The sequence below is a fragment of the Marinobacterium aestuariivivens genome (genome assembly GCF_042661465.1).
Taxonomy (GTDB): domain Bacteria; phylum Pseudomonadota; class Gammaproteobacteria; order Pseudomonadales; family Balneatricaceae; genus Marinobacterium_A; species Marinobacterium_A aestuariivivens.
The window spans coordinates 1,534,977-1,649,234 of sequence record NZ_JBHSWE010000001.1; the positions used below are offsets into that span (position 1 = coordinate 1,534,977).

Annotated in this window: 102 protein-coding genes and 17 pseudogenes (2 of these 119 running past the window's edge); 36 read left to right on the plus strand and 83 right to left on the minus strand. The window is 63.2% G+C overall.

Going from position 1 to position 114,258, the window contains the following annotated elements:
* From rnhB to rpsB, 16 genes and pseudogenes are all read right to left on the minus strand, one after another.
* Positions 1–77 carry the start of a ribonuclease HII gene (gene rnhB, locus ACFQDL_RS08020; RefSeq protein WP_379908551.1) on the minus strand. It extends 526 nt beyond the left edge of the window, so the window shows 77 of its 603 coding nt (coding positions 1–77); its start codon is at positions 75–77; its stop codon lies beyond the left edge, outside the window.
* A complete protein-coding gene (gene lpxB / locus ACFQDL_RS08025; RefSeq protein ID WP_379908552.1) occupies positions 78–1,226 on the minus strand; it encodes a lipid-A-disaccharide synthase in 1,149 nt (382 codons plus the stop codon).
* 8 nt (positions 1,227–1,234) lie between these two features.
* Positions 1,235–2,005, minus strand: coding sequence for an acyl-ACP--UDP-N-acetylglucosamine O-acyltransferase (gene lpxA / locus ACFQDL_RS08030; RefSeq protein WP_379908553.1), 771 nt, complete (start codon positions 2,003–2,005; stop codon positions 1,235–1,237).
* 3 nt (positions 2,006–2,008) lie between these two features.
* The gene (fabZ, locus tag ACFQDL_RS08035; protein WP_379908554.1) at positions 2,009–2,446 is read right to left on the minus strand and encodes a 3-hydroxyacyl-ACP dehydratase FabZ; all 438 of its coding nucleotides are present in this window, start codon (positions 2,444–2,446) and stop codon (positions 2,009–2,011) included.
* On the minus strand, positions 2,443–2,979 hold the full coding sequence (locus tag ACFQDL_RS08040) for a UDP-3-O-(3-hydroxymyristoyl)glucosamine N-acyltransferase (RefSeq protein WP_379908555.1): 537 nt from the start codon (positions 2,977–2,979) through the stop codon (positions 2,443–2,445). Before ACFQDL_RS08040 ends, fabZ begins: the two co-directional genes overlap by 4 nt.
* 17 nt (positions 2,980–2,996) lie before the next feature.
* Positions 2,997–3,305 (minus strand): annotated as a pseudogene (locus ACFQDL_RS08045) (UDP-3-O-(3-hydroxymyristoyl)glucosamine N-acyltransferase); the annotation flags it as partial.
* Positions 3,306–3,499: 194 nt separating this feature from the next.
* Positions 3,500–3,997: an OmpH/Skp family outer membrane protein gene (locus ACFQDL_RS08050; RefSeq protein ID WP_379908556.1), complete on the minus strand. Its 498-nt coding sequence runs from the start codon at positions 3,995–3,997 to the stop codon at positions 3,500–3,502.
* A 9-nt stretch (positions 3,998–4,006) separates the two neighbouring features.
* On the minus strand, positions 4,007–6,322 hold the full coding sequence (bamA, locus tag ACFQDL_RS08055) for an outer membrane protein assembly factor BamA (protein WP_379908557.1): 2,316 nt from the start codon (positions 6,320–6,322) through the stop codon (positions 4,007–4,009).
* A gap of 46 nt (positions 6,323–6,368) precedes the next feature.
* Positions 6,369–7,721 (minus strand): sigma E protease regulator RseP, encoded by a 1,353-nt coding sequence (gene rseP / locus ACFQDL_RS08060; RefSeq protein ID WP_379908558.1) that lies wholly within the window; start codon positions 7,719–7,721, stop codon positions 6,369–6,371.
* A gap of 78 nt (positions 7,722–7,799) precedes the next feature.
* Positions 7,800–8,368, minus strand: a pseudogene (locus ACFQDL_RS08065) (phosphatidate cytidylyltransferase).
* Entirely contained in the window at positions 8,368–8,610 is a 243-nt protein-coding gene (locus ACFQDL_RS08070) for a phosphatidate cytidylyltransferase (protein ID WP_379908559.1), read from the minus strand. The pseudogene ACFQDL_RS08065 and the gene ACFQDL_RS08070 overlap by 1 nt, the downstream one beginning before the upstream one ends.
* Positions 8,603–9,367 carry a polyprenyl diphosphate synthase gene (gene uppS / locus ACFQDL_RS08075; RefSeq protein ID WP_379908560.1) on the minus strand — a complete coding sequence of 255 codons (765 nt, stop codon included), beginning with the start codon at positions 9,365–9,367 and terminating at the stop codon, positions 8,603–8,605. The genes ACFQDL_RS08070 and uppS overlap by 8 nt, the downstream gene beginning before the upstream one ends.
* A gap of 39 nt (positions 9,368–9,406) precedes the next feature.
* Positions 9,407–9,964: a ribosome recycling factor gene (gene frr / locus ACFQDL_RS08080; RefSeq protein ID WP_379908561.1), complete on the minus strand. Its 558-nt coding sequence runs from the start codon at positions 9,962–9,964 to the stop codon at positions 9,407–9,409.
* The gene (pyrH, locus tag ACFQDL_RS08085; RefSeq protein ID WP_379908562.1) at positions 9,954–10,712 is read right to left on the minus strand and encodes a UMP kinase; all 759 of its coding nucleotides are present in this window, start codon (positions 10,710–10,712) and stop codon (positions 9,954–9,956) included. The genes frr and pyrH overlap by 11 nt, the downstream gene beginning before the upstream one ends.
* A gap of 90 nt (positions 10,713–10,802) precedes the next feature.
* Complete coding sequence (tsf, locus tag ACFQDL_RS08090; RefSeq protein ID WP_379908563.1) at positions 10,803–11,663, minus strand: translation elongation factor Ts; 861 nt, start codon at positions 11,661–11,663, stop codon at positions 10,803–10,805.
* Positions 11,664–11,783: 120 nt separating this feature from the next.
* Positions 11,784–12,518: a 30S ribosomal protein S2 gene (gene rpsB, locus ACFQDL_RS08095; RefSeq protein WP_379908564.1), complete on the minus strand. Its 735-nt coding sequence runs from the start codon at positions 12,516–12,518 to the stop codon at positions 11,784–11,786.
* Between the two features lie 266 nt (positions 12,519–12,784).
* Between rpsB and map the strand changes: the two genes are divergently transcribed.
* The 3 genes and pseudogenes from map to ACFQDL_RS08110 form a co-directional block, all read left to right on the plus strand.
* Positions 12,785–13,555 carry a type I methionyl aminopeptidase gene (map, locus tag ACFQDL_RS08100; RefSeq protein ID WP_379908565.1) on the plus strand — a complete coding sequence of 257 codons (771 nt, stop codon included), beginning with the start codon at positions 12,785–12,787 and terminating at the stop codon, positions 13,553–13,555.
* A 12-nt stretch (positions 13,556–13,567) separates the two neighbouring features.
* Positions 13,568–16,263, plus strand: a pseudogene (locus ACFQDL_RS08105) ([protein-PII] uridylyltransferase).
* A gap of 129 nt (positions 16,264–16,392) precedes the next feature.
* Positions 16,393–16,683, plus strand: a pseudogene (locus ACFQDL_RS08110) (DUF1244 domain-containing protein); the annotation flags it as partial.
* Positions 16,684–16,715: 32 nt separating this feature from the next.
* On the opposite strand, the gene ACFQDL_RS08115 reads toward ACFQDL_RS08110, so the two are convergent.
* Positions 16,716–17,156 (minus strand): LPP20 family lipoprotein, encoded by a 441-nt coding sequence (locus ACFQDL_RS08115; RefSeq protein WP_379908566.1) that lies wholly within the window; start codon positions 17,154–17,156, stop codon positions 16,716–16,718.
* Entirely contained in the window at positions 17,156–17,860 is a 705-nt protein-coding gene (locus ACFQDL_RS08120) for a FlgO family outer membrane protein (RefSeq protein WP_379908567.1), read from the minus strand. Before ACFQDL_RS08120 ends, ACFQDL_RS08115 begins: the two co-directional genes overlap by 1 nt.
* A gap of 183 nt (positions 17,861–18,043) precedes the next feature.
* On the opposite strand from ACFQDL_RS08120, the gene ACFQDL_RS08125 reads away from it, so the two are divergent.
* A complete protein-coding gene (locus ACFQDL_RS08125; protein ID WP_379908568.1) occupies positions 18,044–19,249 on the plus strand; it encodes a flagellar assembly protein T N-terminal domain-containing protein in 1,206 nt (401 codons plus the stop codon).
* 167 nt (positions 19,250–19,416) lie between these two features.
* Positions 19,417–19,617: a hypothetical protein gene (locus ACFQDL_RS08130; RefSeq protein WP_379908569.1), complete on the plus strand. Its 201-nt coding sequence runs from the start codon at positions 19,417–19,419 to the stop codon at positions 19,615–19,617.
* A gap of 75 nt (positions 19,618–19,692) precedes the next feature.
* On the opposite strand, the gene ACFQDL_RS08135 is transcribed toward ACFQDL_RS08130, so the two are convergent.
* Positions 19,693–20,349, minus strand: a complete 657-nt coding sequence (locus tag ACFQDL_RS08135; RefSeq protein WP_379908570.1) for a YiaD family glycine zipper/OmpA-like lipoprotein — start codon at positions 20,347–20,349, stop codon at positions 19,693–19,695.
* A 279-nt stretch (positions 20,350–20,628) separates the two neighbouring features.
* Between ACFQDL_RS08135 and ACFQDL_RS08140 the strand changes: the two genes are divergently transcribed.
* Positions 20,629–22,539, plus strand: coding sequence for a beta-ketoacyl synthase (locus ACFQDL_RS08140; RefSeq protein WP_379908571.1), 1,911 nt, complete (start codon positions 20,629–20,631; stop codon positions 22,537–22,539).
* 22 nt (positions 22,540–22,561) lie between these two features.
* On the plus strand, positions 22,562–22,948 hold the full coding sequence (locus ACFQDL_RS08145) for a hypothetical protein (RefSeq protein WP_379908572.1): 387 nt from the start codon (positions 22,562–22,564) through the stop codon (positions 22,946–22,948).
* 80 nt (positions 22,949–23,028) lie between these two features.
* Here the strand turns inward: ACFQDL_RS08145 and ACFQDL_RS08150 are convergent, their stop codons facing one another.
* The 3 genes and pseudogenes from ACFQDL_RS08150 to ACFQDL_RS08160 all read right to left on the minus strand — a co-directional run bounded on the left by ACFQDL_RS08150 (position 23,029) and on the right by ACFQDL_RS08160 (position 26,381).
* Positions 23,029–23,814 carry a TatD family hydrolase gene (locus ACFQDL_RS08150; protein WP_379908573.1) on the minus strand — a complete coding sequence of 262 codons (786 nt, stop codon included), beginning with the start codon at positions 23,812–23,814 and terminating at the stop codon, positions 23,029–23,031.
* Between the two features lie 148 nt (positions 23,815–23,962).
* Positions 23,963–25,548: pseudogene (locus tag ACFQDL_RS08155) on the minus strand (peptide chain release factor 3).
* 134 nt (positions 25,549–25,682) lie between these two features.
* Positions 25,683–26,381 carry a peptidoglycan-binding protein gene (locus tag ACFQDL_RS08160; RefSeq protein ID WP_379908574.1) on the minus strand — a complete coding sequence of 233 codons (699 nt, stop codon included), beginning with the start codon at positions 26,379–26,381 and terminating at the stop codon, positions 25,683–25,685.
* Between the two features lie 917 nt (positions 26,382–27,298).
* Between ACFQDL_RS08160 and ACFQDL_RS08165 the strand changes: the two genes are divergently transcribed.
* Both ACFQDL_RS08165 and ACFQDL_RS08170 read left to right on the plus strand, forming a co-directional pair.
* Positions 27,299–28,552, plus strand: coding sequence for an ATP-binding protein (locus tag ACFQDL_RS08165; protein ID WP_379908575.1), 1,254 nt, complete (start codon positions 27,299–27,301; stop codon positions 28,550–28,552).
* A complete protein-coding gene (locus tag ACFQDL_RS08170) occupies positions 28,545–29,087 on the plus strand; it encodes a response regulator transcription factor (RefSeq protein ID WP_379908576.1) in 543 nt (180 codons plus the stop codon). The genes ACFQDL_RS08165 and ACFQDL_RS08170 overlap by 8 nt, the downstream gene beginning before the upstream one ends.
* 18 nt (positions 29,088–29,105) lie before the next feature.
* On the opposite strand, the gene ACFQDL_RS08175 is transcribed toward ACFQDL_RS08170, so the two are convergent.
* From ACFQDL_RS08175 to ACFQDL_RS08190, 4 genes and pseudogenes are all read right to left on the minus strand, one after another.
* Positions 29,106–29,774, minus strand: a complete 669-nt coding sequence (locus tag ACFQDL_RS08175; RefSeq protein ID WP_379908577.1) for an energy-coupling factor ABC transporter permease — start codon at positions 29,772–29,774, stop codon at positions 29,106–29,108.
* The gene (gene rimI / locus ACFQDL_RS08180) at positions 29,771–30,241 is read right to left on the minus strand and encodes a ribosomal protein S18-alanine N-acetyltransferase (RefSeq protein WP_379908578.1); all 471 of its coding nucleotides are present in this window, start codon (positions 30,239–30,241) and stop codon (positions 29,771–29,773) included. The genes ACFQDL_RS08175 and rimI overlap by 4 nt, the downstream gene beginning before the upstream one ends.
* Positions 30,234–30,926, minus strand: a complete 693-nt coding sequence (locus ACFQDL_RS08185; protein WP_379908579.1) for a hypothetical protein — start codon at positions 30,924–30,926, stop codon at positions 30,234–30,236. The genes rimI and ACFQDL_RS08185 overlap by 8 nt, the downstream gene beginning before the upstream one ends.
* Positions 30,927–31,125: 199 nt before the next feature.
* A pseudogene (locus tag ACFQDL_RS08190) lies at positions 31,126–32,666 on the minus strand (2-isopropylmalate synthase).
* A 230-nt stretch (positions 32,667–32,896) separates the two neighbouring features.
* Between ACFQDL_RS08190 and ACFQDL_RS08195 the strand changes: the two are divergent.
* On the plus strand, positions 32,897–34,051 hold the full coding sequence (locus tag ACFQDL_RS08195; protein ID WP_379908580.1) for a MalY/PatB family protein: 1,155 nt from the start codon (positions 32,897–32,899) through the stop codon (positions 34,049–34,051).
* Between the two features lie 103 nt (positions 34,052–34,154).
* Here ACFQDL_RS08195 and epmA read toward each other — a convergent pair whose 3' ends face one another.
* Positions 34,155–35,123, minus strand: a complete 969-nt coding sequence (gene epmA / locus ACFQDL_RS08200; protein WP_379908581.1) for an EF-P lysine aminoacylase EpmA — start codon at positions 35,121–35,123, stop codon at positions 34,155–34,157.
* Positions 35,124–35,257: 134 nt separating this feature from the next.
* Positions 35,258–35,821 (minus strand): elongation factor P, encoded by a 564-nt coding sequence (efp, locus tag ACFQDL_RS08205; RefSeq protein ID WP_379908582.1) that lies wholly within the window; start codon positions 35,819–35,821, stop codon positions 35,258–35,260.
* A gap of 112 nt (positions 35,822–35,933) precedes the next feature.
* On the opposite strand from efp, the gene epmB reads away from it, so the two are divergent.
* Both epmB and ACFQDL_RS08215 read left to right on the plus strand, forming a co-directional pair.
* Positions 35,934–36,953 (plus strand): EF-P beta-lysylation protein EpmB, encoded by a 1,020-nt coding sequence (gene epmB / locus ACFQDL_RS08210; RefSeq protein WP_379908583.1) that lies wholly within the window; start codon positions 35,934–35,936, stop codon positions 36,951–36,953.
* A 190-nt stretch (positions 36,954–37,143) separates the two neighbouring features.
* Positions 37,144–37,614 carry a hypothetical protein gene (locus ACFQDL_RS08215; RefSeq protein WP_379908584.1) on the plus strand — a complete coding sequence of 157 codons (471 nt, stop codon included), beginning with the start codon at positions 37,144–37,146 and terminating at the stop codon, positions 37,612–37,614.
* Between the two features lie 39 nt (positions 37,615–37,653).
* On the opposite strand, the gene ACFQDL_RS08220 is transcribed toward ACFQDL_RS08215, so the two are convergent.
* Entirely contained in the window at positions 37,654–37,980 is a 327-nt protein-coding gene (locus ACFQDL_RS08220; RefSeq protein WP_379908585.1) for a DUF1820 family protein, read from the minus strand.
* Positions 37,981–38,208: 228 nt separating this feature from the next.
* Here ACFQDL_RS08220 and miaB point away from each other — a divergent pair, with 228 nt between their 5' ends.
* From miaB to ACFQDL_RS08255, 7 genes and pseudogenes are all read left to right on the plus strand, one after another.
* The gene (gene miaB, locus ACFQDL_RS08225; protein WP_379908586.1) at positions 38,209–39,558 is read left to right on the plus strand and encodes a tRNA (N6-isopentenyl adenosine(37)-C2)-methylthiotransferase MiaB; all 1,350 of its coding nucleotides are present in this window, start codon (positions 38,209–38,211) and stop codon (positions 39,556–39,558) included.
* 51 nt (positions 39,559–39,609) lie between these two features.
* Positions 39,610–40,590 (plus strand): annotated as a pseudogene (locus ACFQDL_RS08230) (PhoH family protein); the annotation flags it as partial.
* Between the two features lie 18 nt (positions 40,591–40,608).
* Entirely contained in the window at positions 40,609–41,064 is a 456-nt protein-coding gene (gene ybeY, locus ACFQDL_RS08235) for an rRNA maturation RNase YbeY (RefSeq protein ID WP_379912958.1), read from the plus strand.
* 13 nt (positions 41,065–41,077) lie between these two features.
* Positions 41,078–41,920, plus strand: a complete 843-nt coding sequence (locus tag ACFQDL_RS08240) for an HlyC/CorC family transporter (protein ID WP_379908587.1) — start codon at positions 41,078–41,080, stop codon at positions 41,918–41,920.
* A 39-nt stretch (positions 41,921–41,959) separates the two neighbouring features.
* Positions 41,960–42,871 carry an apolipoprotein N-acyltransferase gene (lnt, locus tag ACFQDL_RS08245; protein ID WP_379908588.1) on the plus strand — a complete coding sequence of 304 codons (912 nt, stop codon included), beginning with the start codon at positions 41,960–41,962 and terminating at the stop codon, positions 42,869–42,871.
* A complete protein-coding gene (gene lnt / locus ACFQDL_RS08250; RefSeq protein ID WP_379912960.1) occupies positions 42,868–43,527 on the plus strand; it encodes an apolipoprotein N-acyltransferase in 660 nt (219 codons plus the stop codon). The genes lnt (ACFQDL_RS08245) and lnt (ACFQDL_RS08250) overlap by 4 nt, the downstream gene beginning before the upstream one ends.
* A gap of 36 nt (positions 43,528–43,563) precedes the next feature.
* Complete coding sequence (locus tag ACFQDL_RS08255; protein WP_379908589.1) at positions 43,564–43,884, plus strand: carboxymuconolactone decarboxylase family protein; 321 nt, start codon at positions 43,564–43,566, stop codon at positions 43,882–43,884.
* Between the two features lie 8 nt (positions 43,885–43,892).
* On the opposite strand, the gene ACFQDL_RS08260 is transcribed toward ACFQDL_RS08255, so the two are convergent.
* Together ACFQDL_RS08260 and ACFQDL_RS08265 are read right to left on the minus strand one after the other, a co-directional pair.
* A complete protein-coding gene (locus ACFQDL_RS08260) occupies positions 43,893–44,324 on the minus strand; it encodes a YqaA family protein (RefSeq protein ID WP_379908590.1) in 432 nt (143 codons plus the stop codon).
* Between the two features lie 186 nt (positions 44,325–44,510).
* Positions 44,511–45,050, minus strand: coding sequence for a gamma-glutamyl-gamma-aminobutyrate hydrolase family protein (locus tag ACFQDL_RS08265; RefSeq protein ID WP_379912962.1), 540 nt, complete (start codon positions 45,048–45,050; stop codon positions 44,511–44,513).
* On the opposite strand from ACFQDL_RS08265, the gene ACFQDL_RS08270 reads away from it, so the two are divergent.
* Positions 44,940–45,179 (plus strand): hypothetical protein, encoded by a 240-nt coding sequence (locus ACFQDL_RS08270; protein ID WP_379908591.1) that lies wholly within the window; start codon positions 44,940–44,942, stop codon positions 45,177–45,179. The genes ACFQDL_RS08265 and ACFQDL_RS08270 overlap by 111 nt on opposite strands.
* A 3-nt stretch (positions 45,180–45,182) precedes the next feature.
* Here the strand turns inward: ACFQDL_RS08270 and ACFQDL_RS08275 are convergent, their stop codons facing one another.
* Both ACFQDL_RS08275 and ACFQDL_RS08280 read right to left on the minus strand, forming a co-directional pair.
* On the minus strand, positions 45,183–46,187 hold the full coding sequence (locus ACFQDL_RS08275) for an amidoligase family protein (RefSeq protein ID WP_379908592.1): 1,005 nt from the start codon (positions 46,185–46,187) through the stop codon (positions 45,183–45,185).
* A complete protein-coding gene (locus ACFQDL_RS08280; RefSeq protein ID WP_379908593.1) occupies positions 46,187–46,732 on the minus strand; it encodes a zinc ribbon-containing protein in 546 nt (181 codons plus the stop codon). Before ACFQDL_RS08280 ends, ACFQDL_RS08275 begins: the two co-directional genes overlap by 1 nt.
* A 177-nt stretch (positions 46,733–46,909) precedes the next feature.
* Between ACFQDL_RS08280 and leuS the strand changes: the two are divergent.
* The 5 genes and pseudogenes from leuS (at position 46,910) to ACFQDL_RS08305 (ending at position 52,560) form a co-directional block, all read left to right on the plus strand.
* Positions 46,910–49,502 (plus strand): annotated as a pseudogene (gene leuS / locus ACFQDL_RS08285) (leucine--tRNA ligase).
* A gap of 122 nt (positions 49,503–49,624) precedes the next feature.
* Positions 49,625–50,122 (plus strand): LPS-assembly lipoprotein LptE, encoded by a 498-nt coding sequence (locus ACFQDL_RS08290; RefSeq protein ID WP_379908594.1) that lies wholly within the window; start codon positions 49,625–49,627, stop codon positions 50,120–50,122.
* Positions 50,119–51,090 (plus strand): DNA polymerase III subunit delta, encoded by a 972-nt coding sequence (holA, locus tag ACFQDL_RS08295; RefSeq protein WP_379908595.1) that lies wholly within the window; start codon positions 50,119–50,121, stop codon positions 51,088–51,090. The genes ACFQDL_RS08290 and holA overlap by 4 nt, the downstream gene beginning before the upstream one ends.
* A gap of 75 nt (positions 51,091–51,165) precedes the next feature.
* Positions 51,166–51,495 (plus strand): c-type cytochrome, encoded by a 330-nt coding sequence (locus tag ACFQDL_RS08300; protein WP_379912964.1) that lies wholly within the window; start codon positions 51,166–51,168, stop codon positions 51,493–51,495.
* A gap of 627 nt (positions 51,496–52,122) precedes the next feature.
* A complete protein-coding gene (locus tag ACFQDL_RS08305) occupies positions 52,123–52,560 on the plus strand; it encodes a VOC family protein (protein ID WP_379908596.1) in 438 nt (145 codons plus the stop codon).
* 227 nt (positions 52,561–52,787) lie between these two features.
* Here ACFQDL_RS08305 and ACFQDL_RS08310 read toward each other — a convergent pair whose 3' ends face one another.
* On the minus strand, positions 52,788–55,022 hold the full coding sequence (locus ACFQDL_RS08310; protein WP_379908597.1) for an NADP-dependent isocitrate dehydrogenase: 2,235 nt from the start codon (positions 55,020–55,022) through the stop codon (positions 52,788–52,790).
* Positions 55,023–56,053: 1,031 nt separating this feature from the next.
* Here ACFQDL_RS08310 and ACFQDL_RS08315 point away from each other — a divergent pair.
* Entirely contained in the window at positions 56,054–57,262 is a 1,209-nt protein-coding gene (locus ACFQDL_RS08315; protein ID WP_379908598.1) for a transporter, read from the plus strand.
* Between the two features lie 17 nt (positions 57,263–57,279).
* A complete protein-coding gene (locus ACFQDL_RS08320) occupies positions 57,280–57,414 on the plus strand; it encodes a hypothetical protein (protein WP_379908599.1) in 135 nt (44 codons plus the stop codon).
* Positions 57,415–57,689: 275 nt separating this feature from the next.
* On the opposite strand, the gene ACFQDL_RS08325 is transcribed toward ACFQDL_RS08320, so the two are convergent.
* The 3 genes from ACFQDL_RS08325 to ACFQDL_RS08335 are packed head-to-tail and all read right to left on the minus strand — an operon-like array spanning position 57,690 to position 60,891.
* Positions 57,690–59,765 (minus strand): hypothetical protein, encoded by a 2,076-nt coding sequence (locus ACFQDL_RS08325; protein ID WP_379908600.1) that lies wholly within the window; start codon positions 59,763–59,765, stop codon positions 57,690–57,692.
* Complete coding sequence (locus tag ACFQDL_RS08330; protein ID WP_379912966.1) at positions 59,762–60,577, minus strand: ankyrin repeat domain-containing protein; 816 nt, start codon at positions 60,575–60,577, stop codon at positions 59,762–59,764. The genes ACFQDL_RS08325 and ACFQDL_RS08330 overlap by 4 nt, the downstream gene beginning before the upstream one ends.
* Positions 60,541–60,891 carry an ankyrin repeat domain-containing protein gene (locus tag ACFQDL_RS08335; protein WP_379908601.1) on the minus strand — a complete coding sequence of 117 codons (351 nt, stop codon included), beginning with the start codon at positions 60,889–60,891 and terminating at the stop codon, positions 60,541–60,543. Before ACFQDL_RS08335 ends, ACFQDL_RS08330 begins: the two co-directional genes overlap by 37 nt.
* Positions 60,892–61,152: 261 nt before the next feature.
* Between ACFQDL_RS08335 and ACFQDL_RS08340 the strand changes: the two genes are divergently transcribed.
* Positions 61,153–62,391, plus strand: coding sequence for a serine/threonine-protein kinase (locus ACFQDL_RS08340; RefSeq protein WP_379908602.1), 1,239 nt, complete (start codon positions 61,153–61,155; stop codon positions 62,389–62,391).
* Positions 62,339–62,902 (plus strand): hypothetical protein, encoded by a 564-nt coding sequence (locus ACFQDL_RS08345; protein ID WP_379908603.1) that lies wholly within the window; start codon positions 62,339–62,341, stop codon positions 62,900–62,902. Before ACFQDL_RS08340 ends, ACFQDL_RS08345 begins: the two co-directional genes overlap by 53 nt.
* A gap of 134 nt (positions 62,903–63,036) precedes the next feature.
* Here the strand turns inward: ACFQDL_RS08345 and ACFQDL_RS08350 are convergent, their stop codons facing one another.
* The 15 genes and pseudogenes from ACFQDL_RS08350 to ACFQDL_RS08420 all read right to left on the minus strand — a co-directional run bounded on the left by ACFQDL_RS08350 (position 63,037) and on the right by ACFQDL_RS08420 (position 76,353).
* Positions 63,037–64,377, minus strand: a complete 1,341-nt coding sequence (locus tag ACFQDL_RS08350) for an IS4 family transposase (protein ID WP_379908604.1) — start codon at positions 64,375–64,377, stop codon at positions 63,037–63,039.
* Positions 64,378–64,500: 123 nt separating this feature from the next.
* Positions 64,501–65,481, minus strand: a complete 981-nt coding sequence (gene lipA / locus ACFQDL_RS08355; protein ID WP_379908605.1) for a lipoyl synthase — start codon at positions 65,479–65,481, stop codon at positions 64,501–64,503.
* Between the two features lie 7 nt (positions 65,482–65,488).
* On the minus strand, positions 65,489–66,166 hold the full coding sequence (lipB, locus tag ACFQDL_RS08360) for a lipoyl(octanoyl) transferase LipB (protein ID WP_379908606.1): 678 nt from the start codon (positions 66,164–66,166) through the stop codon (positions 65,489–65,491).
* Positions 66,166–66,438 carry a YbeD family protein gene (locus ACFQDL_RS08365; RefSeq protein ID WP_379908607.1) on the minus strand — a complete coding sequence of 91 codons (273 nt, stop codon included), beginning with the start codon at positions 66,436–66,438 and terminating at the stop codon, positions 66,166–66,168. The genes lipB and ACFQDL_RS08365 overlap by 1 nt, the downstream gene beginning before the upstream one ends.
* A complete protein-coding gene (locus ACFQDL_RS08370; RefSeq protein ID WP_379908608.1) occupies positions 66,438–67,295 on the minus strand; it encodes a D-amino acid aminotransferase in 858 nt (285 codons plus the stop codon). The genes ACFQDL_RS08365 and ACFQDL_RS08370 overlap by 1 nt, the downstream gene beginning before the upstream one ends.
* A gap of 80 nt (positions 67,296–67,375) precedes the next feature.
* Positions 67,376–68,527: a D-alanyl-D-alanine carboxypeptidase family protein gene (locus ACFQDL_RS08375; RefSeq protein WP_379908609.1), complete on the minus strand. Its 1,152-nt coding sequence runs from the start codon at positions 68,525–68,527 to the stop codon at positions 67,376–67,378.
* An 83-nt stretch (positions 68,528–68,610) separates the two neighbouring features.
* The gene (locus ACFQDL_RS08380; RefSeq protein ID WP_379908610.1) at positions 68,611–69,486 is read right to left on the minus strand and encodes a septal ring lytic transglycosylase RlpA family protein; all 876 of its coding nucleotides are present in this window, start codon (positions 69,484–69,486) and stop codon (positions 68,611–68,613) included.
* Complete coding sequence (gene mltB / locus ACFQDL_RS08385; protein WP_379908611.1) at positions 69,483–70,352, minus strand: lytic murein transglycosylase B; 870 nt, start codon at positions 70,350–70,352, stop codon at positions 69,483–69,485. The genes ACFQDL_RS08380 and mltB overlap by 4 nt, the downstream gene beginning before the upstream one ends.
* Before the next feature lie 23 nt (positions 70,353–70,375).
* The gene (locus ACFQDL_RS08390; RefSeq protein ID WP_379908612.1) at positions 70,376–70,498 is read right to left on the minus strand and encodes a hypothetical protein; all 123 of its coding nucleotides are present in this window, start codon (positions 70,496–70,498) and stop codon (positions 70,376–70,378) included.
* 10 nt (positions 70,499–70,508) lie between these two features.
* Positions 70,509–71,650, minus strand: a pseudogene (gene rodA / locus ACFQDL_RS08395) (rod shape-determining protein RodA).
* Positions 71,647–73,566 (minus strand): annotated as a pseudogene (gene mrdA / locus ACFQDL_RS08400) (penicillin-binding protein 2). The pseudogenes rodA and mrdA overlap by 4 nt, the downstream one beginning before the upstream one ends.
* Positions 73,567–73,573: 7 nt before the next feature.
* On the minus strand, positions 73,574–74,041 hold the full coding sequence (rlmH, locus tag ACFQDL_RS08405; protein ID WP_379908613.1) for a 23S rRNA (pseudouridine(1915)-N(3))-methyltransferase RlmH: 468 nt from the start codon (positions 74,039–74,041) through the stop codon (positions 73,574–73,576).
* A 2-nt stretch (positions 74,042–74,043) separates the two neighbouring features.
* The gene (gene rsfS / locus ACFQDL_RS08410) at positions 74,044–74,388 is read right to left on the minus strand and encodes a ribosome silencing factor (RefSeq protein WP_379908614.1); all 345 of its coding nucleotides are present in this window, start codon (positions 74,386–74,388) and stop codon (positions 74,044–74,046) included.
* 6 nt (positions 74,389–74,394) lie between these two features.
* Positions 74,395–75,090 carry a nicotinate-nucleotide adenylyltransferase gene (gene nadD / locus ACFQDL_RS08415; RefSeq protein ID WP_379908615.1) on the minus strand — a complete coding sequence of 232 codons (696 nt, stop codon included), beginning with the start codon at positions 75,088–75,090 and terminating at the stop codon, positions 74,395–74,397.
* Between the two features lie 6 nt (positions 75,091–75,096).
* Positions 75,097–76,353 (minus strand): glutamate-5-semialdehyde dehydrogenase, encoded by a 1,257-nt coding sequence (locus ACFQDL_RS08420; protein ID WP_379908616.1) that lies wholly within the window; start codon positions 76,351–76,353, stop codon positions 75,097–75,099.
* 253 nt (positions 76,354–76,606) lie between these two features.
* Here ACFQDL_RS08420 and ACFQDL_RS08425 point away from each other — a divergent pair, with 253 nt between their 5' ends.
* Entirely contained in the window at positions 76,607–78,079 is a 1,473-nt protein-coding gene (locus tag ACFQDL_RS08425) for a hypothetical protein (RefSeq protein WP_379908617.1), read from the plus strand.
* 119 nt (positions 78,080–78,198) lie between these two features.
* Here the strand turns inward: ACFQDL_RS08425 and parC are convergent.
* The 25 genes and pseudogenes from parC to ffh all read right to left on the minus strand — a co-directional run bounded on the left by parC (position 78,199) and on the right by ffh (position 104,095).
* Positions 78,199–80,451 (minus strand): annotated as a pseudogene (gene parC / locus ACFQDL_RS08430) (DNA topoisomerase IV subunit A).
* A 12-nt stretch (positions 80,452–80,463) separates the two neighbouring features.
* Positions 80,464–82,361, minus strand: a pseudogene (gene parE, locus ACFQDL_RS08435) (DNA topoisomerase IV subunit B).
* Between the two features lie 16 nt (positions 82,362–82,377).
* Positions 82,378–83,010, minus strand: coding sequence for a YqiA/YcfP family alpha/beta fold hydrolase (locus tag ACFQDL_RS08440; protein ID WP_379908618.1), 633 nt, complete (start codon positions 83,008–83,010; stop codon positions 82,378–82,380).
* A gap of 52 nt (positions 83,011–83,062) precedes the next feature.
* A complete protein-coding gene (locus ACFQDL_RS08445) occupies positions 83,063–83,836 on the minus strand; it encodes a phosphodiesterase (RefSeq protein WP_379908619.1) in 774 nt (257 codons plus the stop codon).
* A 54-nt stretch (positions 83,837–83,890) separates the two neighbouring features.
* On the minus strand, positions 83,891–84,331 hold the full coding sequence (locus ACFQDL_RS08450) for a DUF1249 domain-containing protein (RefSeq protein ID WP_379908620.1): 441 nt from the start codon (positions 84,329–84,331) through the stop codon (positions 83,891–83,893).
* Complete coding sequence (locus ACFQDL_RS08455) at positions 84,328–84,690, minus strand: NUDIX domain-containing protein (protein WP_379908621.1); 363 nt, start codon at positions 84,688–84,690, stop codon at positions 84,328–84,330. The genes ACFQDL_RS08450 and ACFQDL_RS08455 overlap by 4 nt, the downstream gene beginning before the upstream one ends.
* A complete protein-coding gene (locus ACFQDL_RS08460) occupies positions 84,615–84,962 on the minus strand; it encodes an NUDIX hydrolase (RefSeq protein WP_379908622.1) in 348 nt (115 codons plus the stop codon). The genes ACFQDL_RS08455 and ACFQDL_RS08460 overlap by 76 nt, the downstream gene beginning before the upstream one ends.
* Before the next feature lie 518 nt (positions 84,963–85,480).
* Complete coding sequence (locus tag ACFQDL_RS08465) at positions 85,481–86,014, minus strand: diguanylate cyclase domain-containing protein (protein WP_379912968.1); 534 nt, start codon at positions 86,012–86,014, stop codon at positions 85,481–85,483.
* Positions 85,989–86,948, minus strand: a pseudogene (locus tag ACFQDL_RS08470) (EAL domain-containing protein); the annotation flags it as partial. The pseudogene ACFQDL_RS08470 and the gene ACFQDL_RS08465, both read right to left, overlap by 26 nt.
* A gap of 67 nt (positions 86,949–87,015) precedes the next feature.
* Complete coding sequence (locus ACFQDL_RS08475; RefSeq protein ID WP_379908623.1) at positions 87,016–87,795, minus strand: putative bifunctional diguanylate cyclase/phosphodiesterase; 780 nt, start codon at positions 87,793–87,795, stop codon at positions 87,016–87,018.
* Between the two features lie 11 nt (positions 87,796–87,806).
* On the minus strand, positions 87,807–89,774 hold the full coding sequence (locus tag ACFQDL_RS08480) for a sensor domain-containing protein (protein ID WP_379908624.1): 1,968 nt from the start codon (positions 89,772–89,774) through the stop codon (positions 87,807–87,809).
* Between the two features lie 45 nt (positions 89,775–89,819).
* The gene (gene nfo / locus ACFQDL_RS08485) at positions 89,820–90,704 is read right to left on the minus strand and encodes a deoxyribonuclease IV (RefSeq protein WP_379908625.1); all 885 of its coding nucleotides are present in this window, start codon (positions 90,702–90,704) and stop codon (positions 89,820–89,822) included.
* A gap of 3 nt (positions 90,705–90,707) precedes the next feature.
* Positions 90,708–90,890: a hypothetical protein gene (locus ACFQDL_RS08490; protein ID WP_379908626.1), complete on the minus strand. Its 183-nt coding sequence runs from the start codon at positions 90,888–90,890 to the stop codon at positions 90,708–90,710.
* A 39-nt stretch (positions 90,891–90,929) separates the two neighbouring features.
* Positions 90,930–92,665: pseudogene (recJ, locus tag ACFQDL_RS08495) on the minus strand (single-stranded-DNA-specific exonuclease RecJ).
* 273 nt (positions 92,666–92,938) lie between these two features.
* Entirely contained in the window at positions 92,939–93,730 is a 792-nt protein-coding gene (locus tag ACFQDL_RS08500; protein ID WP_379908627.1) for a YdcF family protein, read from the minus strand.
* Positions 93,731–93,906: 176 nt separating this feature from the next.
* Complete coding sequence (gene thrC, locus ACFQDL_RS08505) at positions 93,907–95,325, minus strand: threonine synthase (RefSeq protein ID WP_379908628.1); 1,419 nt, start codon at positions 95,323–95,325, stop codon at positions 93,907–93,909.
* Between the two features lie 10 nt (positions 95,326–95,335).
* Positions 95,336–96,637: a homoserine dehydrogenase gene (locus ACFQDL_RS08510; RefSeq protein ID WP_379908629.1), complete on the minus strand. Its 1,302-nt coding sequence runs from the start codon at positions 96,635–96,637 to the stop codon at positions 95,336–95,338.
* A 452-nt stretch (positions 96,638–97,089) separates the two neighbouring features.
* Positions 97,090–97,839, minus strand: coding sequence for a DsbC family protein (locus ACFQDL_RS08515; protein ID WP_379908630.1), 750 nt, complete (start codon positions 97,837–97,839; stop codon positions 97,090–97,092).
* A gap of 178 nt (positions 97,840–98,017) precedes the next feature.
* Complete coding sequence (gene xerD, locus ACFQDL_RS08520) at positions 98,018–98,959, minus strand: site-specific tyrosine recombinase XerD (RefSeq protein WP_465263956.1); 942 nt, start codon at positions 98,957–98,959, stop codon at positions 98,018–98,020.
* A gap of 3 nt (positions 98,960–98,962) precedes the next feature.
* On the minus strand, positions 98,963–100,411 hold the full coding sequence (locus ACFQDL_RS08525; RefSeq protein ID WP_379908631.1) for a hypothetical protein: 1,449 nt from the start codon (positions 100,409–100,411) through the stop codon (positions 98,963–98,965).
* Between the two features lie 195 nt (positions 100,412–100,606).
* Entirely contained in the window at positions 100,607–100,963 is a 357-nt protein-coding gene (gene rplS / locus ACFQDL_RS08530) for a 50S ribosomal protein L19 (RefSeq protein ID WP_188859163.1), read from the minus strand.
* Between the two features lie 22 nt (positions 100,964–100,985).
* On the minus strand, positions 100,986–101,735 hold the full coding sequence (gene trmD, locus ACFQDL_RS08535; protein WP_379908632.1) for a tRNA (guanosine(37)-N1)-methyltransferase TrmD: 750 nt from the start codon (positions 101,733–101,735) through the stop codon (positions 100,986–100,988).
* A 3-nt stretch (positions 101,736–101,738) separates the two neighbouring features.
* The gene (rimM, locus tag ACFQDL_RS08540) at positions 101,739–102,263 is read right to left on the minus strand and encodes a ribosome maturation factor RimM (protein WP_379908633.1); all 525 of its coding nucleotides are present in this window, start codon (positions 102,261–102,263) and stop codon (positions 101,739–101,741) included.
* 21 nt (positions 102,264–102,284) lie between these two features.
* Positions 102,285–102,533: a 30S ribosomal protein S16 gene (rpsP, locus tag ACFQDL_RS08545; protein ID WP_379908634.1), complete on the minus strand. Its 249-nt coding sequence runs from the start codon at positions 102,531–102,533 to the stop codon at positions 102,285–102,287.
* A gap of 179 nt (positions 102,534–102,712) precedes the next feature.
* Positions 102,713–104,095, minus strand: a complete 1,383-nt coding sequence (gene ffh, locus ACFQDL_RS08550) for a signal recognition particle protein (protein WP_379908635.1) — start codon at positions 104,093–104,095, stop codon at positions 102,713–102,715.
* Positions 104,096–104,253: 158 nt separating this feature from the next.
* Between ffh and ACFQDL_RS08555 the strand changes: the two genes are divergently transcribed.
* Positions 104,254–105,045: a cytochrome C assembly family protein gene (locus ACFQDL_RS08555; protein ID WP_379908636.1), complete on the plus strand. Its 792-nt coding sequence runs from the start codon at positions 104,254–104,256 to the stop codon at positions 105,043–105,045.
* A 76-nt stretch (positions 105,046–105,121) separates the two neighbouring features.
* Positions 105,122–106,407 (plus strand): annotated as a pseudogene (locus ACFQDL_RS08560) (HlyC/CorC family transporter).
* A gap of 47 nt (positions 106,408–106,454) precedes the next feature.
* Here ACFQDL_RS08560 and ACFQDL_RS08565 read toward each other — a convergent pair.
* From ACFQDL_RS08565 to ACFQDL_RS08580, 4 genes are all read right to left on the minus strand, one after another.
* Positions 106,455–106,763 (minus strand): MTH1187 family thiamine-binding protein, encoded by a 309-nt coding sequence (locus ACFQDL_RS08565; RefSeq protein ID WP_379908637.1) that lies wholly within the window; start codon positions 106,761–106,763, stop codon positions 106,455–106,457.
* The gene (locus tag ACFQDL_RS08570) at positions 106,763–106,954 is read right to left on the minus strand and encodes a DUF1289 domain-containing protein (protein ID WP_379908638.1); all 192 of its coding nucleotides are present in this window, start codon (positions 106,952–106,954) and stop codon (positions 106,763–106,765) included. The genes ACFQDL_RS08565 and ACFQDL_RS08570 overlap by 1 nt, the downstream gene beginning before the upstream one ends.
* Before the next feature lie 128 nt (positions 106,955–107,082).
* Positions 107,083–107,217, minus strand: coding sequence for a hypothetical protein (locus tag ACFQDL_RS08575; protein WP_379908639.1), 135 nt, complete (start codon positions 107,215–107,217; stop codon positions 107,083–107,085).
* An 8-nt stretch (positions 107,218–107,225) separates the two neighbouring features.
* Positions 107,226–107,519: an NUDIX hydrolase gene (locus tag ACFQDL_RS08580; RefSeq protein WP_379908640.1), complete on the minus strand. Its 294-nt coding sequence runs from the start codon at positions 107,517–107,519 to the stop codon at positions 107,226–107,228.
* 287 nt (positions 107,520–107,806) lie between these two features.
* Here ACFQDL_RS08580 and ACFQDL_RS08585 point away from each other — a divergent pair, with 287 nt between their 5' ends.
* Positions 107,807–108,361, plus strand: a complete 555-nt coding sequence (locus ACFQDL_RS08585; RefSeq protein ID WP_379908641.1) for an NUDIX hydrolase — start codon at positions 107,807–107,809, stop codon at positions 108,359–108,361.
* 8 nt (positions 108,362–108,369) lie between these two features.
* Here the strand turns inward: ACFQDL_RS08585 and ACFQDL_RS08590 are convergent.
* Positions 108,370–109,382 (minus strand): annotated as a pseudogene (locus ACFQDL_RS08590) (LysR family transcriptional regulator).
* A gap of 132 nt (positions 109,383–109,514) precedes the next feature.
* Here ACFQDL_RS08590 and ACFQDL_RS08595 point away from each other — a divergent pair.
* Entirely contained in the window at positions 109,515–110,930 is a 1,416-nt protein-coding gene (locus ACFQDL_RS08595) for an acetyl-CoA carboxylase biotin carboxylase subunit (RefSeq protein WP_379908642.1), read from the plus strand.
* Between the two features lie 22 nt (positions 110,931–110,952).
* Positions 110,953–112,746 (plus strand): annotated as a pseudogene (oadA, locus tag ACFQDL_RS08600) (sodium-extruding oxaloacetate decarboxylase subunit alpha).
* A 328-nt stretch (positions 112,747–113,074) separates the two neighbouring features.
* Here oadA and ACFQDL_RS08605 read toward each other — a convergent pair.
* Positions 113,075–113,977: a DMT family transporter gene (locus ACFQDL_RS08605; protein ID WP_379908643.1), complete on the minus strand. Its 903-nt coding sequence runs from the start codon at positions 113,975–113,977 to the stop codon at positions 113,075–113,077.
* Positions 113,978–114,167: 190 nt separating this feature from the next.
* Between ACFQDL_RS08605 and ACFQDL_RS08610 the strand changes: the two genes are divergently transcribed.
* Positions 114,168–114,258 carry the start of a MarC family protein gene (locus ACFQDL_RS08610; protein ID WP_379908644.1) on the plus strand. The gene runs 518 nt beyond the window's last position, so 91 of the gene's 609 nt are visible here — the first part of the coding sequence; its start codon is at positions 114,168–114,170; its stop codon lies beyond the right edge, outside the window.

Here is a 114,258-nt window from a genome sequence, read left to right on the forward strand (position 1 = left end):
ACCAGCGGCCCGCGCCCCACCTCGTCGACGCCGGCCATGCGCTCGCCTGCCGCAAAATCGAATCCCAGGGTCTGCATTCAGGGCGCCCCGGTTTCAAGCAACTGCACGATCGCCTCGGCCGCGCGCTCGTCGGCGTCCAGGTTAAGCTGGCGGTGGATATCGGCGAAGCGTCGCTGCAGACCTTCACCATGGGCCCGGTCATCGAGCTGCCGCAACAGCAAGGGCCCCAGCACCTCGGGACGCACCTCGTCCTGCAGCACTTCGGGTACCAGCGGCGCATCGGCCAGCAGATTCGGCAACGAGATGTAGCGGCTCCTGATCAGTCGGGACAGGATGCGATGGGTCAGCGGCGCCATGCGGTAGGCCACCACCATCGGCCGCTTCAGCAGCATCGCCTCGAGGGTTGCGGTACCCGAGGCGATCAGGATCGCATCGGCCGCCTGCATCGCCTCGCGCGAGTGCTTGAGCATCAGTTCGACGCCGAGATCGGCGAACTCGTCCTGCACCAGCTCGTGCAGCTGGTGCATCCGGGCCTCGTTCGCTGCCGGCAGCACGAAGCGCAGCTCCGGCCGGCGCTGCTTCAGCCAGCGCGCGGTCTCGAGAAAAGGCCGTGCCAGGTACTTGAGCTCACCGCCGCGACTACCCGGCAGCAGCGCCACGACTTCCGCGTCGGGCGGCAGACCGAGACCTTCGCGGGCCCCGTCACGGTCGGGTTCCATCGGTATCCGGGTCGCCAGCGGGTGACCAACGAAAGCGACGCGTTGATCGTTCTCCTCGTAGAACCGTGCCTCGAACGGGAACAGCGTCAGCATCAGGTCGGTGGTGCTTTTGATTTTCAGCACCCGCTTGCGGCGCCAGGCCCAGACCGACGGACTGACATAATGCACGGTGCGGATACCCGCCTCGCGCAACCGGCCCTCGAGACCGAGAGTGAAGTCCGGCGCATCGACGCCGATAAAGAGATGCGGCTTCGTCTCGACGAAATGCCGCGCCAGTTCACGGCGGATACCCAGCAGTTCCGGCAGCCGCCCCAGCACCTCGACCAGCCCCATCACCGACAGCCGCTCCATCGGGTAGAGCGAACGGCAGCCGGCGGCGATCATCAGATCTCCGCCGACGCCTTCGACTTCGAGATCGGGATAGCGGCGGCGCAGCGCCTCGATCAGGCCGGCGCCAAGAATGTCGCCCGAGGCCTCTCCGGCCACGATACCGATACGCAGGGCCATCGGCGGCCTCAGCGGATGATGCCGCGGGTCGATGCCTGCAGCGAATCGATCAGCGGTTGCAGCTCGGCGCAGGAGGCCAGCATCTCATTCAGCTTCTCCAGCGCCTGCTCCAGGGTCAGGCGCTGACGGTAGACCACCTTGTAGGCCTGGCGCAGGGTGCGCAGCGCCTCCGGCGAGAAGCCGCGCCGGCGCAGCCCCTCGACATTGATGCCATGGGGTTTGGCGCTGTTGCCCGTGGCCATGACGTAGGCCGGGATATCCTTCAGCACCACGGTGCCGGCACCGCACATCACATGGGCACCGATATGGCAGAACTGGTGTACCGCGGTGAAACCGCCGAGGATCGCATGGTCGCCGACATGCACATGGCCGGCCAGGGCTACATTGTTGGCGAGTATGATATTGTCACCAACCATGCAGTCATGGGCGACATGGGCGTAGGCCATCAGCAGGTTGTGACTGCCGATCTTCGTCAGCCCCTGGTCCTGCACCGTCCCCCTGTGGATGGTGACCCCTTCGCGGATGACGTTGTGATCGCCGATCTCGAGCCGGGTCGGCTCGCCCCTGTATTTCTTGTCCTGACAGTCCTCTCCCACCGAGGCGAACTGAAAGATGCGGTTGTGGCTGCCGATACGGGTCGGCCCGCGAACCACAACATGGGGGCCGATGACCGTGCCGGCTCCGATTTCGACATCGGGACCTATGATTGTCCAGGGGCCGATCTCGACGTCGGACGCGATCCTGGCGCTGGCATCCAATAGGGCGCGGGAATCGATCAAGGGTTACACCTTTCTATCTGCACAGAGAATGGTGGCTGAGCTGACGACGTCGCCGTCCACGGTGGCCCGGACATCGAACTTCCAGATGCCGCGGCGTTCGGAAATCTTGCGTGCCTCGAGGCGCAGCTGATCGCCCGGCACCACCGGCCGCTTGAAGCGCAGGTCGTCGGCACCGACGAAATAGTAGATCGAGCCGTCCTGCGGTTTCTTGTCCATGGTCTTGAAACCGAGGATGCCGGCCGCCTGGGCCATGGCTTCGACAATCAGCACGCCCGGCATGACCGGATGATCCGGGAAGTGGCCGTTGAAAAAGGGCTCGTTGACGGTCACGTTCTTGATCGCAACGATGGACTCGCCTACCTCCAGTTCCAGTACCCTGTCCACCAGCAGAAAGGGGTAACGGTGGGGCAGGTACTCCCGGATTTCCTTAACATCCATCATTCTTTGTGACCTTCAGTAGAATTAAGCTCGATTGTCTGTTCAAGTTTGGTAACGCGCCGCGCGATGTCGTCCAGTTGCCTGAATCGCACCACGTTGCGCTTCCAGCTCTGGTGAGGCTGCAGCCCCGTGCCCGACGAATAGGCACCGGGCCGGCTGATCGATTTGCTGACCAGCGACATGGCGGTAATATGGGTGTCCGGGGCTATTGTCAGGTGCCCGGTAATGCCTGACAGACCGGCGATGGTGCAACGCTCGCCAATTTTAGTGCTTCCGGCGATGGCGGTACAGCCCGCGATGGCGGTATTGCGGCCGATGCGAACGTTGTGCGCCACCTGTATCTGGTTGTCCAGCTTGACACCGTCATCGATGCGGGTGTCATCCAGGGCGCCGCGATCGACCGTGGTACCGGCACCGATCTCGACGTCGTTGCCGATCGAAACGCCGCCGAGCTGACAGATCTTGAGCCAGCCCTCCCCTCGGGCGCGAAGCCAAAGCCGTCGGCACCCAGTACCGCCCCGGAGTGGACGATGCAACGCTCCCCGATCCGGACATCGTCATAGAGCAGCGCACCGGCCTCGAGGCGGCTATCCCGGCCGACCGAGCAGCGAGCCCCGATCACGACCTGGGCGCCGACACTGACACCGGCCCCGATCCGCGACCCGGACCCGATCACCGCACAGGGCCCGACCTGCGCCTGCGGATCGACGTCGGCATCGGCGGCGACGACAGCGGTGGCATGAATGCCGGGGACTACTGCGGCCCGCCAGTCGAACAGCTGACTGACACGGGCAAAGGCGCGGTAGGGGTCCTCGACCAGCACCGCATGACCGACTACCGCGTCGCGATGCTCGGCACGCACCAGTATGGCGCCGGCGGCACTGTCTTTCAGCTGTGCCAGGTAACGGCCGTTGGCAAAAACGAAAGCTGGCCTTGGCCAGCTGATTGCAGGGTTGCGAGGCCGGCGACCCGGTATTCCGGATCACCGCTCACCCGACCACCGACCAGTTCGGCGATCGCCTCCAGACTGTACTCCCGGACCTGTGTCATACCGGCCTATTTCTTGTTCAGCCCTTTGATCACGAGCGGAGTGATATCGGCGTCCTTTTTGGCATAGACGGTCGCCTGTTTCGCCAGCACCACGTCATAGCCCTCTTTCTCGATCACGTCGCGAATCACTTCGTCGAGCCTCGGACGCATCTCGGACAGGAAGGCGCGCTCGCGCTCGGCACGCTTCTGCTGCAGCTCCTGACCCTGCTTCTGGTACTGGCCAAAGGCTTTCTGGAACTGCAGGCGCAGCTGCTCCGCGTCCTCCTTGGACTGCAACCCCTGGTTCTTGCGCAGCTTTTCCTGCAACGTCTTGGCGTGCTTTTCCAGCTCGACCAGCTGTTTTTCATCGCCGGCGAACTCGCTCTTCAGCTGCTCGCGAAAATCGGCCGCGGCATCGGACTTGAGCACCGCCTCCTCGACACCGAGTACGGCGACCTTGTCGGCCGAGGCCTGAACCGAGAAGAGTACCGCGATACCGAGCAAAAAGGCTTGAAACAGTTTCATCATGACTCCTTAGAAAGACTGGCCGAGGGAAAACTGGAAGACCTCGGTCTCGTCATCCTTCTTGTCGTTGAGCGGCATCGCCAGCGAGATCGACAGCGGACCGACCGGCGTCAGCCAGCTCAGGCCGACGCCGGCCGCGTAGCGGATCTGGTCAAGTTCGACACCTTCGGTACAGTCGCTGGATTCGACCAGACAGTCGGTGGTGAAGACGTTGCCGGCATCGAAGAACGCCAGCGTGCGCCAACTGGTGTTGTCATCGATGAACGGTGTCGGAAAGATCAGCTCGAGAGAGCCGACGGCCAGCATATTGCCGCCGAAGGCATCGTCATTGGAATCCCGCGGACCGAGGGAGTTGTTCTTGAAACCACGCACCGTGCGCAGACCGCCGGCGTAGTAGTTCTTGAAGAACGGATAGTTGTTGTCGCCGAAGCTGTCGCCATAACCGAGCCGGCCACCGGCACTGACCACCCAGGTCTCGGTACCGTTGAGAGGCAGGTAGTATTCGCCGCGGTACAGGGACTTGAAGTAGCCCAGATCGCTGCCCGGCACGGCCGCTTCCAGCGACAGGCTCTGGGAATAGCCGCGGGTCGGGAACAGGCCGCGATTCAGGTGATTGTCACTCCAGCTCGCCTTCATCACCCAGTCGAGATAGGTATCGTCACCCTCTTCGGCAATGAAGTCGGTGACCTCCTGGGCCGTGCTGCCGAAGGTGTTCAGACTGATCGACTCGAATCCAAGACCGAAGCTCAGGCGCTGGTAATCGTTGATCGGATAGCCGAAATTGACGCCGGCACCGTACTCGTCGGTGGTATAGCTACTGACATCGTCCTCGTCGTAGTCGCGCTCTCGATAGAAGACATCGAAGCCACGGCTCACACCGTCAACGGTGTAGAACGGGTCGGTATAGTTGAAGCTGTATTCGGTCAGCGTATCGCTGTTGGAGAAGTTGAAGCCGACCCGCTTGCCGGTACCGAAGAAGTTGTCCTGCTGCACCCCGAGCTGGAAGATGATACCGGCGCTCTGGGAGAAGCCGACCGCGGCGGTGAACTGCCCCGACGGCTGTTCTTCGATCGAATACTCGACGTCGACCTGGTCGCTGGTGCCCGGCACCGGGCGGGTTTCCACATCGACGTTCTTGAAGTAGCCGGTCCGCGACAGACGCTGCTTGGACTGTTCGATCTTCTCGGCCGAGGCAATCGCCGCCTCCATCTGCGTCAGTTGCTGACGCAGCACCTCGTCGGCGGTGGTGGTGTTGCCCTTGATCAGGATCCGGCGCACGTAGGTGCGCTGCCCCGGTTCGACGAAGTAGCGCAGCGAGACGGTATTGTCGTCCTCGTGCACTGTCGGCACCGGGCTGACGTTGGCGAACATGTAACCGCCGTCACCCAGCACCCGCTGCAGACGCTCCTGAGTCTCGGTCATCTCCCGGCGCGAGAATACCGCACCCGGCTCGATCTTCAGCTCGGCCTCGAGCGCGTTCTGCGGCACGGCGAGACTGCCCGCCAGATCGACATCGCGAATGCGGAACTGCTCGCCCTCGGTGATATTGACGGTGATGTAGACGTGCTGGCGATCCGGCGAGATTGACACCTGGGTGGAGTCGATGGCGAAGTTGATATAGCCGCGATCGAGGTACCAGGAACGCAGACGTTCGAGATCTCCGGACAGCTTTTCCCGGGAGTAACGGTCGCTGTCGGTGATGAAGCTCCAGAACCCCGGCAGCTGCAGCTCGAACAGTTGCGTCAGGTCCTCGTCGCCGAAGGCCTCGTTGCCGACAACGTTGATGTGCCGGATCGAGGCCACCTGACCTTCGTTGATATCGATATTGAGGGCCACGCGGTTGCCCGGCAGCTCCTCGACCTCGGTTTCAACGCCGGCACCGTAGCGCCCCTGGGCGACGTAGAGCCGCTGCAGGTCGAGCTGGATACGGTCCAGCGCGGCGCGCTTGAAGACCTCGCCCTCCTGCAGCCCGCTCTGTTTCAGGCCATCGATCAGCGCCTCGTCCTTGATAACCTTGTTGCCATCGAGACGGATCAGGCTCACGGCCGGACGCTCCCGAAGCTTGACCACCAGCACATCGCCGTCACGAAAGAGTTCGATGTCGTCGAAATAGCCGGACCCGAAAAGCTCACGGGTCGCGCGGGTCAGCTCGTACTCGGTAATCAGGTCCCCGGTAGCGATCGGAAAGTTGCGAAACACCGTGCCGGGCTCGACGCGCTGCAGCCCCTCGAGACGGATATCGGAAACGGTAAATGGCGAGATGGCGGCGTGCGCCAGAGTTCCCCAGCAAATAAGGGAGAAAACAAGTCCCAGTCTGAGTTTCATGAACTACGTCTTATTCCATCGAAGAAAACCGGCAACCATGCCATTTCTACAGCCGCATCAGGTCATTAACGATTGCAACTGCCATCAGGGTAAACAGTACGGCCATACCGATGCGGAGCCCGAACATCTGCACCCGCTCACTGACGGGCCGGCCCCGAAGCGCCTCGATGCCGTAGTAGAACAGATGACCACCATCGAGCATCGGAATGGGCAGCAGATTCAGCACGCCCAGACTGATACTCAGGTATGCCAGAAAACTGATAAAGGACTCCAGGCCGGACGCGGCCGAGGCCCCCGCCACTTTAGCAATGGTGATCGGGCCACTCAAGTTTTTTACCGAGATGACCCCTTCGAGCATTTTCCAGATCGATTCGAGGGTCAGCGTGATCATCTGAACCGTCTTGGCGGCGGCCACGCCGACCGCTTCGACAGGCCCGTAGCGCAGGGTTCGCAGCCGCTCCTCGGGCCAGCCGACCGGCTCCACGCCGGCGCCGATATAGCCGATCGTCCCCGCCTCGTCCTCCCGGGCCTCGGGCACGAGGTCGACATCCAGCTGGCGCCCGCCGCGCTCGACCCGCAGTTGCAGCAGCGTCTCCGGTGCCGCGCGCACCGTCTCGACCAGCGCGGGCCAGTCGGCGACCGGTTCGCCATCGATGCTCAATACAAGATCCCCCGGCTCCAGCCCGGCCGCGGCCGCCCGTCCTTCCGGCAGCAACTGACCCAGCACCGCCGGGATCGGAGGCTGCCAGGGCCTCAGCCCCAGCGCCCGCAGCGGACTCTCGCGCTCGATATCGACCTGCCAGCCATCGAGCCGCACCGGATAGGCGACGGGCGACGAAGCATCCGGATACAGCACCCGCAGCGAGAGGGTTCTGCTTTCGCCGATATGGGAAACCAGGCTCAGGTTCAGCTGCTCCCAGGAATGAAGCTCGTCGCCGTCCAGCCCCACCACTTCGCCGCCGGCTTCGACACCGGCATACCAGGCCGGTGTATCCGGCTGCACCGCTCCGATCACAGGCGCCACGGTGCTGACACCGATCACGTACATCAACCAATAGGCCAGCACCGCGAACAGCAGGTTGACCAGCGGGCCGGCGGCCACGATGGCACTGCGGGCCCAGAGCGGCTTGTTGTTGAAGGCCTGAGGGCGCAGCGCTTCGGGCACATCGCCCTCGCGCTCGTCGAGCATGCGCACATAGCCGCCCAGCGGGATCGCCGCCACCACGTATTCGGTGCCCTGGCGATCGCGCCGCGACCAGAGCGGCTTGCCGAAACCGACCGAAAAGCGCAACACTTTGACACCACAGCGGCGCGCCACCCAGAAATGCCCCCATTCATGGATGGTCACCAGCAACCCGAGAGTCACGATCGTCGCCAGCAGCGTATGCAGAATACTCATCAATGCTCCATCATCAGTGGATGGTCACCAGCAACCCGAGAGTCACGATCGTCGCCAGCAGCGTATGCAGAATGCCCATTACAGCTCCGTCATCAGCAGCATGCCGAGCACGAATACCGGAGCGGCCGCCATCAGACTGTCGATACGATCGAGCACGCCCCCGTGTCCCGGCAGTATGCGGCCACTGTCCTTGATCCCCTGGTAACGCTTGAGCATGCTTTCGAATAGATCACCCAGCACCGACGCAAGGCCCGTACAGAATGACAGCACGACGAGATAGACCAGCTGCGACAGCGGGAGTTCAAGCCAGAAACCAAAGCCGGCACCGACCAGCACGCAGCTGAACAGTCCGCCCCAGAGCCCTTCCCGGGTCTTGCCGGGACTGACATCGGGCGCAAGCTTGTGGCGCCCCAGGTCTTGCCGCTGAAATAGGCCCCGACATCGGCACCCCAGACCAGCAGCAACAGCAGCAGAATGCGCTGATTGCCCTGCGCCATCCCCTTGAGCTCGACCAGCGCGAACCAGCAGGCAACCAGCACCAGATAACCAATCAGCAAACGGCTGCCCCGGGCTGTCCAGACACCGCAGACAGGAAAGCGGACCACCCAGTACAGCGCCAGCAGCCAGAACAGTACCGCCACCAGCATCAGCGCCGGCACCGGTACCCAGGGGCGCGTGAAGAAGGCGGCCGCCAGCAGCACGCCGAGCCCGAACCCAAAAGCCCGCGCGCGCCGGTACCGTCAAAGCCCGCCAGACGGCTCCACTCCCAGGCGCCCAGCACCATCGCCACGGCGACGAAAAACTCGAACCAGGGCAACGGCAGCAAAAATACACAGGCCAGCGCCGCGGGCGCCAGCACCAGGGCTGTCAACAATCGCTGTTTAAGCACCTTCACCCGCCTCTATCTGCTCGCTGGTTTTGCCAAAGCGGCGCTGGCGGCCGCAATAGTCTCTGATGGCTTCCGCCAGTTGCTGCTCGCCAAAATCGGGCCAGTAGCAGTCGGCAAAATAGAATTCGGTGTAGGCCATCTGCCAGAGCAGAAAGTTGCTGATGCGATGCTCGCCGGCCGTACGGATGCAGAGATCCGGCGCCGGCTGATCCGCCAGACAGGTATAGCGCCCGAGCATCGTTTCGTCGACCGCATCGGGATCGAGACGCCCCTCGGCACAGTCGCGCGCCAACCGGGCCGCAGCCTGGGCAATATCCCAGCGCCCGCCATAGTTGGCCGCGATATTCAGCTGCAGCCTCTGGCAACCGGCGGTCAGCGCCTCGGCCTCGGCGATCTTGTCCTGCAGCGACGGACTGAAACGACTGCGGTCGCCGATGATGCGCAGCCGGATATCGTTCTTCAGCAGCTTGCGGGACTCGCGTCTGAGCGCCAGCATGAACAGCTCCATCAGCCCCTTGACCTCGAGAGGAGGACGCTGCCAGTTTTCACTGCTGAAGGCGAACAGGGTCAGATGACCGACGCCCTGGGCGATACAGCCCTCGACGAGGCGGCGGACACTTTCGACACCGGCCCTGTGGCCGGCCAGACTGGGGAGACGGCGGGCCTTGGCCCAACGGTTATTGCCATCCATGATGACGGCGATATGGCGCGGCGGCGCCTTGCCCGCAGTGTTATTGGAATCGTTTTTTACCGGCATAAGAAAGGTACAAGGGGCGCCAGGCGCCCCTTGACGTCGTCAGATTTCCATCAGGTCGGCTTCTTTTTGCTCGAGCAGCTTGTCCACTTCTCCGACAAACTTGTCGGTCAGTTTCTGGACCTGATCTTCGGCACGACGACCTTCATCTTCGGTGATTTCCTTTTCCTTCAGCAGATCCTTGATCGTGCCGTTGGCATCGCGACGCACATTGCGGATGGCCACGCGGCCGTTTTCCGCTTCCTGCCGCGCCTGACGGATAAAGCCCTTGCGGGTTTCCTCTGTCAGCGCCGGCATCGGCACGCGAATGGTATCGCCGGAGGTGGACGGATTGAGACCGAGATCGGATTTCATGATCGCTTTCTCGATCACCGGCACCATCTGTTTTTCCCAGGGATTGATCGCCAGGGTGCGGGCATCCTCGACGGTGACGTTGGCCACCTGGCCGACCGGCACGTCGGAACCGTAGTAGCTCACCATCAGGGAATCCAGAATGCTCGGATGAGCGCGCCCGGTGCGGATCTTCTTGAAGTTCTCGACCAGGGACTCAACGCTTTTCTTCATACGCCCTTCGGCGTCCTTCACGATTTCATTCAGCATACTTTTCTCCTACACCCTCACCGCAATCGATCAAGGTACCTTCTTTTCCGCCGACCACCAGATTCACCAGCGCGCCCGGGCGGTTCATGTTGAATACCCGAACCGGCATTTTGTGATCGCGCGTCAGGCAGATCGCCGTCAAGTCCATTACGCCGAGCTGCTTCTCGATCGCCTCGTCGTAACTCAGGTGCAGGTAACGCCGCGCCGTCGGATCCTTCATCGGATCGGCGGTATAGACGCCATCCACCTTGGTGGCCTTGAGCACCACGTCCGCCTCGACCTCGATACCGCGCAGACAGGCAGCGGAGTCGGTGGTAAAGAAGGGGTTGCCGGTACCGGCCGCAAAGATGACCACGTCACCCTGACTCAGATAGCGCATGGCGTTACGGCGGTCGTAATGGTCGACAACGCCACTCATCGGAATGGCCGACATGACGCGGGTATCGATATTACTGCGTTCCAGCGCATCGCGCATCGCCAGCGCGTTCATCACGGTCGCCAGCATTCCCATATGGTCGCCGGTCACCCGGTCCATGCCCGCCGCATTCAGCGCCGCGCCGCGGAACAGATTGCCGCCGCCGATCACCATCCCGACCTGGACACCGATACCGACCAGCTGGCCGATTTCAAGCGCCATGCGGTTGAGCACCTTGGGGTCGATGCCGAAGCTGTCGTCCCCCATCAGGGCTTCGCCGCTCAACTTGAGAAGAATTCGTTTATACCTGGATTGTCTGTCACTGGCAGGCATCTGGAGGTCTCCGCTCAAACGAGGTCAGATCAGTGTAGCAGGAAGGAAGGCCACGCCCGGCACGGGCATGACCTCTGTATCGAAGCGTATTCAGCCTTTCAGCTGAGCCGCAACTTCGGCAGCGAAATCGGTTTTCTCGACTTCGATACCCTCGCCAACTTCGACGCGGACGAAGGACAGGACTTCGCAACCGGCTTCCTTGACCAGCTGACCGACTTTCTGATCCGGGTTCTTGACGAACGGCTGCTCGACCAGGCTGTTTTCGGCCAGGAACTTGTTGATGCGGCCAACGACCATTTTCTCGGCGATTTCCGCCGGCTTGCTGGCCATGTCCGGCTGAGCCAGGATGATTTCCTTCTCCTTGGCAACCACCTCTTCCGGCATGTCGTCCTTGCTGACGACCTGCGGGTTGACGGCGGTAACGTGCATCGCGATATCCTTGGCCAGTTCGGCTTCGCCGCCGCTCAGGGCAACCAGTGCCGCCAGCTTGTTGGTGCTGTGGACGTAGGCACCGACATTCTGGCCTTCGACCAGAATGACGCGACGAACGGAGATGTTCTCGCCGATTTTCTGGACCAGGGCTTCACGGGCCGTCTCCAGCTCGCCGGACATCAGCGCAGCGACATCGGTCTGCTTGCCGGCGAACGCCTTGACCAGAACCTGATCGACGAACGCCAGGAAGCCGGCATCGCGGGCGACGAAGTCGGTTTCAGAGTTGACTTCGATAGCCACGGCGTAGCTGTTGTCGTCGGCAACTTTTACAGCCACGACGCCATCAGCGGCGGTGCGGCTGGCTTTCTTGGCAGCCTTCATACCGGAGGCTTTGCGCAGGTCTTCGATCGCCTGCTCAATGTCACCATTGGCCTCAGCCAGTGCTTTCTTGCACTCCATCATGCCCAGACCGGTACGCTCGCGCAGCTCTTTGACCAGCGCAGCAGAGAAGTTCGCCATGTCGAATTACCCCATTTGTTAACGCATTAATTCAAATTCAAAAAAGGGGGCAGCGCACCCAATGGGCACTTCCCCCTTATACAAGTACGAAGAGACTACCCAGCCTGCTTGACAGGCGGATTACTCGCCGGCCGGCTCTTCCACTTCAACGAATTCGCTCTTGTCGCCACCGGCTGCCTCGACACCCTCAACGCAGGCATCGGCTGCCGCCTTGGCGTAGATCTGAATGGCACGCAGCGCATCGTCGTTACCCGGGATGACAAAGTCGATGCCGTCCGGGTTGCTGTTGGTGTCGACGACGCCGATCACAGGGATACCCAGCTTGTTGGCTTCGTTGACAGCAATGCGCTCGTGATCCACGTCGATCACGAACAGTGCGTCCGGCAGGCCGCCCATGTCCTTGATACCGCCAATGGAACGCTCGAGCTTGTCCATTTCACGCTGACGCATCAGCGCTTCTTTCTTGGTCAGCTTGTCGAAGGTACCGTCCTGAGCCTGGGCTTCCAGGTCGCGCAGACGACGGATGGACTGACGAATGGTCTTGTAGTTGGTCAGCATGCCGCCCAGCCAGCGGTGGTTGACATAGGGCATGCCGGCACGCAGGGCTTCGTCCTGTACGATCTTGCTGGCCGCGCGCTTGGTACCCACGAACAGAATCTTGTTCTTGTTGGATGCCATGCCCTTGACCACGTCCAGCGCGTTGTTCAGCGCCGGCAGAGTGTGCTCGAGGTTGATGATATGAATCTTGTTACGAGCACCGAAGATGTACTTGGACATTTTCGGGTTCCAGTAGCGGGACTGGTGACCGAAGTGAACACCTGCTTTGAGCAGGTCACGCATGGTGACTTTTGCCATTGGTAAAGCTTCCTGATATTAAGTGGGTTAAACCTCCACGTATCCCAGCATCCAACCGCGAGCGGCACCCTGGAGACTGTGTCGATACGTGTGTGTGGTTAGTTGTGCTTAAAAAGCTCCCCTTTTCGGGAGGCGGATTTATACCACAGCACGCCCCCTTTTTGAAGCACCGCCTTCGCTACGCAAGCAACATTCGCTACAATCGCTGTTCATGACCGGCGCCTGGCCGTCGGACACACAGAAATGAAAAGCCACACCGAGACCCCATGACCATAAGCATCAAGACACCGGAAGAGATCGAAAAAATGCGCATCGCCGGCCGCCTGGCGGCCGAGGTGCTGGAGATGATCGAGCCGCATGTACAGGCAGGCGTCACGACCAACGAACTGGACAGGATCTGCCACGACTACATCGTCAACGAGCAGAAGGCGGTTCCGGCGCCGCTGAACTACCACGGTTTTCCGAAGTCCATCTGCACCTCGATCAACCAGGTCGTCTGCCACGGCATTCCGAATGACAAGCCGCTGAAAAACGGCGACATCATCAATATCGACATCACGGTGATCAAGGACGGCTTCCACGGCGACACCAGCAAGATGTTCTTCGTCGGCAAGCCCGCACCCCACGCCCAGCGCCTGGTCGAGATCACCCAGGAGTGCATGTACAAGGGCATCGAGCTGGTACGCCCCGGCGCCCATCTCGGGGATATTGGCCACGTCATTCAGCAGTATGCCGAGTCGAACCACTACTCGGTGGTGCGCGAGTACTGCGGCCACGGCATCGGCCGCGAATTCCACGAAGACCCCCAGGTGCTGCATTACGGCCGCGCCGGCACCGGTGTGGAACTGCGCGAAGGCATGATCTTCACCATCGAACCGATGATCAATGCCGGCAAGCGCCACGTGAAGCTGTCAAAAAAGGACGGCTGGACCGTCGAAACCGTCGACCGACGCCTGTCGGCCCAGTGGGAGCATACGGTGCTGGTCACCGCCGACGGTTACGAAGTCCTGACCCGTCGTTCCGAAGAAACCTTCTGATCGAGGCCCAGCATGACCGCCGCCGTGAAAGCCCAGAGCGATACCGAACTGCTGGATGTGGAAGCGCTCCAGCTTGAGCTGGCCGAGGCCCGCTCGCCGATCCCCGTGTTCAAGAAGACCATCAGGGCGGCCCAGGAGCGCATGCACCAGCGCTTTCGCGACGGCGAGGACATCCGCAAGCTGATCTACGGCCGCGCCTGGATCATCGATCAGATCCTGCGCGCCGCCTGGAAGCTGTTCGACTGGCCCGACGAGCGCCATATCGCGCTGGTCGCTGTCGGCGGCTATGGCCGGGGCGAGCTCCATCCGCACTCCGACATCGACATCCTGATCCTGCTCGACGGCATCGAGGCAGAGACGGCCGGCGACAGCATCAGCGGCTTCCTGACCCTGCTCTGGGACATGACACTCGATATCGGCTCCAGCGTGCGCACCCTGGAAGAGTGCTACCAGGAAGCACGCAAGGACATCACCATCGCCACCAACCTGGTCGAATCCCGCACCCTGATCGGCAATCCCGAGCTGCAGACCGGGGTCTACGAGCGGGTCACCTCCGAAGGCGCCTGGACCGACCGCGACTTCTTCGTCGCCAAGCTCAACGAGCAGCGCGAGCGACACGAACGCACCAACAACACCGAATACAACCTCGAGCCCAACCTCAAGACCTCGCCGGGCGGGCTGCGCGACCTCCAGACCATCGGCTGGGTGGCGAAGCGCCATTTCGGCGCCAGCTATATCCGCGACCTGGTCGACCACGGCTTCCTCACCGAGTCGGAGCTTGACACCCTGAACAAGGGCGAACTCTATCTCTGGACCGTGCGCTATGCCCTGCACATGCACTGCAACCGGCGCGAGGACCGGCTGCTGTTCGACCACCAGCGCACCCTGGCCGAGTTCTTCGGCTACAAGGACCAGCAGGGGCACTCGCCGTCGAGCAGTTCATGAGCAAGTACTACCGGGTCGCCAAAGCGATGTCCGAGTTCAACGACATGCTGCTGCAGTATTTCGACGAAGCGATCCTCAAGGCCGACGACGAGCAGGTGATCAAGCCGCTGAACAAGCGCTTCCGGATGCACAACGACTATATAGAAGCGAAACATCCGCAGATCTTCGAGCACCACCCCTTCGCGCTGATGGAGATCTTCGTGCTGCTGGCCCACAACCAGCAGATCAAGGGCGTGCGCGCCTCGACCATCAAGCTGATCCGCGACCATCGTCACCTGATCGACGACAGTTTCCGCAACGATATCCGCAACACCTCGCTGTTCATGGAACTACTGCGCTCACCCGACGGCGTCTCCACCGAGCTCAAGCGGATGAACCGCTACGGCATTCTCGGCCGCTACCTGCCGGAGTTCGGCGAAATCGTCGGCCAGATGCAGCACGATCTTTTCCATATCTACACGGTGGACGCCCACACCCTGAAAGTGATCCAGAAGATGCGCCAGCTGCGGCACAACGACCACCGCGACCTGTTCCCGATCGCACACCGGATCGTCAACCAGTTGCCGAAGATCGAGCTGCTCTATATCGCCGGTCTCTACCACGATATCGCCAAGGGCCGTGGCGGCGACCACTCGGAGCTCGGCGCCGAGGATGTGCTGGAGTTCTGTCGACGCCACCACCTGGGCAAATGGGACTCCCACCTGGTGGCCTGGCTGGTGCGCAATCACCTGCTGATGTCGATGACGGCACAGCGGCGCGACATCTCGGATCCGGAGGTGATCCATCGCTTTGCCAAACAGTGCGGCGACGGCGTTCATCTCGATTACCTCTACGTTTTGACCGTGGCCGACATCAACGCCACCAACCACACGCTCTGGAACAGCTGGCGCGCCACCCTGCTGCGCCAGCTCTATACCGAGACCCGCCGCGCCCTGCGCCGCGGCCTCGAGAATCCGGTCAACATAGAAGACCGCATCGAACAGCTGCAGAAAGACGCCCTCGCCGTACTGCGCCGTCACGGTATCCGCGAAGCACCGGCACGGGAACTCTGGAGCAACATCGGCAACGACTATTTCCTGCGCGAAGATTCCCAGAACGTGGCCTGGCACACCGAGGCGATTCTCGAACACGGCGAAAACAAGCTGCCGCTGGTACTGGTGCGCAAGACCTCCTACCGCGTCTATGAAGGCGCGACCGAGATCTTCATCTACAGCGAAGACCTGCCAAACCTCTTTCCCGCCACCGTCGCGGCGCTGGATCAGCTTCACCTGAGCATCCAGGACGCGCGCATCATCCTCACCGATGACGGTCGCACCCTCAATACCTACTCGGTCCTGACCGAGGACAATCAGCCGCTATCGGAAAACCCGGACTATCTGGCCAATATCCGCGATACCCTGATCGAGGAACTCGACGACCCGGACGACTTCCCGGATATCATCCAGCGCCGCGTGCCCCGCACACTGAAGCTGTTCGCCGCGCCGACCCGGGTCACCATCAGCAACGACCCGGTGATGCAGCAGACGGTACTCGAGGTCAGCAGCCCGGACCGTCCGGGACTGCTGGCACGCATCGGCCGCATCTTCGTCGAGTTCGGCATTTCGGTACGCAAGGCCAAGATCGCCAGCATCGGCGAACGGGTCGAGGACTACTTCTTCATCACCGATGCCAACGAACAGCCGATCAGCGATCCGGACCTGTGCCACCGGCTGCAGGAAACCATCTGCCGGCAGCTCGACGAGCAGATACAACAGGAATCGTAGGAGCCGCGTACCCAGACTTACGGGCACTTCCCCGCAGCGAACGACCTCGCCGCGAATACCCCTGGTGCCGAACTTGTTCGCACCGGGGCGGCGCTCCTACAATTGCGGTTTCAATTCGAGGAAATAACAATGGACAACGCCACCCGCACCGAAATCGAAGCCGCCGTTTTCCGGCGCCTGCTGGAACACCTGGACAACCGCAAGGACGTGCAGAACATCGACCTGATGAACCTCGCCGGCTTCTGCCGCAACTGCCTGTCGAAATGGTATGTCGCAGCCGCCTCCGAGCGCGGCGAAGAGGTCGACTACGAACAGGCCCGCGAGCGGATCTACGGCGAGCCCTATGCCGAGTGGAAGGAAAAGTACCAGCAGGAAGCGAGCGCCGATCAGTTGGCGCAGTTCGAGAAGGCGAGCAAAAAGGTGACGCGTAACGCGTCACCCGTAACCGGTCGTCATTCCACCCAGGCGCGCTGGACCTGGCTCAGGTCCAGCTCCAGGATCGTGGCGTAGGTGTCGTCCTGCACCGGATAGGTCTTGACCACGCGGGCGCCACGGACGATGCCGGCAACGGCCGCACGGAAGCGGTCGTTCTGCAGCACCAGGTCGCTGACCTGGGTCGTACCATAGATGTACTGGCCATGGACCACGGCGGCGAGTTCCTGGTAGGCGCGCAGCTTGGACGCGCGCATGGCCATCAGCATCCTGTGCTGCTCGCTCTGACCCGGCTGCAGACTGATCGGCGCATAGCCGGTCACGCTGATCAGATTGGCATTCTGGACAGGCGCAGCGACCTGCCCGGACAGCGCCGGTGACGCCGGCTGCAAGGCCTGACAGCCGGCCAGCAGCAACGTCATGGCGCAGAACAGACCTCGACCCGCGTTCCTCGCTTTCATCAGTGCCCCACCGCTCCGTTACGATTTTCGATGATCATGCCCTGACGCTGCGCCTGCAGCTGATCGTAACCGGGCGACGCGCCCTCGAGACGACCGTCCGGTACATGGGTCTGGGCACTGGCCAGCACCTGGCGGGTGGTGGTATCCAGCACCCGGGCATTGAGCACGATCCCCTGCGGATAGCGCGCATAGGTGCCGGTCAGCACGAAATAGATACGATAGCGGCTGTTCAGCAACGACAGCGACTGACGCGACAGTGCAGGCTTTTCAGTCGTATTGAGACTGACGGCCCGGTAGTCGACAAGATTGTAGCGCCCCTGCTGCAGCTGGTAGATGAGGTTTTCAGCAATGCGCTCGCCGACCGGGTTCGACAGCGGCACCTGCGCACGATCGAGGTCGGCAAAGGGCAGCACGGCCATCGGCAGGCGCTTGATGCGATGCTCCGCGAGCCCCGTCGCCAGTTGCTGGGCGAGCTGCGCCACCGCCTCGCTGAGCGGATCGACCGATGCCTCTTCCGCCACCCTGCTCAACGGCGCCGGGGCATTGTCGAGCGGGACGGCCTCGCCATCTGCCGGCACCGCGCCACGCAGCTGCTGCACGGCACCGTCGCCGAGGGACTCCAGCCGCACCGGCACCGGCTGCTGCGACTGCAGACTGCAGCCGGACAGCACCAGCAACAGGGCTCCCGCCAATACTCTCATCATCGCAATCCATCGTTGATTTGGAGCCAATCTACGCCAAGCGCTGCAAGGGTACAAGCCGCCGGACGGCCGCCATTTGCAAGACCCGCGAAAAAAGCTATAAGCTGCAAGCCTCAGGCTGCAAGCGGCAGGCGCCAGTCGTGCAGCTTGCCGCCTGCCCCTATAAATATCGGTCAGGAAGCCCAGATGTTTAGCGCCAAGTTCCGCCAGTTGCTGCACACCCTCGGACTCTGCCTGCTGCTCCTGCCCCCGGCCGCTCAGGCCCAGAGCGTCGTCGCCGAAGGGCGGGGCGCCATCATCGGCAACGACCTCGAATCCGCGCGCCGCGCCGCCATCCGCGACGCCACCGAGCAGGCTTCGCTGCAGGCCGCCGCCTATATCAGCGTCACCCAGCAGGTGACGGACGGCGTACTGGAGATCGACAACCTTCACCTGGGTGCACAGGGCAACGTCGGCAATATCCAGTTGCTGGACGAGAAACGCCAGGGCAACTGGCTGCTGGTGCGCATCCGTGCCGATATCGACACCGAGCCGGGCTGCGAGAAGAGTGCGGGACACGCCTACCGCAATCGCCTGGCGGTCACCAGTTTTCCGCTGCTGCAGCCGCAGCAGGCCAATTTGGGGCAACTCCACGGCATCGACACCCTTCTGCCCTCGCTGATCGCCCGCGAGCTGGCCCTCAACCCCGGCCTCCGGTCGGCGGATGCCAGCCGCACGCGGATCATCCAGGATCCGGCCACCGCACCGACCCGCCGCTTGCCCGACGGAAGCCTTGACGAGCTGGTATCGGTGCAGGGTCAACCAGGCGTGCAGTACCTGGTTTCCGGCGTCATCCGCGACCTGTCCATGCAGCACCCGGAACTGCACGGCGAGCAGAACCTGCTGAAACACTGGTACAACCGTGCCCGGAAACAGGACGAGCGTTACCTGCGCACCCTGGCCCTGGAGCTCTATGTCCACGACGCCCTGACCGGCGCACTGCTGTTCCGTCAGCAGTATCGCACCGAAGGTCTCTGGAGCCTGCCGCCCGAGCAGGCCACCGGCTTTGCCACCGCCGCTTTCTGGCAGCAGGATTTTGGGCTCAAGACCCGAGCCCTGCTCGACAGCATCGGCCTGGAGCTGGGCGAAGAGCTCAGCTGCCTGCCGTTCCGGGCCAGAATCCTGAAGGTCGAGCAGGACCGTGTCTGGTTCAACGCCGGCGAGGATGCCGGCATCGCGCGCGGCGACCGGCTCAGCCTTTACCGCCTCGACAACCGCTTCGGCCCGAGGCTCGACAACAGTCGCACAACGCTGGTCGTCGACGATATTCAGGCCGGCACCGCCAGCGGCACCTTTTCCGGCAGCGCAGAGCAGTTCAATATCCAGGTAGGCGATATCGTGATGGCACAGTAAGCGTTAAGCGTTAAGCATTGGATAGCATCCGCCTCACGCCTCACGCCTCACGCCTCACGCCTCACGATAATATTCTGTCGGTCGCTGATCGCCGACAATAGGAGGCCGGCCGCTTTTTCCCTATACTAGGCGGCTTTAGCCATTACGGATTCAGGGTGTTAGACAAGATGCAACAGAGCGAAATGTTCGCGTTACTGGAACGCAAGATCGAAGAGATGCTGGAAGAGGTCGAACTGCTGCGCATGGAAGTCGCCGAACTGCGCGATGCCAAGGCCGCCCTGGAGTCCGACAAGGAAGAATCCGTACGCCGCCTGCAGTCGCTGCTGGCCCGCTTCGACGAAGCCCGGGATCAGCAGTCGGCGGCCTGATACGCAGGGTGCAATCTGTGATCCAAACGCAAAAGCCCGGCATCTGCCGGGCTTTTGCGTTTACCACTGGCCGAATCAGCCGGCGGTGCCGCGGATATAGACCTCTACGCGGCGGTTCTGCGCACGGCCGGCAGCGGTATTGTTGTCGGCCACCGGATAGCGCGGGCCGTAACCCTGGGTGCTGATGCGCATCTGGGCAATGCCGCGACCAGCGAGATAGCTGGCGACACTGGCGGCGCGCTGCTCCGACAGAGACTGGTTGAATTCGAACGAACCCGTGCTGTCGGTATAGCCGTTCACGCCGATGGCGCTGTCCTTGAATTTCTGCAGCACCAGCGCCACATCGTCCAGCACCGGGTAGAAACCGGGGTCGAGCTGGGCGCTGCCGGTCTGGAAGGTGACATTGCCCGGCATCACCAGCCGGATATCGTCGCCGACACGCTCGACGCCGACACCGGTACCGTCAAGGCGCTGACGCAACTCCATTTCCTGCTTGTCCATATAGGCGCCAATGCCTCCACCGACGGCACCGCCGATCAGGGCGCCGGCCAGAGCGCCCCGGCCACGATCACCGTCGGCGACGGCCGCTCCCAGCAGCGCACCGGTAACGGCACCTATACCCGCGCCCTTGGTCGCCTGCGAAGTCTTCTCTTCACGGGTGTAGGGATCCATGGTGGTGCAGCCGGCCAGTACCGTCATCGCCACCGCAAGGGTAAACGTCTTCTTCATCATTGAATTTTCCACTCCAGCTTCAACACGCCCACAGGGCGAATCAATTTCATTGTATCGCGACAATCTGAACCGGCACTGAAGGCCTCGCCCCGCCCGCTTTCACCACACTTTAGCATAGGCGCTGAGCGCCGGGTGACAACCGCCGGGACGGTAAATAATCCGGAGCAGGCCGGCCGGAGGCATTACCGCTAGTCAGTCCCCCGAACAACCGATAAAATGGGGCGGCTCGAACAAGTCCTCTTTTAAAATCCAGTGTCCGTTCCATCCGAGGAGTCCCCATTGTCTCAGCTGCCTGTCATCGTCGGTTTTGGTGGAATCAATCCGGCCGGTAGAGCCTCATCGCACCACGCCTATCGCCGCCTGATTCTCGACCGGCTCGATGCCGACAGCCGCCGTCAGACACTGCTGAGCCTGGCGACCCTGATGAACCTCGCAAGCTATGACGACGGCAACTACTTCAATGCCGCCGGCGAACAGCTCCCACTGGACGACCTGTTGCTGCAGATTGGCCAGCAGATCTGCGACAACACCCTGATACGCCACATCCACCCCGACTGGTTCGACGTCCGGGCGGTGATGTTCAACCGCCCGGCCGAAGTCGAAGGCGAGGACAACCAGCTGCGTTTCCTGCTGCGCCGACGCCATCTGCCGCGGCAGATTCCGGCCAACTGGAAGGTCCGCGACCTATCCGGCAACCAGGTCGAAGTCACCGTCACCGGCCGTTGCGAGATTATTTTTCCCGACACCAAGATCGCCCAGGTCCAGTCCGCGGGCATGCTGCCGACCGGTTTCGAACCCGGCAAGCTCTACCAGTCGCGCAACCATCCGCGCAATCTGCAGATGACCGTTTATGCCGCATCCGACGCCCTGCATTCCAGCGGTATTCCATTCGAGCGCATTCTGGACCGGGTGCGCCCCGACCAGGTCGGCGTCTATGCCAGCAACTCGATCGGCCAGCTCGACGATTTCGGCTTCGGTGGCCTGACCAAGTTCCCGGCACTGGGCAAGCGCACCACCTCCAAGCAGATGCCGCTGGGCTATGCCCAGATGCCGGCAGACTTCGTCAATGCCTATGTCCTGGGGAATGTCGGCGTCACCGGCGGCGCACTGGGTGCCTGCGCCACCTTCCTGTACAACCTGCGCAATGCGGTCAACGATATCCGCAACGGCGTGCGCAAGGTGGTGCTGGTCGGCGGCAGCGATGCCCCGGTCACACCGGAGATCATCGAGGGTTTCCGCGCCATGGGCGCCCTCGCCGAAGACAAGGACCTGCTGGCGCTGGACGGTCTCACCGAGCTCGGTGACGACGATTATCGCCGCGCCTGCCGGCCGTTCGGCAACAACTGCGGCTTCACCATCGGCGAGTCGAGCCAGTTCGTGCTGCTGATGAGCGACGACCTGGCGCTGGAACTGGGCGCGCAGATCTTCGGCGCCGTACCCGACGTCTTCGTCAATGCCGACGGCCACAAGAAGTCGATCTCGGCGCCGGGCATCGGCAACTACCTCTGCCTCGGCAAGGCCGCCGGCCTGATCCGCTCGATGCTGGGCGACGAGGCGCTGCGCCAGCGCAGCTTTGTCCAGGCCCACGGCACCAGCACGCCGCAGAACCGGGTGACCGAGTCCCACGTCATCAATGAAATCGCCCGGGCCTTCGGCATCCACTCATGGCCGGTGGCGGCGATCAAGTCCTATCTCGGCCACTCCCAGGGCACCGCCGGCGGCGACCAGCTCAGCCTGTCACTCGGCACCTGGCAGTACGGCTACATTCCCGGCATTCTGACGACGCCGGAAATCGCCTCCGATGTCCACGGCAGCAACCTGCTGTTCCCGCTGGATCATCTGGAAGTCGGCGTGGACGGCATCGATGCCGTGCTGCTGAACTCCAAGGGCTTCGGCGGCAACAACGCCAGCGCGCCCCTGCTGTCGCCGCGGGTCACGGAACAGCTGCTGGGCCGCCGTCACGGCATCCGGGCCATGGACACCTGGCGTGAACGCCGCGAAAGCGCCGTCGAGACCGCAGGGGCTTACGACGACGCCTGCAGCAAGGGCCAGACACGCCCGACCTACCTCTACGATCACGCGGTACTGGAGGGAAGCGACCTGCATATCAGCGCCGAAGAGATCCGACTGCCGGGCTACGCAAACCCGGTCAGCCTGGTCGAGGACAACCCTTTCAAGGACATGTGTTGAACCACAGGATTCAGGAAGACCGATGAGAACAGCAGCCCCTATCGCCGCCCTTGTTGCCCTGACGCTCGGCGGCTGCGCGCAGCTCGAGCGCCCGACCGAGGATTACTACACCCTCGACAGCCGCTACCTGCTGATGTGCCGCGGCACCACCAATCACTGTCAGGAGCTGTCGCTGGTCGCATCCGGCATCAACAGGGTCGACCCGATCGAGGACGCCTACGGTCAGCAGGTGCGCGGCCCCAACTATCCCCTGAGCCTGGCACGCATGCTGCTGAAACCGGCGGACGGCAGTTACAGCCCGAAACCGCTGGATGACAGCAACCGCTATTATATCCTGCCGGTCAACAGCAAGACCGATACGGTCTGGGATACCCTGGACGATATCCACAGCTGGATCTATGAAGATTGATTCGTAGGAGCCGCGCCCCCGCGGCGAAAGACGTTTGCACCTGCGGTATTCGCGGCGAGGCGCCGCTCCGACAGGATTCATCAGGCGATATTCAGCGCTAAAACCTCGTGCACATTGGCGGTGGTCTGGCGGGCGATCTGCTCCGGCGCCTCGCTTCGAAGACTGCACAGCACCTCGAAGACATCCCTGATCCGCTGCGGCCGGTTGGGCTCGTCGCGCCAGTCCGACAACGGCATATCCGGGGCGTCGGTCTCGAGCACCAGCGATTCCAGCGGCAGCGAGGCGGCAAGACGACGCAGCTTCGTCGCCCGGTCATAGCTGATGGCGCCGCCGAACCCCAGCCGGAACCCCAGTTCGATATATTGCCGCGCCTGCTGCCCGCTGCCGGAAAAGGCGTGTACGATGCCGGCACGGCCGAGCCGCGCCCGGCGCAGGGTCTTGAGCATCCGGTCGTGGGCCTTGCGCACATGCAGCAGGACCGGCAGATCGAAGCGCGACGCCAGCGCCAGCTGCCCCTCGAGGTAGTACTGCTGAGACTCGGGGTCCGCATCGTCGATAAAGTAGTCCAGCCCGATCTCGCCGATGGCCCGGACCCCGCCGGCCGCCAACCGCGTTTCGAGCAGCTCGAGATGTTCCGGCCTGTGTTCGGAAAGAAAGCAGGGATGCAGCCCCAGAGCGGGATAGAGCGCCGGATCGCCGGCGCAGAACGCCAGCAACCGCGGCCAGTGTTGCGCGGTGACACCCGGCACCAGGATTTCCAGGACACCGACGGCCCGAGCCTCGGCCAGCGCCCGCTCGCGCCAGCCGTCGAAGGCGGGAAAGTCGAGATGGCAGTGGCTGTCGAAAAGATCGCTGGCAGGATCCATGACGCTCTCCGGATAATCGTAGGGTGGAATGAGCTCCGCAGGTGCGAATTCCACCGGTAGTATCAGACTACTGCGCAGTTTCTCACAACAAACCCTGGTCGAGCCTGACACCTGCGGTGGAATTCGCTACGCTCATTCCACCCTAGAGTCAATGCTCGCGCGTTGCACGGAACTGGACGTCCGGCCAGCGCTCTTCGGTCAGGCTCAGGTTGACGCGGGTCGGGGCCAGGTAAGTGAGCAGCCCGCCGCCGTCGATGGCAAGGTTGTCGTACGCCTTGCGCCGGAAGTCCTCGAGCATCTTGTTGTCCCGGCACTCGACCCAGCGTGCGGTCTGAACACTGACCCCCTCGTAGACGCAGTCGACCTTGTATTCGTCCTTGAGGCGATAGACGACGACGTCGAACTGCAGCTGACCGACTGCGCCGAGCACCAGGTCGTTATTCTTCAGCGGCTGGAACAGCTGCACCGCGCCCTCTTCGGACAGCTGCTGCAGCCCCTTTTGCAGCTGTTTCATCTTCAGCGGGTCCTTGGGCCTGACACGGCGGAACATCTCCGGTGCGAAGTGCGGGATGCCGGTGAACTTCATCACCTCGCCGGCGGTGAAGGTATCGCCGATCTGGATGGTGCCGTGGTTGTGCAGGCCGATGATATCGCCGGACCAGGCCTCCTCGACGTTTTCGCGGTCACCGGCGAGGAAGGTCACCGCATCGGCGATCTTCACATCCTTGCCGATGCGGGTATGGCGCATCTTCATGCCGCGCTCGTAGCGACCCGAGCAGATGCGCATGAAAGCGATACGGTCGCGGTGCTTGGGATCCATGTTCGCCTGGATCTTGAACACGAAGCCGCTGAAAGCCTCTTCGTCGGCCGCCACCGGCCGCTGGTCGGTCTGGCGCTCGCCCGGTGCCGGCGCCCACTCGACAAAGTCCTCGAGCATCTCGCGCACGCCGAAATTGCCAAGCGCGGTACCGAAGTAGACCGGCGTCAGCTTGCCGGCCATGAAGGCTTCCTGGTCCCACTGATGGGTCGCGCCACGGACCAGTTCCATCTCCTCGACAAAGTCCCCGTACTCGTCCCCCAGCAGCGCCCGCGCCTCATCGGTGTCGATACCGCGGATACGGATATCCTCGGACAGCACCGCGCCCTTGCCCGGCTGAAACACATGGATCTCGTCGTTATAGAGGTTGTAGACCCCTTGAACTCCTTGCCCATGCCGATCGGCCAGTTGATCGGCGCCGCCTCGATGCTCAGCACCTCTTCGATCTCGTCCAGCAGCTCGATCGGATCGCGGATATCGCGGTCCAGCTTGTTGACGAACGAGAAGATCGGCGTGTCCTGCAGGCGGCAGACCTCCATCAGCTTGATGGTCCGGTCCTCGACACCCTTGGCGCCGTCGACCACCATCAGCGCCGAATCGACCGCGGTCAGGGTGCGATAGGTGTCCTCGGAGAAATCCTCGTGCCCGGGGGTGTCGAGCAGGTTCACGGTGCGGCCGTTGTAGGGAAACTGCATGACCGAGGAGGTGATCGAGATACCGCGCTCCTGCTCCATGCCCATCCAGTCGGAGGTCGCATGGCGGTCGCTTTTCTTGCCCTTGACGGTCCCGGCGGTCTGAATCAGCTGGCCGAGCAGCAGCAGCTTCTCGGTAATGGTGGTCTTACCGGCGTCGGGGTGGGAGATGATCGCGAAGGTCCGTCGTTTCGACACTTCGCGCTGGATCGGGGCGTTAGACATCAATGGAAATCTTCTGTTGGTGCGCAAACCTGTCCGCAGCGCTGCAGGCCCCGCAAAAGGGGCAGCCGGCGGGCCTGTTCAACATGTTGGGCTGAATTGGCGCCTATTTTCCCTGATCCTGAGCTTATAAACAATCAAGGAGCCGGCGATCGATCCACCTCCAGATCAAGCTCGCGCAGGCTTTCGTAGGTCAGTGCACCCACGGCCAGGCCCTCGTCGACCTGGAAAGCGGTCAGCGCTTCAATCGTGCGACTGCCGACCAGGCCATCGATACGCCCCGGATAATAGCCCCTGTCGAACAGACCCCGCTGAACCTGCGTGACGAAGTCCCGAGTCAGGTCGGCATCGCAAACCACCCTGCGGGACACGATCCGCGGCTTCCCCTCGTAGCGTGTCACCCTCATCGCTTCAGTGACGGCCGGGACCTCCTCCAGGCGAAAAGATTCGGCACTGGCAAGGTTCTGGACCTCGACTTCTTCGGTCTCGGGCAGCACCTCGACCCTGACCGCCCGAGCCGGCTCGGCGACAACCCAGCGTTCAATTTTCCGGGTCTGCGCCGGTTCAATCACCACTCTTGTCCTCTCGGGACTGACCAGCGTCTTGCGAGAGACCGTTCTGGTTTTCGCCGGCACCTCGCTGGCGCAAAACGCCATCACGCCGACGCCCCGGGAAAAGCGCGTCCCCGACGTTTCGCAGGGCTCGATGGAGCCGCGCGCCTCTTCGACGACCAGGGTCACCTCTTCTTCCTCGTAGACAGCCGGCTCGATCTCATAGCGAAGCACCTCCGGGCGCACCACGACCTCCTCGACCACGCGCCGGTATCTGGCCGGCACGATGCGATAGGTTTCACCCCCTCCCGGCTCACGATAGTCTTGAGGCCGGCCCGCAGCTCCGCCGGTGACACCCTGACCCGGTGACTGGAATCCCGGATCAGGACATCGATGTTCTCCTGTACGGGTCGCGGCCGGACCGGCGCATAGACCCAGCATTGGCCGGGTTCAACACCGCCGACCGGATCAACGTCCTCCCCGGGACCGGAACTAACGGGCGGCGGCACCTTCGGCCCCTGAGTCGAATCGGGTACTTCCCGCTGCCGGGCGCCTTCACCTGCTTTTAGCTCAGCTCCGTACATCGGGACCGGACCAGCCTCGTCCTGAATGGCGACCCTCAAGGCGCCATTATTCTCCTCGACCGGCAGATATCCGCAACTGGTGGTGGACACCGCCGCCACGACAGCCAAAATCCTTTTCATCATTGCAAATCAGTCCTTGCAGATATAGACAGCCTTTGAACGCGCCCCTGGACGACAACGGCTTTCCAGCCGCTCGCTGACCGATGCAAAACCTCGCTTGACAGCGGACAGACAGATTACTGCAGGCTGGCACAGGCCGCGGAGCAGCCTCACCGAGGTGTCTTCGATAAGTAACAAGCACACAAAACTTTCCGCAAGGATGCATCATTCATCAGCCTCCGTCCAGAGACCGAACAGGGTGAAGCAAAACCGGGCAGCCGCTAAACACGGAGCATGCCCGGCCGCGCATCGACAACCCGCGGCGCCTCGGCCTCGAGATCGACGACGACCGTGCCCTGGCACATAGCCTGAGGATCGCCAATATCAACTCGGCCCTGTCGATCGCCCGGGGAACCGGGCTCCCACAACAGCCTTTGTCGCCTGAGGGAGCCCACTCCGTGGGCGAACTGACGGCTTCGGGATATACTGGGCGCCGTTCGGCACACCCGGGAGATCCGCTTGTACGGCAATCGACAGCAGCTGCTGCAACTGACCTATATCCGCACCTTTGCGCTATTCGGCCTCAGCGGCCTGCTGCTGTTCGCCGTCTACGGCCTGCGGACCGAAGTCGACAGCTGGCTGGCCAGTGCCACGCTGCTGGCGATGGCGCTGATCAACTTCGTCACCTATCGGCGGCTCAGCGCGCGCTGGCCGGTGACGGATCCGGAGCTGTTCATCCAGCTCAGCGCCGACGCGGTCCTCTACGGCGCCCTCTTCTACCAGACCGGCGGCGCCACCAACCCCTTTGTCTTCATGCTGCTGATCCCGCTGATCATCGCGGCAACGACGCTGCCCTGGCGCTACACCTGGCTCACCGCGGCACTGGTCGTCGCGATCTACGGTTCACTGCTGCTGCACCATATCCCGCTCTGGAATCCCCGGGATATCCACCAGCATCAACTGCCGGGGCTGTTCAATCTCCATGTCACCGCCATGTGGCTCAGCTTCCTGCTGACAGTGCTGATGATTGGCTGGTTCGTCGCCCGCATGCACGAGACGCTGCTGGCGCAGCAACGGCGGCTCGAACGCTCGCGACAGAAGCGGATCGAGGACCAGCAGCTGCTGGCGCTGGCCAACAGCGCCGCCGGCACCGCCCACGAACTCGGCACGCCGCTCGGCACCATGCAGGTGCTGCTGCGGGAAATGGAGCTCGAACATGGCGATGACGATCAGTTGCTGGACGATATCCGGCTTTTGCAGCAGCAGGTCGGCGTCTGCTCCCAGCGGCTGCGGGCCCTCGCGCACTCGGTGCGGGACGATCAGCTCCATGCCCGGATACAGCCCGCCGGAGAGCTGCTCGACGAGGTCATCGAACAGTGGCAGCTGATGCGCCCCGAGGTCACCTTCAGCCGCTCCCAGGCGCAAGGTCCCGCGCCCGGACTGCGCAGCCAGACCTCGCTGCGCCAGGCGCTGCTCAATCTGCTCAACAATGCCGCCGACGCCTGCCCGACGGATATCGAGATCAGGCTGGACTGGGACGCCGGCAATTGCTGGCTGCGCATCCGGGACCGGGGACCGGGGTTGCCGCTCGAGCGCAGCGAAGAGCTCGGCAAGCCGTTCGTCACCACCAAGGGACGGGGGCTCGGCATCGGGCTTTTCCTGACCACCAGCACCCTGGCGAGCCTCGATGGCGAGGTAAGACTCTACAACCATCCCGAGGGCGGCACCCTGACCGAAGTGCGCCTGCCGAGGAGCAAGCAATCCGATGACTGATACCGATCAGCCCCGCTTCCTGGTCGTCGACGACGACCCGACCTTTACAAGGGTACTGTCACGCGCCCTGACCAGGCGTGGCTACAGCGTCACCGTGGCCCGCAGCGCAGAGGAAGCCGGACGCCTGCTGGAGCAGTGGGTGCCGGACCTGGTCAGCGTGGATCTGAAGATGGAGGGCGCCTCCGGACTCAGGCTGATCCCGGTCTTGCGCGCAGCCAGCGCCGATATGCGCATCCTGGTGCTGACCGGCTATGCCAGCATCGTCACCGCGGTCGAGGCGATCAAACTCGGCGCCACGAACTATCTGCCCAAGCCGGCCGATGCCGACCAGATACTGGCCGCCCTGGCACAGAACGAGGGCGATGCCGACACCGAGGTCGAAGCCCAGCCGATGTCGGTCGACCGTCTCGAATGGGAGCATATCCAGAAGGTGCTGACCGAGCACGACGGCAATATCTCGGCCACCGCCCGGGCCCTTGGCATGCACCGGCGCACCCTGCAGCGCAAGCTGCTGAAAAGGCCGGTGAAGCGGTGACGCGTAACGCGTAACGGACTATTGTTCATCGATATAGGCGCGGGCATTGAAGGTGCGGATCCAGTCCGGATAGAACACCATCATGCCGGTCATCAGGATGCCGTTGAGCAACCCCTCGGGGAACATGATCAGCGGCAGCAGCATCACGTACTCGCGGTGTATGCGCTCCCAGGGATAGACGCCGTCGGCCCAGAGCAGCAGCCCCATCGACAGCCCCGAGACCGCCGCGGCGAAGCCGGCACCGACGAAGGCGCAGAGAAACAGGTAGACGAAGAAGTTCCGCGGCAGCTTCGCTTCCACCAGCCGCAGGACCAGATAGCTGGTCCAGGCCGGCAGCACGATCGAACAGAGGCCATTGACCGCAAACCCCTCCCAGCTCTCCTGACCGACCAGCGTCATTCCCAGCAACGCCAGCGTCGCCGAGATGACGGCCAGATCCCAGCCGAACATCAGTGTCAGCGTGGTCATGCCGAGAAAATGGATACCCAGGCCCGGTGATATTCCGGCCCTCAGGGTCCAGAGCAGCATCAGCGCCACGGTACTGCCAAACAGCAGGTGCTGCAGCTGTCGGTTGCCGAGCAGCACCTTCCAGGGCAGGCGCCAGAGCGCGAGCAACAGCGGCAGCGCGAAAAGAGGCAGAGCGCTCCAAAGCAGAAGCGGGCTCAGCAGGCCTTGCGAGATACTCATCGGGGACTTCCCGGCACCTGCGGTTGCGGCAACTGACAGCTCATCAGCAAGGCATCTTCGTGACCGCCCGCCAGCGGATAATAATTGGGCCGGCGGCCGTCCTCGCCGAACCCCAGCGTCCGGTACAGGGCGATGGCGGCCGCATTCGAAGCGCGCACTTCCAGCATCAGGCGTGATACGTCCTGCCGGGACAGCTCGATCATCCCCTGCTGCAACAGCTTTCGCGCCAGCCCCTGTCGGCGCCTTGACGGCAAAACCGCGACCTGAAGCAGTTCCGCCTCGTCGAACAGGCAGCTGAACAGCGCAAAACCGATCAGCGCATCCCCCTCGAACAGCCCGAGGCCGAAGCTGCCCGCCCCTTCAATCCGCTGGCGCAGCAGTGACTCGCTCCAGGGCGGTTCGATGCAGACCTGCAGCCGGCAAAGCGCCGCCAGGTCATCCGGCACCAGCCGGCGCCCGTCAGCCATCGGCCAGCTGACGGATCAGCGGCTGCAGATCGCGCCAGACCTCCCGCTTGCAGCCGGGAACCTGGAGCATCTCGCTGAGACTCGCCGTCGCCAGGGCCGGCAGTTGACTGCGCGGCCGGAACAGCACGCCGCGCATCCCCTCGCCGGTCTCGCGCGAACGCAGAACCAGTTGCGCCGCCGCTTCGCCGAGCAGCAGAACGAAACGGGCCGGGGATGGCTCGAGCAGGTGGTCGAGCTTGCGCTGGACCGCGGCTTCCGCCTGCTCACGCCCCTGATCCAGAGAGCGGCTGGTAAAGGCGGGCCAGGGCAGTATCTGGACCCCTGGGGCCTCGTCTGACGCCTGCCCCAGCGCCCGCACCAGGGCCATCGCCAGACGCTGGTGAGCCGCCGTCAGCCCGCCACGGGACTGGGGCGGCAGCGAATCGATCAACAGCGCGTCGCCCAGGCGCAGGAAAGCGAGCTTGAACTCGGGTATCGGCTGCGGTTCGATCGGCGCCAGCGGCACGGCGGGCGAGGCTTCGACAACCGCAACCGCTTCGACAGGCCGGGCCGGGGCCACGGGCCCGGCTTCCGGGGCCGGCGACGCCTGACTGCGGGGCTCGGACTCGGCACCAAGGCTGTCGAGCAACGCGGCACGGCCCGCGCCTGCCGGTTGAGAGGCCTTGCGCGGCGCCGGCGGTACCATGGAGGGGGCCGCTTCACCGGCGTCGGGGGCATCATCGACAAAATCGCCGTCGTCGAACGGGTCCGCCCCTGGCGGAAGCGCCAGACCCAGTCGGGCGACGGCCGGGCACCCGGCAGCGGCGCACGGGGCAGCCAGCTGGGAATGCCCAGGGCTTCGAGATACCGGTGCCGCCGCTGCTCGCTCTGCATCATCTGTCCGTTCAGACCTGCGGGTGCGCTTTCTGGATATTGGCATCCAGCATGTTCAGCGCGTGGACGTAAGCCTTGGCCGAGGCGATGATGATGTCGGTATCGGCGCCGAGGCCGTTGACGATGCGCCCGCCCAGTTCCAGCCGTACCGTGACCTCACCCTGGGAGTCGGTGCCGCTGGTGATGGCGTTGACCGAATAGAGTTCGAGACTGGCGCCGGACTGCACCATCGCCTCGATCGCCTTGAAGGTCGCATCGACCGGGCCGGAGCCTTCGGACACCGCGGTCTTTTCATGGCCGCCGATCATCAGCGTCACCGAGGCTTCGGGCACCTCGCCGGTCTGGGAGGTGACCTTGAGACTGCTGAGCTGATACTTCTCGTTGCCGGCGATGGCCCGGGCGTCGGAGACCAGCGCCATCAGGTCTTCATCGAAGATCTCGTGCTTCTTGTCCGCCAGCTCCTTGAAACGCGCGAAGGCGGTATTCAGCTCGGTATCGGACGCGAAGCTGGTGCCCAGCTCCTCGAGCCGGGTCCGGAACGCATTGCGGCCGGAGTGCTTGCCCAGGACCATGCGGTTGGTGTGCCAGCCGACATCTTCGGCGGTCATGATCTCGTAGGTCTCGCGGTGCTTCAGCACACCGTCCTGGTGGATGCCGGACTCGTGGGCGAAGGCGTTGGCGCCGACGATCGCCTTGTTCGGCTGCACCGGGAAGCCGGTCACGCTGGAGACCAGCTTCGAAGCCGGGACGATCTGGGTGGTATCGATGCCGGTAACAACACCCAGCGTATCGTGGCGGGTGCGGATCGCCATCACGATCTCTTCGAGGGACGCGTTGCCGGCCCGCTCGCCCAGACCGTTGATGGTACATTCGACCTGGCGCGCGCCGGCCGAAACCGCGGCCAGGAGTTGGCCACCGCGAGGCCGAGGTCGTTGTGACAGTGCACCGAGAAGATCGCCTTGTCGGCATTGGGGATGGTTTCACGCAGCCGGCGGATGGTGGCGGCGAACTCTTCCGGTACGGCATAGCCGACCGTATCGGGAATATTGATGGTGCGGGCGCCGGCATCGATCACCTTCTCGATAATGCGGCACATGAAGTCGAACTCGGAGCGGCTGGCGTCCTCGAGCGAGAACTCGACGTCGTCGATCAGGCCGCGGGCACGGGTGACCGCCCGTACCGCCTGCTCGACCACCCGGTCCGGCTCCATCTGCAGCTTGTACTTCATGTGGATCGGCGAGGTGGCGATGAAAGTATGGATGCGGCCGCTGTTGGCATTGCGCAGCGCCTCGCCGGCACGGTCGATATCGGCATCCAGCGCACGGGACAGCGAGCAGACGGTGCTGTCCTGGATGGTGTCGGCGATCGTCTTGACCGCTTCGAAGTCACCGGGGCTGGCGATCGCGAAACCGGCCTCGATGACGTCGACGCGCATCTTCTCCAGCTGTCGGGCGATACGCAGTTTTTCGTCCCGCGTCATCGAGGCGCCGGGGCTCTGTTCGCCGTCGCGCAGGGTGGTATCGAAGATAATGACTCTGTTGTTATCGCTCATCGGAAATGCTCCAAAAAGGTTCGCCCGGCTGCCGCGGCCGCAGGCTCCGGATCGCCTGGATAAAAGAATACAGCCAAACAGGCAGGATGAGGAGAACGTCGGACAGCGCTGCTGGGGCGGCGCTGCGCGCACCCCGGTTCGTGGCCGGTAACTTAAACCCCGTATTGACCATTTGCAACCCGGAACCTTTACAATGCTCAGCTAACAGACGACAGGCATACAGGTGCAGCATGGCTCCAGAGAATTTCGACCGTATTATCGACCGGCGTGATACCGCCAGCGAGAAGTGGGAAAAATACCGGAATACCGAAATCCTGCCGATGTGGGTCGCCGACACCGACTTCATGTCGCCGCCGGCGGTCATCGAGGCGCTGCAGCAGCGCATCACCCATGGTGTGTTCGGTTACACCAACACGCCCGCCGAACTCGTATCGCTGGTAATCGACAGAATGCAGCGCCTGTACAGCTGGCGCATCGAATCCGACTGGCTGGTCTGGCTGCCGGGGCTGGTCTGCGGCCTGAACCTGAGTTGTCGCAGCGTCGGCGCCGACGGCGATACGGTGCTGGTGCCGAAACCGGTCTACCCGCCCTTCATGTCGGCGCCGCGACTCAGTTCGCGCCAGCTGGTCACGATACCGATGCAGCAGCAGGATGGCCGCTGGATCCTGGACTTCGATGCGCTGGAGGCCGCCATCACCGCCGACAGCAAACTGCTGCTGTTCTGCAATCCGCACAATCCCGGCGGCACCTGCTACCGGCGCGAGGAACTCGACCGTCTCGCCGCCATTGCCGAGCGGCACAACCTGGTGGTCTGTTCCGACGAAATCCACTGCGACCTGATTCTGGAGCCGGAGCTCGGACATCTGCCCCTGGCCTCGCTGAATCCGCAGATCGAGGCCCACACCATCACCCTGATGGCGCCGAGCAAAACCTACAACATCGCAGGCCTCGGCTGCTCCTTCGCCATCATTCCCGATCCCGAGTTGCGACGTGCCTTTACCCGGGCCCGCAAGGGCATCGTGCCGGACGTCAACCTGCTGGGCTATACGGCGGCGCTGGCGGCCTACCGCGACGGCGACGACTGGAACCGCCGCCAGATCGACTACCTTCGCGCCAACCGCGATTACCTGGTCAGGGAGCTCAACGGCATACCGGGGCTCTCAATGGAGCCGGTCGAGGCGACCTACCTGGCCTGGATAGACGTATCGGCGGCCAAGCTGGAAAACCCGGCGCATTTCTTCGAACAGGCGGGCGTCGGCCTGTCGCCGGGGCGGGACTTCGGCGACGACCGCTTCATGCGCCTCAATTTCGGCTGTCCCCGCGGCCTGCTCGAGGAAGCGGTGCGGCGCATCCGCAGCGCCATGCTCAACCATCTTCCGGCGTAGGGTGGAATGCGCCTGCGAATTCCACCGGGTGGCGCTCCACCGGCGTATCGGCCAACGAAATGGTGGAATTCGCTTCGCTCATTGCCACCCTACATCTCTCCGCTCACGCGAGATCGAACGGGAAGGCGATCACATCGCGGATCGAGCGCGTACCGAGGGCCAGCATCACCAGCCGGTCGACGCCGAGGGCCACCCCGGCGCAATCCGGCAGCCCCGCTTCCAGCGCGCCGACCAGACGTTTTTCCAGCGGACGCTGCGGCAGACCGAGGCCACCGCGACTGCGCTGATCGGCCTGGAGCCGCCGGGCCTGTTCGCAGGCATCGGTCAGCTCGTGATAACCGTTTGCCACCTCCATGCCGTCGATAAAGAGCTCGAAGCGCGCCGCCACCGGTACGCCCGCGGCATCCTCGCGCACCCGGGCCAGCGCCGACTGGGAGGCGGGAAAGTCATGGACGAAAACACCGCCCTGCAGGCGCGGCTCGACAACATGCGACATCAGCAGGTTGAGCCAGGTATCGCGCGAGTCGTCATCGAAATCGGCATCGACATGTTCGCGACAGAGCCTCTGCAGCTCGCCCAGAGTGGCGTGATGCGGGTCGATACCCAGTTCCCGCTCGAACAGCGCCCGGTAGCTGAGCCGCTGGGGTGCGAAATCCGGCAGCACGGCCGCGACCAGGTCGGCCACCTCGTCCATCAGGTCAGCGTCGTCGAAGCCGGGTCGATACCACTCCAGCATCGAGAATTCCGGGTTGTGACGGCTGCCGACTTCGCCGTTGCGGAATACCTTGCCGAGCTGATAGATGGCGCCGCTACCGGCCGCCAGCAGGCGCTTCATCGCATATTCCGGCGAGGTCTGGAGATACAGACTTTGCGCCGGAGCGTCCGGTACAGGCCGGAACGCCGCCTCGATGCTGTCGATAAAGGGATCGCTGACCGCGCAGTGGGACAGCAGCTGGGTATCGACTTCCATCACCCCGCGCTCGGCGAAGAAGCGCCTGATCGTGCCGAGAATATCAGCGCGTCGGCGCAGGTTTTCGATCGCCGCGCTCGGGCGCCAGTCTTCTGATGTCATTCAGGTTTCCACAGGTTTCTTTGCCGATCGTGAGGAAAACTGCCGTAGCCCGCCTGATACCAACCAAAGACGACAGGATTCCATAAACGGCAACGGCAGCCGAAGCTGCCGTTGCCGGGTCGACCGTGACCGGATCAGGCGCGGCTGACGTATTCGCCGGTACGGGTATCGATGCGCAGCACATCGCCGACTTCGATGAACAGCGGCACGCGGACCATGGCGCCGGTGCTCAGGGTCGCCGGCTTGGAGCCGCCCTGGGCGGTATCGCCCTTGAGACCCGGGTCGGTTTCGGTGACTTCGAGCTCGACGAAGTTCGGCGGCGTCACGGCGATCGGGTTGCCGTTCCAGAGCGTGATCATGCAGCGATCCTGCTCCTTCAGCCACTTGTGGGCATCACCGACGGCATTCTTGTCGGCCGCATACTGTTCGAAGGTCGCCGGCTCCATGAAGTGCCACATCTCGCCGTCGAAATAGAGGTACTCCATATCGCGGTCCATGACATCGGCGCTTTCGGCGGACTCGTTGGACTTGAAGGTTTTTTCCCAGGTACGACCGGTGATCAGGTTGCGCATCTTGACGCGGGTGAACGCCTGGCCCTTGCCGGGCTTGACGAACTCGACGTCCGTCATGGTGCAGGGATCACCGTCCAGCATGATTTTCAGGCCGTTCTTGAACTGGTTCGCGGAATAATTTGCCATATGCAATAAGACTCGGGGGCTTGATGAGCGTTAACGATCCGGGCAGCGCCCGAAAATTGACAGCTATTCTACTTGAAAGCAGAATGCGAGCAAATTCCGGTAGTGCGCCTCCATGAATCTCCCCGTCACCCAGCTAGACGACTGGCAGCAGTTGCTCAGTCATACCCTCGATGATCCGGCCGAACTGCTGCGCCAGCTGGCGCTGCCCGACAGCCTGCTGGCACCGGCCATTGCCGCGGCCGGCGATTTCCCGCTGCGGGTCCCCCTGCCCTACCTCAGGCGCATCCGCAGGGGCGATCCCGATGACCCGCTGCTGCGCCAGATATTGCCACTGGGCGCCGAGCGGGTGGCGGTGCCGGGCTATGTCACCGACCCGCTGGCGGAAGCGGCAGCCAATCATCGCGACGGACTGATCCACAAATACAAAGGCCGGGTGCTGCTGATACTGACCGGTGCCTGCGCGATCAACTGCCGTTACTGCTTCCGCCGTCACTTCCCCTATGATGAAAACCGGCTGGGGCCGGATCAGTGGCGCGAGGTGCTGGACTACCTGCACCGGCACCCCGAGGTCAACGAGGTGATCTTTTCCGGCGGCGATCCACTGGCCACCAGCGATCGTCGGCTGGCGCGGATGATCGGCGACCTGGCGCAGATTCCGCATCTGGCCCGGCTGCGGGTGCACAGCCGACTGCCGGTGGTGATTCCGCAGCGGATCACCGACAGTCTGATCGAGGCTCTGACCGGCAGCCGCCTGCAGAGCGTCATGGTGCTGCACAGCAATCACGGCAACGAAATCGATGCCGAGGTGGCTGGCGCCGTTGCCCGTCTGCGACAGGCCGGCGTCACCCTGCTCAACCAGGCGGTGCTGCTGCGCGGCGTGAACGACAGTGTCGCGGCACAGAAAAATCTCAGCGAACGCCTCTTCAGCGCCGGCATCCTGCCCTATTATCTATTTGTGCTCGATGCGGTCGCCGGCGCCGCTCATTTCGATGTGTCCGACGATGAGGCCCGTGCACTGGTGCTGGAGTTGCAGTCGGAACTGCCCGGTTTCCTGGTTCCGCGGCTCGCCCGCGAGATTCCGGGGCGCCCGTCGAAAACGCTGCTGATACTCTCCGGCGACAGTACAAGCTGAAGCTGCAACGTGCGACAATCCGGAAACTGCTGTAGCGGTGGACAGGAGGCCCCAGGTGCCCGCTGTCTGCCATGAACGACAGCGGCAGGAAGAATAAAGACACGGAATCTAGCAGGAGCCTGTTCAAATGAAAGCCTGGAAAGTGCTGTTACCCGTCGCTTGCGCGATTGCGCTGGCAGGTTGCGACAGTATGTTCAAGAAACCCGAGCCCCCGGCCCCCGAGCCCGAGCCGGTCGTCAAGGTCAAGCCGCTGAAGGAGCCGGTCGTTCAGATCCACGGATTCAAGCCCGGACAACCCGGCAAGGGAGGGCTGACCGACGCCCATATCCGCTTCAGCAACGTTTCGGACCAGACCCTGCAGTTCGTGATGTTCAAGACCACCGCCTACGATGCCGAAGGGCACATCGTCCCGGCCAAGAAGACCAACCGCCCGGATGCCTGGCTGCGGGTCGCGGGCCCCTTCCGCCCGCTCGCACCGCCGGGTGAGCACAAGTGGGACAAGATCTGGCAGCACAAGCAGATCGCCTGCTTCGAGGTCGAAGGGGTGGAAATCATCTACATGGACGGGGCCAACGAGTATTACAACGAGAGCCGTCTGGGCGATATCCTCGACACCGGCCTGAACAACAGCTGCAGAACCAACCTGGTGGTGCAGCAGTAACGCGACGCCCGGCCGACTCCAGGTGGCCGGGCAGACGGCTTATTTGTCCCTGCGCGGGGGTACGGACAGCGGAAAGGCCGTGATGGTGCCCTTCGCCTCGCTGATCTTCGGTACGCCCTCCTGTTTCACCTCGTCAATGCGGATGATCGCCTGCATCGGGATAAAGGAGCGTTTGACGTCGCCGAACTGCTTCTTCAGCTTTTCTTCGCCCGGATCCACCAGCAACTCCGAGCGGGTGCCGAAGACAAACTCCCCGACTTCGATAAAGCCCCACATCTCGCTCTGATAGACATGACGGGCGTAGACTTCGTATACCTGGTCCTGGTTGACGAATTGCACCCGGTACATCCGTTCATCACTGGCCATCGATTCTCTGCTCTCGCTTTTCGACACTGCAACTGATGCTCCCTATATGAGGGCGAATTGCGGCTTTGCAAGGTTGCTCAAATTCTGGTCAGCCCCGGCGCCTTTCAGTATAATGCGCGGTCCTTTCGGGAGCCCCGCCCGTATCCGTGGGCGCTCCCGGGAGTCGCGCCGGGACACTGCGTCCCGGCGCGACTCCCGCTGAAACCGTTCAACCAATACAGGTGAGAGATGGCGAAAAAGCTGTTTATCAAAACCCATGGCTGCCAGATGAACGAGTACGATTCCGCCCGCATGGCCGATCTGCTCGGCGAAAGCCATGAACTGGAGCTGACCGACAATCCCGACGAAGCGGATGTCCTGCTGCTCAACACCTGTTCGATTCGCGAGAAGGCCCAGGAAAAGGTATTCCATCAGCTCGGTCGCTGGCGCAAGCTCAAGGATCGCAAGCCCGATCTGGTGATCGGTGTCGGCGGCTGCGTCGCCAGCCAGGAGGGCGAAGCCATCTACGAACGCGCGCCCTATGTCGACATGATCTTCGGCCCCCAGACGCTGCACCGACTGCCGGAAATGATCGATCTGACCCACCAGGGCCAGAAAGGCGTCGTCGATGTCAGCTTCCCCGAAATCGAGAAGTTCGACCACCTGCCGGCACCGAAGGTCGAAGGCGCCGAAGCCTTCGTTTCGGTGATGGAGGGCTGCAGCAAGTACTGCACCTTCTGTGTCGTGCCCTATACCCGCGGCGAAGAGGTCAGCCGGCCGCTGGACGACGTCCTGGCCGAATGCGTCGAACTGGCCGAACAGGGCGTGCGCGAAGTCAACCTGCTGGGGCAGAACGTCAACGCCTACCGCGGCGCCACCCATGACGGCGACAACGCGGACCTGGCCGAACTGATCCGCCTGATAGCCGGCATCGACGGCATCGACCGCATCCGCTTCACCACCTCTCACCCGGTGGAGTTCAGCGACAGCCTGATCGATGTCTACGCCGAGGTGCCGGAACTGGTCAGCCACCTGCATCTGCCGGTGCAGAGCGGGTCCGATCGCATTCTGATGGCGATGAAACGCGGCCACACGGCGCTGGAGTACAAGTCCAAGCTGCGCCGCATCCGCAAGCTGCGTCCGGAGATCAGTTTCTCGTCCGACTTCATCATCGGATTCCCGGGCGAAAACGATGCCGATTTCGAGGCCACCATGAACCTGATTCAGGAGGTCGGATTCGACCACTCCTTCAGCTTCGTCTACAGCCGCCGCCCCGGCACACCGGCCGCGGACCTGTCCGACACCGTCTCGGAAGAGACCAAGAAACAGCGTCTGAAAATTCTTCAGGACCGTATCACCGCCCAGGCGATGCAGATCAGCCGCCGCATGGTCGGCAGCGTCCAGCGCATCCTGGTCAATGGCTACTCGAAGAAGGACCCGGGCGAACTGTCGGGCCGCACCGAGAACAACCGGGTGGTGAACTTCCGTTGTGCCGACCCGGACCTGATCGGATGCTTCGCCGACGTGCGCATCGTCGAGGCCTACGCCAATTCGCTGCGCGGGGAACTGATCGGTTCCGAGCTGGATCAAACACACTGAATGCCTTTTTCGTAACCGGGCGGCGCCGTCGCCCGGACGACAGGAGCCAAATTGAACACTGCGCAATCGCTAAAACTCACCCTGGAACCCGACAACCCCGAACACCTGGCCAATCTTTGCGGCCAGCTCGATGAACACCTCAAGCTGATCGAACAGCGCCTGCATATCGAAATCCGCAACCGCGGCAATCACTTCCAGCTGATCGGCGATCTCGATATCGTCAAGGTCGTGGGCGAAATTCTCGAGCGCCTCTATGCCGAAGCCAGGAAGGGCGTGCAGTTGACGCCGGAGATGGTCCACCTGCAGTTGCAGCAGTCCGGCGTCGAGCTGCTGCAGAGCAGGCTCGAAAAGACCGATGCCGAGGTGAGCATCCGCACCAAGAAGGTCCATATCCGTCCGCGCGGCGCCAACCAGCAGCAGTATGTCCGAGCCATCCGCGACTTCGACATCAACTTCGGCATCGGGCCTGCCGGTACCGGCAAGACCTACCTGGCCGTGGCCTGCGCGGTGGAGGCGCTGGAGCGCGAAGAGATCAGCCGCATCCTGCTGGTGCGCCCGGCGGTCGAGGCCGGCGAGAAGCTCGGTTTCCTGCCCGGCGACCTGGCACAGAAGGTCGATCCCTATCTGCGCCCGCTCTATGACGCACTCTACGAAATGCTCGGTTTCGAGCGCGTGACCAAGCTGATCGAACGCAACGTCATCGAGGTCGCGCCGCTGGCCTATATGCGCGGCCGCACGCTCAACGGCTCTTTCGTCATCCTCGACGAAAGCCAGAACACGACCCGGGAACAGATGAAGATGTTCCTGACCCGTATCGGCTTCGGCTCCACGGCCGTGATTACCGGCGATATCACCCAGGTCGACCTGCCGCGCAATACCCAGTCGGGGCTGATGCACGCCATGCGGGTGCTGGACGGCGTCAAGGACATCGGGTTCACCCACTTCACGGCCAAGGACGTGGTACGTCATCCGCTGGTGCAGCACATCGTCGAGGCCTATGACCGTTTCGAGAAGGCAACCGCCGACGAGCAGCCCAGGAGCCCGCCAATCGTGACAGCCTGCATCGAACTGCAGATCGGGACCGATGCGACCGGTCTGCCCTCGCAAGCCCAGTTCCAGCAATGGGTCGACGCGGCACTCGGCAGCCGCCACGACGGCGCCGAGCTCTGCATCCGCATCGTCGACGCCGACGAAAGCCAGACGCTGAACCGGCAGTACCGCGGCAAGGACAAGCCCACCAATGTGTTGTCCTTTCCGTTCGAAGTGCCCGAGGGCATTCCCCTGGACCTGCTCGGCGACCTGGTGATCTGTGCCCAAGTCGTCGCCCGCGAGGCGGTCGAGCAGCAGAAACCCGAATTGGACCACTGGGCCCATATGGTCATACACGGGACCTTGCATCTGCTCGGCTACGATCATATAAATGACGAGGACGCCGACGAGATGGAGTCGCTGGAACAGCAGATTCTCGCCGACCTTGCCATTCCTGACCCCTACCAAGCACGCTAACCGAGGACCCCCAATGAGCGTTGACCGATCGGGAGGCCAACCCCGAAGTTGGTTCGGCCGCATTGCCCAGGCACTGACAGACGAACCCCGTTCCCGAGATGATCTGCTGTACCTGCTGCGCGAAGCGGTCGACGACAATATCCTCAGCCAGGAAGCCCTCGGCATCATCGAGGGCGCGATGCAGGTCTCGGACATGCAGGTGCGCGACGTGATGGTCCCCCGCTCGCAGATGGTCGTCGTACAGGTGGAACAGTCACCGCGCGATTTCCTGCCGGTGATCATCTCCAGTGCCCACTCCCGCTTTCCGGTGGTCGGCGAGAACCCCGATGAAATCCTCGGCATCCTGCTCGCCAAGGAGCTGCTGCCGCTGATCCTCGAAGACAACTGCGACAGCTTCGACATCCGCAGCGCGCTGCGCCCGGTCACCGTGATTCCGGAATCCAAGCGCCTCAACACCCTGCTGCAGGAATTTCGCGCCACCCGCAACCATATGGCGGTGGTGGTCGATGAATACGGCGGAGTCGCTGGCCTGATCACCATCGAGGACGTGCTCGAGCAGATCGTCGGCGAGATCGAGGACGAAACCGATATCGACGATGACGACGGCAATATCCGCCCGTTCGACGACAATGGCTATATCGTCAAGGCGCTGACGCCGATCGAGGATTTCAACGAATACTTCGATGTCGGCCTGCCCGACGACGACTTCGATACCATCGGCGGACTGGTGACCCAGCGCTTCGGCCACCTGCCGCGCAAGGACGAAAGCGTCGAACTGGACGAGTTCAGCTTCAAGGTACTGGCCTCCGACAACCGGCGCATCCGTCTGCTGCAGGTCAGCCGCCAGGCACGCTGACGACAGATGAAAACGGATACTTCTGGAAACCGGTACTAGATGAGTGCGACGGATCGCGGTTCCTTTTCCTCCTGGCCTTTCTGGCTTCGGGCACTGGGCGCGCTGCTGGCTGGCGGCCTGACGCCGCTGGCCTTCGCGCCCTTCGACCTCTGGCCGCTGGCGCTGCTGATGCCGGCACTGTTCTGGTTCAGCCTGAAGCGGCAAAGTGCCGCCCGCTGTGGCTGGCTCGGCTGGCTGTTCGGGCTCGGCTTCTACGGTGTCGGCACTTCCTGGGTCTACGTCAGCATCCATACCTACGGCAACGCCTCGACTCTCCTCGCAGGCCTGCTCACGGCGGCCTTCGTGGCCGGCATGGCGCTGTTCAGTGCGGCCCAGGGCTGGATGTTCGGACGCCTGTTCGGGCGCACCGGCGCCCGGCAGTGGCTCGGTTTCGTCGGCCTCTGGGTGATCTGGGAGTGGGTTCGCAGCTGGCTGCTGACCGGTTTTCCCTGGCTCTATCTCGGCTACCCGCTGCTCGATACGCCGCTGGCCGCCTGGGCGCCGCTCGGGGGCGTCTGGCTCGCGAGCCTGGTGGCGCTGCTGCTCGGCGTCGGCAGCGTTCAGCTGCTGCTGACTCCACAGCCACCCTCCCGTAGGAATGAGCGCATTCTGCCCGCCGCCCTGATCAGCCTGGTGCTGCTGGTGCCGCTGCTGTTGCAGGGCGCCTGGACGAAACCGGCCGGCGAGCCGTTGCGGGTCGGCCTGGTGCAAGGTGATATTCCGCAGCAACTGAAATGGCAGCGCGACCTGCTGCCGGACATCCTCAACCGCTACATGGGCCTCAGCATGCGGCTCGGCGACGTCGACCTGCTGATCTGGCCCGAAACCGCCATTCCGGCCCCCTGGGACGCGCCGAACCCCATCTCGCGCCCTTCCTGCAGACGCTGTCCGACAACGGTACCGGCCTTATAGCCGGCCTGCCCTCGGTACTGACCGATGCCGAAGATCCGTCCAGACGCATCTTTCACAACAGTCTGGCGCTGCTGAGCCCCGAGCGGGCGGTCTACCACAAGCAGCGGCTGGTGCCCTTCGGCGAGTACGTGCCGCTGGAAACGTTGCTGCGCGGCCTGATCGATTTCTTCGACCTGCCGATGTCGAGTTTCAGCCTGCCGCAGACGGAACAGCCACCGCTGCCGTTTCGCGATCACCGACTCGCCGCCGCCATCTGCTACGAGATCGCCTACCCCGAACTGGTGCGCCGGGAAAGCCTCGAATCCGACCTGCTGCTGACGGTCTCCAACGATACCTGGTTCGGTCACTCGATTGCGCCGGATCAGCACCTTCAGATCGCGCGGATGCGGGCGCTGGAAACCGGCCGCTGGTTGATCCGTGCCACCAACAACGGCATCAGCGCGCTGATCGACGCCGACGGCCGCATCCGCGCCGAAGCGCCTCGTTACCAGACGGCTCTGCTGGCCGGGGAGGTACAGGGTATGCAAGGACTCACTCCCTTCCAGCGTCTCGGCGCCTGGCCGGCGCTTGTCCTGGCCCTGTTCGGCTGCCTGATCGCCATGCCGCGTCTGCAGCGACAGCGCCTCAGTGCCTCGAGAGCCGGAGATAACTGCTAATCTGCTACTGAAGCCCGGACAGAGGTGAGGTGCAGCATGGCCGACAAACGACTTCCACAGAACTACCTGGATTTTCGCAGCCGGTACAGGAAACTGGCCGGCGCCATCGACGAGCTTGGCAAGGCGGTGCGCGACGAGGGTCCGCTGGACGAAAAAAGCGCCCAGCTGATCCAGCTTGCCGCCGCCGCCAGCACCCGCTCGGAAGGCGCCGTGCACAGCCATGCCCGCCGCGCCGTCGATGCTGGTGCCAGCGCCGACGAGGTACGCCATGCCATCCTGCTGCTGACCAGCACCATCGGCTTCCCTGCGGTAATGGCCGCGTTGAGCTGGGTGGATGATGTCTTGGGTGACGGGTGACGCGTTACCTAAAACAGCAGGATGTCAGCAAACAGGATCACCACCAGATAGCGTACGCCCTTGCCGATGGCGACCAGCGCCACGAAGAGGTCAAGGCGCACCTTCATCAGGCCGCCGATAAAGGTCAGCGCATCGCCGCCGATCGGCAGCCAGGCGAACAGCAGGCTCCAGACGCCGAAGTGCTGGAACCAGCGCTGCGCCCGCTCGAGGTCGGTCTTCTTCGCCGGGAACCAGCGCCGGTCCTGGTAATGCAGAAGATAGCGCCCAAGCCACCAGTTCAGAACCGAACCGCCGGTATTGCCCAGGGTCGCCACCAGCCAGAGCCAGGGCCACTGCTCGGGCTGATCCAGCAGCAGCGCCGCCAGGTATACCTCGGAGTAGAACGGCAGGATGGTGGCTGCGGCGAAGGCGCCGCCGAAGAGCAGCAGGTATTCAAGCATCCGTTAAGCTTCCGTTTCCTGCAGGAAACGGAAGCTTAACGGATGCAGCCAAAAGCTTGAAGCCTTAGCCTGGAATGACACGAAGCGAATTCCGGGTGTCAAACTCAACCCACGATTCCGCAAGATGTAGCATTCCGGCGCGTTGCGCCGGCTGTCGGAATTCGCCCCCTCGGGGCTCATTCCAACCTACTCGTCCAGTGACTCCGGTTTCGACTGTTTCGCGCAGTCGATCAGGTGCCGGAACAGGCGACGCTGGGTCGGCAGATAGGCGAGGTATTCGGGATGCCACTGCACGCCGATGATCTCACGCCCGCGCTCGCACTCGACCGCCTGAACGAAACGATCGAGATCCCGCGCCGCGACGATCAGACCGTCACCGAGGCGGTCGATGGCCTGGTGGTGCAGGCTGTTGATGCGCCAGCGTTCGCTGCCCAGGATCCTGGCCAGGCGCGCGCGCTGGGCCGCCAGCGCGGTCTTGCGCGGCAGCGGCGTGCGAAAATTGGATGTCTGCAGGCGCATGCCGCGGATATCCCCATGCAGCGATCCGCCCAGCACCACGTTGATCAACTGGGCACCGCGGCAGATCCCCAGCATCGGCAACTGGGTCTGGAGCGCATGCTCGATCATCTCGATCTCGAAGCGGTCGCGATCCGGATCGATCGGCGCCTTGCCGTTGTCGTGACCGTAGAGCCCCGGATCGATATCGTCGCCGCCCCCGATGATCAGCCCCTGCAGCTTGTCATGACTGTGCTGCTGGTAAGTCGAAGCGGTCAGTCGCAGCGGCGCCCCCGGCCTGAAAGACCGCCAGCCGCGTCGCCCACCAGGCTGGCGCTATATGACGATCGGGCCCCGTGACCCCTATGACGGGTCGCTTAACCACAGTTCCACCCGTTCGGCCCAGGGCACCAGCAACTGGGGCGCCAGTTTGGAAAAGTGCTGCAGATAGCGCCGGCAGAGTTCATCCAGGCGTTCGGTGTCCCGCACCAGCGCCTCGACCTGCAGCCAGTCCTCCCAGGCATCGAGCAGGCGCCATTGCGGGTTGTCGATATCGGAATTCGGCAACCGGTAATGCAGTGTCGGCCGGGCATTGATTTTCTCTTCCGGCAGCACCGCCCTGACCCGCGCCGGCTCCAGCCAGGCGAACAGCGGCAGCATGTCCAGGGAGCGGTTGCGACTCGGATTCCAGTACAGGTAATCGTCGATAAAGGTCTCCAGGTCCGGCCAGTAGTCGGGGTCGACCACCTTGCGACAGTAGTCCCGGGAGAACGGCTGGATAAAGGTGCTCAGGCGCCGCACAAGATCCGTGCGCTCCCGGGCGCTGAGCCAATCATGGAGACAGAGATAGGCCTTGAAATAGCGCAGCAGCGTATTCACATCCAGCGCCGGCAGTTCGGGATTGAAGTGCACCCCGAAGGCATAGCGTGCGGCACTGCGGGTGCCCAGGGCGCCACCGGCGCGCAGTGCCGCGACCAGCCGCTCGAGTTCGGGCAGACGGGACATCGGCAGTGGCGGGGACACCACTTCGAAAGGCACGATATTGCGGGCCACTGCGGCCATGGCCTCGGTCGCCAGCTGTTCCAGCTCGCTGCTGTGACCGTGGCTCTGTTCGCGCCCGAGCTGTTTCAGATAGCTGAAATCCAGTTCCAGCTTGAACTCGCCGAGCTCGGTCCCGACCAGTCGCTGTTCGCAGGGCGACACCCGCTCGACATGGCCGCCGAAGGTGGCCTGTACGCAACGGGCTATCGCATCCAGATCGATACCGGCGAGCTCGATCTCGACGCCGACACGCCGTTCCCGACCGTCGGCACCGTCAAGAAAGCCGCTACCCGCGGCTTTGGATTCTTTTGGGGTATTCTGGGGCATCAGCTCTCCGGCCAGGGTCTCGAAATCCTGCGGAAGTATCCCTTGCCGCAGGTACTGCAGGGTTCGATGCGCGATGTTTCGGTGAGTTCCTGGGTGGCGCCGCAATTCAGGCACGCCAGGGTGCCGGCAGTGGCGATCTCGCCGGCCAGATAATCGTCTTCGCCGTGGTCGAGACGCTCGCGCAGCGTTTCCTGATCGATCCGGGTCCGGTCGGCAAGGCCCTTGAGCAGGTTGACCAGCCGTGTTTCGAGAATGTTGAGGTCGAAATGCAGCCAGGCGGCAATGCCCTCCCCGGTCTCGTGGGCATAGTAGCCCAGTTTCTTCAGGTCCCGCTTCAGGTAGGCCGTCAGCAGGTCCATCTCGTCGCGGGTCATCTCCTCGGCGGTGAGTTCCAGCCGGGCGGCTTCTTCGATGCGTTCCTGGAGGTAATCCCAGGAACGGATTTCGGCATCCTCGAGATCGTCGAGGAGGCGTTTGAGAATACGGTCATAGGCCGTGGTCGAAGGATCCTGTTCGTTTTCCGGTTTGCGCGGGGCTTCGCTCATAGGGTGCATTCCACTGTTGATGGCATCGCTTCTATTGTATGCTATGCCGCATATTGCGAACTTTCCATTGAACTCAGGAACCTGCGAACAGATCCCGGTTGCAACGGGACTCGGACTTGGTCGGGGGTTCCCCAAGAGCCGGCATTCTCGAATGCCGGTTTTATTGTCAGAGAGCCGATGAACGAACAATACCAGCCCGGGGACATCGAGTCCCAGACCCAGGCCTACTGGGAAGCCAACGACAGCTTCCGTAGCGACGAAGATCCCGCCAAGGAAAAGTTCTACTGCCTGTCCATGTTTCCGTACCCCAGCGGCCGGCTGCACATGGGCCATGTGCGCAACTACACCATCGGTGACGTGATCTCCCGCTATCAGCGCATGCAGGGTAAAAACGTGCTGCAGCCGATGGGCTGGGATGCGTTCGGGCTGCCGGCTGAAAATGCAGCGATCAAGAACAACGTCGCGCCCGCCAAGTGGACCTACGAAAACGTCAGCTACATGCGCAACCAGCTGCAGCAGATGGGCTTTGGCTACGACTGGAACCGCGAAGTCGCGACCTGTCATCCGGAGTACTACCGCTGGGAGCAGTGGTTCTTCACGCGGCTGATGGAAAAGGGCCTGGTCTACAAGAAAGAGGCCGAGGTCAACTGGGATCCGGTCGATCAGACGGTCCTGGCCAACGAGCAGGTCATCGACGGCCGCGGCTGGCGTTCCGGCGCCCTGGTCGAACGCAAGAAGATCCCCCAGTGGTTCCTGAAGATCACCGACTACGCCGACCAGCTGCTCGACGACCTCGACAAGCTGGAGCACTGGCCCGAACAGGTGCGCACCATGCAGCGCAACTGGATCGGACGCTCCGAAGGCGTCGAGCTGAAATTCCACGTCGAGGGTGACGGCGACCTCGAGGTCTTCACCACCCGTCCGGACACCCTGATGGGCGTCACCTATGTCGCCGTCGCGCCGCAGCATCCGCTGGCCCAGCGCGCCGCCGCCGGCAATCCGGAACTGGCCGCCTTCCTCGAGGAGTGCCGCCACACCAAGGTCGCCGAAGCGGACCTGGCGACCATGGAGAAGAAGGGGATGCCACTGGGCTTCCAGGCGGTACATCCTCTGACCGGCGAGAAGGTACCGGTCTGGACCGCCAATTTCGTGCTGATGGAATACGGCTCCGGTGCCGTGATGGCCGTACCGGCCCATGATCAGCGCGACTGGGAGTTCGCCCACAAGTACGGCCTGGCGCTGAAGCAGGTGATCAAGCCACTGGATCCGTCCGTACCGGTCGATCTCGACAGGGAAGCCTTTACCGAGAAGGGCGAACTGGTCAACTCCGGCGACTTCGACGATCTCGAATTCGAGCTGGCCTTCAAGGCCATCGCCAAGGAACTGGAGCGCAAGGGCCGCGGCCGCACCTGCATCCACTACCGCCTGCGCGACTGGGGCGTGTCCCGCCAGCGCTACTGGGGTGCGCCGATTCCGGTGATCAACTGCCCCAGCTGCGGCGCCCTGCCGGTGCCGGAAGACCAGTTGCCGGTGGTGCTGCCGGAAGAGGTCGAATTCGACGGCGTCGGCTCGCCGATCAAGAAGATGGACAGCTTCATCCAGACCCGGTGCCCGAAGTGTGGCGGCGACGCCGAACGGGAAACCGACACCTTCGACACCTTCATGGAATCGAGCTGGTATTACGCCCGCTACGCCTGCGCCCGCAACGGTGAAGGCATGCTGGACCCGCAGCAGGCCAACTACTGGCTGCCGGTCGACCAGTATATCGGTGGCATCGAGCACGCCATCCTGCACCTGCTCTATTCGCGCTTCTTCCACAAGCTGATGCGGGACGAAGGCCTGGTCGATTCCGACGAGCCCTTCACCCGGCTGCTGTGTCAGGGTATGGTGCTGGCCGAAACCTACTACCGTGAAGATGCCAACGGCGGCAAGAACTGGATCTCGCCGGCCGATGTCCTGACCGAGACCGACGACAAGGGCCGCGTCATCAGCGCGCGCCACCGCGAAGACGGCCAGCCGGTCGAGCCGGCCGGCATGTCGAAGATGTCGAAGTCGAAGAACAACGGCATCGACCCGCAGCTGATGATCGACCGCTACGGCGCCGACACCGTGCGTCTGTTCATGATGTTCGCCGCGCCGCCGGAGCAGTCCCGAGTGGTCCGACTCCGGTGTCGAGGGCGCGCACCGCTTCCTCAAGCGCCTGTGGAAACAGGTCCACGACCACCTGCAGCAGGGCATCGAAGTCGCCGAACTGAATGCCGAAGCGCTGAATGACGACCAGCGCGATCTGCGACGCAAGGTGCACGAGACCATCCGCAAGGTCAGCGACGATATCGAGCGCCGCCAGACCTTCAATACCGCCATCGCCGCGGTGATGGAGCTGTCCAACAGCATCGGCCGCTTCGTCGATCACAGCGAGCAGGGCCGTGCGGTCACCCGCGAAGCGCTGCAGGCCGCCATCCAGCTGCTGTCGCCGATCGTACCGCATATCACCCATCACCTCTGGCAGGCACTGGGCAATGCGGGCGACCTGCTCAGCGCGCCCTGGCCCCAGGTCGACGAGGCCGCGCTCACCCGCAGCTCGATCGAGATGGTGGTACAGGTCAACGGCAAGGTCCGCGCCAAGATCAACGTCGCGGCCGATGCCGATCAGGACGTGATCCTGCACACCGCCCTGGCCGACGAGAATGTGCGCAAGCACATGGGCGACAAGCAGCTGCGCAAGAAGATCGTGGTACCGGGCAAGCTGGTCAATATCGTCGTGGGCTGAACCAGCCCCTGAGATATCGCACCGGCCTACGCCCGGTGCGAGCCATTCAACCAATCAGTTGCGCCCTGTTCATCGGGGCGGTCAGGACGACCGCCGGGATGAAAGGGAAAAAGGATGGACCGATGACAGTGAGACTGAGGTACCTGTTGCTGGTACTGGTGGCCCTGCTGGCCGGATGCGGCTTTCAGCTGCGCGGTGCCGCCGGGGTTCCGGAGTCGTTGCGTGAGCTCGAGCTGGTGATGCCGGCAGGACGCAGCGTGCTGCGCACCGAGCTTGGCCGGACACTGCGCTCGAGCGGCATCGAGCTGGTTGACTCGGCTGCGCAACGCCTCGAAATCCTGGAAGAGAAGCAGGGGCGCCGCACGGCCACGCTGACCGGGGACATCAAGGCCGACGAGTACGAGCTGCGCACCGAAGTCCACTTCCAGGTGAGCCGCGGCGACCAGCTGCTGATTCCGCCCAGCGTTGCCCGCACCGAAAGGGTCTACACCCACGATGCCAGCGCCCTGACCGCCAAGAACGAGCAGGAAGCGCTGCTGCGCCGGGAGATGCAACAGGATATCGCGCGCCAGATTCTGCGCCGCTACCTGGCCGCCGGTACCCCGTCCGCCAGCCCATGAAGCTCAAGCCGGAACAGCTGGCCGGCCGCCTCAAGCAGGGCATCGCGCCGGTCTACCTGATTACCGGAGACGAGCCGCTGCTGGCCGAGGAAAGCTGCGACCTGCTGCGCAAGGCCTTTGTGCAGCAGGGCTTCACCGAACGCGAAGTACTGCACGTCGACGGCAGCTTCAAGTGGGAATACCTGCTCGAATGCGCCAGCGCCCTGTCGCTGTTCGCCGAACGCAAGATCATCGAGCTGCGCCTGGGCGGCCAGAAACTGCAACAGAACGCCAGCGAGCTGCTGCAGCAGTACCTCGCCAACCCCGCCCCTGACAACGTTCTGCTGATCATCGCCGACAAGCTCGAGGCCAGGGCCAAGAAGAGCGCCTGGTTCAAGGCGATCGACAAGACCGGTGTCATCGTCGAACTCTGGCCCGTGGAAGCCGCCCAGTTGCCCGAATGGATCCGCCAGCGGGCCGCCAGAATGGGCCTGCGGCTCGATGACAGCGCCGTGGAACTGCTGGCCGAAAGGGTCGAGGGCAACCTGCTGGCGGCACGGCAGGAGATGAGCAAACTGCAGCTGCTCTTCCCCGACCGGACCCTCGGCGCCGATGAAGTCATGGATGCCGTTTCCGACAGCTCCCGTTTCGATATCTTCGGCCTCACCGATGCCGCGCTCGTCGGCCAGCCCCAGCGCTGCACCCGCATCATTCAGGTGCTGCGACAGGAAGGCACCGAGGCGCCCATTCTGCTCTGGGCCCTGGCACGGGAGATCCGCATGCTGCACGCGGTCCAGGCAGGACTCGCCCAGGGCCTGCCCTATGACAACCTGTGCCAGCAGCAGCGCATCTTCGGTAAACGCAAGCAACTGGTGCGCAACAGCGCCCGGCGTCTGACGCCTGCCGATCTCGAGTCCCTGCTGCTGCAATGCGCCGAGGTCGATCACATGGTCAAGGGCATGCGCAGCGGTGACCCCGGGTGCCGCTGACCAGCATTGTGTTGCACCTGTCAGGCCATCCGTTGCCGCTCAGCATCTCTGGCTGAAAGGGAGACCGGCTTGCACATGCAGTTTCCCCCGCCGCCAGCCCCTCTTTTACTGCTCCCCCTCGCGTTGCTGCTAAGCGGTTGTGGCGATCCTTCCGCCGCCGAACTGAAATCCGGCGACAAGCTGTATCAGTACTACTGCCAGGAATGCCATGCGCTGGAAGCCACGCCCGGATCCCTCCTTCCAGACGGCAAGGCTGGCAGTCCGTTACGGCACCACGAGCTGATATTGATGATCAGCTACGGCAACGGCAGGCACCGCCCGGTCTTCCGCCAACTCAGCCCGGAACAGGCCGACGCGCTGGCGACCTACACCCTGCAGCTTATCGCCGATCCTAGGGCGCCATAAGCGCAGTAACCGCCATGGATGGCGGGAAGATCAGTATTGCAGGAGCAAATACTGACGAATCGCGCCTCCCTTGTACCTCGGTGCAGTTCGCTACGCTCGGTTCGGCTAAACAACTGGCTATTTTCCATTCAATTCGTGCCGGCCGCTTCTGCCGCCGCCGGCGGGAGTTACCCCGACGATAACCACAGACTTACTCCGCACAATTGTGGAAAAGTGTTTATTCACAGCCCGAAAAAATCTGCTGAAACGCTTGACATCAGCGCTGCGGCAGCTCTGCGAATGCTCCGGCAGAAAAGACCCAAAGACCTGAAAAATAAAGGATTTTCTCCGATCACTTAGTATCCATGAAGCGCCATGCGGCGGGATAAGCGCCCTGGGGACAAGTACTCATAAGTTATTCAGGTCATTATCCACAGAAAGTGGGGAGAACGTTTCGGGTAATCAGATAACAGTTCGCAGAGACGCGCTCCGAGAGCACGCCGGAGCTCAAACATCCAGCATTCCTCAACCCACGTGATTTCGACACTAAGCCACAGGCTCTACGGACGACTGGAAACTGGAAACTGGAAACTGGAAACTCACCACTCTAGGGTTAAGGCATCAAAGCTCATCAATCGGGAGTTTCCCATGACCGTTACGCCCCGTATCACCCATCTCGCGCTTCACGTCAGCGATATAGATGCCTGCATCGCCTTCTACCGCGACTTCTGCGGCATGGAGGTGATCCACGAGCGCCACAGCGCACACCAGACCATCAGCTGGATGGCCGAGCCCGGACGCGAGACCGACTTTATATTCGTGCTGATGAATGGCGGCCGGGACCTGCAGTTGCCCGACAACGACTACCGCCACTTCGGCTTCGCACTCGAGAGTCGCGAAGCGGTCGACCGCATCGCCGACAGGGCGGCCAAGGCCGGCAGCCTGGTCTGGGCGCCGCGGGACGAACCCTTCCCGGTCGGCTACTACTGCGGCCTGCGCGATCCCAACGGCAACTACGTCGAATTTAGCTACGGCCAGCCGCTGGGCCCGGGCGCCGAGGATTTCGACAAGCTTAAGCGCCGTTGATTTCGATGCCCGCAGGAGGCGCGCCCTCGCGGCGAACAGGGATGGCATCCCGACTTGTTCGCGGCGGGGGCGCCGCTCCCACAATAAAAAACCCGGAGCGGCCAAGCAGCTCCGGGTTTGTTCATGTAATGGCTTTACCGCTAAATGCAATGCTGGGTTACGCGATGCCCTGGCAGCGACAGTCTCCGCTATGCAGGTGCCAATACATCGCTAACCCACCCTAGGGTTTACTGATTGGCAGTTGCCAGCAGGCCATTGAGAGTGGCGCTCGGGCGCATCACCTTCTTCACGTCGGCACGGTCGGCGTGGTAGTAGCCCTTGATCTGCGAAGCGGGCTTGCCCTGGACCGCGGCGAGTTCGGCCAGGATCTGCTGCTCGTTGTCGGCCAGGGCCCTGGCCAGCGGCGCGAACTCGGCAGCGAGGTCGGCATCTTCGGTCTGGGCGGCGACTTCCTGTGCCCAGTACAGGCCCAGGTAGAAGTGGCTGCCGCGGTTGTCCAGCTCGCCGGTCTTGCGGGACGGGGACTTGCCGGTGTCCAGCAGCTTCTCGGTGGCCTTGTCGAGGCACTTGGCCAGGACCTTGGCACGCGGGTTGTCTTCCTTGATACCCAGCTCTTCCAGCGAGACCGCCAGGGCCAGGAATTCACCGAGGGAATCCCAGCGCAGGTGGTTCTCTTCCATCAGCTGCTGCACGTGCTTCGGTGCGGAACCGCCGGCACCGGTCTCGTACATGCCACCGCCGGCCAGCATCGGCACGATGGACAGCATCTTGGCCGAGGTCCCCAGCTCCATGATCGGGAAGAGGTCGGTCAGGTAGTCGCGCAGTACGTTGCCGGTCACCGAGATGGTGTCCTTGCCGCGGATCATGCGCTCCATCGAGAAGCGGATCGCCTCGTTGTAGGACATGACACGGATATCCAGACCGTCGAGGTCGTGCTCCGGCAGGTAGGCTTCGACCTTCTTGCGCAGCTCGTTGTCATGGGCACGCTCCTCGTCCAGCCAGAACACGGCCGGAGTGTCGGAGTTGCGGGCACGGGTAACCGCCAGCTTGACCCAGTCGCGGATGGCCGCGTCCTTGGTCTGGCAGGCACGCCAGATGTCGCCCTTCTCGACTTCGTGCTGCATCAGCACCTTGCCGTCGGCATCGACGACGCGCATGGTGCCGTCTTCGGCCATTTCGAAGGTCTTGTCGTGGGAGCCGTACTCTTCCGCCTTCATTGCCATCAGGCCCACGTTCGGTACCGAACCCATGGTGGTCGGATCGAAGGCGCCGTTGGTTTTGCAGAAGTTGATCATTTCCTGATAGATGCGCGCGTAGGTGCTCTCAGGCATCACCGCCTTGGTGTCCTTCTGCTTGCCGTCGCGACCCCACATCTGGCCGGAGTTGCGGATCATGGCCGGCATGGACGCATCCACGATCACGTCACTGGGGATGTGCAGGTTGGTGATGCCCTTGACGGAATCCACCATCGCCAGCTCCGGACGCTGCTCGTAGCAGGCGTGCAGGTCATGCAGGATCTCTTCCTGCTTGGAGTCCGGCAGGCTCTTGATCTTGTCGAAGACGCTGCTCAGACCGTTGTTCGGGTTGACGCCCAGCTCCTCGAACAGCGCACCGTGCTTGTCGAACAGGTCCTTGTAGAAGACGCTGACCGCGTGACCGAAAACGATCGGGTGGGACACTTTCATCATCGTGGCCTTGACGTGCAGGGACCACATCACGCCGGTGTTCTTGGCGTCTTCGAGGGACTCTTCGAAGAAATTGCGCAGCGCCTTGCTGCTCATGAACATGCTGTCAAGCACTTCGCCTTCTTCGAGACCCAGGGTTTTCTTGACTTCGACCTGGCCGTCCCCGGAGACGAACTCGATGCGCACGTCCTGGGCTTTCAGCATGGTGACCGACTGCTCGCTGGAGAAGAAGTCACCGCCACGCATGTAGTCGGCATGGGTACGCGAGGCCTTGCTCCAGGGCCCCATGGAGTGCGGGTGCTTGCGGGCGAAGGCCTTTACGGCCGCCGGCGCGCGACGGTCGGAGTTGCCCTGGCGCAGAACCGGGTTGACGGCGCTGCCGAGGATCCTGGAGTAACGCTCCTTGATCTCCTTGAGCTCATCGGTCCTGGCGTCTTCCGGGAAATCCGGGATGTCATAGCCCTGGGACTGCAGCTCGGCGATGCAGGCGCGCAGCTGCGGTACGGAGGCGCTGATATTGGGCAGCTTGACGATGTTCGCGTGGGGATCCTGGGTCAGCTCGCCCAGCTCCGCCAGACCGTCGATCACGCGCTGTTCGTCAGTCAGTTTTTCGGGGAATGCCGCCAGGATTCGACCAGCCAGAGAGATATCGCTGATTTTGACGTCGATGCCGGCTGCGCGGGTGAAGGTACGCACGATCGGCAGCAGTGAACAGGTCGCCAGAGAAGGCGCTTCATCGGTCAGTGTATAAACGATGGTAGATTTAGTAGTCGTCATGGTGTCCCCTGATTTTTACGGCTGGCCGCTTGAGCCATCGGCCCAGCAGGCGGCGACTTTTGGTCGCCGCCGGAACGGACTGGGGCCGAAGGATTCGATTTTCCGGCGGCTATTGTATGCCGAACAGGCACCGCGACTTAAGTAGTCGGGACCATATTTGTGTCGGCCTGCGACTAATTGGCTATTTCTACACTCGACTACAAACCTGGGAAAGGCCCGAAAATCCAGTGCTTACGGCGCTTTTCCGCGACCGCCAGACATACCATTGATGGTTGTTATGTTTAACATTCACCTCTTTTATACAGGTCTAAGAAAGCCATATTCCGGCTCATTCCGTTGATTTGGATCAATTGGACCGACTCGGCAACGGCTCACTCTCGATCGCTGGACAGTACCGGCCAGGTGTCCAGCTATCGCCCCTGCTCCCGGCAAGTTGTCATCGGGGTTCGTGATTTTCTGTAGTAACACTACAACTCCAACTGTTACCAATTGTCGACAATGTGGGCACTATTGCGGATCGATCCGTGGCCAGCGGCGGGTAGCGGGTGGTGAGAAAGCAGCCGATGGAAGGAGAAAAGCATTTCGATTACGCAAGAGCGGATCGAGCGGCTTTGGCGCTTAGTGTACCTGTTCGGAACCGGACCCATCGCCTTTCCGAGTGCGGATCAAAAGTCCCGAGGCCAATTGTGGCTGTGCTGACGAATACAGGAGCAGATTCCCTTGCCTATCCGGACCCCAATAAATAAGGGTTCATCGAGCTTTCCGGGAAATGCGGCTTTGATCTTCAGGAAGACATAGTCGCTACTGCGGTACCCATACGCCATCTGCTTGATCACTTTGAAGGGTGTATTCAGACAGTAACGCTGCCTGATCCCGACACACCCGCTCTGACAATAACTCGTTGTCTAATGGTGCCTGACCCCAAAACGGCTGCTAGAGTTATTTTGAACTGTCATGGGGATTTGCCTTCAGCACAAATGACAAAGATCTTCCAAGGGCCTACAAGTTCCGAAAATCAGGGAGTTCCAGCCATGAATAAACCTCGTATCGCCACTTCCCTCGCTCTCGCCTTGACGACACTCCAGGTCCCGCCTCAGGCTTTGGCGAAGGACCTGGTTGATGTGATACCCGGCCTGTACGGTGGAGATGGCATCACGCTCGCTCCACCGGAGGGGCCATTCCCCAGCCACGAAGCACACTTCCTGCTGGCCAGTACCGAATCGGTCTTGGCGCTGAACAAACTGATTGCGGGCGAGATCAGGCCCTTTCCTGTATCGCCATCGGCAGGTGGCGTCACCTATCAGTTCGATCCCGCCCAGGGCACCTATGTCCAGACATCGCAGACCCTGGGACCTCTGGTGTCCGAACGTCCCGAGACCCTCGGCCAGGGCAAGTTCAGCCTGGGCTTTGCCGTCACCTACTTCGAGTACGATGAGTTTGAAGGGCACGATTTAGGCAAGTTACGGGCTACAGCCCTTCATGATTTCGACATCATTGCTCCGCCGGATTCACCTGATAGCTTTGAGAATGACACCCTGGACATCCAGTTCGACATCGATCTTCGCTTTACGGCTCTGGCACTTGCCGGGACCTACGGGGTCACCGATCGGCTGGACGTAAGCCTGATCGTCCCCATCATCAAGGCGAGTATGGATGTCGATGCCGAGGCCATGGTGGAAGTTTCGGAGGAGAACCCCTTTCCAGGCGCTCACACCTTCGAAGGCGGGGATGAGTCACCGTTCGACTCGGACAGCGAGAGTGCGACCGGTATCGGGGACGTGGTGCTAGGCGCCAAGTATTTCCTGCTGGACGAGCAGCGTTACAATGTCGCCGGCGCTGCGCGGGTGAAGTTCGAGACCGGCGACGAGGACAACTTCCTCGGCACGGGCAGCACCAACCTACAGCCGTTTGTCATTGCCTCGGCCAATATTACAGACAAGATCATCGCCAACACCAACCTCGGTTTCGACCTCGACCTGGATGACAGCGACCGTGACGAGTTTCTCTACAAGGTGGGCGTCTACGGAGGCAGCCCACAGCTAACCGGGGCTGTGGATATCGTCGGCCGCCATCGGCTGAACGAAAGCGGAACAGGGGATGACATCGTTGATGCGGCCTTCGGCGTCAAATGGAGCCCCACCAAAAACTTGATCTTCTCGGCGAATGTCCAGGTCCCATTGAACGACGATGGCCTGCGCTCGGACGTCATTAGCACCATCGGCCTCGAATATCGAAACTGATCACTGAGCGGCGCCCTGTGGGCGCCTCCCCATTCCCGCGTCAGCAGCCGTTGTATGGTCAGGCGCATGAGCTGTTCTTCGATATCGAGTTCTTGCTCGACCTGCCGCAGGGCGTCATTCTCTTCCTCTGCCGCCTGCTCGGCCTGTGTTAACAGCTGTTCCAACCCGGCCTTCGCCTGAGCGTTATCAGGATCCAGCACCAGCACCTGACGATAACTGTCAAGGGTATTATCCCCCTCGGGCTCTGTCAGACGGCCTGCAGCAAGCTGACGCTCCGCTGTGGCCAGCAGGGTCCTGATCGCCTCCGCCTTCTTTTCGGCCTCCCGACGCTGGCGTTCGGCCTCGGCCAACGCCACCTGGGCCTTTTCTCGCAGCGCCAACAAGTCCGCATGCCCGGGCAACACGGCAAGCCCCTTCTCGGTCTGCGTCAAGCTTTCCCGCCAGGCGCCGGCCTCGGCTTGCGCCTGCGCCTCGCCGGCAAATATCGTTGCGATTTCCTCGACTCCCCCTCGGCCTCGCGATTGCCCGGATCCAGCTCGAGGACGCGCAGATAGCTGGCGTGGGCGTTTTCATTCACGGGTTCGACCAGGTGACCAAGCGCCAGTTGCTGCCGCGCGCTGGCCAGGAGCTTGGCGACTTCCTGCTGCCGCCGCAGTGATTCTTGGTGCCGGCGCTCGGCCTCGTCCAGCGCGGCCTGAGCCTGCTGCCGTTGCGCCATCAGCTCGCCATTGTCTGGAAACGCCTTCAGGCCCTGCTCGCTGCGGGCAAGGCTCTCCCGCCACTGACCGGCCTCCGCCAGGTCCCGGGCCTGCCCGGCGATCAGCTTGGCAATCTGCACCAGGCCGGCCTGGGCCTCGCGATTGTCCGATTCCAGCGCCAACACCTCTGTGAAGCTGGACAAGGCATTGTCCCCTTCGGGTTCGGTCAATCGGCCTGCCTGCAACTGCTGCTGCGCCACTGCCAGCAGGTCCACCACCCGCCGGTGCCGTCGCTCGGCTTCCTGGCGCTTGCGTTCGGCCTCGGCGAGGGCTGTCTGGGCCCTATCGCGCAGTGCCATCAGCCGTGGGTACCCGGGTGATACCGTCAAGCCCCGCTCGCTATGAGCTAGACTCTTCTCCCAAGCGCCGGCCTCGGCCTGTTCCTGAGCCCAATCGGCGTAGCGCTCGGCGATCTCGATCAGCTCCTGCTTCGCCTCACTGTTCTCCGGCTCCAGCTTCAGCACCTTGCGATACGTTGCATGGGCGTTGTCTCCTTCGGGTTCTGCAAGTTGGCCCGCGCGCAGCTGCCGCCGCGCCTCCGCCAGCAGGGCCGCGACTTCCCGTCGCCGCTTTTCGGCCTCCGCGAGCGCCTTCCGGGCCTGCTCCCGCAGCGCCAGCAGTTCGTCATCATCCGGCGCGACCCTCAATCCGCGATCGCTCAGGTCCAGAGTCTCCTGCCAGGCCCCGGCCTCGCGCTGCTCCTGCGCCCATTGGGTATAACGTTGAACAATCTCCGCCAAGCCCCTCTTCGCCTCAGGGTTATCAGGATTCAGGTTCAGCACCTCCCGGTACGTCTCGTGGGCGTTTGCCTCTGAGGGTTCGGTCAATCGGTTCAAATCCATCTGCTGCGCCGCCAAAGCCAGCAGCTCTGCCACCTGTTGGCGCCGCTTTTCGGCCTCCTGCCGCTCACGCTCAGCTGCCTCCAAAGCCAACCGCGCTTGCTGCTGAAGTGCCAACAAGCCCGCGTGCCCGGGATTTACCTGCAGGCCTCGCTCGATCTGATCCAGGCTCTCCTGCCACTCACCGGCCTCACCACGCTCCCATGCCCACTGAGCATAGCGCTCGGCCATCCATTTCAGACCGGTCTGGGCCTCCTCGTTATCCGGATCCAGTTTCAGCACCTGCAGGTAGGTCGCATGGGCGTTGTCGGTTTCAGGAACGGTCAGCCGCCCGGCCTTGAGCTGTCGCTCGGCCGTCGCCAGCAGATCCAACACCTGTTGTTGCCGCCGCTGGACCTCCTGACGGCGCGCTTCGAGTTCGGTCAAACCCGCCTGCGCCTGTTCGCGCAACGCCAGCAGTTCCGGATGGTCGGGCACAACCTCCAATCCCCGCTCGCTCAGCTCCAGGCTGTTCTGCCAAGCCCCGGCCTCGCCTTGCCGCCGGGCTTCCTGCATATAGTGATCGGCGATTCGGGCCAAGCCGGCCGCCGCCGCTGCGTTTTCCGGCTCCAATGCCAATACCTTCAGCAAGCTGGCGTGCGCATTGTCCCCTTCGGGCTGCATCAATTGCCCTGCCTGCAGTTGCCGCTCGGCCTCGGCCAAGAGATCTGCCACCGCCTGTCGCCTCCGCTCGTGACGTCCCACCTCGGCCAGTGCTGCTTGCGCTCGATCGCGCAGGGCCAACAGGCCGCTGTGCCCGGGCAGTACGCCCAACCCCGTCTCACTCTGGGCCAGGCTGTCTTGCCAGGCGCCGGCCTCGCCCTGCTTTCGGGCCGCCGTCGCATAGTACTCGGCGATTTGCTTCAACCCGGCTTCGGCCTCCCGGTTGCCTGGGTCCAACGCCAGCACCCCCGGTAGCTGGCGTGGGCGTTGTTCCCATCAGGCCCGGTCAATTGCCCGGCTCGCAGCTGCCGCTTCGCGGTCGCCAGCAGGTTCGCCACCTGCTGCCGCTGTGCCTCGGCCTCCTGACGTTCCTGTTTGGCCAGCGCCTGCCGCGCCTGGATATCTTCCTTCAGTGCCAGCAGCTGGGCATGTTTGGGCCGCACTCGCAACCCCCTCTCGATATACTCCAGACTCCTGTTCCAGTCTCCATCACGACCACTGCGTTCCGCCAAACGTACATACTGATCCGCGATCCGCTCCAACCCCGCCTCGGCCTCCTGATTACCCGGGTCGAGGTCCAGAACCTCGGTGTAAGTGGCGTAGGCATTGTCTCCGGCCGGTAACGTCAGGCGATTGGCACCCACTTGCCTTTGCGCCGTCGCCAAGAGCCGCGTCACGTTGCGCTGGCGGTCCTGCTGTTCTCGACGCGCCAACTCGGCTGCCGCCCGTTGGCGGTCCCGCGCCGCCTGCTCCTTATCGATCTCCGCGTCCGGACCGGGCCGCGGCGTGACCTCAACGGTCGCTTCAGGCGTAGGTTCCGACCGGCCCTGGTCGCGCTCCGCCTTGAACAGATCCGCCATGCCGCTACCTTGAGCCATCATCAAGGCGCTCGTGCTATCGCGGTTCTTGATGTTCGGATCGGCGCCTCTCGCCAGCAGCGTTCGCACGATCCCCTGGTGACCCGCCTTGGTAGCCAGCATCAGGGGTGTCCAGCCATATTTGTTGCGGGCATCGATGCGCGCCCCCTGGACAGGAGTTCCCGCACTATGGCGGAGTGACCCCGCGAGGCCGCTACCATTAACGAGGTCGAGCCTTCCCCATCCGTCGCATCTACCTCGGCGCCCCCGTCCAACAGTGTCTCGAGTTGAGCGAGGTCACCGTGGAACGCCGCCTCCAGCAAGGGCGACCAGTCGGAGGCTGCTTTGATAGCTGCCGGCGAAACGACAAGTATGAACAGCGACAACACAACACAGGCGACACGAGACATAGACAAACTATCCGATGATGGGGCCCCGCAAGACTGAATAACTCCGGAACTCCTGGCAGGCATCTAAACCAGTTGTAAGTATAGTGGATGGTGCCACTGCGGCCGTCGCGACCGGGCGCGCGAGGGAACGACCACCTATACTCAGCCAACAAGCCCTTGAAAGCCGGGACGGCTGGTGATCGAGGGCAGACGAGGTGTGTATGCCCAGCGTGTCGCTATGGTGGGCCGCGGGTAGAAACCCTCGGGTCGCTGCACGGCTCCCTGGCCAGTTAAACCTGGACCAGGGCCACAATTCCAAGGCTGACTTGATAGCTTGCTTTGTCGATGAAAATACCCGGCTACCAACTGAAGAATGAGATTGGCAAGGGCGGCATGTCCACGGTCTATCTTGCCGTGCAGGAATCGCTGGACCGCGAGGTGGCTCTCAAGATCATGGCACCGGCCCTGGTGGCCGACGAGGATTTCCGCATTCGCTTTCTCAAGGAGGGAAAAATAGTCGCCAAGTTGATTCATCCCAATATCGTCACGGTGTACGATATCGGCGCCTTTGAATCCTATTACTACATGGCCTTGGAGTATGCCTCCGGGGGCAATCTCAGCCAGTACATTCAGAAAGGCTTACCCAAAGAGCATGCCCTGCTCATCCTCAGACACATCGCCAGCGCCTTGGGCTACGCCCATGCTTTGGGCTTCATCCACCGCGACGTCAAGTCCGCAAACATACTGTTCCGAGCCGACAAGACGCCCGTGTTGTCCGATTTCGGTATCGCCAAGGCCGCGGCCTCCTCCGGGACGCAGCTAACGCAGGCCGGACTGGCAATCGGCACGCCCAAGTACATGAGTCCCGAACAGACAATGGGCAAGACCGTCACCGCCCAATCCGATTTTTACAGCCTCGGGGTCGTATTCCACGAGATGTTGACCCGACGGTGCCCCTTCGAGGGCGAGGATTCGTTCGTGATCGCCTACAAACACATCAACGCCCCCATCCCGGCTCTACCCTCGGATTGTGCCGAATTTCAACCGATCTTAGATCGCCTGCTGGCTAAGTCCCCCGATAATCGCTACTCCAACACCCAAGAGCTGTTCAGCGCAATCGACGAAATCAGATCGGGCGGGGCGTCGCCGCTGCCATCGGCCACGGCTACCCATGTGCGGACATCCGCGGTCAGCGCGGGAGGTGTCGAAGGCTCTGCAGCAATCGGGCTTGCACCTGAAAGCGAGTCAGCCAACGCCCAAAACCTTGAAGCAGAAATACCGCCTCAGGAAAAGCTGATAGCAACCGCCAAGTCTCCCCCCTTCGATGCCGTCCTCAGTTGCTCTGGAATCCATCCTCTCGACGCTGTTCACACCGAGGCGGTTTGGCGTCGGGGTCTTGGCAATGCTGATCGGTGGTGGTATTTACCTGTATACAATCGACGCAGGCGACAGGGTCGAGATCAACGTCCCCATTGCGGTGTCACAAGCCATCAGGAACCCAACCGACTTCGTCAATACCCGCATGGAGCACTTGCAGGACGTCGCCGCGGCGTACCAACGGATATTACAGATCGATTCGGGTAACGCCGGGGCTACTGAGAGCCTTGCCCAGATCGCCGACAGACACGAGGAACTGGCCCGTGAGTATTTGGCGAACCTCGATGCCAAGTTGCTGATGTCGTTGATCGAACAAGGCCTGAAGATCCAGCCGGAGCACCGGGGATTGTTGTCGTTAAAACACGATGTACAGGCCGCAAGTACGGATTCGCCGCCTAGCGCCGCCGACAGGCAGATGATTGATCGTTTGCTGCGGGAGGCCGAGGCACACCTTGACGCCGGTCGATTCATTCTCCCACCTGGCAGGAATGCAGTGGAAAACTACCGGAAGGTGCTCAGCATCAGTCCGGACAACCCGACGGCACTGAGCCGCCTTGGAGAAATGGCGGACTTGTTCGAACGTACGGCCCGAGATGATCTGGAAAACGGTCGCGTGGCCCAGGGCATTTCGAGAATAGAGCAGGGCCTGATGATCGACTCGCGACACGCCGGCCTGCGCAGACTCAAGCAGGCGGTGAAAGATGCCGCCGAGCGTTAAATCCCGAAAACCCACCCGCGCGTACTGCAGGCTTCAGCACTTTCCCTGACGGTGCTCCCATCCACGAATTACACCTTCTTGCCGTAAAGGCACGCTGGAACTAAAAAAGGAGCCGCAGGCTTAATGCCAGTCAGTTAAGCCAACTGACTGGCATTTTTCTTTCTGACGGGGTAGCGGCAGGGGCAGCTCTTCAGTGCCCGTGGATAGAGCCGCTCTCGCCTTATCGGCAATACAAAAGCGGGAGCCATATCGGTCATCGCCTTGATAACAGATGGCACTTTACCCGGTGAGACTGCCGGCAAGATCGTCAGCTCCTTGATGATCATCCCCGCAGCCTGATTGAAGCTAATCTGGCAAGGGTGTATGCCTTTCAGACTGTACGCCATCCGCGCCATTTGGAAGTGCAACAGGTTGTACGCCAGCAGCGTTCCCCACAGTTCCTGGCGGATCATGTCTGGCTTTTTGCTTCTCAGCGTCAGGCGGTTTCCCAGCATGTACTGCTTCATTTCACGGTATCCCAGCTCGATCTCCCAACGGTGTGAATAAAGATCGACGATATCGTCGGACGGGTAGCGCATAGGGTCTATCATCGATGTCAGTACATGACGCAGCTGGCCGTTCACCTCACGACTGACCAACCGTGCGGTCAGGTGTTCAGGCGCATCGGGCCACTGTTTCCGGGCTTGCGGGGATACGGGGAGTGATACCAGGCAGTTACGCTTACTGAAGCGGCGAATGACCTCATAACGGGCCCCTTTGCGCAGCGGAATCAACCAGTGGCGCTCTTCCCCCTGCGACTGCCACGCATGGAGGAAGCCAAGGGCGTAAAAACCGCGATCGAACAGCGTCAACGAGTGGTCCGGCGTCTGCTCGATAAGCTGGGCGGCCAGCTTCAGCTCATTGCGCTCGACACTGTCAAAAGCCGCTGCCGTCAACAGGTGACTGGTCAGTTCCATCTGACAGACCATACGGACCTGGGGGTAATGCGCAGCGCCGTCCTGATTCCGAGTCCGCGCAAATGCCGCTGCGTTCTCTTTCGAGTCAGGCGTTCGCCAGACCACGCCATCGACCCCCAGCAACCGCAGCCCGCACCAATGCGGATGCGGATGCGGATGCGGATGCGGAGTGTGTTGATGCCAGAGGGATTGCGTCTGTTCAAATACTTTCCGCACGGCCTCTTCCCCCAGCCGCTGGCGGGCTTGCACCACGGCGCTAGGAGCGACAAAGGGCCGGTCTCCCGGCAACATGATATCGAGTTGGTTGACGATCTGGCTCATTGGCAGATGCCGGAACAGTGCCATACCGACGATGCTCCAGACCATCATCTCCAGAGGCAGACGACGCTTGCGTAGCGTAACGGTTCCGGATTCATAGAGACACTGTTCAATCAGCTCAGGTGAAAGAACCTCCGAAAGTGCAGCAAGCTGCTCGGGTGTCACATGGGAAATGGCGTCCACTGCCTGACTGAAATGCATAAAAAAATCCGGAACCCTTGAGATGGATTCCGGATTTTCTCTTGTCCGATCAGCAAGTTAAAGAGCTTAATTGATCGGCATTAGCCGCAGGCTCCTTTTTCGTCTCCCGGCTCAGGCGGCGGATCAGCCGACCTTCTCACCCTTGGCCTGCAGATCGGCATGGTACGACGAGCGCACCAGCGGCCCCGAGGCCACGTGGCTGAAGCCAAGCTCCCGGGCGATACAGGCAAATTCGTCGAACTCCGCCGGCGTCACGAAGCGGTCGACCGCCAGATGGCTGCGGCTCGGCTGCAGGTACTGGCCGATGGTGATCATGTCGACATTGTGAGCACGCAGGTCACGCATGACCTCGATGATCTCGTCGTTGGTCTCGCCGACGCCGACCATCAGGCCGGACTTGGTACGGATGTCGGGCTGACGCGCCTTGAAGCCGGCCAGCAGATCAAGCGACCATTCGTAATCGGCACCGGGACGCACCTGCTTGTAAAGCCGCGGCACCGTTTCGAGGTTGTGGTTGAAGACATCCGGCGGCGTCGCGCTGAGGATCTCCAGCGCAATGTCCATGCGACCGCGGAAATCCGGCACCAGGGTTTCGATCTGGATCGACGAACAGCGCTCGCGGGTTTCACGCACACAGTCGGCGATATGCTGGGCGCCGCCGTCGCGCAGGTCGTCGCGGTCGACCGAGGTGATCACCACATAGCGCAGCCCCATGTCGGCAATGGCGGTCGCCAGTTCCCGCGGTTCGTCGGGGTTGAGCGCATTCGGACGGCCATGGGCCACATCGCAGAAGGGGCAGCGGCGGGTGCAGATATCGCCCATGATCATGAAGGTCGCAGTGCCATGGCTGAAGCACTCGCCCAGGTTCGGGCAGCTGGCCTCTTCGCAGACGGAGGCGAGCTTGTGCTTGCGCAGCTTTTCCTTGATGCGCTTGACCTCGGCCGAGGATCCCATGCGCACCCGCAGCCACTCGGGCTTGCGTGGCATGTCCTCTTTTTCCGTCGGGATGACCTTGACCGGAATCCGGGCTACTTTTTCGGCGCCACGCAGTTTCACGCCCTGTTCGATGCGCACCGCGGCGGCTTTGTTGTCAGTTTCTGCCATAGAATCGCTAATCCAGTCTGTTTCTGCGGAGGACGGTAGTATACCCGATTTTGCTGATCAAAATATCGCCTAATCGGCGACTGGCTTCGGCCGGATCGAGTCCGGGCACCAGACTGGCCAGCTGGGTCATCGCCATGCCCGCGTAACCGCAGGGGTTGATGCGCAGGAAAGGCTCCAGGTCCATGTCCAGGTTCAGTGCCAGACCATGGAAGGAACAGCCGCGGCGCACCCGCAGTCCCAACGAGCAGATCTTGGCATCGCCGACATATACGCCGGGCGCATCGGGCTTGGGGTAGGCCTCGACACCGTACCACTGCAGCAGGTCCACCACGCTCTGCTCCATCAGGTCCACCAGGTCACGCACACCGAGCGTCCGGCGCCGCAGATTGATCATCAGATAGACCACCAGCTGTCCGGGGCCGTGATAGGTTACCTGGCCACCGCGGTCGACCTGCACCACCGGAATATCACCGGGGTTGAGCAGATGCTCGGCCTTGCCGGCCTGCCCCTGGGTGAACACCGGGTCGTGTTCCAGCAGCCAGATCTCGTCCGGCGTCGCGGCGTCCCGAGCGTCGGTGAAGGCCTGCATGCGCTGCCAGGTGGAGGCGTATTCGACCTGGCCCAGATCCCGCAGGATCAGGGTATCGGCGACAACGGGATCGACAAGGGCTTCGGGCGCGGCCATCAAATCACCATCTTGACGCGGCCGGATGCCATCAGGTCCTCGTGCAGGCGTTTGAGCTGCTCGGCACTGGTCGCGGTAATGCAAAAGCGCACCGAGAGGAAGTTGCCTTCGCGGCTGCCCTGAATACTGACCTGGTCGATATCGAGGTCGGGCGCATGAAATTGCACCGTTTCGATGACAAAACCGCGGAAATCATCCCGGTTATGGCCAATGACCTTGATCGGATAGTCGGCACAGGGAAATTCGATTTTGGGGGGTTGCTGGTCGCTCATCACTTACTCCCCGTCATCAGCTTGCGCTGGTAACGGGTCAACAGTTCAAACATTCGGGCCCAGAGAGGCCCCTTCTCGCCATTGCCGACCGCCTGTCCGTCGATGGAGGTGACCGGCAGCACGCCACGGGTCGAGCTCGATATCCAGACCTCGTCGCCGGTGGTCAGCGCCTCGTAATCGATATCCGTTTCCTGATACTGGATACCGTTCTCGTCGGCCAGCTCCAGTACCAGCTCACGGGTGATCCCGCCCAGGATCTCCGAGCTGCGCTTGGGGGTGTAGATCACGCCCTGGCGCACCACGAAGATATTGCTCGAGGTCCCTTCGGTGACGACGCCGTCACGCAACAGCAACGCCTCGTCGGCCTGCTGGTCCCGGGCCTGCTGCAGCACCAGGATATTCGGCAGCAGGCAGGTGGACTTGATGTCGCAGCGATGCCAGCGCAGATCCGCCGTCACGATGGCGGCAAGCCCCTTCACCTCTGCCACCGGAAGCGAAGCGAAGTCCCGGACCGGCGTGCAGCAGGCGAAGATGGTGGGCTCCAGCCCCGCATCGTAGGCATGGCTGCGGCTGCCGCTGTCGCCGCGGGTCACCTGCAGATACACCGACAGGTTGCCGCCGCCATTCAGCTCCACCAGCTGGTCGAGAATAGCCACCCAGTCGCGCCCGTTGGGGATGCGCACGGCCCGCAGGCTGTGCTCCAGACGCGCGATATGTTCCTGCAGCCGGAAGCCCCGCCCCTGAAAGTAGGGTATCACCTCGTAGACGCTGTCGCCGAAAAGGAAACCGCGGTCGAACGGTGAGATTCGGGCCTCTTCGGCCGCCATGTAACGACCATTCAGATATACGGTATTCATCGCCTGAAAACACCCGGGCCGCCGGTATCGGGATACCGGCGGCCATTGATGCCTGTTAGATTGCCAGGATAGTAGAAGGTTTAGCCGATCAGGCCGAAGAAGAACAGCAGTATGCTGTGCCAGATGCGCTTCAGCATACCGCCGGCCGGCACCTCTTCCAGTGCAACCAGCGGCACCTCACGTACCGTTTCGCCATTCAGCGTCACCCGTACGCGGCCATATTCCTGCCCCTGGACGACCGGCGCTTCGATCACGCGATCCACGTCAAGCTCCGCTTCGAGTTGCTGGGTCTGACCGCGCGGCACCGTTACCGCCAGTGCTTCGCTAAGACCGAGCCGTACCTCGTCGCGACCACCGCCCCATACCTTGGCGGTATTCAGCGGCGCCCCACCCTCATAGAGTTTGTGGGTACGGTAATAGCGGAAGGCATAGGACAGCAGCTTCTGGGTTTCCTGGGCCCGCGCTTCTTCGCTCTTGGTGCCCAGCACCACCGAGATCAGACGCATGTCGTCACGACTGGCCGAGGCCACCAGGCAGTAACCGGCCTCTTCGGTGTGACCGGTCTTGAGCCCGTCCACCGAATCGTCGCGCCACAACAGGCGGTTGCGGTTGGGCTGACGGATATCGTTGTAGGTGAAATATTTTTCCGCGTAGATCGGATAGGTTTCCGGAAACTCCCGGATGATGGCGCGAGCCAGTCTCGCCAGATCCTGTGCCGTCGAGACATGCCCCTCGGCCGGCAGGCCGGTGGCGTTGTGGAAAGTGGTATTTTCCATTCCCAGGCGGCGCGCATGCTGATTCATCAGATCGGCGAAGGCCGACTCGCTGCCGGCGATATGTTCGGCCACGGCCACCGAGGCGTCATTGCCGGACTGGATGATGATGCCGCGCAGCAGGTCGATCAGCTTGACCTGGGTGCCTTCGCGCACGAACATCCTCGAGCCTTCGGTACGCCAGGCCTTGACGCTGATCTGCACCAGGTCGTCCTTGGCGATATTACCCTTGGCCAGCTCGTACTCGACGATGTAGCTGGTCATCATCTTGGTCAGACTGGCCGGCGCGAACTGCTCGCTCTCGCGGTCGGCGAGCAGCACTTCGCCGGTATCGGCATCCATCACCAGGTAGGAGGTCGCGGCGATCTGCGGCGGTGCCGGGATCAGGGAGGCGGCCTGGAGCTGACCGACCAGCACGAATGCGAACAGGAAGAAACCGAGAAAGCGTTTATAGATCAATGGATAAGCCATGGCGTTTGATTGATGATCGGCAAAAGGAAAAAGGTGCAGGGTAGACGACCCCGAGGGGAAAAAGTTCTACTCTACTCACTGGCCCGGGGCAAGTCCACCGGACGGGCCTTGCTGTAGCCGGCATCGGCGAGCTGTTGCAACAGCCGCTGCTCGGTCTCGCTGTCCTGTACCGGCCCCAGCTGCACCCGGTACAGGGTACGGCCACCATGCTCGACCGGCATGACCCGCAGGCTGAGTCCCGGCGACAACGGGCCCAGTCGCTGTCCGATCCGGTCCGCCGCGGAGGCATCGGCAAAAGCCCCGACCTGCAGATAACGCCCGGATTCGGCCGCGAGCTTTTCGGCGCCGGCCTTGACCAGCTGCGCACTGCTGGTCGCCCTGCGCGGCACGATCGCTTCGAGTTCGACTCGCGCCGTCCCCTTGCCAAGCATCCCGAGACGGTAGGCCGCCGCATAGGACAGGTCGATGACACGGCCCTCGTGAAAGGGCCCGCGATCATTGACGCGTACCACCACCTGACGGCCGTTGTCGAGGTTGGTGACCCGGACGAAGCTCGGCAGGGGCAGCGACTTGTGGGCGGCGGTCATGCTGTACATGTCATAGACCTCACCGTTCGAAGTCTCGTAACCATGGAACTTGCGACCGTACCAGGAGGCGGTGCCCCGCTCGCGGTAACCGAGGGCGCTGTCGAGCACCCGGTAGGTTTTCCCCAGCACCTCATAGGGGCTGCGGTTGCCGCCCAGGCTTTTCGGCTCGAGTCGCGGTACCGCATCGGGCACCTGCGACACATCGACGGGATCCTCCGGCGCCACGTCATGCGTGAGCGCATAACGCCCGGCATTCTCGCCACCGGCCTGTTGCTCCTGCTGCGACACCTTGCCGGCACAGCCGGCCAGCAGTCCCAGCGTCACCAGCGCCACTGCGCTTCTCAGGGCCGGCCGGCTCATCCCCGGCGGCTCCGTTCGTAGGCGTCACGGATATCCCGGCTCAGCTCGTATACCGCCATTGCGTAGAGCCGGCTGTGGTTGTAGCGGGTGATCACGTAGAAGTTGTGCAGTCCGAAGCGGTACTGTTCGCCCTCGGCGGTTTCCAGCTCCATCAGCGTCGCGGGCTGCGCCGGATCCAGATCCTTGCGCGTACTGATGCCCCGTTCGCCCCACTGCGCCAGCGTCACTTCCGGCTTGAGTCCGGCATTGAACCAGGCCGGGTCGGCCGCCCGGTTGATCACCACATTGCTGATCACCGCCTCGCCGCTCTTCCAGCCATGGCGGGCGAAATAGTTGGCCACGCTGCCGATCGCATCGGTCGGGTTGTTCCAGATATCGCGTTTCTGATCACCGTCGAAATCGACCGCATAGGCGCGGTAGCTCGACGGAATGAACTGACCGTAGCCCATGGCGCCGGCATAGGAGCCCTTGAGCGACAGCGGATCCAGCTGTTCCTCCCTCACCAGGTGCACGTACTCCTTCAACTGGCCGCGGAAGAACTCCCCGCGCTTGGGATAGTCGAAGCCGAGCGTGGCCAGCGCATCGAGCACCCGGTAATTGCCGGTTATACGCCCGTAACGGGTCTCGACGCCGATGATGGCGACGATGATCTCGGCCGGCACGCCGTATTCCCGTTCGGCCCGCGCCAGGGTATCGGCATGCTCGCGCCAGAATTCGACGCCCTGGTCGATACGCTTCTGCTCGATGAAGATCTGCCGGTACTCGCCCCAGTTCAGGCGCTTCTCGGCCGGACGGGACATCACCTTGAGGATCGACTCCTGACGTTCGGCCTCGCCCAGCAACTGTTCCAGATAGGCCCTGTCCACGCCCTCGGCCACCAGATCGGTGATCAGCGGCTGCGCATCGGGGTGGTCGGCATACCCCGGGTGCCCTTGCCTGTGGCGGTAGTGGCACAGCCGCTCTGCAATACCAGTGCCATTGAAATCATCGCGGGAACCAAGATTTTTCGCATGTTCAATCCTTTAACGACGCAGCATCTGCCGGTGGGTATGGATCGACATCATTATGCCGAAGCCTGCCATCAGCGTCACAATAGAGGTACCGCCATAACTGATCAAGGGCAGCGGGACGCCCACCACCGGCAACAGTCCGCTGACCATGCCGATGTTCACGAACACATAGACGAAAAACGTCAGGATGATACTGCCGGCCGCCAGGCGGCCGAAGCTGTCCTGGCCGCGGCTGGCGATGATCAGGCCACGGCCGATCACCAGCAAATAGAGGAACAGCAGGACGAGCACCCCGGTCAGCCCGAGCTCCTCGGCGATCACCGCGATGATGAAGTCGGTATGGGACTCCGGCAGGAAGTCGAGCTGCGACTGGGTCCCGTCCATGTAGCCCTTGCCCCAGACGCCCCCGACCCGATCGCGGTCTTCGACTGGATGATGTTCCAGCCACTGCCCAGCGGGTCGCTCTCGGGGTCCAGGAAAGTCAGTACCCGCTGGCGCTGGTAGTCCTTCATGATCATCCAGAGGCCGGGCAGCGCCGCGCCGGCGGCGGCCAGCGCCAGGAATACATAACGCCACAGCACGCCCGACAGAAGCAGCACGAAGACGCCGGACGCGGCGATCAGCAGCGAGGTACCCAGGTCCGGCTGCTTCATGATCATCGCCGTCGGTACGCCGATCAGCACCAGCGACACCAGTATATGCAGCGGCCTGGGCGGCAACGGCCGGCTGGCGAGGTACCAGGCGATCATCAGCGGCAGCACCAGCTTGGTAATCTCGGACGGCTGGAAACGGAAGCCCGGCAGCGCCAGCCAGCGCTGCGCGCCCTTGGCGCCGACACCGACCAGCAGCACCGCCAGCAGCAGCAACACACTGGCGCCGAAGAGCCAGGGCGCCCAGCGCGCCAGAAACCGCGGACTGAGCTGTGCCAGCACGATCATGACGCCGAAGCCGACGCCCATGCGGACCGCCTGACGGCTGACATAGCCGATATCCTGGCCCGAGGCACTGTAGAGCACGAACAGGCCGAAGCTGCACAGCATCAGCAGAAACAGCAGCAGCCAGCCATCGAGATGGGTGTAGGACCACCAGCCCGGACGGCTCGCCAGATGCTGTCCCGATTCGGGCATCGTGCGCTGGAAATCCCGGAGACTCATCGCGACACCTCCTGCTCCTGCACCGCCGCCTCGTCGATCGGCTTTTCCGTCGGGTCTATCCCCAGCAGCCAGGCATCCATCACCTGACGCGCAATCGGCGCCGCGGTACTGGAGCCGCCGCCGCCGTTCTCGACCACCACGGCCACCGCGATCTGCGGATCATCCACCGGCGCAAAGGCGATGAAGAGGGCATGGTCGCGATGGCGTTCGTCGAGTTTTTCGGCATCGTAGCGCTCATCCTGCTTGATTCCGACCACCTGTGCGGTACCGGTCTTGCCGGCGATGATATAGGGGGCCCCGAGACCGACCTTGCGCGCAGTGCCGCGCTCACCGTGCATCACGTCAACCATGCCGCCAATGACCTTTTCCCAATAGTCCGGATTCCTGGTCACCACATCGGATGGCGTCGGACGCGCATCCTCCAGCGGTGGCATTTCTATCGTCTCCTGGCCGCTTTCATCCCGGTGCAGCCCCCAGCAGCAGCCTGGGCTGCACCCACTTGCCGCGATTGGCCAGTACCGAGGCGGCGGTCGCCAGCTGCAGCGGCGTCGACACCAGGAAGCCCTGGCCAATACTGAGGTTGACCGAATCCCCCGGATACCAGGGCCGGTTGCGGGTCGCACGCTTCCACTCCCGCGACGGCAACACCGCCGGGATCGCCTCGGGCAGGTCGAGGCTGGTGACCTGGCCGAAACCGAAGCGCCCGAGATAATCCGACATCTGATCCACGCCCATGCGGTAGCCGACGTCGTAGAACCAGACGTCACAGGACTGGGCCAGCGCGAGATTCATGTCGACCCGACCGTGGCCGCCCCGCTTCCAGTCGCGGTAACGCCGGCCGCCCTTGCTCAGAGTGAAAAAACCCGGATCCCAGACCGTGTAGCCGGGCGTCGCGAAGCCGCCATCGAGGGCCGCCAGCGCAATGATCGGCTTGATGGTCGAGCCCGGCGGATAGCCGCCACGCAGCGCCCGGTTGAACAGCGGCAGATCGGGCGAGTCGCGCAGGGCGCTGTAGTCCTTGCTGGAGATGCCGGTAACGAAGAGATTGGGGTCATAGCCGGGCTCGCTGACCAGCGCCAGGATACCGCCGCTTTTCGGATCGATCGCCACGACCGATGCGCGCCGGCCTTCGATGAGCTGCTCGGTGATCTGCTGCAGACGCAGGTCCAGACTCAGCACCAGGTCTTCGCCGGGCACCGGATCGGTGCGCTCCAGCACCCTCAGCACACGACCGCGGGCGTTGGTCTCGACCTTCTGGAAACCGACCTGGCCGTGCAGTACCGGCTCGTAGAATTTTTCGATACCGAGCTTGCCGATATAGTGGGTGGCAGCGTAGTTGTTGGGGTCCAGGCGCTGCAGCTCGGCCTCGTTGATGCGCCCGACGTAACCGAGCGCATGCACCAGAGACTGGCCATAGGGGTAATAACGGATCAGGTCGGCCTCGACCTGCACGCCGGCAGACGATGGTAATTGACCGCGATGCGGGCAATCTCGTCCTCGGTCAAACGGAATCGCAGCGGCACCGTCTCGAAGGGCCGGCGGCGCTGGCTGTAACGACGGTGAAAGCGTTCCAGTTCGCGCTCGCTGATCGGGATAAGGTCCTGCAGCTCGGCGAGCGTGCCCTCGAGGTCCTTCACCTCCTCCTTCAGCAGCGTCACGCTGTAGCTGGGCCTGTTGTCGGCCAGCAGCGCGCCATTGCGGTCGTAGATCAGGCCGCGGGTCGGTGCCACCGGCTGCAGATGCACCCGGTTCTCCTCCGACATCGCCGCAAAGCGGTCGTACTGCAGCACCTGCAGATAGTAGAGACGCCCGATCAGCAGCCCCATCATCAGCAGCACCAGCAGAAAGGCGAGCGCCGCCCTGATGCGGAAGGTGCGGCTTTCCTGGCTGTAATCCTTGAAGCGTTCGAAGGCCATGAAGTCGCTATTTGTGGTAGGGATGACCCTGCAGGATGGTGCAGGCCCGGTAGAGTTGTTCGGCCAGCAGCACCCGCACCAGCGGATGCGGCAGCGTCAGCGCCGACAGCGACCACTTCAGATCGGCGGCGGCGACGCAGCGCGGGTCCAGGCCGTCCGGACCGCCGACCAGCAGCGACAGGTTACGGCCGTCCATGCGCCAGGCCTCGAGCTGCCCGGCCAGCTGCTCGGTCGACCAGCTTCGCCCACCGACTTCCAGCGCCACCACCCGGTCACCCTTAGGGATGGCCGCCAGCATCTGGTCACCCTCCTGGCGCTTGGCGCGGGCCAGGTCCGCGCCCTTGCCGCGATGTCCGAGCGGCAGCTCGATCAGCTCCAGCGACAGGTCCTGGGGGAGCCGTTTGGCGTACTCGTCGTAGCCTTCGACCACCCAGCCGGGCATCTTTCCGCCGATGGCGATCAGCCTGACCTTCATCGTTACTCGGAAGCCTCGGCCGCAGTGTCGAAGCTCCAGAGGCGCTCGAGATCGTAGAAGCTGCGGGCATCCGGCATCATCACATGCACCACCAGGTCACCGAGATCCACCAGCACCCAGTCGCCGGTTTCCTGACCTTCGGTTCCGAGGGGGCGCAGCCCCGCTTCCTTGACCTTCTCGATCACCTCGTCGGCAATCGAGTTGACGTGCCGACGGGACGTGCCGCTGGCGACCAGCATGAAGTCGGTGACGCTGGACTTTCCCTGTACATCCAGCAATACGACCTCTTTGGCCTTCATGTCTTCCAGCGCCTGCTGCGCCACCTTGATCAGTTGATCGATCTGCATCTTCGGTTAACTACCCTCGTTAAGACCGTAAAGCCTGTGTTGTTGAATATAGTGCCAGACAGGGTCAGGGCACAGATAGCGGGGCGACAGGCCCCTGGCCACCAGCTGGCGGATCTGGGTGGCCGAAATGCTGAGCGGCGTCAGCTCGTGCATCAGCACCCGGCCGCAGGGCATGCCGAGCACGGCCGCCAGCGACGTAGTTTCGTGGGCGCGGGTGAAGCGCCCCATGGTGGCCTGCGGTTCGTAGATATAACCGGGGCGGCGCACCACTATGATATGACAGAGCCCGATCAGTTCCTCCCAGCCATGCCAGCTCGGCAGGCCGAGATAGGCGTCCATGCCGAGCACCATGCACAGCGGCCGTTCCGCTCCCAGCTCCTGGCGCAGCGACCTCAGCGTCAGCAGGCTGTAGGAGGGCCGGTCCGAGCGCACCTCGCGATCGTCGACACCGAGCGCCGGTTCGTCCGCCACCGCCAGCCGCACCATCTCGAGCCGCTGCTCCGATGTCGTGCCGGGGGCATCGCGGTGGGGCGGTGTACGTGAGGGCACCAGCCAGACCTGATCGACTCCCAGCCACTGCTGGAGCTCCAGTGCGGTGCGCAGGTGACCATGATGGATGGGATCGAAGGTACCGCCCATGAAAACATAGGCGTCGCAGGCATCAGCGCCCTCGACGCCACGGGCGTTTCCGGTGTGGCTCATGCCGGCTTACTGGCGGATATGGCCATCGCCCAGCACCACGTACTTCTCCGAGGTCAGACCCTCGAGTCCGACCGGACCGCGGGCGTGAATCTTGTCGGTCGAGATGCCGATCTCGGCGCCGAGGCCATACTCGAAACCGTCCGCGAAACGCGTCGAGGCATTGACCATCACCGAGCTGGAATCCACCTCGCGCAGGAAACGGCGCGACTTGCTGTAGTTTTCGGTCACGATAGCGTCGGTATGGTGGGAACCGTAGCGGTTGATATGCTCGATCGCCTCGTCGAGACCGTCGACGACACGCACCGCCAGGATGGGCGCCAGATATTCGGTCGACCAGTCCTCTTCGCTGGCCGGCAGCGCGTCGGGCAGCAGGGCCCGGGTGCGCTCGCAGCCGCGCAGCTCGACGCCGGCCTGGCGGTAGACGTCGCCCAGCTCCGGCAGCATCTGCGCCGCCACGGCGCCGTCCACCAGCAGGGTTTCCATGGTATTGCAGGTACCGTAGCGGTGCGTCTTGGCGTTAAGGGCGATATTGATCGCCTTGGCGCGCTCCGCGTCGCTGTCGATGTAGACATGGCAGATACCGTCCAGGTGCTTGATCACCGGGACGCGGGCTTCGCGGCTGATACGCTCGATCAGACCCTTGCCGCCGCGCGGCACGATGACATCGACGTACTCGGGCATGGTGATCAGCTGACCGACGGCGGCGCGGTCGGTCGTCTCGACCACCTGCACGGCCGTTTCCGGCAGGCCGGCGCGCTTGAGCCCCTCGGCGATGCAGGCGGCGATGGCCCGGTTCGACTGGATCGCCTCGGAGCCGCCGCGCAGGATGGTGGCATTGCCGGCCTTGAGACAGAGGCTCGCCGCCTCGACGGTGACGTTCGGGCGCGATTCGTAGATGATGCCGATGACACCGAGAGGCACCCGCATCTTGCCGACCTGGATACCGCTGGGACGGTAGTTCATGCCGTTGATGCCACCGATCGGATCGGCCAGGGCGGCCACCTGGCGCAGGCCTTCGACCATGGTGTCGATCCGGGCCGGGGTCAGTTCCAGACGGTCGAGCATGGCCGCATCGAGACCGTTGGTCCGGCCATTGTCGAGGTCCTCGCGATTGGCCTGGGCCAGCCGCGCGCGGCCCGCCTCGATCGCCTCGGCCATGTACTGCAGTGCGGCATTTTTCCTGCCGGTATCGGCACGCGCCATCAGCCTCGATGCTTCCCGTGCGCGCTGCCCCAGTTCGATCATGTATGACTCTACGTTCATGCCCCGCCCTTGGATTCCGGTCTTAAACCTGCGCATTATACCGCTGCGGGCGAGCTGTGGCATGGAGGATTTGGAAATTTACCGGCGCATCGGTCAATCGGGCAGACGCAACGGCGGGATAGCGCCATCGAGGTCGCATTTCGGCCCCCGTGAGGTCGCGTCCGGGGGCAGGGCAAGGCTGTGCCGTCCCTGCCCGAACTGCTATGATCGGCATCTTCCTGAATCAGGGTCATGCGAGATCGGCCATCATCCTATGTCCGCAGTAGAAGTCACCCCCACCCCCGAATTCGGCAGCCGGCGACGTCGCCTGGTCGGCCAGGTCGCGCTGGTACTCGTTTGCGGCCTGCTGCTCAGCCTCGGCTATCTCTTTTACGATGCCAGCCGGGCAGCACGCCAGCAGACCCTCGACGACGGCGGCAACCTGATGCGCCAGAGCGCGGTACTGCTGCAGCCACTGCTGCTGGCGGATGACCGGGTCAGCCTCAACTACCTCGTCAACGAACTGGGGAACCGCCCCGGTGTCCGCGGCATCGCGCTGTACAACCTGTCCGGCGAGCAGGTCGCCCGCAGCGGCGACAGCGAAGGCCCGCTCGAGCGCGAACTTGTGCTCGAGCGCGAAAAGCAGGAGCTGGGCCGGCTGACCTTCTGGCTCGACCCGGCACCGGCGCTGCAGCAACGCCAGGCCCTGCTGTACTCGACCGCCCTGCTCTGGCTCCTGACGGCACTGGTCGCGCTGCTGGTGCTCTGGCTGGGACTGCGGCCACGCCCGGCTGTCACCGCGGCACCGCTAAACAACGCCGAACCGGCTGAAGCCGAGGCTGATACGCCCGAAGAGGCGCCGGCGCCTGCCGAAGAGGAAGAAGCGTTCGAAACGGACGACGAGGATGAGGTCCCGGAGGAAGAGGCCCCTGCCCCGGCTAAGAGCGAGTCCGGCTTCGATGGCCTGCTGGAGCTGCTGCGTCCGGTGAAGGAACGGCTGATGCCCCGCTTCGAGCCGTCGCCGCCCCAGGCGCACGAGGAGCCCCGCTTTATCGACGAGTCGATCGAGATTGGCGACGACGAACCGCCACCACCGAAGTACGGGCCCAAAGCGAACCCGTTGCGGGGCCGCGACGAGGAGCAACTGGGGCTCTACAGCTTCGAGCACGAACTGGAGCTGATCCTGGCGCCCGAGGATGCCGTCTACCTGCTGCTGATCGATGCCGCCAGCGGCCATGCCGAGTATGTTCAGGGCGAGGAACGCGACACCCTGCTGCAGGGCTACCTGCAGCAGGCGCGGCAGATCGCCGCCATCTACAATGGCGACGTCGAAGCCCTGGACAACGGCGACATCCGGATCTGGTTCCGCGAGCCGGCCGACGAGGACCGCCACGGCGCCAATGCGCTCTGCGCCGCCAAGCTGTTCACCCTGCTCTACCGCGCCTTCAACCAATCTCGCATCCGTCAGTTCCAGCCGGTGCTGAGCCTGCATATGGCGCTGGTGCGGGGCAACCGCGACCGCGAGCAGCGGGTGCTGGAGGAGGCGCAGTTCCTGACCCGCACCACCCAGAGCAACGAGCTGATCAGCCACACCGCGCTGACCGAGGCGCCGGAGCTCAAAGCCAACCTGCTGGACGAGGCCGACGTCCGCCGCGAGGACGAGGACAAGGTGCTGATCCTCTCCCTCAGCGACGGCTACGAAGAACTGCTGCAGAAACAGGCCAGCCACCTGCTGAGCAAGTCGTAGAGCGGGACACTGCCGCTTGCCCGAGACGGCGGTGGAATTCGCGGGCTCATTCCACCCTACGTGGTCGAATAGATGAGTAGGGTGGAATGAGTGAAACGAATTCCACCGGTGGTTTCCGGTTACTCCGCCGCGTCTAACACCTCGAGCTTGTCCACACGCTGGTAGCCGCGCGGGAGCTTGTTGCCCCGGCGTCCGCGTTCGGCCCGGTAGTGCTCGAGATCGGCGGGCTTGAGCTTGAGGTGCTGACGCCCTGCGTGAACCTGCAAGGTGGCGTCGGCCGGCAGCGTCGCCAGCGCCACCACCAGCTCCTCCCGAGCCTTGGCGCGGGCGCTGGGGATGTTGATGATCTTGTTGCCCTTGCCGCGAGCCAGCTCCGGCAGGTCCGCAACCGGGAACACCAGCAGGCGCCCCTCGCTGGTCACGGCCGCGAGCCAGGCATTCGCCGGATCGCGGATCAGCAGAGGCGGCAGGGTCTGGCTGTTCTCCGGCAGCGTCAGCGCCGCCTTGCCGTTTTTGGTCTTGCTGGTCAGGTCCGCGACCTTCGCCACGAAACCGTAGCCGGCATCGGAGGCCAGCAGCACCCGATCCTGCTCCTGTCCCGAGATGGCGCCCTCGATCGTGGCCCCCTTGGGCAGCGAGATGCTGCCGGTCACTGGCTCCCCGGCCACGGGCCGACGGCAGCGTGTGGGTATCCAGGGTATAGCTGCGCCCGGTCGAGTCGATCAGCAGCGTGGGCTGGTTCATGCGACCGGGGCAGGCCAGCTTGAAGCCGTCGCCGGACTTGTAGCTCAGCCCCTCGGCATCGATATCGTGCCCCTTGGCAGCACGGATCCAGCCCTGTTTCGAGATCACGACAGTCACCGGGTCGGCACTGAGCAGATCCTTTTCACTGAAGGCCTGGGCCTCGTCACGCTCGACGATCGGCGAGCGGCGCGCATCGCCATAGGTCTCGGCGTCGGCCTCCAGCTCCTCCCGGATCAGCTGCCGCAGCAGGCTGTCGGAGCCCAGCGTCTCCTCGAGCCGCTTGCGCTCGGCCTCGAGTTCCTCCTGCTCGCCACGGATCTTGAACTCCTCGAGCTTGGCCAGGTGACGCAGTTTCAGCTCGAGAATCGCCTCGGCCTGACGCTCGCTGATATTGAAGCGGCGCATCATTTCCTGCTTCGGCTCGTCCTCGTAGCGGATGATCGCGATGACCTCGTCGATATTGAGGTAGGCGATCATCAGGCCTTCGAGGATATGCAGCCGGTCGAGCACCTTGTCGAGCCGGTGCTGCAGCCTTCGGCGCACCACCTACGCCAGACCAGCCACTCGGTGAGAATCTGGCGCAGATCCTTGACCTGCGGGCGTCCATCGATGCCGATCATGTTGAGGTTGACGCGGTAGGTGCGCTCCAGGTCCGTGGAGGCGAACAGGTGCGCCATCAGCTGGTCGATGTCGACGCGGTTGGAGCGCGGCACGATCACCAGGCGGGTCGGATGCTCGTGGTCCGATTCGTCGCGCAGATCCGCCACCATCGGCAGCTTCTTGGCCTGCATCTGGGCCGCGATCTGCTCCAGCACCTTGGCGCCGGAGACTTGGTGCGGCAGCGCCGTGATCACGATTTCGCCCTGCTCGCGCACGTAAAGGGCACGCATCCGCACCGAACCCCGGCCGGTCTCGTAGAGCTTGCGCAGTTCGCGGTGCGGCGAAATGATCTCGGCCTCGGTCGGCATGTCCGGTCCGGGGATGAACTCGCACAGCTCGTCGATGCCGGCGTCCGGGTTCTCGAGCAGGTGCACGCAGGCCGCCGCCACCTCACGCAGGTTGTGGGGCGGTATGTCCGTCGCCATGCCGACGGCGATGCCGGTGGTACCGTTGAGCAGCACGTTGGGCAGCCGCGCCGGCAGCACCGACGGCTCCTTCAGGGTGCCGTCGAAGTTCGGCGTCCACTCCACCGTGCCCTGCCCCAGCTCCCGCAGCAGCACCTCGGCATAGGGGGCCAGGCGCGACTCGGTGTAGCGCATCGCGGCGAAGGACTTGGGGTCGTCGGGCGAGCCCCAGTTGCCCTGGCCGTCGATCAGCGGATAGCGGTAGCTGAACGGCTGCGCCATCAGCACCATCGCCTCATAGCAGGCCGAGTCGCCGTGGGGATGGAATTTACCCAGAACATCGCCGACGGTACGCGCCGATTTCTTGTACTTGGCGGTGGCCTTGAGGCCCAGCTCCGACATCGCATAGACGATGCGCCGCTGTACCGGCTTCATGCCATCACCAATATGGGGCAGGGCCCGGTCGAGGATGACGTACATCGAATAGTCGAGGTATGCCTTCTCGGTAAAGTCCTTCAGCGACAGCCGTTCGACGCCGCCTTCAAAAGTCGTTTCTACGCTCATTCAGTCAATCCTTCAGGGCTCGATATCGGCCAGGTTGCCCTTGTCCTCGAGCCAGCTGCGCCGGTCGGAGGACCTTTTCTTGGCCAGCAGCATGTCCAGTACCTCGAGGGTGCCGTCGTCATCCTCGATGGTCAGCTGCACCAGGCGACGGGTGTCAGGCGCCATGGTGGTCTCGCGCAGCTGCATCGGGTTCATTTCGCCGAGGCCCTTGAAGCGCTGCACGTCGATTTTGGCATTCCTGCGCTCGGCGCGGATGCGCTCGACGATGCCGTTCTTCTCGTCGTCGTCGAGGGCGTAGAACACCTCCTTGGCGACATCGATGCGGTACAGCGGCGGCATCGCCACGTAGACATGCCCGGCCGCCACCAGCGGACGGAAGTGGCGCACGAAGAGCGCGCACAGCAGCGTCGCGATGTGCAGGCCGTCGGAGTCGGCATCGGCGAGGATGCAGACCTTGCCGTAGCGCAGGCCCTCGAGCTTGTCGGAACCCGGTTCGACGCCGACCGCCACCGAGATATCGTGGATCTCCTGGGACCCCAGCACCTCGCCGGACTCCACCTCCCAGCTGTTGAGGATCTTGCCGCGCAGCGGCATGATCGCCTGGAATTCGCGATCGCGGGCCTGCTTCGCCGAGCCGCCGGCCGAGTCACCCTCCACCAGGAACAGCTCGGACTGCATGGTGTCGCCACCGGAGCAGTCCGCCAGTTTTCCCGGCAACGCCGGTCCCTGGGTGACCTTCTTGCGCACCACCTTTTTGTTCGAACGCAGGCGGCGCTGGGCGTTGGCGATCACCAGCTCGGCGAGCTGTTCGCCCTCCTCGACGTGGCGGTTGAGCCAGAGCGAGAAGGCGTCCTTGATGGCGCCGGAGATAAAGGCCGCGATCTGGCGCGAAGACAGCCGCTCCTTGGTCTGGCCGGCGAACTGGGGGTCGCGCATCTTGCCCGAGAGCACGTAGCAGCAGCGTTCCCAGACATCGTCAGGACTCAGTTTGACGCCGCGCGGCAGCAGATTGCGGAACTCGCAGAATTCGCGCATCGCTTCCAGCAGGCCCGTGCGCAGGCCGTTGACGTGCGTGCCGCCCTGGGCGGTCGGTATCAGGTTGACGTAGCTCTCGCAGGTCTGTTCGCCCCCTCCACCAGCCACTGCACCGCCCACTCGACGGCATCCTCGTCGCCCTGCAGGCTACCGCTGAAGGGCTCCGCCGGCAGCGCCTCGTAGACCTGGGTCGCCCCCTTGAGGTAGGCGACCAGGCCATCCTCGTAATACCACTCGTCCTTCTCCGCCCTGGGGTCGCCCTGGTCGATGAAGGTGACGCGCAGCCCCGGGCAGAGCACCGCCTTGGCGCGCAGCACATGCTTGAGCCGCGACACGCTGAATTTCGGACTGTCGAAATATTTCGGGTCCGGCAGGAAGCGCAGACTGGTGCCGGTGTTGCGCTTACCGCAGCTGTCGACGACCTCGAGCTCCGACACCTTGTCGCCGTCCGCGAAGCCGATGCGGTAGACATTACCGTCGCGCTTGACCTGCACCTCGAGCAGTTTCGACAGCGCGTTGACCACCGACACCCCGACGCCGTGCAGACCGCCGGAGTAGTTGTAGTTGTCGTTGTTGAACTTGCCACCGGCGTGGAGCTTGGTCAGGATCAGCTCGACGCCGCTGACGCCTTCCTCCGGATGGATATCCACCGGCATACCGCGACCGTCGTCGCTGACGGTCATCGAGCCGTCCTTGTGCAGAATGATGTCGATCTGTTTGGCATGACCGGCCAGGGCCTCGTCGACGGAGTTGTCGATCACTTCCTGGGCCAGGTGGTTGGGCCGATCGGTTTCGGTATACATGCCCGGCCGGCGCTTGACCGGGTCCAGGCCGCTGAGGACTTCAATCGCCTCGGCTGTGTATTGTGTCGCCATCGTGGGGATGTTCCTGTCAGTGCGATAGCTGGGAAAAGGGCAGCGCTACGGGCTCCGGCAACTCGAGCCGGCCTTCGGCGAAAGCCAGGATCGCCGGCAACAGCGCCTCGAAGCGATCGAAGCCGTGACTGCCGCCCGGCTGCACGAACTGCGGGCAGTCGCGGTAGCGCGACAGGGCCTCGCGGTAGTCGAGGGTTTCGTCGCCGGTCTGCTGCAGCAGCAGATAGCGCCCGGGAGCCCCGAGATCGCCGCAGCGCAACGCGCGCAGCTGCTCGAGGTGTTCCCGCGTCAGCTCGTAATGTTCGTGGGTGTAGAGGTTTTCGTTGTCGCCGAGCCAGTCCTCGAGCAGTTCATCCGGCGCCACCGCCGGATTGACCAGCACGGCACGGCAATTCGCGAAGCGCTCGACCAGGGCCGTGCTGTAGAAGCCGCCGAGGGAGCTGCCGATCAGCAGCACCGGCCGCCGCGGCTCGGCCTCGACCAGCGCCGCGAGTTGCGCCATCGCCTCGGCCGGCCAGTGGCTCAGCGCCGGAACCCGGTACTGGTCGGCCAGCCCCCGCCCGGCGAGCCAGTCACCGAGCAGCCGCGCCTTGACCGACGCCGGCGAGCTGTTGAAGCCGTGAACATAGATGAAAAGTGTCTGCGTCATTCCGTTCCTTGTGAGCATGGCGGCAACATCTTAACCCGAGGGGAGGCCAGGTTCATACCGTGGAGCAGTCGACGCGGACGACGCGGGATTTCAGGCAGCCATCGTCCTGCAGGCGGTAGACCCGATAACCGGGCTGCGCCAGCACCGGGTCCGGCTCGAGCCCGAAATCGTCCCGGCGCGCCTCGAACTGCACCGCGGTGGAGGGTGCGGAAAAGAGCGCAACCGTGCCACGCTGCAGGTCGTGCGTCTGATGCACATGGCCGAAAATCACGCCCCTTACCTGCGGACAGGCATCGACCAGTTGCCAGAAACGTCCGGCATTGCCGAGCATGATCTCGTCCTGCCAGCGACTGTCCACCTTCACCGGATTGTGGTGCAGCGCGATCAGCACGAAGCGCCCGCCGGATGTGGCGAGGGCCGCTTCCAGCCGTTCCAGCTCGTCAGCCGCGAGACTGCCGCCGCCGCGGCCATCCGGCCGCGCCGTGGAGTCGAGCAGCAACAGCCGCCAGTACCGCGTATCGATCAGCTTGTCGGCCAGTCCCGGCTCTCCGAACTGCGCCATCACCGCGGCCACATCGTGGTTGCCCGGCAGCCAGTGGCGCGCCGGGGCCAGGCTCTCGACCGCATCGAGCAGACGTCGATAGCTGTCCGCGCCGCCATGGTGCGTCAGATCGCCGGTCAGCAGCAGACGATCGGCATCCGGAAAACGCATCCGTATATCGGCTGCGACGGCCTGCAGTTGCCGTTCGGGATCGACGCCACGGAAAAGCCCGCCGGCCTCGGCCGGGAGGTGACAGTCGCTGATTTGCAGGAGTAGCCGGTCCATGCTCAGGGCCCGTTTAGGGTCTTTTGCCTGCCTCGACGGATCATAGGCAGGCTCTCAAACGTAGACGGGCTCGTTGTGGTGGCCATGGCTGAGACACTGGTTCAACCACTCGCCCAGGTAATCGTTGAGCTGGGCCTTTTCGTCGGGATGATGCATGTCGCGGTTGGGGTAGCCGTAGACACCGGCCAGCTGACGGCGGCTCTTGAGGCATATCACCTCGGCCATGGCGGCATCGTGATAGAGCCGCACCACCAGGCTCGGCGGCTCCAGCCAGGCCGAAACGCCCTCGTGCTGCTGTTGCACGAGCACGGTGGTGGTGTAGGCGAAACGCTCCTCGACCTGCAGGCGCACGACGACCTGATGCTGCTGCCAGCACACCTGGAATTCACGACTGTCGCGTGTATCCAGATCCGGCAGCAACTTCAGCATGCGCGCGTAGTTGGCCTCGCACTGGGCCATCTGCCGCGTCAGGTCGGGTACGTACTTGCGCTTCATTCGGTCTCCGGTTTCGCCCAGCCCGCCCGCAGGCGGGGGCGGTTCATTTCCAGCCATTGTATCGCAATGATGGCCGGGGCGTTATCTATCCGGCCGCTGCGCACCATGGCAAAGGCGTCGGACGCGGCAATGCGGTGCACCTTGATATCCTCGCCCTCCTCGTCCAGCCCGTGAACGCCGCCGGCACCGCCGGCATCGACCCGGGCACAGAACAGATCGATATACTCGCGCGCCGCACCGGGGCTGGGGGTGAAGCGGCTGATCGGCTCGATCTCGCCCAGGGTCAGATTCGCCTCCTCGACCGCCTCGCGCCGCGCCACATCCTCACCGCTCTCGCCGCTCTCGACCAGCCCGGCCACCAGCTCCAGTTGCCAGGGCTGCGCGGGTGATCCAGGGTTCCGACGCGAAACTGCTCGATCAGCACCAGACAGTCGAGCACCGGGTCGTAGGGCAACACGCAGACGGCATCGCGGCGACGGTAAAGTTCCCGCTCGATGGTGACCTCGCCGCCAAGAAAGCAGCGATGGGTCACCGTCAGGTGGTCGAGGCTGAAAAAGCCACGGAAGAGGGTTTCGTCCTTTTCGACACGAAAGTCGTCATGACCGAATTCGGGTTTCCAGCTGTCGCCCATGCCGCCCACCTTAAGGAAAAACGACACTATAGCAAAGATTGGTGAGGCGTGAGGCGTGAGTAGGGTGCAGGTAAGCGCACCGCCTGTTTCGGTGCACATCGTTTTAATCCACGGGACCCGATGTCGCCGGTGGAATTCGCAGGCTCATTCCACCCTACGCGACAGGTAGTCCTGTAGGGTGGTAATGAGCGAAGCGAATTCCACCGGTGTTTTCACACCTGATCAAAGCGCGCGGCGGGCGGACAGGTACAGCGGTCCCTGGCCGTCGGTCTTGGCCTCTTTCCTGGCCGTGGCCGCCAGTTCCGCCACATCCTGGTAGCCGGAGCAGCGGTAGGGGTCGGGATGCACGACCCCTACCGCCAGCGCCAGCAGGCCGTGGAACCGCCGTTCGCCGCTAAGGTCCAGCGCCCAGATCCCGCCCGCCTTCAGGTGCTGCGGGTTGTAGAACTCGGCGACGGACGGGTCGAAGGCCTCGATGATGCGCTCGCAGACCGGCCGCCAGTGGCCATGACGGAAGATCACCATGAAATCATCGCCGCCAACATGACCCACGAAGGTGTCGGAGCCGCCGGCGTAGCGGACGATGACCTCCCCAGGTGGCGGATCACCCGGTCGCCGCGGGCATAGCCATAACGGTCGTTGTAGGCCTTGAAGTGGTTGAGGTCGAAGCAGGCGACATGGAAATCGCAGGTGCTGTCGAGCAGGCGGTCGAGTTCCTCGTTGATCGGCACATTGCCCGGCAGCAGCGTCAGGGGGTTGGCATAGCGGGCCGTGCGGATTTTCAGCTCGGTGATGCCGCGCAGCAGATCGCGCAGATGTCCCATGCCAAGATAGGTGCCGTCCTGAGTGATGACAAAGTCCTGCTGCAGGTCCTGCTCGCCCTGACCGGTGACCCGGCGTGATACCTCCTCCAGCGACAGGCTCTGATCGACGGCGATGAAGTCGGTACTGAGCAGCCGGGAAACCGGTTTTTTCGTACAGCGCCCGCCCGTAGGGCCCCGAAAACAGCTCCCAGAGGTCGTGCCGGCGTACCACTCCGGCCGGCTGACCATCTTCCAGCACCGGCAGCACCGTCAGCTGCGGATGCTGACGCAGCAGCCGGCATGCCTCACCGATACTGTCGTCGGGGCCTATGGCGGGGGCATCCCGCAGCAGCGCCGAGGCGGTTTGCGCCGATTCCCGCCCGGTCCGCTCGCCCGTCTGCATGGCGATATGGCGACAGGCACCGACACCGACCGGCTGCGCTTCGGGCGTTCCAAGCAGGAACCCCTGGCCGTAACGCACGCCGAGCAGCTGCAGCGTGTGCAGCTCGCCCCGGGTCTCGATGCCTTCGGCGACGATGCGACAGCCGGTGCTGTTGCCGATATTGATGATCGATTTGACGAACTCGCGCTTGACGCTGTCCTGGTCGATACCCTGAACGAAATGCTTGTCGATCTTGACGTAGGCCGGTTCCAGTTCGGACCAGAGCCGCAGCCCGGAATAACCGGAGCCGAGATCGTCGATGGCGATCCAGAACCCCATGTCCTGGTAGTGACGCACCGCCTGCCGGGTCAGACCGCAGTGGTCGAACGGATGCTGCTCCGAAAGCTCGATGACGATGCGCTCCTGGGGGATCTCCAGCTCGTCGAGCCATTCCCGGGTCAACCCCTGGGGATGCCCCGGCAAACCCAGCAGCGACGCATTGATGTTGAGAAACAGCTTCCCGGCCGGGCGCAGCTCGGCGAAGCGCTCCAGCGCCAGGCGGCGGCACAGCAGCTCCAGCTCCGACAGCCGGCCGTCGGCCAGGGCGACCGCGAACAGGGGACCCGGCATGCGCAGTTCACTGCCTTCGGGGCCGCGAATCAGGGCCTCGTGGCCGATCACCTCGCCATTCTGGATATCGACGATGGGCTGGAAAAAGGGGGTCAGGGCTTCGGAGCGAATCACCTCGTCCAGAGCCCTTGAAGAATTGGACGCCTGGGAGGCGCGCAGGCTTGCTTGCATTGTGGGCTGTCACCGGGGGAAATGTTTCACAGCCTAGCGCCCGATAATGACAGCGGCATGACAGCCGTCAGTCGGCCAGTTCGACTTCGAGCAGGCTCATCACCTCGGCCAGCGGCGCCGGGCGCGCCAACAGATACCCCTGTCCCATTTCACAACGGTTGTCGCGCAGAAACGCCAGCTGCTCGTGGGTCTCGATGCCCTCGGCGACCACCTTGAGACCGAGCTTGTGGGCCATGGCGATAACGGCTGCGGCGATTTCCATGTCGTTGCGATCGTGCGGGATATCGCGCACGAAGGAGGCATCGACCTTGAGCTGATCCACCGGCAGCTGCTTGAGATAGCTGAGGGAGGAGTAACCGGTACCGAAGTCGTCGATCGCCAGGGTCACGCCCAGCGCCTTCAGCGACCCCAGAATCTCGAGCACCCGGTCTATATCATCCATGATCATCGATTCGGTGATCTCGAATTCGAGATAACTGGCCGGCAGGCCTGTCTCCTCCAGCGCCTGACGCACGGTATCCAGCAGCATGGGGTCGCGGAACTGGCGCAGCGACAGGTTGACCGCCACCCGCACCTCGTGCCCCTGATCGAGCAGCAGGCGGCCGGCGCGGCAGGACTCACGGATGACCCAGTGCCCCAGCGGCACGATCAGACCGAGTTCCTCGGCCACCGGCACGAACTCGGCCGGCGAGATCCAGCCCCGCTCGGCATGCTGCCAGCGGACCAGCGCCTCGACCGCGACCAGTTGCAGGCCGCCAAGCAGGTTCCACTGCGGCTGAAAATGCAGACTGAACTGCCGCTCCTCCAGCGCCGTGCGCAGCTCACCCTCGAGGCTGGCGCGACGCATCACCTCTTCGTTCATTTCGCGGGTGAAGAACTGATAGGTGTCGCGCCCTGGCGCTTGGCGCGATACATCGCCAGATCCGCGTTCTTCATCAGCACCGACCAGGTGTCGCCGTCACCGGGCGCCAGGGTGATGCCGATACTGAAGGTGATCAGTACTTCGTGAGCCCCCAGCGTCACCGGTGTCAGCAGCGCCTGCAGCAGCTTTTCCGCCACCTGCCGGGCCTGGGCCGGTCCCTGGACCTGGGGCAGCAGAATAATGAACTCGTCACCGCCGAGGCGCGCGATGATGTCGGACTCGCGCAGCGTCTGGCGCAGGCGCCCGGCAATGGCCTGCAGCAAGCGGTCTCCGACATCATGCCCCAGGGTGTCGTTGATCTGCTTGAAGTTGTCCAGATCGAGGTAGAACAGCGCCAGCTGCTGGCCGCTGCGGCGTACCTTGCGCAACTCCTGGTCCAGCTGTTCGCGGAACAGGCGCCGGTTGCCGAGCTGGGTCAGCGGATCATAGAACGCCAGCTGTTCGATCTGGGCCTGGGACTGTTTTTGTGCCGAGATATCCTCGCTGATGCCGACGAAATGGGTGAGACTGCCATCGTCCTCGACGATCGGCGACACCGACAGCGTCGACCAGAACAGCTCGCCGTTCTTGCGCCGGCTGCGGACCTCCCCGTGCCAGTCCTCTCCGGACTGCAGCACCCGCCACATCTCCCGGTACAGCTCGTCATCGGCCTCGTCGGCCTGCAGCAGCGACAGCGGCCGGCCCGGCACTTCTTCCTGGCTGTACCCGGTCAGCTCGCAGAACTCATCATTGACGTACTCGATATTGCCGCCGGCGTCCAGGATGATCACCATGCTGGAGCTTTGCTCCACCGCCCGGGACAGCTTGCGCAGCTGATCCTCCCGGCGGCTGCGCTCCACCGCCAGACAGATCAGCCGCACCGCCTGTTCGATCAGCTTCAACTGGGCCGGCGTCGGCAGGCTTGGCTCCGAACTGTAGATGCAGAAGGTGCCGAGTACCTCGCCCTGACTGCCCAGCACCGGCTCCGACCAGCAGGCGGCCACACCGGCGGAGCGCGCCAGCTCGCTATACGCCTCCCAGTAGGGATGCTGCTGAATATCCTCGATCTGCATCCGCCGCCCCGTCGCCGCCGCGGTGCCGCAGGCGCCGGCACCCTCGACCGCCTTCATGCCGTCCGTGGCCGCGACGAAGTCGGCGTTGAGATTCGGCGCCGCCGCCAGCCGTAGCCGCTGATCCTTGTCCAGCAGCATCACCGAGCAGGCGATTTCGGGATAGGCGCCCTCGACCATCCGCACCAGCCTCTCGAGTACTGTATTGAGCGACTCGCCCCGCATGAGGCAGTCGAGGGTCATGCTCTGCAGGCGGATACCGACCTCTTCGTGCCGGTTCTGGGTGATATCCTGCCCCACCAGCAGCAGGCCGCTGTCGCTGTTGTCGCCACTGCGAAACGGGCGACGCAAGAAGTGGAACAGCCGCGGACGCTGCCCCGGGAACTGAATCCAGTCCTCGACATGCTGCTCTTCGCCGCTGCCCAGCGCCAGCCTGTCCTGGGCCAGGATGCGCAGTGCAACCGGGGCGGGAAAAAGGTCGCTGGCGGTCTGGCCGACGACCGCGTCGCGGGGCACGCCACAGAGCGCGAGAAAGGCTGCGTTGCAGTCGAGGTAGCGGCCATCGTCGGCCTTGATGGTGACGGGATCCGGCAACGCGTCGAAGGCCGATCGCAGTGTGCGGCCGCTATGCTCCAGCGTCTCGATACGCCGCAGCAGCGAGCGTCGGTGCACATACCAGTAGAGCACCGACAGCAGCATGGAAAAGAACATCAGGCCGCCCAGCAGCAGCGGCACATCCGGCTGCCAGAACAGTTCGTCGGCACGGGCGTCGGCGGGCAGTACCGACAGCCAGAGCACACCGGCAAGTCCTCCGCACAGCCGACGACGCCGGTTCTGGCGCGCGACGGCCGGCATTCTGGAGTTCCCTGCTGACATAAACGGCTCCGGCCTGCGTGAAGATTAGTGCCCTGCACCCGGGATCGCGGTCGCCCCGGCAGCGAAGCGCCGCAGCAACTGGATCTCCTCGGCCCAGAGACTGGAATCTATGGTTTCCAGCACCAGCGGTATACCACGAAAACGTCCATCCTGCATGATGTATTCGAAGACGGCCAGCCCGATCTCACCCTGCCCGAGACTCTGGTGGCGGTCCACGCGGCTGCCGAGTCCCGTTTTCGAATCGTTCAGATGCATGCCGCGCAGATGCCCGAAACCGACGATGCGGTCGAACTCGGCGAAGGTCGCCGCGCAGGCCTCCGCGTTTCGGAGATCGTAACCGGCGGCAAAGAGGTGGCAGGTGTCGAGGCAGACCGCGACCCGGGAACGGTCGCGCACCCGTTCGAGAATCGCCGCCAGGTGCTCGAAGCGGTAGCCCAGGTTGGTCCCCTGGCCCGCGGTGCACTCGATCACCGCGATCACCTCCGGCACCGCCTCGTGCGCCAGGTCCAGCGACTCGGCGATGCGCGTCAGGCAGTCGTCGGGATCGATCTGCTTCAGATGACTGCCGGGATGGAAGTTGAGATAGCGCAGGCCCAGTTGATGACAGCGTCGCATCTCCTCGACGAAGGCGCCGCGCGAGCGCGCGAGCGCCTCCGTATCGGGGTGCCCGAGATTGATCAGGTAGCTGTCATGGGGCAGGATCTGCTGCGGACCGAAGCCCAGCCGCTCGCAGTTCTCGCGAAAGGCCGCGATCGTCCGCGCACTCAGCGGCGGCGCTTCCCAGCGCCGCTGATTGCGGGTGAAGAGCGCGAAGGCATTGGCCCCGATGCGCCCGGCATTCAGGGGCGCCTGATCGACGCCGCCGCTGGCGCTGACATGGGCACCGACATAATAGGGACGCAACGTCATCGGTCAGAGCTTGCAGGCGCCGCCGAGGCAGTCGTCGAAATCCATGCTTTCGAGCTCGGCGCGCTCGTCGCGGCTGCGGCGCAGGCGGCTCAGCAGCTCGCCCTCGGCGCCGGCCCCCTCTTCCACGCCCGCGCGCTCGAACACCGCCATCAGGGTATTCAGTTCATCCAGTGTCAGGTCGTTCATGCTTCTATCTCCAGTCGAACATCCGGCCGGGCCGGGGTTTCAGCGAATAATTTCGAGATGTTCCACCATCAGCTGCAGGTTGCGCTGACCGCGGAACTCGTTGACATCGAGCCGGTAGACCACCCGCACCCGCTGCACGGATTCGTCGGGCCAGCAGCCGGTATCGACATTGAACCAGATCGCATCGACCGCCAGACCCGAAGGCGGGTCCATCAGCACCAGCTTGAGATGACGCTGGCCGACGATACGCTGCTGCAGCAGCGCGAAGTCGCCATCGAACAGCGGCTCCGGGAACTGCTGTCCCCAGGGCCCGCCTTCGCGTAGCCGCTCGGCCAGTTCCAGGTTGAGTTCGGCCGCCGCCAGGCTGCCGTCGGTTAGCAGCCGCCGCTGCAGGTCACTCTCGTCGAGCTGACGACGCACTTCGGCATCGAAGGCATCACCGAAGGCCGCCAGGCGGTCTGCATCGAGGGACAGGCCCGCCGCCATCGCATGACCACCGAACTTGTTGAGCAGGCCGGGATTGCGTGCGGCGATGGCATCGAGGCCATCGCGGATATGGAACCCCGGAATCGAGCGGGCCGACCCCTTGAGTTCACCGTTGTCGCCCGGCGCAAAGGCGATCACCGGGCGGTGCACCCGCTCCTTGATGCGCGATGCGAGGATACCGATCACCCCTGGTGCCAGCTCTCGTCATAGAGGCAGAGCCCCAGCGGCAGCGCCTGCTCGTCCAGCGTCAGGCGCTCCAGCGACACCAGCGCCTGCTGCTGCATCTCCTGCTCGATGCCGCGTCTTTCCCGGTTCAGCTCATCGAGGGTGCGGGCCAGCGCCAGCGCCCGGTCGGGATCGTCGCACAGCAGGCACTCGATGCCGATCGACATGTCCTCGAGGCGGCCGGCGGCATTGAGCCGCGGCGCCAGTGCGAAGCCCAGATCGCTGGCCACCAGCCGCTGCTGCTGACGGCCCGACACTTCGATCAGCGCCTTCAGGCCCGGGCGAGTCAGGCCGGCACGGATACGCTGCAGCCCCTGATGCACCAGCACGCGGTTGTTGTGCTCCAGCGCCACCACGTCGGCGACGGTTCCCAGCGCCACCAGATCCAGCAGCACCGCCAGGTTTGGTGCCCGCTCGCCACGACCCTCGAACCAGCCAGCGGTCTGCAGCGAGCGCCGCAGCGCGATCATGACATAAAAGATGACACCGACACCGCAGGTGGACTTGGCGATGAAGTCGCAGCCGGGCTGGTTCGGATTGACGATGGCGCAGGCCGCCGGCAGCTCGCGGCCGGCCAGGTGGTGATCGGTCACCACCACATCGATCCCGAGTTGATTGGCCCGGGCCACGCCCTCGATACTGGAGATGCCGTTGTCGACAGTGACCAGCAGCTGCGGCTTCTGCCGCGCCGCCACCCCGACGATCTCGGGACTCAGTCCATAGCCGTATTCGAAGCGGTTCGGCACCAGGTAGTCGACCGGGGCCGCGCCCATCATCCGCAGCCCCAGCACCGCCACGGCGGTACTGGTCGCGCCGTCGCAGTCGAAATCGCCAACTATCAGGATCGACTCGCCGCCGGTCACCGCCCGCGCCAGCCGCGCCACAGCCGCTTCGAGCCCCTGCATGCCGGCATCGGGCAGCAGTTCGTGCAGGGTCCGCCCGAGCTGGTCGAGGGACTCGATGCCACGCGCGGCATAAATGCGCGCCAGCACCGGATGGGTTTCATCGAAAATCGGCAGCGAGCTGTCGATACCGGCACGGCGTTCGATTATCACGTCGGACATAGTGTCAGAGCCTGTTTACGATCTTTTGCCCAACTGCGTTGCCGCCCCAAAAAGCGCCAGACAAGGCGCAAGCCGCGTGGTTTAGTGGGCCTAAATAAGCGGCGAGCAACGCCGTATGGCGCTTTTCGGGGCGCAACCCGAAGGGACGGGGTCCTTTTCGCGCATTGCGGCGTCTCTCGTCGTTCACGTACATCAAGTACATCACTCTCCTCGTTCCTTGCACTGCGCGAAAAGGGCCTCCGTCGCAGCGGGCAAAAGATCGTAAACAGGCTCTTAGGACTCCGGGCCCGGGAACAGCCGGTCGGTCCGGCCAAGCAAATGATAGATCAGCAGCCCGCTCCACTCTTTCACAGCGGTCACCAGATCACGCAGGTTGCCGGCGAACTGGGGACGGTAGCGCAGGCCGCTGCCGTAGTAGTCGACCGGATAGGGGATGACCTGCCAGCCGAGCTGGCGATAGATCCCCACCGAGCGCGGCATATGGTAGGCCGAGGTCACCAGCAGCCAGGGTTCACTCGGCACGCCGCCGAGCAGACGGGCACTCTGACGAGCGTTTTCCCAGGTATTGCGGGCATCCCGTTCGAACAGGACAGGATTGGCCAGGGGCGGCAGACTCTCGAGCCAGTCCCGGGCGACGTCGGCGCCGCGGTATTGCGGATTCAGCACCGAGGCCGAACCGCCGGTCACCAGAACGGGACTGTCCGGGTAGCGCTGCATCAGCTCTGGCAGCAGCATCAGCCGCTCGGCGGCCATATTGAACTGCGGCTGCTGCCAGCGGTCGCTGAGCTGCGCATCTTCCGCCCCGCCCAGCACCAGGATGCCCGCCACCTGTTTCGGCAGCGCCGGCCGGTCGAAGCGGGTTTCGAGCGGCTGCAGCAGCAGGTCGCCCAGCGGAAACAGCATCAGGGCGCAGGCCGGCACCGCCAGCAGGCTCAGCAGCGTACGGGCGCCGCGACGTCCCAGCCAGAGGCCGACGACACCGGCGAGCAGCAGCAGCACCAGCAGGTTGTCGGGCTGTACCGCCAGCCAGAGGGTCTTGGACAGCAGAAAGAGTGCGTTCTCCATGATAGGAGCCTGTCGGACTTAACACTGGTCTACTGCGGTCGAGCCGAGTTTGGCCAGATTTTCCGATCCTCCTCGTTAAATAGCGGGCTATTCGCCTCGAACGATCGAATAATCTGACTCAAATCGTCTCACCCTCGCTACGACCAGCTAAGCCCGAAAGGCTCCTAGCGCCAGTCTCAGGCCAGTCCGGGTGCGATACAGTCACGCTTTGTGCACGTGGGAAGCCGGTATTGCTGCACCACCGAGAGGTCGTTGGTCAGCACTTCGTAGCGCTCCTCGCGCTCGAACAGGTCGGCCATGTGCTCGGGCAACTGCGGCGACTCCAGCCCGGCCTTGACCACCGGATCCGGGAACTTGACCGGGTGGGCCGTGGCCAGGGTGATCATCGGCACGCTGCGGTCGCGGTTGCACGCGCGCGCCGCCTTGACGCCGATGGCGGTATGCGGATCGAGCAGGTAGCCGGTCTCGTCATGGACCTGACGGATCACCTCGCAGGTGGTGTCGTCGTCCACGGCGTGGCTGTCGAACAGTTCGCGCACCTGGCTCCAGCGCGCCTCGTCGAGCTGCACGGCCTCGTTGCGGAAACGGGCCATCAGCTCGGAGACGGCCTTGCCGTCACGGCCGTAGACATCGAACAGCAGACGCTCGAAGTTCGACGACACCATGATATCCATGGACGGCGACAGCGTGTGCACCAGCTCGCCGCGACTCATGTCGTTGCCGGATATCACCCGGTGCAGGATGTCGTTGCGGTTGGTGGCGACCACCAGTTGCGCCACCGGCAGGCCCATCTTCTTCGCCAGGTAACCGGCGAAGATGTCGCCGAAGTTGCCGGTCGGCACCGAGAAGGCCACCGGCCGGTGCGGGCCGCCGACCGCCAGCGCCGCCGCGAAGTAGTAGACGATCTGGGCCATGATGCGGGCCCAGTTGATGGAGTTGACCGCGCCGAGCTTCAGGCCCTTGAGGAAGGCCTGGTCGGCGAAGCTGTCCTTGACCATCTGCTGGCAGTCGTCGAAGTTGCCTTCCAGCGCGATGTTGAAGACGTTGTCGGCCTGCACCGTGGTCATCTGGCGACGCTGCACTTCCGATACTCGCTGGTTCGGGTGCAGGATGAAAATGTCCAGATGGTCGCTGTGGCGGCAGCCCTCGATCGCGGCCGAGCCGGTGTCGCCGGAGGTGGCGCCCATGATCACCAGGCGCTCCCCGCGCCGGGCCAGGACGTGATCCATCAGCCGGCCCAGCAGCTGCAGCGCGAAATCCTTGAACGCCAGGGTCGGGCCATGGAACAACTCCAGCACCCACTCGTTCGAGTCGAGCTGAACCAGCGGTGCCACGGCCTTGTGCTGGAAGCCGGCATAGGTCTCGTCGACCATGCGCTTGAGGTCGGCGTCGCCGATGCAATCGGACACGAACGGCTGAATCACCTTGAACGCCAGCTCGTGGTACGGCAGCCCGGCCCAGGACGCGATCTCCTCCCGGCTGAAAGTCGGCAGCTGTTCCGGCACGTAGAGGCCGCCGTCGCTGGCCAGGCCCGCCAGCAGCACCTCTTCGAAATTCAGCGCCTGCGCCTGACCTCGGGTCGAAATGTATTTCACGTTACTCTCCTCAGTCCTTCAGCTGCTCGACGCGGATGCGGGTGATCTTGCCGAGGATATCGTCCAGCGCCTCGACCTGGGCGATGGCGTCGTTCATTACGCGCTCTTTCACCCGCTGGGTCAGGATGATCACCGGCACCTGCTCGGCGGTGGTCTCCTTCTGGATGATCGCCTCGATATTGATGCCGCTGTCGCCGAAAATCTTGGTGATATGAGCCAGAACGCCGGGACGCTCGATGGCGTGGATGCGCAGATAGTAGGCCGACTCGATCTCCTCGACCGGCAGCACCGGCAGGTCCGACAGGGCGCCGGGCTGGAACGCCAGGTGCGGTACCCGGTTGCCGTTTTCCAGGGTCAGGGTGCGCACCACGTCGATGACATCGGCAACCACCGCGGACGCCGTCGGTTCGGCACCGGCGCCGGCACCGTAGTACAGTGTCTGGCCGACGGCATCACCCTCGACCATGACGGCATTCATCACGCCCTCGACGTTGGCCAGCAGCAACTCTTTCGGGATCAGGGTCGGATGCACGCGCAGCTCGACGCCGTCCGCAGTGCGGCGGCTGATACCCAGGTGCTTGATGCGGTAGCCCAGCTCCTCGGCAAACTTGACGTCGTCCTGGGTGATCCTGCTGATCCCCTCGGTGTACGCCTTGTCGAATTGCAGCGGAATACCGAAGGCCAGCGACGCCAGAATGGTCAGCTTGTGGGCCGCATCGATGCCTTCGACGTCGAAGGTCGGATCGGCTTCGGCATAGCCCAGCGCCTGGGCTTCGGCCAGCACATCGGCGAAATCGCGCCCTTTCTCGCGCATCTCGCTCATGATGAAGTTGCCGGTGCCGTTGATGATGCCGGCCAGCCACTCGATCTGATTCGCCGCCAGACCCTCGCGGATCGCCTTGATGATCGGAATGCCGCCGGCGACGGACGCCTCGAAGGCCACCATGACATTGTTTTTCTGCGCCGCCTCGAAGATCTCGTTGCCGTGTACCGCGATCAGCGCCTTGTTGGCGGTGACGACGTGCTTGCCGTGTTCGATAGCGGTCAGCACCAGCTTGCGGGCGACGTCATAGCCGCCGATCAGTTCGACGACGATATCGATTTCCGGATTGGTGGCCACCGCGAAAATGTCGGTGGTCATCTCGATGCCGCTGGTATCGCAGTTCGGGTTCTCGCGACGTGCGCCCACCTGGGCGACGATAATTCGCTGGCCGGCGCGACGGCTGATCTCGTCTTCGTTGCGCTTCAGTACGTTGACAGTACCGCTGCCTACGGTACCCAGGCCACAGATACCAACTTTAACCGGTTTCAAATCAATACCTCACTCGTTGCTGAGTTGATCCGGACAGAACGCCGGCGCCGAGGATTCGGCAACAACCATGCAATGCCCGCGGCAAAAATGGGGAGGTATTATAACGGGTGTTGGCCCCGACTTGGATAGCCGGAGGGAATAAAGACCCGGAATGGCTTGAGTGAATCGGAGGGTGGGTGACGCGATGCATTGGCACACGACTGAATGATTACTGCGCATCCCGGGCAACGCATAACCCGCCATATCGATCGTTGTACAGATCGATTGGCCCCGGGGCGGCAGGAATGTTGGGGCGTGGCCTCCGCCCCACCTGCTGTACCGCCGGGAAACCGCGCGCCTAAGGTGCACATGATGGGTTACGCCGCGATACCCGGTGCAATTCGGTGAGATGATCCCATTGCGGCTCCACCCATCCTACCGAATTCCACCCTGCACAGGATTCACCGTCGCGGTTATTCGGAGGCGATGCCGAGCATCTGCGCCAGGCGGCCCGCCGGCACGTAGCCGGGCACCAGGCTGCCATCCGGAAAGACCAGCGCCGGGGTGCCGGTGACGCCGACCTTCTGCCCCAGCTCGAACTGCTCCATCACCGGAGATTCGCAATCCCTGGGCTCGACCGAACCACCGTTCTTGACCGTGCTCATGTCCGCGGCACGCTGACCGGGCTCGGCGCACCAGACCGACTGCATCTTGGCATAGGCACCGGAGCGCTGACCACCGCGCGGGAAGGCCAGGTAGTCGACCTGAATACCCATCTCGTTGAGTGCCGGCACCTCCTGGTGCAGCTTGCGGCAGTAGGGACAGTCGACATCGGTAAAGACCGCGATGGTCGCCTTGACCTCGCCTTCGGGCCTGAAGGAGATACGGTCGGCCGCCGCCACCCCGGCGATCAGGGCCTGGCGTTTGGCCTTGAGCTTCTCTTCGGTCAAATTGACGAAGCCCTCCTTGTCGCCGAGTCGGTAGAGCTGACCGAGCATGAAATACTCGCCCTGTTCGTCGGCATAGAGGACTTCACCGGTACCCAGCACGACCTCGTAGAGCCCGGGCATCTGCGCCTTCACCACCGACTCGACCGGGATGCGGGCATCGACTTTCATCAATTGCCGGGTGATCGTCTCGACGACCTGGGGGTCTGTTTCGGCGGCCTGCAGCACCCCGCTCACACTCAGCGCCAGCAGGGCACTCAGGATGGATTTGCGCATAATGTCCTCGATATCAGATTGGGTTGTCGTTTCTGCTCAGACGGATTCGAATGTCGCAAGTTCCCGGAGTATAGAGGCTGCGCCCATAAAGAAACAGAACCGTAGCAGCCGCGCCTCGCGGCGTACAACGCCGGCACTGTGCCTGCCCATTCGCAGCGGGGCGCCGCTCCTACGAACATCACCCCCTCGGATGGTGCTCGCGGTGCAGCGACTGCAGGCGCTGGCGGGCGACATGGGTGTAGATCTGGGTGGTAGAGAGGTCGCTGTGACCCAGCAGCATCTGCACCACACGCAGGTCGGCACCGTGATTCACCAGGTGGGTCGCAAAGGCATGCCGCAGCACATGGGGCGACAGTGGCTTGTCGATCCCGGCTTCCAGCGCATGACGTTTGATCCGGTGCCAGAACGTCTGCCGCGCCATCTGCTGGCCGAGGCGGCTTGGAAACAGCACTTCCGAACCCGCTTGCGCCAACAGCGGTCGCGCCTGCTGAAGATAGCGCTGCAGCCAGTCCGCAGCCTCTTCACCCAGCGGCACCAGACGCTCCTTGCTTCCCTTGCCGAAAACCCGGATCAGCCCCTGCCGCAGATTCAGCTGCCCCCGGGTCAGCCCCACCAGTTCCGAGACCCGGACGCCGGTGGCGTAGAGCACCTCGAGCATGGCCCTGTCCCGCAACCCCAGCGGTTCGTCCGGCGCCGGCGCCGCCAGCAGCCGCTCGACGTCCTCTTCGGTCAGGGTTTTCGGCAGCGGCCGCCCACGTCGCGGGCTGTCGATCTGCAGCGTCGGATCCTCGCCGATGCGCTCCTCGCGCAGCCAGTAGCGGTAGAAGCCCCGCAGACAGGAAAGCAACCGGGCCGTGGAGCTCGATTTCAACCTCGCCTGCAGGCGCCAGTCGAGGTGGCGCCGCAGCAGGGTCCTGTCTGCCCGCAGCAAACAGCTCCCCTCGTCATTGAGCCAGCAGGCGAACAGCGACAGATCGCGACGATAGGACGCGAGGGTGTTGCGGCTGAGCCCCTTTTCGAGCCAGACCGCATCGAGATACCGGTCGATGTCGCGCTGATCGCCGTCGGCCGGCAGGCGCCGACGGAACCGGAGATCGCCTGTGGCGAGCGTATCGGACACGGATCAGCGATAAATCGACAGCTCGGCGACCTTGTCGGTGGCAATCGGGAAAATCGCGACACCGCGATCCATCCGCTGCTCAACCTCAAGCGTGCCGTTGTGCACCTTCACCAGCGTGCCCTCTATACGACGACCGAAATAGGTGCGCAGTTTGACCGGCTGTCCGGAATAGGCATGCGCCTGAGTCACCGCTGTGGGCTTGTAGGTCTTCTCGGCCTCCCGGGCCTTGACCACGATACCGGGCATGACCTGGACCACATCGGGATCATTGATAACGACTTCCTGCTGCTGCGGCTCCACCGCCTTGGGCGGCTCCAGATCGACGACCAGATCGGGCCCGGGCTCCTGCGAGCCACCCTCTGCGGTTTCGGCCTGAGGTGCGTCACCGTCCTGCGCCTCCTGCGCAGCAACCTGCTCCTCATCCTCGAGCGACCAGCGAATTCCACTCAGATCCTGGCGAACGCCATTGACCGAGACCCTCAGATTGAACAGGTCGAGCAGCTGTTCAGGCGAGGTCAGCGTGTCCAGCGACTGCGCGCCGAAGCCAGGCGGCGGCTCCGCGGTGACCTGGAGAATGGCCTGGGGACGCTGCACATCGGCATAGGCCTTGATAAGCGGATCGGGCACCGACCAGCCGAGACGCTTGAGCTCGGCCTGGACCAGGGCGCCATGGTGCACCGGGAAGTCGTTCGGCGCCATGCCGACCTGCTTGGCGCAGAAGTTGTTGCGACGCGGATTGTAGCCCAGATCGCTGTAATCAAGGGTCACGCGGTCGAGCGTCGGCTGCGCCATCGCCAGGCTGCCTGCGGACAGCTCGCTGGTACCGGTCGAAAGTTCGATCTTGATGCCGGTCTGCGCCATGCCCTCGATGCTCACGTCACTGCTCAGGCGCAGCTTCTGCGGTCGCGGCATAAAGTCCATCGCGACCAGGGCATCCATTTTCAGGCTGCGATATCCCATCGTCCGGGTGGTGGACAGATCGAAACGTTCGACATCGCCGCAGCCCAGTGCATCGAAACTGACACCGCTGCCGGCCGGAGCACCGGTTTGGGCCTCCATGGACTGCGCCAGCGACTCCCACCGGGTCAGAAAGTCGGCATTCAAAGCCAGCTCAAGACCACTGATATCCAGCGCCAGATGACCCGGCCATTGACCGTCACGCAGGTTTTTCTCGGCATTGAGATAGAACAGGGGGTCGGGGGCCCGTAGCAGCACCGATTCGATTCGGACCGAATCCTGACTGCCGGCCGGCACCAGCGCCACACCGCTGACACCGGCGCTGCCATCGAGGCCCGCCACGACACGGGAATAGCTCAGCCTGGCAAAAGGCGCCATCGACTCGGCCAGGCGATCGACCGACACCTTGACCTGATACCAGTAATATCCGTAGGCAGCTCCCGCTATGACAACCGGCACCAGCAGTAGTCCCAGCCACTTTGACAGCGTCCGCATCAGTACAGCTCCTTGTGATCCGTAAGTACCGGCTTACTGATTTCCTATTCTAGGTCCCTTGCGGGGAAATGGCTATTGCTCTGTCGCGCTGGCTATACAGTTGTCGACGGGTGAGGCCTGAGCCTCACCAAGGCGCAGGCCCACAAAGCAAAAAGGCGACCACAGGGTCGCCTTTCGGGAGTCACTGGTGCTTACTTAGCCCAGCTTTTCCTTGATACGTGCAGACTTGCCGCTACGCTCGCGCAGGTAGTACAGCTTGGCCTGGCGCACGTCGCCGCGACGCTTGACGTCGATGCTGTCGACAGTCGGGCTGAAGGTCTGGAAAGTACGCTCGACACCCACGCCGTGGGAGATTTTGCGCACGGTGAAGGCAGAGTTCAGACCGCGGTTGCGCTTGCCGATCACCACGCCTTCGAATGCCTGCAGGCGAGTACGGGTGCCTTCAGTGACCTTTACCTGTACGACCACGGTATCGCCGGGGCCGAATTCAGGTACCTGTTTACCCATCTGCTCAGCTTCGATCTGCTGAATGATAGAGTTTTTGCTGCTCATCGCTCGCTCCTAGAGTGAGTATTCAACCGTCGGACCCCTGGGCCTCACGGATGTATTCGTTTAACAACGTCTGCTGCTCGCGATCCAGTTCGAGGGTTTCCAGCAGGTCGGGACGTCGTTGCCAGGTCCTTCCCAGTTGCTGTTTCAGGCGCCAGCGCCTGATCTCCTCGTGATTGCCGCCCAGCAGCACCTCGGGTACTTGCATTCCGTCGAACTGTTCCGGCCGGGTGTAGTGCGGACAGTCCAGCAAACCTTCGCAGAAGGAATCCTCGGCCGCCGAATCGCGGTGCCCCAATACCCCGGGCACCAGCCTCGACACCGCATCGATCAGAGTCATGGCCGGCAATTCGCCTCCGCTGAGGACAAAATCCCCGAGCGACCACTCCTCGTCGATCTCCGTTTCCAGCAGCCGCTCGTCGATACCTTCGTAACGACCGGCCACGAGAATCAGTTTCTGCCGCGAAGCCAGCTCACGCACGCCAGCATGGTCGAGCCGGCGTCCCTGGGGCGACAGATAGATGACTGTCGCGCCCTCGCCGCCCGCCGAACGGGCCGCCCTTATCGCGTCCCGCAGCGGCTGAACCTTCATCAGCATGCCGGGGCCACCGCCATAGGGGCGATCATCGACGGTTCTGTGCCGGTCCTGGGTAAAGTCCCGCGGATTCCAGCACTCGACCTCGATCAGCCGGTTACGCACCGCCCGCCCGGTCACGCCGTAGGCCGTAACGGCCTCGAACATTTCCGGAAACAGGCTGACCACACCGAACCACACGGCTCAGAACTCCGGATCCCAGTCGACCCGAATGCTACCCTTTTCCAAGTCAATTTCCTTGATCACCCGGTCCGGCAGATAGGGAATCAATCGCTCGCGACGATCGATACTCTCAGCCGTTCCTCTGACCACCAGCACATCGTTGGCGCCGGTTTCCATCAGGTGATCCACCCGGCCGAGCAATTCATCGGACAGGGTGTAAACCAACAGCTTCTCCAGCTGGCTCCAGTAATACTCGCCCTCTTCCAGCTGGGGAAGACGGCTTTCGTCGACCGCAATTTCGGCGCCGCAATACAGCCGCGCCTGTTCCCGGTCGTCGACACCGGCCAGCTTGGCGATCAGCCCCTTGCCGTGGAGCCTGCCGCTCTCGACGTCGATGGATTTCCATTCGCCGCCGATCTTCAGCATCCAGGGCGAGTAACTGAGGATGTTTTCCATCGGCTCGGTGCTCGAATGCACCTTCACCCAGCCTCTGACACCGTATAGCGTCGTGATTTTGCCCAGCGTTACCAGAGAACCGTTCGACATCCTATCAACCCGCCCGATCGATTAAGCTGTTTTGCGGGCTTCTTTGACCAGCTGAGCAACGCGCTCGGACAGGGAGGCACCGCGCTCCTGCCAGTATGCGACACGCTCCAGGTTGACGCGAAGACGCTCTTCCTGTCCGCGAGCGACCGGGTTGAAGAAACCGATGCGCTCAATAAAGCGACCATCACGCGCATTGCGAGAGTCAGCGACGGTAAGGTGGTAAAACGGGCGCTTCTTGGAGCCGCCACGAGACAGACGAATTGTTACCATGTGTATGGTCCCTTTATTTCGCGAGTTTTGAGATCGCTCGCGGTTTTGGTTTCCGGTCCATGCCGAGCCGAAGCCCCACACGGATTACCGGGCCTACAAAAATCAGGGCCGAGATTTTACGCCAAACCCCCGCCCGAAAAAAGCACTTTCTGGATAAATTTTAGGCAATCCGGTTCGCCCTACATCGGCGGAAAACCGCCGCCACCGCCCATGCCCGGCGGCAGCATACCCTTCATGCCACGCATCATTTTCGACATCCCGCCCTTGGATGACATTTTCTTCATCATCTTGGACATCTGCTTGTGCTGTTTCAGCAGCCGGTTGACGTCCTGGATCTGGGTGCCGGAACCCAGGGCGATGCGGCGCTTGCGCGAGCCGGAGATGATATCGGGGTTGTGGCGCTCGCCCGGCGTCATCGAGTTGATAATCGCCTCCATCTGGTGGATCCCCTTCTCGGCCTTGGCCGCATCGGCGACCTGCGCCATCTGGCCCATGCCGGGCAGCTTGTCGAGCAGCCCCATCATGCCGCCCATGTTCTTCATCTGCTGAATCTGTTCGCGGAAATCCTCGAGATCGAAGCCCTTGCCCTTCTTGATCTTCTTGGCGAATTTTTCCGCCTTCTCCTTGTCGATCTTGCGCTCGGCCTCCTCGATGAGCGACAGCACGTCGCCCATGCCGAGGATACGGGATGCAACACGATCCGGATGGAAGGGTTCCAGGGCATCGACCTTCTCGCCGACACCGATGAACTTGATCGGTTTGCCGGTGATATGGCGCACCGACAGCGCGGCACCGCCACGGGCATCACCGTCGGCCTTGGTCAGGATCACGCCGGTCAGCGGCAGTGCCTCACCGAAGGCGCGGGCGGTATTGGCCGCGTCCTGGCCGGTCATGGCATCGACCACGAACAGCGTCTCGACCGGCTTGATGGCGCCGTGCAGACGCTTGATCTCGTCCATCATGTCGCTGTCGATATGCAGACGACCGGCGGTATCGACCAGCACCACATCATGGTGCTGAATGCGGGCGTGGGCGATGGCGCCATTGGCGATATCCACCGGGTCCTGGTCCGCGCTGGACGGGAAGAAGTCGACGCCGACTTCGGCCGCCAGGGTTTCGAGCTGCCGGATCGCCGCCGGACGGTAGACGTCCGCCGATACCACCAGCACCTTTTTCTTGTCCCGCTCCTTCAGACTGCGGGCCAGCTTGGCGACGGACGTGGTCTTGCCGGCACCCTGAAGGCCGGCCATCAGCACCACGGCCGGCGGTTTGGCCGCCAGGTTGAGCGCTTCGTTGGCCTCGCCCATGACCTTGACCAGTTCTTCCTGGACGATCTTGACGAACACCTGACCGGGCGTCAGGCTGCGACTCACTTCCTGACCGACAGCCCGCTCCTTGACGCCGTTGACGAACTCCTTGACAACCGGCAGCGCGACGTCGGCCTCGAGCAGCGCCATGCGCACTTCGCGCAGCGTGTCCTTGATATTGTCTTCGGTGAGTTTCGCCTGGCCGGTGACAGCCTTGAGCGTTTTCGTAAGCCGCTCTGTCAGATTCTCGAACATATACTGCCTCTGTATCTCTGCGCCGGCACGCTGGGCGGGCGGCAAGGGCGTCTTGTCAAAGGACCGGCATTATACAGGAGCCGTCCCGGGGGCGGCACCTCATATTTCACCCCCTGAATTTTATGACACACTAGGCGCCTTTCCATGGAGGTCCCCGGATGCTGCCGACATCGATCCTTGTTGCCGCGCTGTTTTATCTGGCCGCGACGGTACTGCAGTGGCGGATACTGAAAGGCCAGGCACGGCCGTCGCGCAACCTGATCCGCGGACTGGGCCTTGCCGGCGTCGCCGCCCATACGGTGAGCGTCTACCTGGTACTGCACCAGGACGCCGGCATCAATCTCGGCTTCTTCAGCACCGGCTCCCTCATCGCCTGGCTGATCGCCGCCCTGGTCCTGATCAGCAGCTTGCGGCAAAATATCGACAACCTCTTCATCGGCGTGTTTCCGCTGGCCATCGCATCGCTGCTGACCGCCAGCCTCGACCCCGCCACCAGCCTGCAGCATCACTACGGTCCCGGCCTGATCGTGCACATCCTGCTGTCGATCCTCGCCTACAGTATCTTTACCATCGCCACGCTGCAGGCACTGCTGCTGTGGCGCCAGAACGTCGCGCTCAAACAGCACCATACCCGCGGCCTGGTCGCCAGCCTGCCGCCGCTGCAGACCATGGAACGCCTGCTGTTCGAAATGCTCTGGACCGGCTTCATCCTGCTCTCGGCTTCGCTGATCAGCGGCTTTCTGTTCGTCGAGGACCTTTTCGCCCAGCACCTGGTGCACAAAACCACGTTGTCGATCCTGGCCTGGATCGTCTACGGCATCCTGCTCGGCGGCCACGCCCTGCTGGGTTGGCGCAGCCTGCGGGCCATTCGCTGGACCATTGGCGGCTTCATCGCGCTGATGCTGGCATTTTTCGGCTCCAAACTGGTCATCGAGTTTCTGCTGACATAGCGGGCAGTAACCTTGACAGGCCCGACAGCGGGCCAGACAATGAATCTCCAATCGGTAACCCTAAGGTCCCTCTGTCTTGGAAGACGCATCGATAAGCGCCCTGATCGGGCTCCTCATCTTCCTTATTTTCTGCTCCGCATTTTTCTCCAGCTCCGAAACCGGCATGATGTCACTGAACCGGTACCGGCTGCGCCACCTGGTGAAAAACAAGCACCGCGGCGCCCGCAAGGCAAGCCACCTGCTGGAGCGTCCGGACCGCCTGATCGGCGTCATCCTGATTGGCAACAACTTCGTCAACATCCTGGCCTCGGCCATCGCCACCGTCATCGCCGTGCGCCTCTGGGGCGATGCCGGTATCGCCATCGCGACCGCGGGGCTGACCCTGATCATCCTGATCTTCGCCGAGGTTTCCCCAAGACCGTGGCGGCGATGTTCCCCGAGCGGGTCGCCTTTCCGGCCTCCTATATATTGCTGCCGCTGCTGAAGCTGATCTATCCACTGGTCTGGTTCGTCAACGGTATCACCAACGGCCTGCTGCGACTGTTCGGCGTCCGCACCGGCGGCGCCAACAGCCACCACCTGAGCACCGAAGAACTGCGCACCCTGGTGCACGAGGCCGGCGCCCTGCTGCCCCAGACCAACCAGTCGATGCTGCTGGGCGTGCTGGAACTGAACGAAGTCACCGTCAACGACATCATGATCCCGCGCAACGAGGTCGAGGGTATCGACCTGGACCACGACCTGGACCACCTGCTCGAACAGCTGTCGCGCACCAGCCATACCCGGCTGCCGGTCTACCACGGCGATATCAACAAGGTGGTCGGCATCCTGCACATGCGCAACCTGGCGCAGCTGATCCAGCAGGGCAAGGTCAGCAAGGCCGCGATCCTGCAGGTGGTGCGTGAGGCCTACTTCGTCCCGGAAAGCACGCCGCTGCAGACCCAGCTGCTGAATTTCCAGAAGGAGAGCCGGCGCATCGGCCTGGTGGTGGACGAATATGGCGATATTCTCGGCGTCGTCACCCTGGAGGACATCCTCGAGGAGATCGTCGGCGAACTGTCGTCACAGAACAAGGCGAGCAACCAGGAGATTCATCCGCAGGAGGACGGCAGCTTCTTTATCGAAGGTACCGCCTATATTCGCGAGATCAACAAGAACCTGGGCTGGGACCTGCCGACCGATGGCCCCAAGACCCTGAACGGCCTGATCACCGAAAACCTCGAGTCGATCCCCGACGCCAATGTCTGCCTGGACCTCAACGGCTACCGCATCGAAACCCTGCAGATCAGCGACAACCTGATCAAGACGGTCAGGGTGCTGCGCTACATCAACAGTCTGCAGCACGAGGAAGAAGAGGATTAGAGCGTTAAGCGTCAAGCGTGGATCAGTGCAGCTCCACGCCTTACGCCTTACGCCTCACCTGATAGCTTTTCTTCCACGCTGGACACCTTGTCCGCCATACTCTGGTCGCGATCGGTGCGGGTGCCGATCCGCATCGAACTGGTGATCCGCGGCGCACCCATTTCGTGCAGCACCTCGTGGCAGCGCTTCACCGCAGCGAACACCTCGTCCCAGCCACCTTCGACATTGGTGCCATAGGCATGCATCTGGTGACTGAGACCGGCCTCCTGAAAGATGCGCTGACAGGCGGTGACGTATTCGGAGACCGAAACGCCGACACCGAGCGGCACCACACACAGATCGATCATCACCTTCATCAGCAGATCTCCCCCTTCTCGCGGCGGCGGATCTTCGCCAGTATTTCACGCTTCTCGTCGTTGCTCAGCACGCCCCACTCGGCGATCTCCATTGCGTTGCGCAGGCAGCCGGTACAGAGATCATGATCGCCCGGACAGCAGACGCCGACACAGGGACTGCGGATCGGGTGTTCGTTCTGGATTTCGCTCATAAGCACTCTACCTTGAAAAAACAGGATCAATGGTGCGTTACGCGATGCACAAGGTACATTGGGGATTTTGTACAAAGTGCCGATGCATCGCTAACGCACCCTACAGCCAGGATACGCAAGCGGGCAACTCAGGCCGGCGTCTGCTGGTGCTCGGGCCTCGGCTTCATCGGGATACCGGCATCGAAGCCGATATTCAGCAACTCCACCAGCATATAGGCCGTCAGCCCCCAGATGATGTAGTCACCGTACTGGTAGGCCGGCACATAGTGGGTCAGACCGCGCAGCTGGATGATATCGGTGCGCTGGCGCCGGTCTTCGAGAAAAAGCTCAGCGGCACCCGAAAGAGACTCTCCAGCTCGAACGGACTGGGCTCGAGGCGCACGTCCGCCGGCACGATGCCGACCCAGGGCGTGACCTGCAGCCGGTGCTTGGACATCACCTGCCCCAGGGAGCCGAGCACGTCGACACTGCCGGGATCCAGCCCGATCTCCTCCTCGGCTTCACGCAGCGCGGTAAACAGCAGATCGGGATCGGTCGCATCCTGCTTGCCGCCGGGAAAGGCCACCTCCCCTGATGGGTCGACAGCCTGGAGGAGCGGCGGGTCAGTATCACCTCCGGCTCGACACTGTCCGTCAGGGCGATCAGCACGCTCGCCTGGGGACGATCCGTTATCAGCCGGCGTGGCGCATATGCAGCCAGTCGGCGACGCAACAACTCAAGCATCGGCATGTTTTTTGGCGGATAATGGAAACATGATACCGCGGCCCGGGGCCAAAGACGAATGCCGGCACGCGAACTTGCTGCCGACAACGGCCGCCCTTTAGAATGGACGCAACGACAAGAGGACCGACCTTGAAGTACTGCAGCCAGTGCGGCAATACCGTCAGCCAGACCATCCCTCCGGGGGACAATCGCCCCCGTCATGTTTGCGACGGTTGCGGCACCATACACTACAGCAACCCCAACATCATTGCCGGCTGCCTCCCCGTGTACGGCGACAGGGTGCTGCTATGTCGCCGGGCGATAGAGCCGCGACTCGGGTTCTGGACACTGCCGGCCGGCTTCATGGAAAATGGCGAGTCGACCGAACAGGCCGCCGCCCGCGAAACCCTCGAGGAAGCCCGGGCCCAGGTCAGGATCGGCGATCTCTATACCGTCACCTCGATCATTCACCTGAACCAGGTGCAGATGCTCTACCTGGCCGAACTCGACCAACCCGAATTCGGCCCCGGCGACGAATCCCTCGAGGTCGCCCTGTTCAGCGAAGAGCAGATCCCCTGGGACGACCTTGCCTTCCAGACCATCCGCAACGCCCTGCGGTTCTTCTTCGAGGACCGGCGCAACGACCATTTCCCGCTGCGCCATATCGAGCTGGAAACGAAACCGGGCACCTATATCGCCAAATAGCCGACGCTTCACGCCGACTTCGCCTGAACCCTCATACCGTACAGATCCTCGAACTGCGCCTTGATCGGCGCCAGATTGGCGCGCACATAGGCCAGAAAGGCCTCGGCCACCGGCGTCAGATGCTTACTGCGCGGATAGACCGTGCACCAGGATCGGCGCAGCGGAAAGCCGGCGACATCGGCCGGCTGCAACAGCCCGTTTTCGAGCTCGAGCTGTACACTGAGACGCGGCATCACCGCAACGCCAAGCCCTGCCAGTACGCCATGCTTGATCGCCGCATTGGAGCCGAGTTCCATCACCCCTTCAGGGCCAGCCGCTGCTCGGCACAGAAGGCCTCGAGCGCCCGGCGCGTACCCGAGCCCTGCTCCCGCAACAGCAACGGCTGCTCGAGAAACTGCGCCAGCGGCAGCTCCGACTGCCCCGCCAGCGGGTGCCCGGACGGCAGCACCGGAATCAGCTCGTTGTCGAGGAAGGGCATAAAGGTCAGCGAACGGTCCTCCGGCACCATGCCCATGATCACCAGGTCGTCGTGGTTCTCCGCCAGGCGTTCGATCGCCTGGGCCCGGTTCACCACTTTCATCTTCACGTCGACCCGCGGGTATTCCTTCAGGAACCCCGCCAGCAGGTGCGGTACCACGTACTGGGCGGTGCTGACCGCCGCCAGGTTCAGGGTTCCCCAGACCGTCCCCTCGAGCTCCGAAAGCTGCATCTGCAGCTGCTCCAGCTCGCCGAACACCTGTTGGACACAACGGGCCACCTGCTCCCCGGCCTGGGTGGTATAGAGCTTTTTGCCGACATAATCGAACAACGGCTGCCCCAGCGCCTGCTCGAGCTGGCGGATCTGGGCACTGATTGCCGGCTGCGTCAGTCCAAGCTCGGTCGCGGCCCGGCTGTAGCCCTTGAGCCGGTATACTGCGGAAAACACCTGAAGCTGCCGGAATGAGAGCCGGTTCAGAAGCTGCGGCAGAGTATAAGGCATCATCACACCTCGATTTGGGGGAACTTCCGTCCCCTGGAGCATCAGACATAAGCAATAATTTATACAACTCAATAAAAATATCAATTTTTAATGAGGACAAGCACTGTACTACTTTAGAACGGTCGCCGGCGCGCCTTTCTGCGCTCAGCGTATTCCGCCCGACGGAGGAACAAGATGTTCAACAAGTTACTGATCGCCAACCGAGGCGAAATCGCCGTACGCATCGTACGTGCCTGTGCCGAGATGGGCATCCGGTCGGTCGCCATCTATACCGAGCCGGACCGTCACGCCCTTCACGTCAAGCGCGCCGACGAGGCGCATTTCATGGGCGAAGATCCGCTGGCCGGCTATCTGGACCCGCGCCGCATTGTCAACCTGGCCGCCGAAACCGGCTGCGATGCCATCCATCCCGGTTACGGTTTCCTGTCGGAAAACGCCGATTTTGCCCGTATCTGTGCCGAACGCGGCATCGCTTTTGTCGGCCCGGGCGCCGATGTCATTGCCCGGATGGGTGACAAGACCGCAGCCCGCAGCAGCATGATCGCCGCCGGCGTGCCGGTTACACCGGGCTCTGAAGGCAACCTGGCCGATCTCGACGAAGCCCTGCTGGTCGCCGAACAGATCGGCTACCCGGTGATGCTCAAGGCCACCTCCGGCGGCGGCGGTCGCGGCATTCGCCGTTGCGACAGCGCCGACGAGCTGCGCACCCAGTATCCGCGCGTAATCTCCGAGGCCACGAAGGCGTTCGGTTCGGCCGAGGTGTTCCTCGAGAAATGCATCGTCGACCCCAAGCACATCGAAGTGCAGATCCTGGCCGACAGCCAGGGCAGCGCCATCCACCTGTTCGAGCGCGACTGCTCGATCCAGCGCCGCAACCAGAAGCTCATCGAAATCGCACCGAGCCCGCAGCTGACCCCGGAACAGCGCGCCTATGTCGGCGAACTGGCGGTGAAGGCCGCCAAGGCGGTGAAGTACGAGAACGCCGGCACCGTGGAGTTCCTGCTGACCGACAACGAAGTCTACTTCATGGAGATGAACACCCGGGTCCAGGTCGAGCACACCATCACCGAACAGATCACCGGTGTCGATATCGTGCGCGAACAGATCCGCATCGCCGCAGGCCTGCCGCTGCTCTATCGCCAGCAGGACATCCAGCACCGCGGCTATGCCCTGCAGTTCCGCATCAATGCCGAGGACCCGAAGAACAACTTCCTGCCCAGCTTCGGCAAGGTCACCCGCTACTACGCGCCGGGCGGCCCGGGCGTGCGTACCGATACCGCCATTTACACCGGCTATACCATTCCGCCCTATTTCGATTCCATGTGCCTGAAGCTGATCGTCTGGGCGCTGAACTGGGAGGATGCGATGGACCGCGGTGCCCGGGCCCTGGCCGACATGCGCCTGCAGGGGGTCCGTACCACCGCGCCCTACTACCAGGAAATCCTCAAGAACCCCGAGTTTCGCAGCGGCGTCTTCAACACCAGTTTCGTACCGAATCATCCGGAACTGCTGCACTATTCGGAAAAACGTCACCCCAGCGAGATCGCCCTGGCGATCGCCGCCGCGATAGCGGCCCATACCGGTCTCTGATCCGGGCCCGAAGGAGCACTCCATGAGCAAGATAAAGGTTACCGATGTCATCCTGCGCGACGCCCATCAGTCCCTCATCGCCACGCGCATGCGCACCGAGGATATGCTGCCGATCTGCGACAAGCTCGATCGCGTCGGCTACTGGTCACTCGAAGTCTGGGGCGGCGCCACCTTCGACGCCTGCGTCCGCTTTCTGAAGGAGGATCCTGGGAGCGCCTGCGCCAGCTGCGCGCGGCGCTGCCCAACACCCGTCTGCAGATGCTGCTGCGCGGCCAGAACCTGCTCGGCTATCGCCACTATGCCGACGATGTCGTCGAGGCTTTCGTCGAAAAGGCGGCCAGCAACGGTATCGACGTCTTCCGGGTGTTCGATGCCCTGAACGATCTGCGCAACCTCGAAACCGCCATCCGCGCGGTCAAAAAAGCGGGCAAACATGCCCAGGGCACCATCTGCTACACCACGAGCCCGGTGCACAGCACCGAGCTCTTCGTCGACCAGGCCCGCGCGCTGAAACAGATGGGCGCCGACTCCTGGCCCTCAAGGACATGGCCGGCCTGCTGACGCCCTACGCCACCTACGACCTGGTCAAGGCGTTGCGCGAGGCCGTGGACCTGCCGATTTTCATCCACTCCCACAGCACCGCGGGCCTCGCCGCCCAGTGCCAGCTGAAGGCGATCGAGGCCGGCGCCGAGCATATCGACACCGCCATTTCCTCCTTCGCCTGGGCACCAGCCACCCGGCCACCGAGTCCCAGGTCGCTGCGCTGCGCGGCTCCGACTACGACACGGGGCTCGACCTGGAACTGCTGCAGGAGATCGCCGACTACTTCCGCGACGTGCGCAAGAAGTACCACCAGTTCGAAAGCGAATTCACCCGCGAAGATGTCTCGGTACAGATCAACCAGGTGCCGGGCGGCATGATGTCGAACCTCGCCAACCAGCTCAAGGAGCAGCACGCCCTGGGACGCATCCGCGAAGTCTTCGCCGAGATTCCACGGGTGCGCGAGGACCTCGGCTTTCCGCCGCTGGTCACCCCGACCTCCCAGATCGTCGGCACCCAGGCGGTACTCAACGTCCTGTCCGGAGAACGCTACAAGACCATCACCAATGAGGTGAAGCGCTACCTGGCCGGCGGTTACGGCCAGCCGCCTGCGCAGATCAACAGCGCGCTGCAGAAACAGGCGATCGGCAACGGCGAAGTGGTCGAGGGACGCCCGGCCGACCAGTTGCCGCCCGAGATGGCGCGCCTGCGCAAGGAGATCGGCGAACTCGCCCTGAGCGACGAGGATGTGCTCACCTTCGCGATGTTCCAGGATATCGGCCGCCAGTTCCTCAGCGAACGCGCCGCGGGCACGCTGACGCCGGAAGCCCTGCAGCCGCCGACCGGCAGCGACCAGCGCCCGGTGGACGAGGGTGTGCCGACGGAGTTCAGCATCGATGTCCACGGCGAAACCTACGAGGTCTCGATCACCGGCGTCGGCAGCCTGGGAGCCGGCAAGCGCCATGTCTTCCTGACCCTCGACGGCATGCCGGAAGAGGTGCTGTTCGAGCCGAAGAACCTCTATGTCGCCGGCGGCGCCAGCGGTCGTCCGAAGGCCAGCGCACCGGGCCATGTCACCACCTCGATGCCGGGCAACATCGTCGACGTGCTGGTCAGTGCCGGCGACAGCGTCGAGGCCGGCAAAGCGGTACTGGTCACCGAGGCGATGAAGATGGAAACCGAGGTTCAGGCACCGATCGCCGGTACCGTTGTGGCGGTGCATGTGGTCAAGGGCGACCGCGTCACGCCGGGCGAGGTTCTGATCGAGATCGAGTGACGAGTCACGGGTTACGCGTGACGCGTGACGCGTGACGCGTAAAACATGCCACACCCAGCCATCCCGAAGCCACGGACCGGAGGGTGGGTAGAGCGATGCATTGCATCGGATTTAACGCCTGCGCCGGTTCACGGGCATCGCGAAACCCGCAATATCGATCGCAGTGCAGATCGATTGGTATCGGCTGGCAGACCGGTGGGCGAAACGCATGTAAAACGTCGCACCCAACCATCCCGAAACCACGGACCGCAGGGTGCCGGTGTGCCTGCGAACCGCACCATTGAAACGGTGCGGTTCACTCCGCTCACCGGCACCCTACGTCGCACAATCAAGCCGTTTCCGGCACCCCATCACGCCGTGGCGGCTGCCACTGGCTGAGGATGACGCCGCCGATCACCAGCGCCGAGGCGGCCAGCTGCTCGTAGTTCAGCGTCTCGCGCAGCAACAGATAGGCGAGGACGACCGTGAAGACCGGTATCAGGTTGATATAGGCCGAGGCCTGACTCGCCGGAATCCAGGAAACCCCGAGGTTGTAGAGCCCGTAGGCAAAAATGTTCACCACCAGCCCCAGATAGAGGATCGCCAGAACCGCCTCGGGCACCCAGACAGTGGGCAACGTGACCGACGGCAGCGCCAGCGCCGGCAGAAAGAACAGCGTGCCGCAGAACGACTGCAGTGCCGTCAGCAGCCAGGGCGAATAGCGCGCTGACAGCCGCTTCAGGCACAGGGTATAAACCATCGCGCAGAGCATGGCGCAGAACTCGAGAAAGTTGCCGAGCAGCGGATTCGGGGCGGCGGCAGTCTCCTCGGCCGCCAGACTGAGCCAGACCGCACCGACCACCGCCAGCGCAAAACCGGCCCAGGCCTGCCTGTGCAGCCGCTCGCGCAGCCAGAACCAGGCGCCAATCGCCACCAGCAGCGGCAACAGGGCCGTGATCATGCCCGCCTGGGCGGCGCTGGTATGGTGCAGCGCGCTGGCCTCGAACAGAAAATAGAGGCAGGGCTCGGCCAGCATCAGCAGCGCGATCAGCTTCCAGTCGCCGGGCCGGTAATCGACGGGTCCGAAACGGCGCAGCAGCCAGATAAAGCAGCAGGACGCGACGAACATGCGCCCGCTCAACACCACCATCGGATCGTAGTAGGCAAAGGCGAGTTTGAGTACCACAAAGGAGCTGGCCCAGAGCAGCATCGCCAGCAACAGGCACAACATCGGCATGGCACGGGAAAACATCGGTCGGACCCTCGCTCGGAGCGGCCGCACGGGCGCGGCCGGACCGGGCAGGATAGTGCGCCGGGGATAAAAGAACAGTTAATAATTCTTCAGGCCGATCAGCAAAACTTATCCACAGAAAAACGAAGCGATACGGGTTTTCCCGGAGCAGTGATAGAATCGGCCGCTTTAATGCCGGATCTATACCCCGATGAACCTGCTGATCACCACCTGGATCAAGTTTTCCTTCCTGTTCGCGCCCTTTTTCGTCGTCTCGATGTTCCTGTCGCTGACCCGCAACG

Excerpts from the sequence above, each read along its gene's own strand:
- ACFQDL_RS08170 (WP_379908576.1), top strand. The coding sequence starts at position 28,545 with ATGACTGATACCGATCAGCCCCGCTTCCTGGTCGTCGACGACGACCCG.
- ACFQDL_RS08490 (WP_379908626.1), bottom strand. The coding sequence starts at position 90,890 with ATGAACGACCTGACACTGGATGAACTGAATACCCTGATGGCGGTGTTC.
- ACFQDL_RS08605 (WP_379908643.1), bottom strand. The coding sequence starts at position 113,977 with ATGTTTTCCCGTGCCATGCCGATGTTGTGCCTGTTGCTGGCGATGCTG.
- miaB (WP_379908586.1), top strand. The coding sequence starts at position 38,209 with ATGGCGAAAAAGCTGTTTATCAAAACCCATGGCTGCCAGATGAACGAG.
- ACFQDL_RS08335 (WP_379908601.1), bottom strand. The coding sequence starts at position 60,891 with ATGCCTGCCAGGAGTTCCGGAGTTATTCAGTCTTGCGGGGCCCCATCA.
- rimI (WP_379908578.1), bottom strand. The coding sequence starts at position 30,241 with ATGGCTGACGGGCGCCGGCTGGTGCCGGATGACCTGGCGGCGCTTTGC.
- ACFQDL_RS08185 (WP_379908579.1), bottom strand. The coding sequence starts at position 30,926 with ATGGTACCGCCGGCGCCGCGCAAGGCCTCTCAACCGGCAGGCGCGGGC.
- ACFQDL_RS08310 (WP_379908597.1), bottom strand. The coding sequence starts at position 55,022 with ATGACGACTACTAAATCTACCATCGTTTATACACTGACCGATGAAGCG.
- pyrH (WP_379908562.1), bottom strand. The coding sequence starts at position 10,712 with ATGCCTGCCAGTGACAGACAATCCAGGTATAAACGAATTCTTCTCAAG.
- ACFQDL_RS08280 (WP_379908593.1), bottom strand. The coding sequence starts at position 46,732 with ATGAGCGAAGCCCCGCGCAAACCGGAAAACGAACAGGATCCTTCGACC.
- ACFQDL_RS08150 (WP_379908573.1), bottom strand. The coding sequence starts at position 23,814 with ATGGATCCTGCCAGCGATCTTTTCGACAGCCACTGCCATCTCGACTTT.
- ACFQDL_RS08425 (WP_379908617.1), top strand. The coding sequence starts at position 76,607 with ATGTCCGCAGTAGAAGTCACCCCCACCCCCGAATTCGGCAGCCGGCGA.
- ACFQDL_RS08570 (WP_379908638.1), bottom strand. The coding sequence starts at position 106,954 with ATGAGCGAAATCCAGAACGAACACCCGATCCGCAGTCCCTGTGTCGGC.
- ACFQDL_RS08380 (WP_379908610.1), bottom strand. The coding sequence starts at position 69,486 with ATGAGCCGGCCGGCCCTGAGAAGCGCAGTGGCGCTGGTGACGCTGGGA.
- ACFQDL_RS08370 (WP_379908608.1), bottom strand. The coding sequence starts at position 67,295 with ATGAATACCGTATATCTGAATGGTCGTTACATGGCGGCCGAAGAGGCC.
- ACFQDL_RS08270 (WP_379908591.1), top strand. The coding sequence starts at position 44,940 with ATGCTCGATCATCTCGATCTCGAAGCGGTCGCGATCCGGATCGATCGG.
- rimM (WP_379908633.1), bottom strand. The coding sequence starts at position 102,263 with ATGTCGAACGGTTCTCTGGTAACGCTGGGCAAAATCACGACGCTATAC.
- ACFQDL_RS08525 (WP_379908631.1), bottom strand. The coding sequence starts at position 100,411 with ATGCGGACGCTGTCAAAGTGGCTGGGACTACTGCTGGTGCCGGTTGTC.
- ACFQDL_RS08135 (WP_379908570.1), bottom strand. The coding sequence starts at position 20,349 with ATGATGAAGAAGACGTTTACCCTTGCGGTGGCGATGACGGTACTGGCC.
- ACFQDL_RS08440 (WP_379908618.1), bottom strand. The coding sequence starts at position 83,010 with ATGACGCAGACACTTTTCATCTATGTTCACGGCTTCAACAGCTCGCCG.
- ACFQDL_RS08555 (WP_379908636.1), top strand. The coding sequence starts at position 104,254 with ATGCTGCCGACATCGATCCTTGTTGCCGCGCTGTTTTATCTGGCCGCG.
- efp (WP_379908582.1), bottom strand. The coding sequence starts at position 35,821 with ATGGCAAATTATTCCGCGAACCAGTTCAAGAACGGCCTGAAAATCATG.
- ACFQDL_RS08460 (WP_379908622.1), bottom strand. The coding sequence starts at position 84,962 with ATGGGCGACAGCTGGAAACCCGAATTCGGTCATGACGACTTTCGTGTC.
- ACFQDL_RS08115 (WP_379908566.1), bottom strand. The coding sequence starts at position 17,156 with ATGAAAGCGAGGAACGCGGGTCGAGGTCTGTTCTGCGCCATGACGTTG.
- lipA (WP_379908605.1), bottom strand. The coding sequence starts at position 65,481 with ATGGCAGAAACTGACAACAAAGCCGCCGCGGTGCGCATCGAACAGGGC.
- ACFQDL_RS08145 (WP_379908572.1), top strand. The coding sequence starts at position 22,562 with ATGAGAACAGCAGCCCCTATCGCCGCCCTTGTTGCCCTGACGCTCGGC.
- holA (WP_379908595.1), top strand. The coding sequence starts at position 50,119 with ATGAAGCTCAAGCCGGAACAGCTGGCCGGCCGCCTCAAGCAGGGCATC.
- uppS (WP_379908560.1), bottom strand. The coding sequence starts at position 9,367 with ATGCCGGTAAAAAACGATTCCAATAACACTGCGGGCAAGGCGCCGCCG.
- frr (WP_379908561.1), bottom strand. The coding sequence starts at position 9,964 with ATGCTGAATGAAATCGTGAAGGACGCCGAAGGGCGTATGAAGAAAAGC.
- rlmH (WP_379908613.1), bottom strand. The coding sequence starts at position 74,041 with ATGAAGGTCAGGCTGATCGCCATCGGCGGAAAGATGCCCGGCTGGGTG.
- ACFQDL_RS08450 (WP_379908620.1), bottom strand. The coding sequence starts at position 84,331 with ATGAAGCGCAAGTACGTACCCGACCTGACGCGGCAGATGGCCCAGTGC.
- ACFQDL_RS08215 (WP_379908584.1), top strand. The coding sequence starts at position 37,144 with ATGTTCAAGAAACCCGAGCCCCCGGCCCCCGAGCCCGAGCCGGTCGTC.
- ACFQDL_RS08315 (WP_379908598.1), top strand. The coding sequence starts at position 56,054 with ATGAATAAACCTCGTATCGCCACTTCCCTCGCTCTCGCCTTGACGACA.
- ACFQDL_RS08365 (WP_379908607.1), bottom strand. The coding sequence starts at position 66,438 with ATGAGCGACCAGCAACCCCCCAAAATCGAATTTCCCTGTGCCGACTAT.
- ACFQDL_RS08255 (WP_379908589.1), top strand. The coding sequence starts at position 43,564 with ATGGCCGACAAACGACTTCCACAGAACTACCTGGATTTTCGCAGCCGG.
- nfo (WP_379908625.1), bottom strand. The coding sequence starts at position 90,704 with ATGACGTTGCGTCCCTATTATGTCGGTGCCCATGTCAGCGCCAGCGGC.
- bamA (WP_379908557.1), bottom strand. The coding sequence starts at position 6,322 with ATGAAACTCAGACTGGGACTTGTTTTCTCCCTTATTTGCTGGGGAACT.
- ACFQDL_RS08595 (WP_379908642.1), top strand. The coding sequence starts at position 109,515 with ATGTTCAACAAGTTACTGATCGCCAACCGAGGCGAAATCGCCGTACGC.
- rseP (WP_379908558.1), bottom strand. The coding sequence starts at position 7,721 with ATGAGTATTCTGCATACGCTGCTGGCGACGATCGTGACTCTCGGGTTG.
- ACFQDL_RS08565 (WP_379908637.1), bottom strand. The coding sequence starts at position 106,763 with ATGAAGGTGATGATCGATCTGTGTGTGGTGCCGCTCGGTGTCGGCGTT.
- fabZ (WP_379908554.1), bottom strand. The coding sequence starts at position 2,446 with ATGATGGATGTTAAGGAAATCCGGGAGTACCTGCCCCACCGTTACCCC.
- ACFQDL_RS08120 (WP_379908567.1), bottom strand. The coding sequence starts at position 17,860 with ATGATGAGAGTATTGGCGGGAGCCCTGTTGCTGGTGCTGTCCGGCTGC.
- ACFQDL_RS08475 (WP_379908623.1), bottom strand. The coding sequence starts at position 87,795 with ATGCGTCGCGCCAGCCTCGAGGGTGAGCTGCGCACGGCGCTGGAGGAG.
- map (WP_379908565.1), top strand. The coding sequence starts at position 12,785 with ATGACCATAAGCATCAAGACACCGGAAGAGATCGAAAAAATGCGCATC.
- lnt (WP_379908588.1), top strand. The coding sequence starts at position 41,960 with ATGAGTGCGACGGATCGCGGTTCCTTTTCCTCCTGGCCTTTCTGGCTT.
- ACFQDL_RS08350 (WP_379908604.1), bottom strand. The coding sequence starts at position 64,377 with ATGCATTTCAGTCAGGCAGTGGACGCCATTTCCCATGTGACACCCGAG.
- rplS (WP_188859163.1), bottom strand. The coding sequence starts at position 100,963 with ATGAGCAGCAAAAACTCTATCATTCAGCAGATCGAAGCTGAGCAGATG.
- ffh (WP_379908635.1), bottom strand. The coding sequence starts at position 104,095 with ATGTTCGAGAATCTGACAGAGCGGCTTACGAAAACGCTCAAGGCTGTC.
- ACFQDL_RS08125 (WP_379908568.1), top strand. The coding sequence starts at position 18,044 with ATGTTTAGCGCCAAGTTCCGCCAGTTGCTGCACACCCTCGGACTCTGC.
- lipB (WP_379908606.1), bottom strand. The coding sequence starts at position 66,166 with ATGGCCGCGCCCGAAGCCCTTGTCGATCCCGTTGTCGCCGATACCCTG.
- nadD (WP_379908615.1), bottom strand. The coding sequence starts at position 75,090 with ATGAGCCACACCGGAAACGCCCGTGGCGTCGAGGGCGCTGATGCCTGC.
- ACFQDL_RS08050 (WP_379908556.1), bottom strand. The coding sequence starts at position 3,997 with ATGAAACTGTTTCAAGCCTTTTTGCTCGGTATCGCGGTACTCTTCTCG.
- tsf (WP_379908563.1), bottom strand. The coding sequence starts at position 11,663 with ATGGCGAACTTCTCTGCTGCGCTGGTCAAAGAGCTGCGCGAGCGTACC.
- ACFQDL_RS08275 (WP_379908592.1), bottom strand. The coding sequence starts at position 46,187 with ATGCCCCAGAATACCCCAAAAGAATCCAAAGCCGCGGGTAGCGGCTTT.
- ACFQDL_RS08420 (WP_379908616.1), bottom strand. The coding sequence starts at position 76,353 with ATGAACGTAGAGTCATACATGATCGAACTGGGGCAGCGCGCACGGGAA.
- epmA (WP_379908581.1), bottom strand. The coding sequence starts at position 35,123 with ATGACATCAGAAGACTGGCGCCCGAGCGCGGCGATCGAAAACCTGCGC.
- ACFQDL_RS08445 (WP_379908619.1), bottom strand. The coding sequence starts at position 83,836 with ATGGACCGGCTACTCCTGCAAATCAGCGACTGTCACCTCCCGGCCGAG.
- ACFQDL_RS08340 (WP_379908602.1), top strand. The coding sequence starts at position 61,153 with ATGAAAATACCCGGCTACCAACTGAAGAATGAGATTGGCAAGGGCGGC.
- ACFQDL_RS08175 (WP_379908577.1), bottom strand. The coding sequence starts at position 29,774 with ATGAGTATCTCGCAAGGCCTGCTGAGCCCGCTTCTGCTTTGGAGCGCT.
- lpxB (WP_379908552.1), bottom strand. The coding sequence starts at position 1,226 with ATGGCCCTGCGTATCGGTATCGTGGCCGGAGAGGCCTCGGGCGACATT.
- ACFQDL_RS08390 (WP_379908612.1), bottom strand. The coding sequence starts at position 70,498 with ATGCGAAAAATCTTGGTTCCCGCGATGATTTCAATGGCACTGGTATTG.
- rpsP (WP_379908634.1), bottom strand. The coding sequence starts at position 102,533 with ATGGTAACAATTCGTCTGTCTCGTGGCGGCTCCAAGAAGCGCCCGTTT.
- ACFQDL_RS08195 (WP_379908580.1), top strand. The coding sequence starts at position 32,897 with ATGGCTCCAGAGAATTTCGACCGTATTATCGACCGGCGTGATACCGCC.
- ACFQDL_RS08220 (WP_379908585.1), bottom strand. The coding sequence starts at position 37,980 with ATGGCCAGTGATGAACGGATGTACCGGGTGCAATTCGTCAACCAGGAC.
- ACFQDL_RS08515 (WP_379908630.1), bottom strand. The coding sequence starts at position 97,839 with ATGCGCAAATCCATCCTGAGTGCCCTGCTGGCGCTGAGTGTGAGCGGG.
- ACFQDL_RS08290 (WP_379908594.1), top strand. The coding sequence starts at position 49,625 with ATGACAGTGAGACTGAGGTACCTGTTGCTGGTACTGGTGGCCCTGCTG.
- ACFQDL_RS08300 (WP_379912964.1), top strand. The coding sequence starts at position 51,166 with ATGCAGTTTCCCCCGCCGCCAGCCCCTCTTTTACTGCTCCCCCTCGCG.
- ACFQDL_RS08500 (WP_379908627.1), bottom strand. The coding sequence starts at position 93,730 with ATGGAGAACGCACTCTTTCTGCTGTCCAAGACCCTCTGGCTGGCGGTA.
- rpsB (WP_379908564.1), bottom strand. The coding sequence starts at position 12,518 with ATGGCAAAAGTCACCATGCGTGACCTGCTCAAAGCAGGTGTTCACTTC.
- ACFQDL_RS08240 (WP_379908587.1), top strand. The coding sequence starts at position 41,078 with ATGAGCGTTGACCGATCGGGAGGCCAACCCCGAAGTTGGTTCGGCCGC.
- ACFQDL_RS08480 (WP_379908624.1), bottom strand. The coding sequence starts at position 89,774 with ATGCCGGCCGTCGCGCGCCAGAACCGGCGTCGTCGGCTGTGCGGAGGA.
- ACFQDL_RS08305 (WP_379908596.1), top strand. The coding sequence starts at position 52,123 with ATGACCGTTACGCCCCGTATCACCCATCTCGCGCTTCACGTCAGCGAT.
- ACFQDL_RS08260 (WP_379908590.1), bottom strand. The coding sequence starts at position 44,324 with ATGCTTGAATACCTGCTGCTCTTCGGCGGCGCCTTCGCCGCAGCCACC.
- rsfS (WP_379908614.1), bottom strand. The coding sequence starts at position 74,388 with ATGCAGATCGATCAACTGATCAAGGTGGCGCAGCAGGCGCTGGAAGAC.
- ACFQDL_RS08130 (WP_379908569.1), top strand. The coding sequence starts at position 19,417 with ATGCAACAGAGCGAAATGTTCGCGTTACTGGAACGCAAGATCGAAGAG.
- epmB (WP_379908583.1), top strand. The coding sequence starts at position 35,934 with ATGAATCTCCCCGTCACCCAGCTAGACGACTGGCAGCAGTTGCTCAGT.
- ACFQDL_RS08465 (WP_379912968.1), bottom strand. The coding sequence starts at position 86,014 with ATGGTCAGCCGGCCGGAGTGGTACGCCGGCACGACCTCTGGGAGCTGT.